104 protein-coding genes and 2 tRNA genes (2 of these 106 cut by a window edge) are annotated in these 114,375 nt (G+C 66.1%); 66 read left to right on the top strand and 40 right to left on the bottom strand.

Annotation, left to right across the window (positions count from 1 at the left end; translation table 11 throughout):
* On the top strand, positions 1-818 hold the 3' portion of the coding sequence (gene tssC / locus SIL87_RS15475; protein WP_319615023.1) for a type VI secretion system contractile sheath large subunit. It extends 700 nt beyond the left edge of the window; the window shows 818 of its 1,518 coding nt (coding positions 701-1,518); the start codon falls outside the window, past its left edge; the stop codon is at positions 816-818.
* Positions 819-969: 151 nt separating this feature from the next.
* Here the strand turns inward: tssC and tssA are convergent, their stop codons facing one another.
* Positions 970-2,052, bottom strand: coding sequence for a type VI secretion system protein TssA (gene tssA, locus SIL87_RS15470; RefSeq protein ID WP_319615022.1), 1,083 nt, complete (start codon positions 2,050-2,052; stop codon positions 970-972).
* A gap of 149 nt (positions 2,053-2,201) precedes the next feature.
* Between tssA and tssH the strand changes: the two genes are divergently transcribed.
* The 3 genes from tssH to SIL87_RS15455 all read left to right on the top strand — a co-directional run bounded on the left by tssH (position 2,202) and on the right by SIL87_RS15455 (position 6,224).
* Positions 2,202-4,895 carry a type VI secretion system ATPase TssH gene (tssH, locus tag SIL87_RS15465; protein ID WP_319615021.1) on the top strand — a complete coding sequence of 898 codons (2,694 nt, stop codon included), beginning with the start codon at positions 2,202-2,204 and terminating at the stop codon, positions 4,893-4,895.
* Positions 4,896-4,922: 27 nt separating this feature from the next.
* The gene (locus tag SIL87_RS15460) at positions 4,923-5,405 is read left to right on the top strand and encodes an Hcp family type VI secretion system effector (protein ID WP_319615019.1); all 483 of its coding nucleotides are present in this window, start codon (positions 4,923-4,925) and stop codon (positions 5,403-5,405) included.
* 120 nt (positions 5,406-5,525) lie between these two features.
* Complete coding sequence (locus tag SIL87_RS15455; RefSeq protein WP_319615018.1) at positions 5,526-6,224, top strand: hypothetical protein; 699 nt, start codon at positions 5,526-5,528, stop codon at positions 6,222-6,224.
* Between the two features lie 452 nt (positions 6,225-6,676).
* Here the strand turns inward: SIL87_RS15455 and SIL87_RS15450 are convergent, their stop codons facing one another.
* The 7 genes from SIL87_RS15450 to SIL87_RS15420 all read right to left on the bottom strand — a co-directional run bounded on the left by SIL87_RS15450 (position 6,677) and on the right by SIL87_RS15420 (position 12,500).
* Positions 6,677-6,904: a hypothetical protein gene (locus SIL87_RS15450; RefSeq protein WP_319615017.1), complete on the bottom strand. Its 228-nt coding sequence runs from the start codon at positions 6,902-6,904 to the stop codon at positions 6,677-6,679.
* 281 nt (positions 6,905-7,185) lie between these two features.
* Positions 7,186-7,275, bottom strand: a tRNA-Ser gene (locus SIL87_RS15445).
* 54 nt (positions 7,276-7,329) lie between these two features.
* The gene (locus SIL87_RS15440) at positions 7,330-7,497 is read right to left on the bottom strand and encodes a hypothetical protein (RefSeq protein ID WP_319615016.1); all 168 of its coding nucleotides are present in this window, start codon (positions 7,495-7,497) and stop codon (positions 7,330-7,332) included.
* Entirely contained in the window at positions 7,494-8,201 is a 708-nt protein-coding gene (locus tag SIL87_RS15435) for a hypothetical protein (protein WP_319615014.1), read from the bottom strand. The genes SIL87_RS15440 and SIL87_RS15435 overlap by 4 nt, the downstream gene beginning before the upstream one ends.
* Positions 8,202-8,219: 18 nt before the next feature.
* Entirely contained in the window at positions 8,220-9,242 is a 1,023-nt protein-coding gene (locus SIL87_RS15430; RefSeq protein ID WP_319615013.1) for an ABC transporter substrate-binding protein, read from the bottom strand.
* Between the two features lie 19 nt (positions 9,243-9,261).
* Positions 9,262-10,629, bottom strand: a complete 1,368-nt coding sequence (locus tag SIL87_RS15425) for a tetratricopeptide repeat-containing glycosyltransferase family protein (RefSeq protein ID WP_319615012.1) — start codon at positions 10,627-10,629, stop codon at positions 9,262-9,264.
* A complete protein-coding gene (locus SIL87_RS15420; RefSeq protein ID WP_319615011.1) occupies positions 10,626-12,500 on the bottom strand; it encodes a tetratricopeptide repeat-containing sulfotransferase family protein in 1,875 nt (624 codons plus the stop codon). The genes SIL87_RS15425 and SIL87_RS15420 overlap by 4 nt, the downstream gene beginning before the upstream one ends.
* Before the next feature lie 133 nt (positions 12,501-12,633).
* Here SIL87_RS15420 and mbfA point away from each other — a divergent pair, with 133 nt between their 5' ends.
* From mbfA to yddG, 3 genes are read left to right on the top strand one after another with little or no spacing between them, the layout of a single operon-like run.
* Positions 12,634-13,590 carry an iron exporter MbfA gene (gene mbfA, locus SIL87_RS15415; RefSeq protein ID WP_319615010.1) on the top strand — a complete coding sequence of 319 codons (957 nt, stop codon included), beginning with the start codon at positions 12,634-12,636 and terminating at the stop codon, positions 13,588-13,590.
* A 31-nt stretch (positions 13,591-13,621) separates the two neighbouring features.
* A complete protein-coding gene (locus SIL87_RS15410) occupies positions 13,622-14,578 on the top strand; it encodes an NAD(P)H-dependent flavin oxidoreductase (RefSeq protein WP_319615009.1) in 957 nt (318 codons plus the stop codon).
* 13 nt (positions 14,579-14,591) lie between these two features.
* Positions 14,592-15,527, top strand: coding sequence for an aromatic amino acid exporter YddG (gene yddG, locus SIL87_RS15405; RefSeq protein ID WP_319615008.1), 936 nt, complete (start codon positions 14,592-14,594; stop codon positions 15,525-15,527).
* Here yddG and SIL87_RS15400 read toward each other — a convergent pair.
* Positions 15,445-16,110 (bottom strand): glutathione S-transferase, encoded by a 666-nt coding sequence (locus SIL87_RS15400; protein ID WP_319615007.1) that lies wholly within the window; start codon positions 16,108-16,110, stop codon positions 15,445-15,447. The two genes, yddG and SIL87_RS15400, sit on opposite strands and share 83 nt — an antisense overlap.
* Positions 16,107-16,937, bottom strand: coding sequence for a CAF17-like 4Fe-4S cluster assembly/insertion protein YgfZ (gene ygfZ / locus SIL87_RS15395; protein WP_319615006.1), 831 nt, complete (start codon positions 16,935-16,937; stop codon positions 16,107-16,109). Before ygfZ ends, SIL87_RS15400 begins: the two co-directional genes overlap by 4 nt.
* 57 nt (positions 16,938-16,994) lie before the next feature.
* On the opposite strand from ygfZ, the gene SIL87_RS15390 reads away from it, so the two are divergent.
* The 4 genes from SIL87_RS15390 to SIL87_RS15375 are packed head-to-tail and all read left to right on the top strand — an operon-like array spanning position 16,995 to position 22,016.
* Positions 16,995-17,891 carry a glycosyltransferase family 9 protein gene (locus SIL87_RS15390; RefSeq protein ID WP_319615005.1) on the top strand — a complete coding sequence of 299 codons (897 nt, stop codon included), beginning with the start codon at positions 16,995-16,997 and terminating at the stop codon, positions 17,889-17,891.
* Entirely contained in the window at positions 17,888-18,925 is a 1,038-nt protein-coding gene (locus tag SIL87_RS15385) for a glycosyltransferase (protein WP_319615004.1), read from the top strand. Before SIL87_RS15390 ends, SIL87_RS15385 begins: the two co-directional genes overlap by 4 nt.
* A complete protein-coding gene (asnB, locus tag SIL87_RS15380; RefSeq protein ID WP_319615003.1) occupies positions 18,925-20,685 on the top strand; it encodes an asparagine synthase (glutamine-hydrolyzing) in 1,761 nt (586 codons plus the stop codon). Before SIL87_RS15385 ends, asnB begins: the two co-directional genes overlap by 1 nt.
* 2 nt (positions 20,686-20,687) lie before the next feature.
* Positions 20,688-22,016, top strand: coding sequence for a dihydroorotase (locus SIL87_RS15375; protein WP_319615001.1), 1,329 nt, complete (start codon positions 20,688-20,690; stop codon positions 22,014-22,016).
* Positions 22,017-22,165: 149 nt separating this feature from the next.
* On the opposite strand, the gene crcB is transcribed toward SIL87_RS15375, so the two are convergent.
* From crcB to bioB, 4 genes are all read right to left on the bottom strand, one after another.
* Positions 22,166-22,543, bottom strand: coding sequence for a fluoride efflux transporter CrcB (gene crcB, locus SIL87_RS15370; RefSeq protein WP_319615000.1), 378 nt, complete (start codon positions 22,541-22,543; stop codon positions 22,166-22,168).
* 39 nt (positions 22,544-22,582) lie between these two features.
* Positions 22,583-23,395, bottom strand: a complete 813-nt coding sequence (locus tag SIL87_RS15365; RefSeq protein ID WP_319614999.1) for a hypothetical protein — start codon at positions 23,393-23,395, stop codon at positions 22,583-22,585.
* A 135-nt stretch (positions 23,396-23,530) separates the two neighbouring features.
* On the bottom strand, positions 23,531-24,856 hold the full coding sequence (locus SIL87_RS15360; protein ID WP_319614998.1) for an adenosylmethionine--8-amino-7-oxononanoate transaminase: 1,326 nt from the start codon (positions 24,854-24,856) through the stop codon (positions 23,531-23,533).
* On the bottom strand, positions 24,853-25,806 hold the full coding sequence (bioB, locus tag SIL87_RS15355) for a biotin synthase BioB (protein ID WP_319614997.1): 954 nt from the start codon (positions 25,804-25,806) through the stop codon (positions 24,853-24,855). The genes SIL87_RS15360 and bioB overlap by 4 nt, the downstream gene beginning before the upstream one ends.
* Before the next feature lie 352 nt (positions 25,807-26,158).
* Here bioB and SIL87_RS15350 point away from each other — a divergent pair, with 352 nt between their 5' ends.
* The 6 genes from SIL87_RS15350 to bioD all read left to right on the top strand — a co-directional run bounded on the left by SIL87_RS15350 (position 26,159) and on the right by bioD (position 30,648).
* A complete protein-coding gene (locus SIL87_RS15350; protein ID WP_319615995.1) occupies positions 26,159-26,569 on the top strand; it encodes a MarR family winged helix-turn-helix transcriptional regulator in 411 nt (136 codons plus the stop codon).
* 40 nt (positions 26,570-26,609) lie between these two features.
* Positions 26,610-27,179, top strand: a complete 570-nt coding sequence (locus SIL87_RS15345) for an isochorismatase family protein (protein ID WP_319614996.1) — start codon at positions 26,610-26,612, stop codon at positions 27,177-27,179.
* Positions 27,176-27,505 (top strand): hypothetical protein, encoded by a 330-nt coding sequence (locus SIL87_RS15340; RefSeq protein WP_319614995.1) that lies wholly within the window; start codon positions 27,176-27,178, stop codon positions 27,503-27,505. The genes SIL87_RS15345 and SIL87_RS15340 overlap by 4 nt, the downstream gene beginning before the upstream one ends.
* Before the next feature lie 2 nt (positions 27,506-27,507).
* Complete coding sequence (locus tag SIL87_RS15335) at positions 27,508-28,746, top strand: MFS transporter (RefSeq protein WP_319614994.1); 1,239 nt, start codon at positions 27,508-27,510, stop codon at positions 28,744-28,746.
* Between the two features lie 115 nt (positions 28,747-28,861).
* A complete protein-coding gene (locus tag SIL87_RS15330; RefSeq protein ID WP_319614993.1) occupies positions 28,862-30,001 on the top strand; it encodes an aminotransferase class I/II-fold pyridoxal phosphate-dependent enzyme in 1,140 nt (379 codons plus the stop codon).
* A complete protein-coding gene (gene bioD, locus SIL87_RS15325; RefSeq protein WP_319614992.1) occupies positions 29,998-30,648 on the top strand; it encodes a dethiobiotin synthase in 651 nt (216 codons plus the stop codon). Before SIL87_RS15330 ends, bioD begins: the two co-directional genes overlap by 4 nt.
* Here bioD and SIL87_RS15320 read toward each other — a convergent pair.
* Genes SIL87_RS15320 through bchF form a run of 17 tightly spaced genes read right to left on the bottom strand, consistent with a single transcriptional unit; the run spans position 30,638 to position 49,983 of the window.
* The gene (locus SIL87_RS15320; protein WP_319614991.1) at positions 30,638-31,903 is read right to left on the bottom strand and encodes an alpha/beta hydrolase family protein; all 1,266 of its coding nucleotides are present in this window, start codon (positions 31,901-31,903) and stop codon (positions 30,638-30,640) included. The genes bioD and SIL87_RS15320 overlap by 11 nt on opposite strands.
* Positions 31,904-31,915: 12 nt before the next feature.
* Entirely contained in the window at positions 31,916-33,127 is a 1,212-nt protein-coding gene (hemA, locus tag SIL87_RS15315; RefSeq protein ID WP_319614990.1) for a 5-aminolevulinate synthase, read from the bottom strand.
* 23 nt (positions 33,128-33,150) lie between these two features.
* Positions 33,151-35,103, bottom strand: a complete 1,953-nt coding sequence (gene puhE / locus SIL87_RS15310) for a putative photosynthetic complex assembly protein PuhE (protein WP_319614989.1) — start codon at positions 35,101-35,103, stop codon at positions 33,151-33,153.
* A 12-nt stretch (positions 35,104-35,115) separates the two neighbouring features.
* Positions 35,116-36,219, bottom strand: coding sequence for a magnesium-protoporphyrin IX monomethyl ester (oxidative) cyclase (gene acsF / locus SIL87_RS15305; protein WP_319614988.1), 1,104 nt, complete (start codon positions 36,217-36,219; stop codon positions 35,116-35,118).
* A 4-nt stretch (positions 36,220-36,223) separates the two neighbouring features.
* Positions 36,224-36,541: a hypothetical protein gene (locus SIL87_RS15300; RefSeq protein WP_319614987.1), complete on the bottom strand. Its 318-nt coding sequence runs from the start codon at positions 36,539-36,541 to the stop codon at positions 36,224-36,226.
* On the bottom strand, positions 36,538-37,008 hold the full coding sequence (puhC, locus tag SIL87_RS15295) for a photosynthetic complex assembly protein PuhC (RefSeq protein WP_319614986.1): 471 nt from the start codon (positions 37,006-37,008) through the stop codon (positions 36,538-36,540). Before puhC ends, SIL87_RS15300 begins: the two co-directional genes overlap by 4 nt.
* Positions 37,005-37,700, bottom strand: coding sequence for a photosynthetic complex putative assembly protein PuhB (gene puhB / locus SIL87_RS15290; RefSeq protein WP_319614985.1), 696 nt, complete (start codon positions 37,698-37,700; stop codon positions 37,005-37,007). Before puhB ends, puhC begins: the two co-directional genes overlap by 4 nt.
* Positions 37,697-38,551, bottom strand: a complete 855-nt coding sequence (puhA, locus tag SIL87_RS15285) for a photosynthetic reaction center subunit H (protein ID WP_319614984.1) — start codon at positions 38,549-38,551, stop codon at positions 37,697-37,699. Before puhA ends, puhB begins: the two co-directional genes overlap by 4 nt.
* A 14-nt stretch (positions 38,552-38,565) precedes the next feature.
* Entirely contained in the window at positions 38,566-39,840 is a 1,275-nt protein-coding gene (locus SIL87_RS15280) for an MFS transporter (RefSeq protein ID WP_319614983.1), read from the bottom strand.
* 42 nt (positions 39,841-39,882) lie between these two features.
* Entirely contained in the window at positions 39,883-41,064 is a 1,182-nt protein-coding gene (locus SIL87_RS15275; RefSeq protein ID WP_319612316.1) for an IS256 family transposase, read from the bottom strand.
* The gene (locus SIL87_RS15270; RefSeq protein ID WP_319614982.1) at positions 41,016-41,384 is read right to left on the bottom strand and encodes a hypothetical protein; all 369 of its coding nucleotides are present in this window, start codon (positions 41,382-41,384) and stop codon (positions 41,016-41,018) included. Before SIL87_RS15270 ends, SIL87_RS15275 begins: the two co-directional genes overlap by 49 nt.
* The gene (gene bchM, locus SIL87_RS15265; RefSeq protein ID WP_319614981.1) at positions 41,381-42,079 is read right to left on the bottom strand and encodes a magnesium protoporphyrin IX methyltransferase; all 699 of its coding nucleotides are present in this window, start codon (positions 42,077-42,079) and stop codon (positions 41,381-41,383) included. Before bchM ends, SIL87_RS15270 begins: the two co-directional genes overlap by 4 nt.
* The gene (bchL, locus tag SIL87_RS15260; protein WP_319614980.1) at positions 42,079-43,008 is read right to left on the bottom strand and encodes a ferredoxin:protochlorophyllide reductase (ATP-dependent) iron-sulfur ATP-binding protein; all 930 of its coding nucleotides are present in this window, start codon (positions 43,006-43,008) and stop codon (positions 42,079-42,081) included. The genes bchM and bchL overlap by 1 nt, the downstream gene beginning before the upstream one ends.
* Positions 43,005-46,607, bottom strand: coding sequence for a magnesium chelatase subunit H (locus SIL87_RS15255; RefSeq protein ID WP_456304833.1), 3,603 nt, complete (start codon positions 46,605-46,607; stop codon positions 43,005-43,007). Before SIL87_RS15255 ends, bchL begins: the two co-directional genes overlap by 4 nt.
* Complete coding sequence (gene bchB / locus SIL87_RS15250; protein WP_319614979.1) at positions 46,579-48,129, bottom strand: ferredoxin:protochlorophyllide reductase (ATP-dependent) subunit B; 1,551 nt, start codon at positions 48,127-48,129, stop codon at positions 46,579-46,581. Before bchB ends, SIL87_RS15255 begins: the two co-directional genes overlap by 29 nt.
* A 4-nt stretch (positions 48,130-48,133) precedes the next feature.
* A complete protein-coding gene (locus tag SIL87_RS15245; protein WP_319614978.1) occupies positions 48,134-49,408 on the bottom strand; it encodes a ferredoxin:protochlorophyllide reductase (ATP-dependent) subunit N in 1,275 nt (424 codons plus the stop codon).
* The gene (bchF, locus tag SIL87_RS15240) at positions 49,405-49,983 is read right to left on the bottom strand and encodes a 2-vinyl bacteriochlorophyllide hydratase (protein ID WP_319614977.1); all 579 of its coding nucleotides are present in this window, start codon (positions 49,981-49,983) and stop codon (positions 49,405-49,407) included. Before bchF ends, SIL87_RS15245 begins: the two co-directional genes overlap by 4 nt.
* A gap of 288 nt (positions 49,984-50,271) precedes the next feature.
* On the opposite strand from bchF, the gene SIL87_RS15235 reads away from it, so the two are divergent.
* From SIL87_RS15235 to SIL87_RS15185, 11 genes are all read left to right on the top strand, one after another.
* Positions 50,272-51,291 (top strand): cobalamin B12-binding domain-containing protein, encoded by a 1,020-nt coding sequence (locus SIL87_RS15235; protein ID WP_319614976.1) that lies wholly within the window; start codon positions 50,272-50,274, stop codon positions 51,289-51,291.
* A gap of 137 nt (positions 51,292-51,428) precedes the next feature.
* Positions 51,429-52,871: a transcriptional regulator PpsR gene (ppsR, locus tag SIL87_RS15230; RefSeq protein ID WP_319614975.1), complete on the top strand. Its 1,443-nt coding sequence runs from the start codon at positions 51,429-51,431 to the stop codon at positions 52,869-52,871.
* Between the two features lie 18 nt (positions 52,872-52,889).
* On the top strand, positions 52,890-53,819 hold the full coding sequence (chlG, locus tag SIL87_RS15225; protein ID WP_319614974.1) for a chlorophyll synthase ChlG: 930 nt from the start codon (positions 52,890-52,892) through the stop codon (positions 53,817-53,819).
* A 2-nt stretch (positions 53,820-53,821) separates the two neighbouring features.
* Positions 53,822-55,009 carry a geranylgeranyl diphosphate reductase gene (locus SIL87_RS15220; protein WP_319614972.1) on the top strand — a complete coding sequence of 396 codons (1,188 nt, stop codon included), beginning with the start codon at positions 53,822-53,824 and terminating at the stop codon, positions 55,007-55,009.
* Between the two features lie 28 nt (positions 55,010-55,037).
* Positions 55,038-55,544 carry a TspO/MBR family protein gene (locus SIL87_RS15215; protein ID WP_319614971.1) on the top strand — a complete coding sequence of 169 codons (507 nt, stop codon included), beginning with the start codon at positions 55,038-55,040 and terminating at the stop codon, positions 55,542-55,544.
* Positions 55,545-55,546: 2 nt separating this feature from the next.
* Positions 55,547-56,584, top strand: a complete 1,038-nt coding sequence (gene bchI / locus SIL87_RS15210; RefSeq protein ID WP_319614970.1) for a magnesium chelatase ATPase subunit I — start codon at positions 55,547-55,549, stop codon at positions 56,582-56,584.
* Positions 56,581-58,371: a magnesium chelatase subunit D gene (locus SIL87_RS15205; RefSeq protein WP_319614969.1), complete on the top strand. Its 1,791-nt coding sequence runs from the start codon at positions 56,581-56,583 to the stop codon at positions 58,369-58,371. Before bchI ends, SIL87_RS15205 begins: the two co-directional genes overlap by 4 nt.
* Before the next feature lie 24 nt (positions 58,372-58,395).
* Positions 58,396-59,349 carry an alpha/beta fold hydrolase BchO gene (bchO, locus tag SIL87_RS15200; RefSeq protein WP_319614968.1) on the top strand — a complete coding sequence of 318 codons (954 nt, stop codon included), beginning with the start codon at positions 58,396-58,398 and terminating at the stop codon, positions 59,347-59,349.
* Positions 59,346-60,869, top strand: coding sequence for a phytoene desaturase family protein (gene crtI, locus SIL87_RS15195; RefSeq protein ID WP_319614967.1), 1,524 nt, complete (start codon positions 59,346-59,348; stop codon positions 60,867-60,869). Before bchO ends, crtI begins: the two co-directional genes overlap by 4 nt.
* Entirely contained in the window at positions 60,862-61,926 is a 1,065-nt protein-coding gene (locus SIL87_RS15190) for a phytoene/squalene synthase family protein (RefSeq protein WP_319614966.1), read from the top strand. Before crtI ends, SIL87_RS15190 begins: the two co-directional genes overlap by 8 nt.
* Positions 61,927-61,949: 23 nt before the next feature.
* On the top strand, positions 61,950-62,393 hold the full coding sequence (locus SIL87_RS15185) for a hypothetical protein (protein WP_319614965.1): 444 nt from the start codon (positions 61,950-61,952) through the stop codon (positions 62,391-62,393).
* Between the two features lie 344 nt (positions 62,394-62,737).
* Here SIL87_RS15185 and SIL87_RS15180 read toward each other — a convergent pair whose 3' ends face one another.
* Both SIL87_RS15180 and crtD read right to left on the bottom strand, forming a co-directional pair.
* Positions 62,738-63,673 (bottom strand): carotenoid 1,2-hydratase, encoded by a 936-nt coding sequence (locus SIL87_RS15180; protein ID WP_319614964.1) that lies wholly within the window; start codon positions 63,671-63,673, stop codon positions 62,738-62,740.
* A complete protein-coding gene (crtD, locus tag SIL87_RS15175; protein WP_319614963.1) occupies positions 63,670-65,223 on the bottom strand; it encodes a 1-hydroxycarotenoid 3,4-desaturase CrtD in 1,554 nt (517 codons plus the stop codon). The genes SIL87_RS15180 and crtD overlap by 4 nt, the downstream gene beginning before the upstream one ends.
* A gap of 71 nt (positions 65,224-65,294) precedes the next feature.
* Between crtD and SIL87_RS15170 the strand changes: the two genes are divergently transcribed.
* The 11 genes from SIL87_RS15170 (at position 65,295) to pufC (ending at position 75,909) form a co-directional block, all read left to right on the top strand.
* Complete coding sequence (locus SIL87_RS15170) at positions 65,295-66,164, top strand: polyprenyl synthetase family protein (protein WP_319614962.1); 870 nt, start codon at positions 65,295-65,297, stop codon at positions 66,162-66,164.
* Positions 66,161-67,276 (top strand): methyltransferase, encoded by a 1,116-nt coding sequence (locus SIL87_RS15165; protein WP_319614961.1) that lies wholly within the window; start codon positions 66,161-66,163, stop codon positions 67,274-67,276. Before SIL87_RS15170 ends, SIL87_RS15165 begins: the two co-directional genes overlap by 4 nt.
* 120 nt (positions 67,277-67,396) lie before the next feature.
* Positions 67,397-68,335, top strand: a complete 939-nt coding sequence (gene bchC, locus SIL87_RS15160; RefSeq protein ID WP_319614960.1) for a chlorophyll synthesis pathway protein BchC — start codon at positions 67,397-67,399, stop codon at positions 68,333-68,335.
* On the top strand, positions 68,332-69,300 hold the full coding sequence (locus tag SIL87_RS15155) for a chlorophyllide a reductase iron protein subunit X (RefSeq protein ID WP_319614959.1): 969 nt from the start codon (positions 68,332-68,334) through the stop codon (positions 69,298-69,300). The genes bchC and SIL87_RS15155 overlap by 4 nt, the downstream gene beginning before the upstream one ends.
* Before the next feature lie 2 nt (positions 69,301-69,302).
* Positions 69,303-70,751, top strand: coding sequence for a chlorophyllide a reductase subunit Y (gene bchY, locus SIL87_RS15150; protein WP_319614958.1), 1,449 nt, complete (start codon positions 69,303-69,305; stop codon positions 70,749-70,751).
* On the top strand, positions 70,751-72,187 hold the full coding sequence (gene bchZ / locus SIL87_RS15145; protein WP_319614957.1) for a chlorophyllide a reductase subunit Z: 1,437 nt from the start codon (positions 70,751-70,753) through the stop codon (positions 72,185-72,187). Before bchY ends, bchZ begins: the two co-directional genes overlap by 1 nt.
* Before the next feature lie 148 nt (positions 72,188-72,335).
* Positions 72,336-72,572: a light-harvesting antenna LH1, beta subunit gene (pufB, locus tag SIL87_RS15140; protein WP_405055238.1), complete on the top strand. Its 237-nt coding sequence runs from the start codon at positions 72,336-72,338 to the stop codon at positions 72,570-72,572.
* 13 nt (positions 72,573-72,585) lie between these two features.
* Entirely contained in the window at positions 72,586-72,768 is a 183-nt protein-coding gene (gene pufA, locus SIL87_RS15135) for a light-harvesting antenna LH1, alpha subunit (RefSeq protein WP_319614956.1), read from the top strand.
* A gap of 118 nt (positions 72,769-72,886) precedes the next feature.
* Positions 72,887-73,723, top strand: coding sequence for a photosynthetic reaction center subunit L (gene pufL / locus SIL87_RS15130; RefSeq protein ID WP_319614955.1), 837 nt, complete (start codon positions 72,887-72,889; stop codon positions 73,721-73,723).
* A gap of 54 nt (positions 73,724-73,777) precedes the next feature.
* Positions 73,778-74,773 carry a photosynthetic reaction center subunit M gene (gene pufM, locus SIL87_RS15125; protein WP_319614954.1) on the top strand — a complete coding sequence of 332 codons (996 nt, stop codon included), beginning with the start codon at positions 73,778-73,780 and terminating at the stop codon, positions 74,771-74,773.
* The gene (gene pufC / locus SIL87_RS15120) at positions 74,770-75,909 is read left to right on the top strand and encodes a photosynthetic reaction center cytochrome PufC (RefSeq protein ID WP_319614953.1); all 1,140 of its coding nucleotides are present in this window, start codon (positions 74,770-74,772) and stop codon (positions 75,907-75,909) included. The genes pufM and pufC overlap by 4 nt, the downstream gene beginning before the upstream one ends.
* Positions 75,910-75,991: 82 nt before the next feature.
* On the opposite strand, the gene prfB is transcribed toward pufC, so the two are convergent.
* A protein-coding gene (prfB, locus tag SIL87_RS15115) for a peptide chain release factor 2 (protein WP_319614952.1) occupies positions 75,992-77,123 on the bottom strand; the annotation gives its coding sequence in 2 pieces (ribosomal slippage) (positions 75,992-77,053 and positions 77,055-77,123; 1,131 coding nt in all).
* A gap of 36 nt (positions 77,124-77,159) precedes the next feature.
* Positions 77,160-79,793, bottom strand: a complete 2,634-nt coding sequence (locus tag SIL87_RS15110; protein ID WP_319614951.1) for a penicillin-binding protein 1A — start codon at positions 79,791-79,793, stop codon at positions 77,160-77,162.
* A 135-nt stretch (positions 79,794-79,928) separates the two neighbouring features.
* On the opposite strand from SIL87_RS15110, the gene SIL87_RS15105 reads away from it, so the two are divergent.
* Positions 79,929-80,005, top strand: a tRNA-Pro gene (locus SIL87_RS15105).
* A gap of 166 nt (positions 80,006-80,171) precedes the next feature.
* Here the strand turns inward: SIL87_RS15105 and SIL87_RS15100 are convergent.
* Positions 80,172-81,458, bottom strand: a complete 1,287-nt coding sequence (locus SIL87_RS15100; RefSeq protein WP_319614950.1) for an MFS transporter — start codon at positions 81,456-81,458, stop codon at positions 80,172-80,174.
* A 162-nt stretch (positions 81,459-81,620) separates the two neighbouring features.
* Between SIL87_RS15100 and SIL87_RS15095 the strand changes: the two genes are divergently transcribed.
* Positions 81,621-82,847: an MFS transporter gene (locus SIL87_RS15095; RefSeq protein WP_319614949.1), complete on the top strand. Its 1,227-nt coding sequence runs from the start codon at positions 81,621-81,623 to the stop codon at positions 82,845-82,847.
* A 68-nt stretch (positions 82,848-82,915) separates the two neighbouring features.
* Here the strand turns inward: SIL87_RS15095 and SIL87_RS15090 are convergent, their stop codons facing one another.
* Both SIL87_RS15090 and SIL87_RS15085 read right to left on the bottom strand, forming a co-directional pair.
* Positions 82,916-83,047, bottom strand: a complete 132-nt coding sequence (locus tag SIL87_RS15090) for a hypothetical protein (RefSeq protein WP_319614948.1) — start codon at positions 83,045-83,047, stop codon at positions 82,916-82,918.
* A gap of 17 nt (positions 83,048-83,064) precedes the next feature.
* Positions 83,065-83,340, bottom strand: coding sequence for a hypothetical protein (locus SIL87_RS15085; protein ID WP_319614947.1), 276 nt, complete (start codon positions 83,338-83,340; stop codon positions 83,065-83,067).
* A gap of 258 nt (positions 83,341-83,598) precedes the next feature.
* Here SIL87_RS15085 and SIL87_RS15080 point away from each other — a divergent pair, with 258 nt between their 5' ends.
* The 22 genes from SIL87_RS15080 to rsgA all read left to right on the top strand — a co-directional run bounded on the left by SIL87_RS15080 (position 83,599) and on the right by rsgA (position 109,902).
* Positions 83,599-84,897, top strand: a complete 1,299-nt coding sequence (locus tag SIL87_RS15080; protein ID WP_319614946.1) for an MFS transporter — start codon at positions 83,599-83,601, stop codon at positions 84,895-84,897.
* Positions 84,894-85,961 carry a tartrate dehydrogenase gene (locus SIL87_RS15075; protein ID WP_319614945.1) on the top strand — a complete coding sequence of 356 codons (1,068 nt, stop codon included), beginning with the start codon at positions 84,894-84,896 and terminating at the stop codon, positions 85,959-85,961. Before SIL87_RS15080 ends, SIL87_RS15075 begins: the two co-directional genes overlap by 4 nt.
* 77 nt (positions 85,962-86,038) lie before the next feature.
* Positions 86,039-86,623: a lipocalin family protein gene (locus SIL87_RS15070; protein ID WP_319614944.1), complete on the top strand. Its 585-nt coding sequence runs from the start codon at positions 86,039-86,041 to the stop codon at positions 86,621-86,623.
* A 63-nt stretch (positions 86,624-86,686) separates the two neighbouring features.
* On the top strand, positions 86,687-88,441 hold the full coding sequence (locus SIL87_RS15065) for a S49 family peptidase (RefSeq protein ID WP_319614943.1): 1,755 nt from the start codon (positions 86,687-86,689) through the stop codon (positions 88,439-88,441).
* A 297-nt stretch (positions 88,442-88,738) separates the two neighbouring features.
* Entirely contained in the window at positions 88,739-89,215 is a 477-nt protein-coding gene (mraZ, locus tag SIL87_RS15060) for a division/cell wall cluster transcriptional repressor MraZ (protein ID WP_319614942.1), read from the top strand.
* Positions 89,212-90,147 carry a 16S rRNA (cytosine(1402)-N(4))-methyltransferase RsmH gene (gene rsmH, locus SIL87_RS15055; protein WP_319614941.1) on the top strand — a complete coding sequence of 312 codons (936 nt, stop codon included), beginning with the start codon at positions 89,212-89,214 and terminating at the stop codon, positions 90,145-90,147. The genes mraZ and rsmH overlap by 4 nt, the downstream gene beginning before the upstream one ends.
* On the top strand, positions 90,144-91,022 hold the full coding sequence (gene ftsL / locus SIL87_RS15050; RefSeq protein WP_319614940.1) for a cell division protein FtsL: 879 nt from the start codon (positions 90,144-90,146) through the stop codon (positions 91,020-91,022). Before rsmH ends, ftsL begins: the two co-directional genes overlap by 4 nt.
* 16 nt (positions 91,023-91,038) lie before the next feature.
* Positions 91,039-93,126 (top strand): peptidoglycan D,D-transpeptidase FtsI family protein, encoded by a 2,088-nt coding sequence (locus tag SIL87_RS15045; protein ID WP_319614939.1) that lies wholly within the window; start codon positions 91,039-91,041, stop codon positions 93,124-93,126.
* A 4-nt stretch (positions 93,127-93,130) separates the two neighbouring features.
* On the top strand, positions 93,131-94,567 hold the full coding sequence (locus tag SIL87_RS15040; RefSeq protein WP_319614938.1) for a UDP-N-acetylmuramoyl-L-alanyl-D-glutamate--2,6-diaminopimelate ligase: 1,437 nt from the start codon (positions 93,131-93,133) through the stop codon (positions 94,565-94,567).
* Complete coding sequence (locus SIL87_RS15035; RefSeq protein ID WP_319614937.1) at positions 94,564-95,919, top strand: UDP-N-acetylmuramoyl-tripeptide--D-alanyl-D-alanine ligase; 1,356 nt, start codon at positions 94,564-94,566, stop codon at positions 95,917-95,919. Before SIL87_RS15040 ends, SIL87_RS15035 begins: the two co-directional genes overlap by 4 nt.
* Positions 95,919-97,007: a phospho-N-acetylmuramoyl-pentapeptide-transferase gene (mraY, locus tag SIL87_RS15030; protein ID WP_319614936.1), complete on the top strand. Its 1,089-nt coding sequence runs from the start codon at positions 95,919-95,921 to the stop codon at positions 97,005-97,007. The genes SIL87_RS15035 and mraY overlap by 1 nt, the downstream gene beginning before the upstream one ends.
* Positions 97,004-98,392: a UDP-N-acetylmuramoyl-L-alanine--D-glutamate ligase gene (gene murD / locus SIL87_RS15025; protein ID WP_319614935.1), complete on the top strand. Its 1,389-nt coding sequence runs from the start codon at positions 97,004-97,006 to the stop codon at positions 98,390-98,392. Before mraY ends, murD begins: the two co-directional genes overlap by 4 nt.
* The gene (locus SIL87_RS15020; RefSeq protein ID WP_319614934.1) at positions 98,392-99,555 is read left to right on the top strand and encodes an FtsW/RodA/SpoVE family cell cycle protein; all 1,164 of its coding nucleotides are present in this window, start codon (positions 98,392-98,394) and stop codon (positions 99,553-99,555) included. The genes murD and SIL87_RS15020 overlap by 1 nt, the downstream gene beginning before the upstream one ends.
* A gap of 8 nt (positions 99,556-99,563) precedes the next feature.
* On the top strand, positions 99,564-100,658 hold the full coding sequence (locus SIL87_RS15015) for a UDP-N-acetylglucosamine--N-acetylmuramyl-(pentapeptide) pyrophosphoryl-undecaprenol N-acetylglucosamine transferase (RefSeq protein ID WP_319614933.1): 1,095 nt from the start codon (positions 99,564-99,566) through the stop codon (positions 100,656-100,658).
* On the top strand, positions 100,655-102,082 hold the full coding sequence (gene murC / locus SIL87_RS15010) for a UDP-N-acetylmuramate--L-alanine ligase (RefSeq protein ID WP_319614932.1): 1,428 nt from the start codon (positions 100,655-100,657) through the stop codon (positions 102,080-102,082). The genes SIL87_RS15015 and murC overlap by 4 nt, the downstream gene beginning before the upstream one ends.
* Positions 102,079-103,008: a UDP-N-acetylmuramate dehydrogenase gene (murB, locus tag SIL87_RS15005; RefSeq protein WP_319614931.1), complete on the top strand. Its 930-nt coding sequence runs from the start codon at positions 102,079-102,081 to the stop codon at positions 103,006-103,008. Before murC ends, murB begins: the two co-directional genes overlap by 4 nt.
* The gene (locus tag SIL87_RS15000; protein WP_319614930.1) at positions 103,005-103,925 is read left to right on the top strand and encodes a D-alanine--D-alanine ligase; all 921 of its coding nucleotides are present in this window, start codon (positions 103,005-103,007) and stop codon (positions 103,923-103,925) included. The genes murB and SIL87_RS15000 overlap by 4 nt, the downstream gene beginning before the upstream one ends.
* Positions 103,913-104,779, top strand: a complete 867-nt coding sequence (locus tag SIL87_RS14995; RefSeq protein ID WP_319614929.1) for a cell division protein FtsQ/DivIB — start codon at positions 103,913-103,915, stop codon at positions 104,777-104,779. Before SIL87_RS15000 ends, SIL87_RS14995 begins: the two co-directional genes overlap by 13 nt.
* 13 nt (positions 104,780-104,792) lie before the next feature.
* Positions 104,793-106,100, top strand: coding sequence for a cell division protein FtsA (gene ftsA / locus SIL87_RS14990; RefSeq protein WP_319614928.1), 1,308 nt, complete (start codon positions 104,793-104,795; stop codon positions 106,098-106,100).
* Between the two features lie 66 nt (positions 106,101-106,166).
* Positions 106,167-107,774 (top strand): cell division protein FtsZ, encoded by a 1,608-nt coding sequence (gene ftsZ, locus SIL87_RS14985; RefSeq protein ID WP_319614927.1) that lies wholly within the window; start codon positions 106,167-106,169, stop codon positions 107,772-107,774.
* Between the two features lie 56 nt (positions 107,775-107,830).
* Positions 107,831-108,658 carry an ion channel gene (locus tag SIL87_RS14980; protein WP_319614926.1) on the top strand — a complete coding sequence of 276 codons (828 nt, stop codon included), beginning with the start codon at positions 107,831-107,833 and terminating at the stop codon, positions 108,656-108,658.
* A gap of 182 nt (positions 108,659-108,840) precedes the next feature.
* The gene (gene rsgA / locus SIL87_RS14975) at positions 108,841-109,902 is read left to right on the top strand and encodes a ribosome small subunit-dependent GTPase A (RefSeq protein WP_319614925.1); all 1,062 of its coding nucleotides are present in this window, start codon (positions 108,841-108,843) and stop codon (positions 109,900-109,902) included.
* 268 nt (positions 109,903-110,170) lie between these two features.
* Here the strand turns inward: rsgA and SIL87_RS14970 are convergent, their stop codons facing one another.
* Positions 110,171-111,352, bottom strand: a complete 1,182-nt coding sequence (locus tag SIL87_RS14970; RefSeq protein ID WP_319612316.1) for an IS256 family transposase — start codon at positions 111,350-111,352, stop codon at positions 110,171-110,173.
* A 410-nt stretch (positions 111,353-111,762) separates the two neighbouring features.
* Here SIL87_RS14970 and SIL87_RS14965 point away from each other — a divergent pair, with 410 nt between their 5' ends.
* The 3 genes from SIL87_RS14965 to SIL87_RS14955 are packed head-to-tail and all read left to right on the top strand — an operon-like array spanning position 111,763 to position 114,075.
* Positions 111,763-112,521: a 3-hydroxybutyrate dehydrogenase gene (locus SIL87_RS14965; protein WP_456304832.1), complete on the top strand. Its 759-nt coding sequence runs from the start codon at positions 111,763-111,765 to the stop codon at positions 112,519-112,521.
* Positions 112,511-113,110 carry a D-sedoheptulose-7-phosphate isomerase gene (locus SIL87_RS14960; protein ID WP_319614923.1) on the top strand — a complete coding sequence of 200 codons (600 nt, stop codon included), beginning with the start codon at positions 112,511-112,513 and terminating at the stop codon, positions 113,108-113,110. The genes SIL87_RS14965 and SIL87_RS14960 overlap by 11 nt, the downstream gene beginning before the upstream one ends.
* The gene (locus SIL87_RS14955) at positions 113,107-114,075 is read left to right on the top strand and encodes an NAD-dependent epimerase/dehydratase family protein (protein WP_319614922.1); all 969 of its coding nucleotides are present in this window, start codon (positions 113,107-113,109) and stop codon (positions 114,073-114,075) included. The genes SIL87_RS14960 and SIL87_RS14955 overlap by 4 nt, the downstream gene beginning before the upstream one ends.
* Before the next feature lie 123 nt (positions 114,076-114,198).
* Here the strand turns inward: SIL87_RS14955 and SIL87_RS14950 are convergent, their stop codons facing one another.
* A protein-coding gene (locus SIL87_RS14950; protein ID WP_319613302.1) for a hypothetical protein crosses the window boundary here: on the bottom strand, positions 114,199-114,375 show its 3' portion. It continues 147 nt past the right edge of the window; only the last 177 of its 324 coding nucleotides appear in the window; its start codon lies beyond the right edge, outside the window — the gene reads right to left on this strand; it ends in the stop codon at positions 114,199-114,201.

The raw sequence follows: 114,375 nt of genomic DNA, 5'->3' as shown, positions 1-114,375 counted from the left end.
TCGGCACCCGCGAGGACATGCGCTTCATCGGCCTCGCGCTTCCCCGGCTGCGCGCCCGTCCCGGCTGGGACGAACAACCCGAAGCCGAACGCGGCTTTCGCTACGTCGAACAGATCGACAATGCCGACGATATCGTCTGGTTCGCCGCCGGCTACGCCATCGCCCACACCGTCGCCCGCGCCATGGCAACCTACGACTGGCCCGCCGACATGCGCGGCTACATTCAGGACTGGCCCGGCAGCGGCCTGATCACCATCGGCACCGCCCCGCACTTCTCCCCCGATTCCGCCGAAGGCCAGGCCCGCTTCGAAGCCGAAATCGCATTGACCGACACGCAGGAACGCGCCCTGGTCGATGCCGGCATGATGGCCCTCTCAAGCCTCGCCTTCGGCGGCCAGACCGTCCTCGGCGCCGCCCGCAGCCTGCAAACCCCCCGTCGCTACGCCGGCCGCAACGCCGAAGCCGCCGATGCCAACGCCCGCCTCTCCGCCCAGTTCAACACCATCGTCTGCGTCGCCCGCTTCGCCCATTTCATCAAGGTCATGGGCCGCGACATGACCGGCGCCTTCCGCACCGCCAGCGAAATCGAACGCGAACTCACCACCTGGCTGCGCCGCTACGCAAATGCCAATAAAGACGCCGGCCCCGAAATGCGCGCCCGCTACCCGCTGCTCGACGCCCGCGTGGAGGTGCGCGAACACGCCACCAAACCCGGCTCCTTCGGCTGCACCATCCACCTCCAACCCCATTACCAACTCGACGACATCAGCGCCTCGTTCCGGCTGGTCACCGAATTGTCGGCGCCGGGTAGCGTGTGAACGTAAGTAAGGAAGGGCTTCTTTTTTGTAAAAAAGAAGCAAAAAACTTTTTTTAATTTGGATACAGGTGTTTCGACGGCTTCAGCCCAAAGATCAGAAGTTTTTTGCTTCTTTTTTACAAAAAAGAAGTCTTCTTCTTCCCTTTTTCCCTTCACCCCGACTTGATCCCAAGCGCCGTCAGCATCGCCTGCCGCACCGCCGCATCCGCCAGAATATCCTCGATCAGTTCGGGCCATGGCAGCCGCGCCCGCCGTACCGCTTCATCCAGCGTCAAGGCGATCGGCGATTGCGGCTCGGTACGACGAAAGAATTCCGCGATTTCGGTAATCTGCTGCAAGGCCGTCTCGCGGGTCCGCACGGCCGGGCGCGACGGTCCCGCCTCCGGCGTCCCTGTCATTGCCTCGGGTTCCATCGCTTCCACCTCCGCTGCCGCCACTGATTCCGCCAGCGCGTTCGGCGCGTAGCGTCTTGAAATCACGATGACTTGTTCAAGCACTTCGGCAACCCGGCTGGTCGGCGGCGCATCCGCCCCCGCCGCGGCATCGAGCGTCGCCGCCATCGCCCGCCATGCGGTCAGGGCCTTATCCGTCGCTTTCGCAAGGCTGGTGAAATGCGCCACCCCCGCAGCCCGCGCCTCGGTCTCCAGCTTGGCGAAATCCGGCACTCCTGCCGCCAGCCGCGCCGCCTTGCGCTTGGCATCGCCCAACCCCGCGGTCTCTTCCGCCTGTTGATACTGGAACAACAACACCGCCGCCCCGTTCGCCCCGTTGAACAATGGGAGCTTGCGCAGCGGCTGGATCAGCGTGCCGTCCCCGCCCACGCCGTTCAGCCCCGCGACCGGCGCCATCCGCGTCTCAATCCCGTCCTCGTCGGGCAGCGGCAGCACGGTGTCCCAGAACAGCCGGGCATATCCCTCGATCAGCATGGCACCATCCGCGAGCCCGTCCAGCCCCGCCTCGCGCAGCAGCGCCTCGGTCAGCCACGCCGCAATCTCGATATCGTGGGTGCGGGTCAGCGCCGTCTGTGACAATTGCAGGACATTTCGCCAATGCTGCCCCACATCGGCCTCCAGCGACGCATCCGCATCCGCCGCCCGTTCCGCCGCCCGCGCGTCCGATCTTGCATCCCGCAGCCGGTAATAAACCGATTGCGCCCCATAATCCGCGCGCAGATCGGCCCCGCAGGGGGCGGAGTCATCGATCGGTTCTAACAATCCGGTAATGTCCAGCGCCATCGCAAAAATCCAGTCTGTTAAGAGCTCTGGCCGCATGATGTTGCAACTTCTTAATCTGGACAAGAGGCTCGTTAGATCATAATATCCAGTCAGAACATTCTTTGATCGCAATAAACCGGCGCGGATTTCAGGGTCGGCAAGGGGAGCAGATGGCAGCGATCGACTTGAAATCGTTGATAGCGCGACTGAACGACCATAGCCGCCGCAGCCTCGAATCCGCTGCGGGGCTCACACTCTCGCGCACCCATTACAACGTCGAAATCGAACACTGGCTGCTCAAACTCGCGGACGGCACCGATACCGATATTCCGCTGATCCTCCGCCATTATGAGATCGATCACGGTCGTTTCCTGATCGACCTCAACCGTGCACTCGATAAATTGAAAACCGGCAACGCCCGCGCACCGGCCCTTTCACCGGATGTCGTCGATCTCGCCAAACAGGCCTGGCTGCTCGCCTCGATCGAACACGGTCTCTCGCGCACCCGCTCCGGTCATCTGCTCTGGGCCTTGTTGTCCGACGATGCCTTGGCCCGCCGCGCCCGTGAGGCATCGGGCCAGTTGCTGAAAATCCAGCCCGACGCTCTCAAACGTGATTTCCTCACCATCACGTCCGCGTCGACCGAAGCGCACAACGCAACCCTCGCGACCGACGGTGCCCCCGCCACCGGCAGCGAGGACGGCGCGCCCCGCCCCGGCGGCTCCGCCGCTCTCGATCAATTTACCGAAGACCTCACCGCCCGCGCCAAAGCCGGGCGGATCGACCCCATCCTCGGCCGCGATTTCGAAATCCGCCAGACCATCGACATCCTGACCCGCCGCCGCCAGAACAACCCGATCCTCACCGGCGAGGCCGGGGTCGGCAAAACCGCCGTGGTCGAAGGTCTGGCGCTGAAAATCGCCCAGGGCGACGTGCCGGATGCATTGAAAAACGTCATCCTCCGCACGCTCGACATGGCCCTGCTGCAAGCCGGTGCCGGCGTGAAGGGCGAATTCGAAAACCGCCTCAAATCCGTCATCGAAGAGGTCAAGGCCTCGCCCCGCCCGATCATCCTGTTCATCGATGAAGCCCACACCATGATCGGCGCCGGCGGTCAGGCCGGCCAGAACGACGCGGCCAACCTGCTCAAACCCGCCCTCGCGCGCGGCGAACTCCGCACCATCGCCGCCACCACCTGGGCTGAATACAAAAAATATTTCGAGCGCGATGCCGCACTCGCCCGCCGCTTCCAGGTCGTCAAGGTCGAGGAACCCTCGGAGCCGATGGCCACCGCCATGATCCGCGGCCTCGTCGCCACTCTCGAAAAACACCACAAAATCCGCATCCTCGACGAAGCGGTGAGCGAAGCCGTCCGCCTCTCCGCGCGCTACATCCCCTCGCGCCAACTGCCCGACAAGGCGATCTCCCTGATCGACACCGCCTGCGCCCGCGTCTCCATGAGCCAGGCCACCGAACCCGCCCCGATCGAAGACCGCAAGCGCCGCCTCGACCTGATCGAAACCGAAACCGCCATCCTCCATCGCGAGACCGCGAGCGGCGGTGACCACGCGGCACGGGTCGCGGAACTCGCGGAGGAACGCGCCCGCCTCACCGATGAACTCGCCACCCTCGAATCCCGCTTCACCATCGAGAAGCAACTCGCATCCGAAATCGCCTCCCTGCGAACCCGGCTCGAAACGCCCGAACCGGCCGTGCAAGCTCAGGCGGTCGGCGCGGACGTCACCATCCTCGAGCCGCCCGCCCCGACCGATCGTGAAGCGTTGCGCGCCGAACTCGCGGCCAAAACCGCCGAACTCAAAGCCTCGCAGGGCGAAATGCCCCTGATCTTCCCGGTGGTCGATGCCCAGGCCGTCGCCGAGATTGTCGAAAGCTGGACCGGCATCCCCGCCGGGCGCATGCAGTCCAATGAAATCAATACCGTCCTCAACCTGAAATCCACGATGGAGCGCCGCATCGTCGGCCAGCCCCATGCGCTCGAAGCCGTGGCGCAAGCCATCCGCACCTCGCGCGCCAAACTCACCGACCCGCGCAAGCCGATCGGCGTCTTCCTCATGGTCGGCACATCGGGCACCGGCAAGACCGAAACCGCCCTGACCCTGGCCGACCTGCTCTACGGCGGCGAACAGAACATCACCACGATCAACATGACCGAGTTCAAGGAGGAGCATAAAGTCTCCCTCCTGATGGGCAGCCCCCCCGGCTATGTCGGCTACGGCGAAGGCGGCGTCCTGACCGAAGCGGTCCGCCGCCGCCCCTATTCGGTGATCCTGCTCGACGAAATGGAAAAAGCCCATCCCGGCGTGCAGGACGTGTTCTTCCAGGTGTTCGACAAGGGCAACATGAAAGACGGCGAAGGCCGCGATATCGACTTCAAGAACACCGTCATCATCATGACCTCGAATGCCGGCACCGACCTGATCGACAAACTCTTCGCCGACCCCGAAACCGCGCCGGACGCCGCAGGCCTCGCCGAGGCCCTCCGTCCGGAGCTCGCCAAGCATTTCAAACCCGCCTTTCTCGGCCGCGTCACCATCGTCCCCTATTTCCCGCTCTCGGACGAGGTGATCCGCCAGATCGTCGGCCTCCAACTCGCGAAAATCGCCCGCCGGGTGCGCGCGTCGTACAAGGCCGATTTCACATACGACCCCGCTCTGGTCGAAACCATTGCCGCGCGCTGCAAGGAATCCTCCTCCGGCGCGCGCAACGTGGAAAACATCCTCTCGCGCACCCTCCTGCCCGAACTCTCGGCAGAGGTCCTGGCCCGTATGGCCGCGAGCGAGGCGATCTCCCACGTCAAAGTCGGAATTGGTCCCGATGGGTCGTTCCGCTACGAACTAAGCTAAAGTTTCAACCCAGCAGGAGAAAGACCAATGGCTGTCTACATGAAATATGCCGCGATCAACGGCGACGTGACCACCGAAGGCTTCGAGAAATATATCGAGATCCACAGCATGCAATGGGGCGTCGGGCGCGGCGTTGCCATGCAGTCCGGCAGCGGCGAAGGCCGTGAATCCAGCCTGCCCAGCCTTTCGGAAGTCACGATTACCAAGGACTACGACATCTCGAGCCCCGACCTGCTGAAGGAAGCCCTCAGCGGCGGCGCAAAAGACGTCGACATCGTGTTCGTCCGCACCAACAAGGCCGGCTCCGGTTCGGATAAATATCTCGAAGTAAAAATGAAGGATGTCATCATGTCGGGCTTGAGCATGTCTTCGGGCGGCGAAAAACCGAACGAGTCGCTCTCGCTGAACTACTCCTCCATCAGCTTCGTCTCCATCCCGATGAAAGACGACGGCTCGGCAGGCACCCAGAGCGTCGTGAACTTCGACCTCAAGACGATGAAGATGAGCTAAATACTGCAACTGGCCCGGCGCGTGAGCGCCGGGTTCTAAATAAAATGAGATCGCTTAAGGTCACGGCGATGCAAGCCGACCGTAGATTCTAATTTCTGGTTCAAATTGAAAGGAAAAATCATGAACGGGATAGGTTTTTTTAGTGAGGAATATAGTATCAACTCCGGAAAAAAAGGGGTGAAGCGATGGGCGAAAAGCGAAAATGGCAGAGTTACCACGTCTCAAGGGTTAACCGTCGATTTTGTTACCAACAATTTCAGTGCAAAGCATCTCGTGATCGTGACAAATGCAACTCCGTTTAATACTCTGCTGGCAATGGGGAAGCAACGCCAAATTGACCGCACAGCTGGTACTATTCCCGGTATGAAGGCAAGCACTAGCACAATCTTGGTGATGACAGTCGGGCAGCTTGCCGCTTGGGGGGCTGATATCGTCGAGAATAAAAAAGCAATCGGGGAGGCAAATTGTTCCTTCCAAGGCACACCGCAATGGGAGATAATTACTTCACTTAAATCTGCAGTATTTATTACCCACAAGAATAAGTTGGCTGAACCTTTATCGTCAGGGATTGGTGCTACGGTAGTGGTGACATGTTTCATGTCTGGAGGCACCCTGTCGGTCGCACATTTTGTCCCGACCAAGACCGGACTGACCGATTTCGGTGGTGATGTCGGCAAAGGCGGTGGTATGCGTGCGATTACAACATCGGGAAATACAATGATAAAGAACGACATCAACAAAAAACGCGATGAGCGCTTCCAGTACATGACCCGGCAGGATGATGACGATTTCGATCTCGGCCAACTGTTCGGGAATTGATTTTCCGCCCAATAAGAAGCAAGGCAAAGCAAGCGGAAGAAGGAATAGCGAAGCAAGTAGGATGGGCAGAGCCCTTGCGAAGCCCATCATCCACCCCCGCCGCTTGGGCAACACCAAGTCCAGAAGACAAAAACAGCAAGCGTAGGGCGGAAGAGCGAAGCGTCATTCGCCTCTTTTTTAAAATCCCCGACCCTCTCCGCCCATGCCCGACGACCGCCGCAACCGCATCGCCGGAGGCACCTGTTTCGTCACGGTCAATCGCCGCCCCGACCTCCTGACCCGCGCAATCGAACCCCGCCGCACCGCCATCGCGCCAGCAGAAATCCCTTTCTCACCCCCCGCCAACCATGCTTTGTTAGCCTCGTGAACGAAACCCAGGCCTCAGACCATTCGACCGTGCGTTTGACCGAGGCCATGAGCGGGTTGCGCAATCACATCTCGGCCTCGGACGATCAGGCGAAACTGACCAAGGCCATCGTCACCCTGCTCCTCGCCCTCATCGACCAGATCATCCGGCATCTGGCGTCGCTCGCCGCGCGCCCCACCTCACCGGCAAGCCAGCCCGAACCCGCTGGCCTTGCCTCGAATGGCCCGATGAACACGCCCGCCCCCACGCCGCGCAACCGGCCGAACCAGCCCAACGCCCCGCACCCGATCCCCCACCCCGACAACTCGGCCACACGACCCGTCGGCGTCGCTCACCCCTCCCCAAACCCCGCCATCACCGCCCGCCCGCAACGGCGAGCGCTCGCGCAAACACCACCGCCACCCGCAGCCGCCCAACAATCGCACCCAACCACAACGAACCCGCCGCCAAGCCACCCCCGATCGCGAATTTCCCGCCCCAGCCACGGAACATTTTCGCGCCGTAATCGTTACGATATCAAAACGAAAATCCCGCCCAGAGTGGCTCCCTCTCGATTTCCACTGAAAACGGCTCCGGGAGTGGCGGACGGGATGCTGGCGGAGAGGGTGGGATTCGAACCCACGGTACCCGTGAAGGTACAACGGTTTTCGAGACCGTCCCGATCGACCACTCCGGCACCTCTCCGTCTCGACGGGCTTATAGGCAAAGCCTCCGGGCGAAGCAACTCGGCGCGCGGGCTCAGCGCCGGGCGAGCAGTGCAACGCCGAGCAGCAGCGCGAGGGGAACCAGCAAGCCGGTCACCTCATGCCAGGGGCCGCCCAGCAGGCGGTTGGCGAGCAGGATCGTGCCGGCGACCCAGGCAAGGGTCGCGGCGTCCCCGAGCAGGATCTCGACCAGCTTTTTCATCGGGCGAGCTGCATGAGCGCGCGCACCGCCACAAGTCCGCCCAGAGCATAACCCGTCATCAACACCGGCAAGGCGTAGTCCCCGATCGGCCAGACATAACCCATCGCGGTCAGCATCCAGTAGGTGCCGAACGCGAGAATGGCGCAGCCGACCAGATATTTGATCGCGGTCTCCGGCACGCGGGCGAGCGGTGCGCGCAGAATGATGCCCGCCGCCATCACCGTGCCGAGCGCGGCAAGTGCCGCCCCGGCAGCGACAGCGGTGCGGCCGGTCTGGGTGCCGAGCGCGACCACGATCAACCAGACCTCCAGCCCCTCGATCAGCACGCCCTGAAACGCCACCAGCATTGCGCCATGCGACGCGGTCGCCGCCAGCGTCCCCGAAACCCTCGCGAATGCCGCCGCCTCATCGCGCCGGCGCTTCAGCCCGGCGGTCCGGGCGATCGCTTTCGCGAGCCAGCGCATGCCGAACAGCGTCAGAAACACCCCGACGACAAATTGCACGATCCGCAGATCCGCGACGGAGTCGACCGCCCGCGCCCCGAACAGCGTGAGCAGGGCCAGCACCGCCAGCGCGGCACCGGCGGCTGCGGTCGCGCGCGGCCAGCCGATCGCGAGTGCTACCGCGAGCACGATGGTGAAGGCTTCGACCCATTCGACCCCGGCGGTCAGAAAACTCGCAAGAATAACCGAAATGTCGGACATGCCCGGCCCCGCGCCGCCCTACAGACTCGGCCCGACGATCGCCGTGGAGAACCAGGCGACGATCGCGGCCTGCCGCCCCGCCCAGTGTTGCGGGTCGAGCTCGTCGGTGGCCGGCATCGCGGTATAATCCGGCACCGCCGCATCCTTCACCGCAGGCTGGAATGCCGCATCATCCCCCTTCCGGGCGCGGGCGATACGCTGCCCGGCAGGCGACTCCGCAAACGCGATGAACGACAGCGCAGCGGATCGCCGCGCGCCATCGAGGCCGTGAGCCATCGCGATCACCGCGGGCAGCAGCGTCGCCGGCTGCGGCACGATCACCCGCAGCGACCGGTCGATGTGATCGGCGTAATGATACCCCGCCGACCCGCGCACGATCGCGAGCTGGATCGCCCCGCTCCGCAGCGCCGCCAGAGTGGTCGCGGTATCGGTATAGATGTGCAACCCGGCCCGATGCAGCCGCACCACGAACCCCTTGCCGCCGGGCCAGCCGCCACCGGCATGCAGCAGGGAAATCACGGCGGCAACGCTCTGATCGGACGTCACCGGATCGTTGATCCCCACAAGCCCGCGATAGGCCGGCTTGGCGAGGTCGGTCCAGTTCGCCGGAGGTGCGAAGGGCGCGGCCCGCGGGGCGACGAGCACGGCGGCAAGGGTCAGTCCGGTCAGCACGAACGCGCCATCCGCGGGTGCCACCCGGCGGGCCTCCGGCGTCAGATCCACCGGCATCGGAATCCCGTGCGCCAGCAGCCCCCGCCGGTCGAGCGTGATCGCGCTGGCGGCACCATAGAACCACGCGAGCGACCACCGCGGCCGATGCCCTTCCGCGATCATCCGCGCCATCAACCCGGCTGGCGGCGGGCGGCGCAGCCTGATCCTGATCCCGGTCCTGTGAGTGAACGCCGCCACCACCGCCGGGGCGTAGCTCAGCCGCGAATACAGTGTCAGCGTGGTGCCGGATGCGTGAGCCGGCAGCGCAAACACCGCCCCCGCCAGCATCGCGCAAGCCACAATCCGCGCATGAAACATCGATCTGCCCATCGTCATCCGATCCGGAACGTCAAAGCTCGGCGGCCAGACGTTCGATCACGCCTGCCCACTCATAGGGCCGCTGCTGGCGATACAGCCGCAGCGAGGGATACCAGGGCGTGTCGTCCCGGTCGAGCAGCCAGCGCCAGTCCGGCGCATAGGGCAGGATCACCGAGGTCGCCACGCCGGAAGCCCCGGCAAGATGCGCGACCGAGGTATCGATCGTCACCAGCCGGTCGAGGCTCTGCAATATCGCCAGCGTATCGGTGAAATCATGGATGCTCGGCCCGAGATTGACCAGCGGCGCCGCCCCGAAATAGCCGCCGACCTGCGCGATCTGGTCGCCCTTCTGCACCGTGACGATCGCGATGTCGCCGCGCGCGAACAGCGGCGCGAATTGTTCGAGTTTCACGGTCCGTTTGCGGTCGTTCTTGTGGGTCGGCCGCCCGGCCCAGACCAGCCCGACGCGCTTTTTGCCCTGCGGGGTCAGCGCCTCGATCCGCTGCCGCCACGCCGCGATTTTCGCGGGATCGGGATGCAGATACGGGATCGTGGCGGGAATCGTCTCCAGCGTCGTCCCGGCCAGGCGCGGCATGCCCGACAGCGGCATATAGGCGTCGAACTCCCCGGTGGTCTCCCAGCGCGTCACGATCCGCCCGAGCCCCGGAATCTGGCGCAAAATCGGCACGAGGTCACCGCTGCACGCAAGTACCGGCTTCGGCGCACGCTCGGCGGCCCAGGGAATGTAACGCCCGAACTGGATGCAGTCGCCGAACCCCTGATCCGCCACGATCAGCAGCCTGCCCTCGGGCAGCGGGTTGCCGTCCCATTGCGGCTTGTCGGTCTTGGGCAGCATGCCCTCGGCCTGTTTCAGCTTGAACCGCCACTCGTAGCTCTCCCAGCCCTCGGCGAGCCGCCCGCCGAGCAGCAGGACTTCGGCCCGTTCGAAATGCGCCTCGGGAAACGCGGGGTCCAGTTCAATCGACCGGTCCGCCGCCGCCAGCGCGGCATCGAGTTCGCGGCGCTCGTAACAGATCAGGGCATGATTGAAATGAGCCCGGCTATCCTCGGGGGCGAGTTCCACCGCCCGCTCGGCCATGCGCAGCGCATCGTCGAGCCGCCCGGCCCCCCGATAGATCTCGCACATATTGCGCGGATAGACCGCGACGCCCGGCGAAAGTTCGAGCGATTTCTCCATCCGCTCGATCGCGAGCGGGATCTTGCCGCGCCGGTACGCAACGATCCCGGACAGATGCAGCACGTGCGGATGCTCGGGTGCCGCCTGCAGCACCCGTTCGGCCAGCGCCTCGGCATCTTCCAGCCGGCCATCGCGCTCATAGGCGCTGATCTCGTTCAGCACCTCGCCCAAAGTGACCTTCACCCCCGCGGCACCGCTCATGCCGCAAGGTCCCGCTGCTCGCCGTATCCGAGCTGCGCGATCCAGGGCGAAAGCAGCGGCATCGCCTCGCCGAACACATCGCCGAACCGCCGATACCTGCCCACCGCCCCCTCATGCGCCGCGCGATGCACCGCGCGATGCGCTGGCACCCGTGGCACCGCGCGCGGCGGGGCGGTGAGCAATTCGCCCGCATCCGCCGCCATCCCGATGAAATCGAGCACGGATTGCAGCGTCGCCGCCGGGCGGCGCACCAGATCCTCGTAGCGCACCGGCAGGTAGCGCAGCGTGGTCTGGCCCCGAACCTGCCCGATCGCGCTCATCTGGGCATCGAACAGGGTGGCCATGCCCCGCAGCGTCACCCCGGCATTGCCCTCGTAGAGCTTGTCCTGCGCGAAGGCCGAAACCAGCGCGTCGAGCGGATGGCGGATCACATGGATCACCGGCGCCAGCGGAAACAGCGCGGCGGCGAACCCGAGCAGCCAGGGCAGATCGGGGTTGCGATCGGTCACGAAACGGGTCTCCCCGGTCGTCGCGCCGGCAGCGCGCAGCAGGGCCTGATAGCGGTTCGCGAGCATCGGCAGAATATCGCGCTGCTCGCCGGCGGCGGTCGCGAGCAGCGCCTCGGGAAACCCGAGCGCCTCGCCGCCGAAGCCGCTGACCAGGGCCGGCAGCAGCCGCGACAGCTCCGGCAAAGGCGCGCGGGTATCCGCCGGGTCGATCGCGGGGCTCTGCATCAGCATCTGTTCGAGCAACGAGGTCCCGGCGCGCGGCGTCCCGAGCAGAAAAACCGGCGTTGCCGCCCCGGCGATCGGCCCGGGCCGACCAAGTCCGGCGAGCCGGTCGGCCATGAACAGCGATTTCACCGCGGCGAGGCGGGAGGCGATCGGCGCGGGATCGAACGCGCGCTTCGCCCGCTCGCGCTGGAAATTCCGCCCCGCCACATAGCACGCCCACGCCTCCTCATACCTGCCGAGCCGCTCCAGCGCCTGGCCCTTTGCCGCATATTCGGTCGCGACCAGCGATTGCGGCGCGATCGCCGCCGCCGTCGCCTCGATCCGCGCGAGCGCCGCCTCGGGATCGCCGCGATGCAGCCGGGTCAGCGCCGCCAGCACCGCGATCATCCGGTCGGACGGGGCAAGCCCGCTCGCCTCGTTCAGCAGCGCCTCGGCAGCATCGAGCCGCAACCGCCCGGCCTCGACCTGGGCATAACCGGCAAGGCCGCGCGCATTCTCGCGGCGCAGCGCCAGCGTGGCCTCGTAGGTGGCAGCGGCTTCGTCGAGCCGCCCCTGCTGGCGGAGGTTCCAGGCGAGGTTGCCGAGCAACGCGGCATCCCGCCCATCGCCGAAGGCCAGCGCCATCCTGTAGTGGCGTTCCCCGGCAGCGAGCCGCCCGGTCTCGGTGAACACGATCCCGAGGATGTGCTGGATGGTCGGGTCGCGCGGCATCAGCGTGGCGGCGCGGCGGGACGGTGCTTCGGCCTCGGCGTGGCGGCCCTGATTGATCAGCAGTTGCGCGTGCTGGACATGCGCCGCCGCGACATCGGGCGGCAATGCCGCAATCCGCGCGATCAGCGCCTCCGCCGCCGCCATCCGCCCCTCGCCCCGGCGTATCTCGAACAGGAGGCGAAGCCCTTCGCGGTGATGGGGGGCGAGATCGAGCAGTTGCAGCAAATGCCGTTCGGCCTCGCGGTTGTGGTTGGCGGTGCGGGCGGTGCGCGCTGTCTCCAGCAACGGATCGAGCACGGCGTGATTAGCAGGGTCGGGCAAGCCCGCACTGGTCAGGCGGCAGCACCGCACGGCCCGCAATCCGGAGCCGCAGGTGCAGGGGGTGGGATCGATCTCGGTCCGGATCGACAGGGTCGTTGCACTCATGGGTGGATCATGCAGGGTTTCGGCGACGGTGCAAGTGTGCCGGGATCGACCGGACTTCGATCTGCGAATGCGAATAACTATCAAATAAAACTGAAATCTTGACCAATCCTCGCGGCGACTGCATTTTGCCGCAATGCGAAATTTCTCAGAACTCAGCGAACGTGAAATCCTCGCCCTCGCCATCGGCGCCGAGGAGGAGGACGGCCGGATCTACATGGATATCGCCGAAAGCCTGCACGCCGATTTCCCCGGCTCGGCCAAGGTGTTCTTCGACATGGCGGCGGAGGAAAGCGAGCATCGCCGCCGCCTGATCGACCTGTTCCAGGAAAAATTCGGCGATCACATCCCCCTGATCCGCCGCCACGACGTGCGCGGGTTTCTCCATCGCAAAACCCTCTGGCAACTGCCCAAGCCCTCGATCAAGGATGTCCGCAAGCTCGCCGAGAGCATGGAGGTCGAAACCGCGCGGTTCTATCGCCTCGCCGCCAGCCGCAGTTCCGACCCCTCGATCCGCAAGCTGCTGGGCGATCTCGCCGAGGCCGAGGCCGGCCACGAGCGCATCGCCGACCAGTTGACCGAGGAAAACCTGCCGCAGACCGTGGTCTCCCATGAGGACGATACCGCGCGGCGCAACTTCGTGCTGCGCTACATCCAGCCGGGTCTCGCCGGACTGATGGACGGTTCGGTCTCCACCCTCGCGCCGGTTTTCGCCGCCGCCTTCGCGACCGACCGGCCGCAGGATGCCTTCATCGTCGGCATCGCAGCCTCGCTCGGCGCCGGCATCTCGATGGCCTTCGCCGAAGCCTTGTCGGACGATGGCAGCCTGACCGGGCGCGGCTCGCCGATCATGCGCGGGGTCATCACCGGGGTCATGACCACGCTCGGCGGCATCGGCCACACGCTGCCCTTCCTGATCCCCGATTTCAGGATCGCGATGGCGCTGGCGGTGGGCGTGGTGGTGATCGAACTCGCGGTGATCTCGTGGATTCGCGCCCATTACATGGATACCTCGCCGGTCCGCGCCGCGATGCAGGTGGCGCTCGGCGGGGCGATCGTGTTCGGTGTCGGCATCCTGATCGGGAGTAGTTGACGTTTAGGGAAACCGGCGGCAGAGACGGGGGATGAGCATTCCCCCGTCGTTACGGAACCGTCTGGCGATTCCGGTGATCGGCTCACCGCTGTTCATCCTCTCGAACCCGGCTCTGGTGATCGCGCAATGCACCGCAGGCATCGTCGGCTCGTTTCCCGCGCTCAACGCACGACCCGAGGCGATGCTCGATGACTGGCTCGCCGAAATCGCCGAGGCGCTGGCCGCGTGGGACAAGGCCAACCCCGACCGGCCCGCTGCCCCGTTCGCGGTCAACCAGATCGTCCACCGCTCGAATGCGCGGCTCGAACGCGACCTCGAACTCTGCGTGAAGCATCGCGTGCCGCTGGTGATCACCTCGCTCGGCGCAAGGCCGGAGGTCAATGCGGCGGTCCATTCCTATGGCGGCATCGTGCTGCACGACATCATCGACAATCGCTTCGCACATAAAGCGATCGAGAAGGGCGCCGATGGGCTGATCGCGGTGGCGGCGGGTGCCGGCGGCCATGCCGGGACGATTTCGCCCTTCGCGCTGGTGCAGGAAATCCGCGCCTGGTTCGACGGGCCACTGGCGCTGTCGGGCGCGATCGCGACCGGGCGCTCGGTGCTGGCGGCGGAGGCGATGGGGGCGGATTTCGCCTATATCGGCTCGGCCTTCATCGCGACCGACGAAGCCAATGCCTCGGCCCCCTACAAGCAGGCGATCGTCGATGGCGGTGCCGGCGACATCGTCTACACCAATCTGTTCACCGGGGTGCACGGCAATTATCTGCGCCCCAGCATCCTCGCCGCCGGGCTCGACCCCGATGCCCTGCCGCAGAGCGATGCCTCGGCGATGAATTTCCATGAAGGTGCCAAGGCCAAGGCATGGAAGGATATCTGGGGTTCGGGCCAGGGGATCGGCGCGATCGATGCGGTGGTGCCGGCCCGCATCCGGGTCGAACGGCTGATCGCCGAGTATCGTGCGGCGAGGCGGGCGCTTTGCGGGTGACCCACCGGGCGTCATGCCGCCTCTGAGCCGGGCCGCACGCGCCACGGCAACCGGCGTCATCGCCATCCTGCTCTGGTCCACATTGGCCCTGCTCTCGGTGACCACGCGGGGAATCCCGCCGTTCGAAACCCTGACCATCAGTTTCGCGGTGGCGAGCGCAGCGGGTCTCCTCGTGCTCGCATCGCGGGGGCGGCTCGGCCAGCTCCGTCAGGCACCGCGTGCCTGGGCGATCGGCACGATCGGATTATTCTCCTACCACGCGCTGTATTTCACCGCGCTCGACCATGCGCCGCCCGCACAGGCCGGGTTGATCGCCTATCTCTGGCCGCTGCTGATCGTGATCTTCGCCGCTTTCCTGCCGGGCGGACGGCTCCATCTCAGGCACGTCGCCGGCGCACTCATGGGACTGACCGGCACCATCCTGATCCTACATGGTGCGGCGGCATCGGCCATCACCGGTTCCACCCTCGGCTACCTCTGCGCCCTCGCCGCCGCCTTCGTCTGGGCGCTCTATTCGGTGGTCAATCGCACGATCAGCGACGTGCCGAGCGACCTGATCGCCGGGGTCTGCGGGGTCGTCGCCATTGCCGGGTTGATCGTTCATCTGGCGAGCGAGCCGACCGTCGCCCCCGATGACTTGCAATGGCTCGCCCTGATCGGCCTCGGAATCGGACCGGTCGGGCTCGCCTTCTTCGCGTGGGACGACGCGACCAAGCACGGCGATCTCGCCCTTCTGGGAACGCTCTCCTATGCCGCGCCGCTTTTATCGACGGCGTTGCTGATCGCGACGGGACGATCGCCCCTGTCGCTCACCATCCTCGCCGCCGCTGTCCTGATCGTCGGCGGTGCCGCCGTCTCGGTCGGGTTCAGGCGTAGGGGTACGGTCCGCCTTTCGCCAGCGCCCGCTGATAGGCCGGGCGGGCATGGGCCGCCGCAAGGAAGGCATTGATCCGCGGGAAATTGCCCCGCAGCGCCCCGCGCGCATTGGCGGCCTCGACCGGAAAGCTCATCATGATGTCAGCACCGGTCAACTCCGGTCCGGCGAACCAGAGCATGTTGGCCAGGCTGTCCTCCCAGAACCGGATATGGGTCGCGATATTTGGATCGAGGAATTTCTCGCCGACCTGATTGCCGATCATGCGCAGCAAAGGCGCGACGATCCGGGGGCCCTGTTTCGGCATTTCGGTGAAGATCAGCTTCATCACCAGATACGGCATGGCCGAACCCTCGGCGTAGTGCAGCCAGTAGGTATAGCGCCGCCGGTCATCGGTGCCGGGCGGCGGGATCAGGCGGCCCTCGCCATATTTCTCGATGATATATTCGATGATCGCCCCGGTTTCCGCCACCGTGGTGTCGCCATCGGTGATCACCGGCGATTTGCCGAGCGGATGCACCGCCTTCAGGCTGGCAGGGGCCAGCATGGTCTTGGGGTTCCGCTTGTAGAGCCTGACCTCGTATTTCAGGTCGAGTTCTTCGAGCAGCCAGAGAATCCGCTGCGAGCGCGAGGCTTCGAGATGGTGGACGACGATCATGCTGAGGCCTTTTCAATCGGGGCGGGCGTGGCTGGCAGATGAAGCCAGTCGGGCAGCGCGGGGGTGATCGCGATGGTGCCGATCCGCAGCGGCTGGTCGAGCTGGTCGATCCGCAGCATCGCAAGGCCGCGCCGGCCGCTATGGGTGCGCAGATCGCCCGCCTCCCGCTCACCGGCGGTGATGCTGCCGCGTTCAGGCAGTTCGGACCCGGCCTCGACCGGAATGAGGCGGCGCTTGACCAGGCCGCGATAACGGGTCCGCGCCGTCAGTTCCTGGCCCATATAGCAGCCCTTGTCCCAGTCGATCCCGTGCAGGTCGCCGAAACCCGCTTCCATCAGCAGGGTGGTATCGGGTTCGAGATCGGCGTGGTCGGGCAATCCGAGGGCGAGGCGGTGGGCGAGATAGGTCTCCGGTCCTGCCGACCCATCGAGCCGCGCCGGGGCCAGGATGCGAACCCCGGCAGCCTCCAGCCGTGGATCGGGTGAAGCGATCCCGGTGGCGACATGGCCATCCCATCCGGCGTGGACGGCGAACGCCTCGGACCGATCCGTCAGCGTTACCTTGCTGCGGAGCCGGAAGCGCGAGAGCCGGGTGATGATGTCGGGGATGGCTATACGCGGCGCATCGAGCAGCAGGGCATCGTCCGTTGCGAAGATGAAAAACTCCGCCCGATACCGTCCCTGCGGCGTCAGCAGGGCCGACCAGACGCAGTGCCCCGGTGCGGCCCGGGTGACGTCGTTCGAGACCAGACCCTGAAGAAACGCCACGCGGTCGATCCCGCCGATTTCGATCACGCCCCGTTCGGGCAGGTATGCCAGTTGTGCCATGAGCCCGATGTGGCCCCTTGGCCGCATCACGGCAAGGCGTGCTAGGAGGGCATCCGCATGCGTATCCTGTTCATCACGTCTTCGCGTCTCGGTGACGCCGTCATCGCATCGGGCGTGGTCGAGCGGTTCCGTCTCGCGCATCCCGAGGCGCGGCTCACCGTCGCCTGCGGGGCGGCGGCGCGCGGGGTGTTCGAGCGTCTTCCCGGGCTGGAACGGCTGATCGTCTTCGAGAAACAGGATTACAAGCGGCATTGGGTCTCGCTCTGGTCGCGCCTGATGCGGGACCGCTGGGAACTGATCGTCGATTTTCGCGGCTCGGCTTTGGGTTACGCGCTGCGTGCCGGGCGGCGGGTGATCGTGCGCGGCGGGCGGCGGCCCGGGCGGCGCTATGTCCAGATCGGTCAGGCCTGCGGGTTCGATCCGGCACCGCTGCCGGTGGTGTGGACCGCGCCGGCGGACCGGGCCCGGGCGGACGTGCTGATGGCCGGGAGCGGCCGGGTGCTCGGCCTCGGCCCGACCGCGAACTGGGAGGGCAAGATCTGGCCGGCGGATCGTTTCGTCGACCTCGCGCGGCGTCTCGATTTCGGGCGGGTCGTGGTGTTCGGCGGCCCCGGTCCTGACGAGCGGGCGGCAGCGGCACCGGTGCTGGCGGGGTTGCCCGGTTCGGTGGATCTGGTGGGGGCGCTCAGCGTCGCCGAAGCCGCCGCGTGTTTGGCGCGGTGCGACCTGTTCATCGGCAATGATTCTGGGTTGATGCATCTCGCGGCGGCGGCGGGGACGCCGACGCTGGGTTTGTTCGGCCGGTCCCGCGCCTCGGAATATGCCCCGGCGGGGTTGCGGACCGCGTTTGTGGTGGCGGACGGGCCGGAGGGTGAGGCGGCTATGGCCGCGCTCCCGGTCGATCGGGTTCAGGCGGCGGCGCTGGCCGTGCTGGGCGAGGCGGTGGCGGCATGAGGATCGCCCAGATCATGGCGGGGGCGGCGCAAGGCGGCGCGGAGTTGTTTTTCGAGCGGCTGAGCATCGCGCTGCATCGGGACGGCGAGGCGGTGCTGCCGGTGATCCGCCCCGATCCGGCGCGGATGGCGCGGTTGCGGGCGGCGGGATTGCAGCCGCGCGGGCTGCGGTTCGGCGGTCCGCTCGACCCGCTGACGCGGGTGCGGGCGGGGCGATTGCTGCGCGATTTCGATACCCAGATCGCGGTGGCCTGGATGAGCCGGGCGGCCAGCCAGGCACCGCGCGGGGCATGGCCTCTGGTGGGGCGGCTCGGCGGGTATTACGATCTCAAGTATTTCCGGCGCTGCGATCATCTGGTCGGCAACACCCGCGACATCGTGCGCTGGATCGCGCAGGAGGGCTGGCCGGCGGACCGGGTTTCGTACGTGCCGAATTTCGTCGATGATTTCGCGGCGACCGCCCCGGCGGATCGCGCGGGCCTCGGCGTGCCGGCGGGGGCGACGCTGGTGCTCGGGCTCGGGCGGTTGCACGAGGTCAAGGGGTTCGACGTGCTGATCCGCGCGGTCGCCGCGATCCCCGACATGCATCTGGTGATCGCGGGCGAGGGGCCGGAACGGGCGGCGCTGACCGCACTGGTCAGGGATTGCGGGGTGGCCGACCGCGTGCATCTGCCGGGCTGGCGAACCGATGTGGGGGCGTTGCTCAGGGCGGCGGATGTCTTTGTGTCCTCTTCGCGCCACGAGCCGCTCGGCAACATGGTGCTGGAGGCGTTTTCGGCCGGGGTGCCGGTGGTGGCGGCGGCGGCGGAAGGACCGCGTGAGTTGATCACGCAGGGTGTGGACGGGCTGCTGGTCGCGATCGACGATCCGGCCGCGCTGGCGGCGGCCATTGCGGATGTGCTGGGCGATCGGGGGCGGGGTGCGGCGCTCGCGGCTGCGGGGCGGGCGCGGTACGAGGCGGAGTTCGCGGCGCCCATCGTGGTGGCGGCGTGGCGGACCCTGCTCGGTGACTTGATCCGCAAAGGCGGGCGCTGATGTGCGGCATCGCCGGGATCGCGCTGAAGCCCGGTGCGCGGATCGATCCGGAGACCCTGGCTGCGCTGACGCGGGCGCTCGCGCATCGCGGGCCGGATGGCTCGGGGGTGCATGTCAGCGCCCGCGCCGCCCTGGTGCAGACGAGGCTGGCGATCATCGATCTCGCGACCGGGGATCAGCCGTTGTTCGGCGCGGGGTCGGCGCTGGTCGGGAATGGCGAGATCTATAACAATCCCGAATTGCGGGCGCGGCTCGGCACGGTCGGGTTCGCGACCGGCAGCGATTGCGAGCCGCCTTTGTACCTTGCCCGTGCGGCGGCGGATTTCACGCCGGATCTGAGGGGGATGTATGCGCTCGCGATCGATGACGGGCAGGCGGGGCGGGTGTTGCTGGCGCGCGACGAATTCGGGATCAAGCCGCTTTATATAAGCGCGACGGCGCGCGGGACCGCCTTCGCATCGGAGCCGCAGGCGCTGGTGGCGGCGGGGCTGGCGGCGCCGGGGATTTCGACCGCGCGATTGGTCGAGCTGTTGCAGGTGCAGTTTACCACCGGGACCCGGACGGTGTTCACCGCGATCGACCGGGTGGCGCCGGGGACCACGCTGGCGATCGCGGGGGAGGCGGTCACCACGATCGCGCACCATGATCCGGTCCGGCCCGGCGAGGTGCCGCGCGATGAGGAGGCGGCGCTGGCGGCGCTGGATGCGGTGCTGGCGGACAGTGTCGCGGTGCATCAGCGCAGCGACGTGCCTTACGGGATGTTTCTCTCGGGCGGGATCGACAGTGCGGCGATCCTCGCGCTGATGGCGCGGCTCAACGAGGGCAAGGTGCTGGCGATGACCGCCGGGTTCGATACCGGCACTGTCGCCGACGAGCGCGACGATGCGGCGGCGAGTGCGCGGGCGGTGGGGGCGCGCCACGAGCGGATCGAGATCGACGCGGCGATGATGTGGGCGCATCTGCCGGCGATCGTGGCGGCAATGGATGATCCGGTCGCGGATTACGCGATCATCCCGACCTGGTTTCTGGCCCGCCATGCGAAGGGGTCGGTCAAGGTGATCCTGTCCGGCGAGGGCGGGGACGAGATGTTCGCGGGGTACGGGCGGTATCGGGCGGCGGCGCGGCCCTGGCCGTTCGCGCGGCCGATGCGGCGGCGGGGGGCGTTCGACGGGCTCGGGGTTCTGCGCGAGACGGGGCAGGGCTGGCGGGCGGGGCTGGATGAGGCGCGTTCCGGCGTGGTGGGGGGCTCGGCGCCGGGGGGCTCGGCGTTGGAGCGGGCGCAGCGCGAGGACATTGCCGGGTGGTTGCCCAATGATCTGTTGCTCAAGCTCGACCGCTGCCTGATGGCCCATGCGATCGAGGGGCGGACGCCCTTCGTCGATCGGGAGGTGGCGCGGTTTGCCTTCGCTCTGGCCGACCGGTTGCGGGCGCGGCGGGGGGTGGGCAAATATCTGCTGCGGCGGTGGCTGGAGCGTCATTTGCCACAGGCGCGGCCCTTCGCGCCGAAGCAGGGGTTCGATGTGCCGGTGGCGGCGTGGATCGCGGCGCGGGCCGATGAGCTGGCGCCGCTGGTCGCGCGGGCGCCGATCATTCAGGAGATGACGGTGCCGGGGCGGGTGCGGGAGATTTTTTCGCGTGCCGCCGACAAGCGGGCCGGGGTGGCGTGCTGGCGGCTGTTGTTTCTCGCGCTGTGGCATCACCGGCATGGGCTCGGTGGGTCGGGTGCGGGCAGCGTGTTCGATGTGTTGGCGGAGCGATAATCATGGACGGACGATACGATCTGATCATCGAGAGTGGCACGGCGGTGCTGCCCTGGGGCGAGGCGCCCGCGCGGATCGGGGTGCAAGGCGGGCGGATCGCTTCGCTCGATGCGCGGGGGGAGGCGGCGCGGGTGATCGATGCGACCGGGTTGCATGTGCTGCCGGGGTTGATCGACCCGCATGTGCATTTCCGTGATTCCGGGGCCGCGGAATTGCCCGGGGTCGAGACCATGGCGAGCGGAACGCTTGGGGCGGTTCTCGGCGGGATCACGGCGGTGTTCGATATGCCGAATACCGGCACGCCGGCGGTGGATGCGGCGAGCCTTGCGGCGAAGCGGGAGTCGATCGCCGGGCGGGCATGGTGCCATGTCGGGCTGTATGTCGGGGCGACCAAGGGGAATATCGGCGCGCTCGGCGACCTCGAAGCGCTGCCCGGCGTGTGTGCGGTGAAGGTGTTCGCGGGGTCTTCGACCGGGAACCTGCTGGTCGAGGACGATGCCTCGATCGAGGCGGTGATGCGCTCGGGGCGGCGGCGGATCGCGTTTCATTCCGAGGATGAATATCGCCTGCAGGCGCGGCGGGAGGCTTTTGCGCAGGGCGGGAGTTTCGCCGATCATGCGGTGTGGCGCGATCCCGAATGTGCGGCGCTCGGCACGCGGCGGATTGTGGGGCTCGCCCGCAGGACCGGGCGGCCCGCGCATATATTGCATGTCTCGACCGGGGAGGAGTTCGGCTTCCTTGCGGATCATCATGATCTCGTCAGCCTCGAAGTGCTGGTGAACCACCTGACCCAGTCGGCACCGGAAGCCTATGAGCGGCTGGGGGCCTATGCGGTGATGAACCCGCCGATTCGCGAGGCGCGGCATCGCGAGGCGGCGTGGCGGGCGGTGGCGTCCGGGCTGGTCGATACTATCGGGTCGGATCATGCCCCGCACCCCGCCGCCGCCAAGGCGCGGCCCTGGCCGGAGACGGCGGCGGGGCTGACCGGCGTGCAGACGCTGCTGCCGGTGATGCTCGAACAGGTCCATCAGGGCCGGCTCAATCTGTCGCGGCTGGTCGATCTGATGGCGGCGGGGCCGGCGCGGATTTACGGCGCGGTCGGCAAGGGACGGCTCGCGGTGGGGTACGATGCGGATTTCACCCTGGTCGATCTCGGCAAGCGGCGGCGGATCGAAACGAACTGGCTCGCAAGCCCGTGCGGATGGTCGCCCTTCGCGGGGGATATCGTGACCGGATGGCCGGTGATGACGATCATCGCGGGAGCGGCGGTGATGGTGGAGGACGAAGTGATCGGGACGCCGATGGGGCGGGAGGTTTTGTTTCGGAGTTGAGGCGGGAGGGGAAGAAGAAGGCTTCTTTTTTGGTAAAAAGAAGCAAAAAACTTCTGTTAATCCGGGTCACGGGCGTTTTGACCGCACAAGCCCAATGTATAAAAGTTTTTTGCTTCTTTTTTTCAAAAAAGAAGCGCTTGCTTATCCCTTCATAAGTTTCTCGCCAGATAAGCGCCGGAGAACACGGCGATCAGGCCGATGCCGACGGAGAGGATGACGTAGGAGGCGGCTTTGAGGACTTCGCCGTTTTCGGCGAGCAGCAGGGTTTCGAGTTCGAAGGTGGAGAAGGTGGTGTAGCCGCCGAGGAAGCCGGTGAGGATGCCGGTGCGGATGGCGGGGCCGAGGGTGAGGCGGTCGAGGGTTTCGAAGAACAGGAAGCCGATCAGGAACGAGCCGATGACGTTGATGCTGAGGACGGCGATGGGGAATTCGCGGCCGAACAGGTTCTGCATCAGCAGGGTCTGGCCGAAGCGGGCCCAGCAGCCGAGGGTGCCGAAGACGGCGATGGCGAGGAGGGTCTGGATCATCGGGAGCCTTTTTCGTGGTCGGGTTGGTTTGGTAGTATTTCAAGCATAAGGTCGGGATCGATCCAACCGCTGGTGCCGGGGGCCGGGCGGGTTAGCGTGGAAAACGCGCATTACGATTAAGTAATTGCGATATCGTAACGATTTAGGCGTGCGAAAGTGTCGGGGGTCAGCGGGATTTTTTCGGTTTTCGGATTGTGTCGTAGCGGAGTGGGGAGCCGGGGGGATAGACCGGGATGAAATTGCGCGGGTTGGCGGGGTTGGGGATGAAATAGCAGATGCTGCGATCGTCGAGGTCGGGCAGCGCGGGTTCCGGGATGGGTTGGGGTGCGGGTTTGGGGCGCGGTTGGCGCTTGCGTTTGGGCAGAGTGAGGATGGCTGGGGGTTGATGCCGCAGAGGTGGCAGAGCGGGCGGAGGATGCGGGGGATGGCCGGGTTTCGGGCAATTGCCTCCTGCATGTCCGGCGTGGTGAGGAGGTGTTCGATCTGGGCGATGAAGCCGTTGACCGTGTAATGGGCGAAGGTGCGGCGGAGGATGCCGAAGCGGCGCGGCAAAGGCGGCGGTGGGCCGAGGCTCGTTGTGTGCCAATTGCGGAGCCATGCTGGGGGGCGGGATTCGCGCGGGGAGTCGGGTTGGGTGCGGGGGGATCGCGCGCGGTGCGGGCCGGGTGTGGCGGCGATGGCGTCGAGCAGGCGGTTGATCAGGCTGCTGAAGCGGGCGTCGAGCAGGCAGAGCAGCGGGAGGGCGATGCCGAGGAGTTTGTGCTGGGTGGCCATGGTCTCGCGCAGTTTGCGCGCGGTGAAGGTGAGTTTTTCCTTCAGGGTGAGAGGGGTGTAGGTGGGGGTCCAGGGCATTGCGATTGTATACGCCCGGAGGGTGGGGGGTGAGAAAGCGGGGACACGAAAAAGAAGGCTACTTTTTTGAAAAAAAGTAGCAAAAAACTTTCGCTCCTATGGGGCACGGGCGTTTTTAGGGGCACGGGCCCGGATTCACAGAAGTTTTTTGGTTCTTTTTTTCAAAAAAGAACGCTTCCTTAACCCTTCCCCCACTACCCTGCACAGCAGACGAAGCTGTTCATCACTGATCGTCAGGGCAGGTGTGAGATAGACGATATTGCGAAACGGGCGGACCCAGACTCCGAGTTCGATGAAGTCCTGGCGCAGGGCGGCGGGGTTTTCGATGTGGTCGAGTTCGACCACGCCGATTGCGCCCATCACGCGGACATCGCTGACGCCGGGGATGGCGCGGCAGGGGGCGAGTTCGGTGCGGAGGGTGGCGGCGATGGTGGCGGCCTGGGCGAGGCGGGGTTGGGTTTCGAACAGGTCGAGCGCGGCATTGGCGGCGGCGCAGCCGAGCGGGTTGGCCATGAAGGTGGGGCCGTGCATCAGCGCGTGCGCCGGGGAGTCCGAGAGGAAGGCGTCGTAGAGGTCGCGGCTGACGATGGTGGCGGCAAGCGGCGAGGTGCCGCCGGTGAGGGCTTTCGAGAGGGTGACGATGTCCGGCGTGACGCCGGTTTGCTGGTGGGCGAACATGGTGCCGGTGCGGCCGAAGCCGGTGAAGATTTCGTCGAAGATGAGGGTGAGGCCGTAATGGTCGGCGGTGGTGCGGAGGTGGCGGAGGGTGGCGGCGTCGTTGAAGATCATGCCGCCGGCGCCCTGGACCAGCGGTTCGACGATGATGCCGGCGAGTTCGTGGTGGTGGCGTTCCACAAGGTCATCGAAGGTGGCGCGGGAGGTTGGATCGCGCGGCAAAGGGGCGATGATGTGGGGGGGCAGCATGCCTGCGAACAGGCTGTGCATGCCTTCCTCGGGGTCGCAGATCGCCATGGTGGCGAAGGTGTCGCCGTGATAGCCGCCGTGGAAGGCGAGGAATTTGGTGCGGTTGGGCTGGCCGCGGTTGAGGCGGGATTGGACCGCGATTTTCATGGCGACCTCGACCGCGACGGAGCCGGAATCGGTGAAGAACACCCGGTCGAGCGGGTCCGGCAGGAGGGCGGCGAGGCGGGTGGCGAGGCGGTAGGCCGGTTCGTGGGCGAGGCCGCCGAACATGATGTGGGGCATCGCTTCGAGCTGGGCGGCGACCGACTGGATGATGTGGGGGTGATTGTAGCCGTGGCAGGCGGTCCACCACGAGGCGATGCCGTCGATCAGGACGCGGCCATCCGCGAGGTGGATTTCGCTGCCGGTGGTGCGCACGACCGGCAGCGGCAGCGGGGCGGTCTGCATCTGGGCGTAGGGCAGCCAGACATGGTTCCAGCCGGTGGTGAGCCAGGCTGGCGGCGCAGCGGGAGACGGGGTGGCGGTGGGCGTGGTCACGATTGGCGGGTGAGGCCCAGTTTTTCGAACAGGGCGTTATCGCGCGCGACGGCGGGGTTGCTGGTGGTCAGCAGCGTGTCGCCATAGAAGATCGAGTTGGCACCGGCGAGGAAACAGAGCGCCTGGGCTTCGTCCGAGAGGGCTTCGCGGCCGGCGGACAGGCGGACATAGGATTTCGGCATGGCGATGCGGGCGGCGGCGATGGTGCGGACGAAATCGATCGGGTCGATCGGGGCGGCATCGCCCAGCGCGGTGCCCTTGACCGCGACGAGGGCGTTGATCGGGACCGATTCCGGGTAGGGGTCGAGATCGGCCAGGGCGGCGAGGAGGCCGGCGCGGTCGTCGAGGTCTTCGCCCATGCCGATGATGCCGCCGCAGCAGACGTTGATGCCGGCATCGCGGACGGCGGCGAGGGTGTCGAGCCGGTCCTGATAGACGCGGGTGGTGATGATGGTGCCGTAGAACTCGGGCGAGGTGTCGAGATTATGGTTGTAATAGTCGAGCCCGGCGGATTTCAGGCGGTTGGCCTGATCGGGGCGGAGCATACCAAGCGTGACGCAGGTTTCGAGGCCGAGCGCCTTGACGCCCGCGACCATGCCGGCGACACGATCGAGATCGTGATCCTTGGGCGAACGCCAGGCTGCGCCCATGCAGAAACGCTGCGCCCCGGCATCGCGCGCGCGGCGGGCGGCTTCGAGCACGGGTTCGAGGTCCATCAGCTTCGAGGCGGGAACACCGGCCTCGAACCCCGCCGATTGGGGGCAATAGCCGCAATCCTCGGGACAGCCGCCCGTCTTGATCGACAGAAGCGTGGAAATCTGGATCGCGGTCGGGTCGAAATGCTGACGATGAATGGTCTGGGCACGGAAAATCAGCTCGGGCAGCGGCAGAACCAGCAGGGCCGCAATACGGGCACGGGTGGGGGATGGGTGTTCGAGCGTCAGGGACATCGATCTCTCCGGTTTGCCGCTACGGCATCGGGCACCACGATAAACCGGGCAGGGCAGGACGGGAAGGGTTTGCGGCGATGCGGGGTTGGGTGAAGGAAGTAAAGTGAGGAAGGCACTTCTTTTTTGGAAAAAAGAAGCAAAAAACTTTTTTGATCTGGGTCCGAGGTGGTTTCACCGGCACGGACCAGAGGGAATCAGAGTTTTTTTGCTTCTTTTTTTGCAAAAAAAGAAGAGTGCTTGCTTCCCTTGACCTCACCCCAATTGGGCTACTTATGTGCAGTTTACCTTGACAGTTTACCTTACTATCTTGTAGTGTGGCCGGATGGGTGATGGGGTTTTGCCGTTGGCGCCGATGTTGGCACAGGAGTTGCGGGCGTTGCTCGGCAAGTTGAGGCGGCGGTTGCGGGAGCAGGGAGGTGAGGGGGATCTGACGCCGTCGCAGGTTTCGGTGTTGTTGCGGCTGGAGTCGGACGGTCCGGCGACGGCGGCGGCGATTGCGCGGGCGGAGGGGATGCGGCAGCAATCGATCGGGCCGATCGTGGCTGCGCTGGAGGGGGCGGGTTTGGTCAGCGGCGCGCCTGATCCGCATGATGGGCGCCAGACGCTGCTTGCGCTGACAGATTTGTTTCGCAAGCGGGTTCATGACGGGCGGGTGGCCAAACAGGATTGGTTGACCCGGACGATTGCCGCGCGGCTGTCGGTTCGGGAGCAGGAACAGCTTGCTTCAGCGGTGGGCTTGCTCAAGCGGCTCGTCGAGGACTGACGGCGGGACGATCCGGTTTACTTTCGATAAGGAGATTTTTATGGCGTTGACCGTGCTCGATCCGAATTCGGCTCTGATCGTCGTTGATTTGCAGAAGGGCATTGTCGAGCGATCGCTGGTGCATCCGGTCGGGGGTGTCGTCGAGCGGGCGCGGGCGCTTGCGGATGCGTTCCGGGCGCGGGGGTTGCCGGTGGTGCTGGTCAATGTGACGGGCGGGGCGCCGGGTCGGACCGAACAGCCGCGTCCGGCTTTGCCCGGTGGGGCGGGATGGGCGGATCTCGTTGCGGAACTGGGGCGGCGGGACAGCGATATTCTGGTGACGAAGCGGTCGTGGGGGGCGTTTGCGACCACTGATCTGGACGCGCGGCTGAAGGCGCTCGGGGTGACCCAGGTGGTGATTGCGGGCATTGCGACCGCGACCGGCGTGGAGGCGACCGCGCGGCAGGCGTATGAGCTTGGGTTCAACGTGACGCTTGCGATCGATGCCATGACCGATATGCGGGCGGGGGCGCATGATTACAGTATCGCGAACGTGTTTCCGCGGCTCGGCGAGACCGGGGTGACGCGCGACGTTATCGCCCTGCTCGACGCACGGGAGGGGGGATCGTGAGGGGGCTTGATCTGGCGGCCTATTTTTTCGGCGGCGCGTTGTTCGCGAATGCGATTCCGCATTTTGTCAGCGGCATGATGGGTCGGGCGTTTCAGTCGCCGTTTGCCAGGCCGCCGGGGGAGGGGTTGTCGTCCTCCACCGTCAATGTGGTGTGGGGGTTTTTCAATATTGTGGTCGGGTATGTGCTGATCTGCCGGGTTGGGCAGTTCGGGCTGCGGGATACGTATGACGTGCTGGCGAGCGGGGCGGGGGCGTTGGTGATTGCGGTGTTTTCGGCCCGGCATTTCGGGCGATTTCATGGCGGGAACCGGGTGGAGCGTCTGTGAGGGTGGGTGCGATCGGGGTGTTTCGGTCGCTGCGCGGGTTCAATTATCGAGTGTGGATCATTGGTGCGTTCGTTTCCAATATCGGCACATGGATTCAGGCGACGGCGCAGGACTGGCTGGTGCTGACGCGGCTCACGCATCATGACGCCTCGGCGGTGGGGATCGTGCTCGGGCTGCAGTTCGGGCCGCAATTTCTGTTGTTGCCGTGGACGGGCGGGGCGGCGGATCGGCTGAACCAGCACAAGCTGCTGATGGTGACGCAGGCGGTGATGGGCACGCTGGCGCTGGGGCTCGGGCTGCTGACGGTGGCCGGGGTTGTTCGGCTCTGGCAGGTTTATGTGTTTGCGTTTCTGTTCGGCAGTGCGGCGGCGTTCGATGCGCCGGTGCGCCAGACGTTCGTTGCAGAGTTGGTGGGCGATGGCGATCTGCATAATGCGGTGTCGCTGAACTCGACCTCGTTCAACCTCGCGCGGATGATCGGGCCGGCGGTTTCGGGGGTGATCATTGCCGATGGGGGGACGGGGTGGGCGTTTCTGGCCAACGGGGTTTCGTTCGCGGCGGTGGTGATGTCGCTTGGGTTTCTACGGCTCGGCGACCTCGATCCGCATGCGCGGGTTACGCGGGCCAAGGGGAATTTCATCGAAGGGTTGCGGTATGTGCGGGGGCGGCCGGATCTGATCGCGATTCTGGCGATGCTGTTTCTGTTCGGCACGTTCGGATTGAATTTTCCGATTTTCATTTCGACGATGGCGGTTACGGTGTTTCATGCCGATGCGCGCGGGTATGGGGTTTTGTCTTCGGTCATGGCGGTGGGGACGGTTGCCGGGGCTTTGTTCGGCGCGGGGCGGCGCGAGGCGGGGTTCGGTTCGTTGCTGGCGGGTGCGGGGGTTTTCGGGATCGGGTGTACGCTGGCGGCGTTGGCGCCGGGGTATTGGTGGTTTGCCGGGGCGCTCGTGGTCATGGGAGCGGCGACGCTGACGTTTACCAACACGACCAATAGTTTGATGCAGCTTTCGACCGAGCCGGCGATGCGGGGGCGGGTGATGGCGTTGCGGGTCGGGGTTGCGTTGGGGGGAACGCCGATCGGGGCGCCGTTGATCGGCTTGGTGGCGGATCGGTTCGGGCCGCGCTGGGCGTTGGGGGTGGGTGCGGCTTCGGGGTTTGCGGCGGCGGCGGTGGGGGTTTATGCGGCGGTTCGGTTGAAGCGGGGTGCGGTTTTCGCAGCGGGGACACGTCGATGAAAAATTCAGGCGCAGACAGTAAAAGCGGCAGATACCAAGCGAATAAAAGTTTTTTTGTTTCTTTTTTTACAAAAAAAGAAGCGCTTGACTGTGCTTTTCTTTTGTTCGCGCCCCGATGACCCGGTCACTGGACGATTTCGCGACGGCGAAGCTGGCGGCCCTGGAGGCGGGTTCGTTGCGGCGGCGGGTGCGGCAGGTCGCGCGGGGGGTGGGGGCGGTTGCGGTGCGGGACGGGGTGGGGCTGATTTCGTTTTCCTGCAACGATTATCTGAATTTATCCCAGCATCCGGCGGTGATCGAGGCGGCGGTGGCGGCGACGCGTCGGTATGGGGTCGGGGCGGGGGCGTCGCGGTTGGTGACGGGGGATCATCCGCTTTACCGGGGGTTGGAGGCGCGGCTAGCGGCGTTGAAGGGCACGGCGGATGCGGTGGTGTTCGGGTCGGGGTATCTGGCGAATATCGGGATCATTCCGGCGTTGGTGGGGGCGGGGGATGCGGTGTTCGTGGATGAGCTGGCGCATGCGTGCATCTGGGCGGGGGCGAGGTTGTCGGGGGCGGCGGTGGTGCGGTTCGGGCATAACGATGTGGGCGATTTGCGGCGGGTGATGGCGGGGTGCGGGTTTCGGCGGGCGATCGTGGCGACGGACGGGGTGTTTTCGATGGATGGGGATGTCGCGCCGATCGACGCGCTGGCGGTGGTGGCGGCGGAGGCCGGGGCGTGGCTGATGAGCGACGATGCGCATGGGATCGGGGTGCTCGATGGCGGGCGCGGGTCGCCGCATGACGGGGTTTCGTTGCGGATGGGCACGCTGTCGAAGGCGGTGGGGGGGTATGGCGGGTATTTATGTGCGTCGGTGCCGGTGTGCGAGTTGATCCGGAATCGGGCGCGGAGTTTCGTTTATACGACGGGGTTGCCGCCGGGGGTGGTGGCGGCGGCGGCGGCGGCGCTGGATGTGATGGCGGGGGATGCGGAGTTATGTGCGCGTCCGGTGCGGCTGGCGCGGATGTTCACCGGGGCGGTGGGGTTGCCGGAGGCGGCGAGTCCCATCGTGCCGCTGGTGCTGGGGGGTGCGGAGGCGGCGCTGGCGGGGCAGGCTGAGTTGGAGGCGGCGGGGTTTCTGGTCGCGGCGATCCGGCCGCCGACGGTGCCGGAGGGGACGGCGCGGTTGCGGTTCGCGTTTTCGGCGGCGCATCGGGAGGCGGATGTGATGCGGCTGGCAGAGGTGGTGCGCGAGCGGGTGATGGGGGTGGCATGAGGCAGTTTTTCGTGACCGGGACGGGGACGGATATCGGCAAGACCCATGTGGCGGCGGCGATGCTGCGGCATTGGCGGGGGCGTGGGGTGAAGGCGTGGGCGCTGAAGCCGGTGGCGAGCGGGTATCAGCCGGCGCGGTCGGCTGCGAGCGATGCCGGGGTGTTGCTGGCGGCGATGGGGCAGATGACCAGCGATGCGGTGGTGGGGAGGATTTGTCCGTGGCGGTTTGCCGATCCGGTATCGCCGGATATGGCGGCGCGGCGGGCGGGGCGGGTGGTGCCGTTCGATGAGGTGGTGGAGTTTTGTCGGCGCGAGATGGCGGCGGCGGATGTGCCGTTGCTGATCGAGGGGGTGGGCGGGGCGATGGTGCCGCTGGATGAGCGGCGGACGGTGCGGGACTGGATGGTGGCGCTGGGATTGCCGGCGATTGTGGTGTGCGGGGGGTATCTCGGTGCGATCAGTCATACGCTGTGCACGATCGAGGCGTTGCGGGTGGCGGGGGTGGTGGTGGCCAAGGTGGTGGTGAACGGGGTGGGGGATCTGCCGGTGCCGGTGGCGGCGACGCGGGAGGCGTTGCTGCGGCATGGGGCGGGGGATGTGGTGGTGTTCGGCTCGGCAGAGTGGGAGGCGTGGCTGGTCAGCCTTTGACTTCGATCCAACCGGGGCAGGTGGTGGGCGGCGGGGTGCCGGCGAAGCGCAGGGCGAACCAGGCGGCGACCAGTTTGGCCGAGCGGTAGCCGGTGAAGATGTGGGTGACGCCTTTGAGTTTGATGTAGTCCACGGTGTCGCCCAATTGGCAGGCGCGGCGGACGAAGGCGTTGGTGTATTTCGGAAGGACGGTGGTGTCGGCGGTGCCCTGGGTGATCAGGAGAGGTGCGCCGGCGGGGGCGTAGCCGGGGGAGTTTTCGTGGAAGAGGGCGGGCCAGGGCGGGGTGGTCAGCGGGTTCCGGGCGAGGAAGACTGGTTTGAGGGCGGCACCGGCGCGGGCGGCGATGAGGTATTGGCCGACCGAGTTGATGCATTTGGTCGCGGCTTTTTCGACCAGGGGGACGGCTTGCGGGGCGACCGGGGGCGTCATGCTGACGTGGTAGAGTTTCGACCAGGTGGCGTAGACATAGGCGGTGAGGACGCGGCCGCTGTTGGAGTTGGGGTGCTGGAGTTCGGGGCCGAGCGCGGTCGGTGGGGCGGCGGCGGCGACGCCAACGAGGTGGAGGTCGGGCGCGTAGGCTGCGGCGGTCTGGCCGGCGAAGAGGGCGGCCTGGGCGCCTTGGGAATGGCCCCAGACGCCGTAATTGCGGCTGGCATCGGCTCCCGGGAGGGCGCGGGCGGCGCGGACGCTGTCGATGATGTCGGCGGCTTCGGCCTTGCCGATCAGATAGGGGTGGGTGCCGGCGACGCCGAGGCCCTGATAGTCGGTGGCGGCGACGATATCGCCCGCGTGGAGGAATTTCTGCAGGCCGGGGATGCTGCCGGCGAGGCTGAGGCCGGCGAAGTTGTGGGCGTCGAGCGAGGGGGCGCAGCCCGCGGCGGCGCCGGTGGTGGGGTGGGCCCAGGCGATGATGTCGCGGCCGCCTTTGGGGGCTTTGGTGTGGGGGATGTAGATGACGCCGGAGACCGGGACGCGGTGGCCGCTGACGCCGGTGGAGGCGTAGATCACCTGGATGGCGGTGGCATCCGATGGTGAGGCGGCGTAGGGGCGTTCGCGCAGGATTGCGCCGGGTCGGGCACCTTTGGCGCTGATGTTGCGGTAGAAGCTGCCGGGTTTGGGGATGGCGCAGGCGGTGAGGCCGAGGATGGCGGCGGCGAAAGCGAGGTGTTTCAGCAAGGTGATCTCCGACGCGCGCCGGAGGGGCGGTGTGCCGGGCTCCTCGACCGCATATTGGGGGGCGCGGCCGAGGGACAAGGCGGAGGGTGGTCAGGCGGCGTGGCGGATCGACCTTTCGTGCCAGATCGTGGCGAGGGCGTCGACCAGATGGTCGATATCGGCGTCGGTATGGAGCGGCGAGGGGGTCAGGCGGAGGCGTTCGGTGCCGCGCGGGACGGTGGGGTAGTTGATCGGCTGGACGTAGATCGCGAAGCGGTCGAGCAGGGCGTCGCTGATCGATTTGCACTGGGCGGCATCGCCCACCATGACCGGGACGATGTGGCTGGGATTGTCGAGATGGGGCAGGCCGGCGCGAGTGAGTTTGGCGCGGAGGCGGGCGACGCGTTCGTGCATGCGGTCGCGTTCGGCGCTGCTGGATTTGAGGTGGCGGATGCTGGCGAGCGCCCCGGCGGCGACCATCGGCGGGAGGGCGGTGGTGAAGATGAAGCCTGAGGCGTAGCTGCGGACGAAATCGCACAGGGCGGTCGAGCCGGTGATGTAGCCGCCGATCACGCCGAAGCCTTTGGCGAGGGTGCCTTCGATTACCGTAAGGCGGTGGGCGATGCCTTCGCGTTCGGAGATGCCGCCGCCATGGGCACCGTAGAGGCCGACGGCGTGGACTTCGTCGAGATAGGTCATGGCGCCGTAGTGATCCGCGACGTCGCAGATCTCGGCGATGGGAGCGACGTCGCCGTCCATCGAATAGACCGATTCGAAGGCGATCAGTTTGGGGCGGGAGGGGTCGATCGCCGCGAGTTTGCGGGCGAGGTCGGCGGGGTCGTTATGGGCGAAGACCTCGCACTGGGCGCGGCTGTGGCGGATGCCTTCGATCATGGAGGCGTGGTTCGAGGCATCGGACAGGACGACGCAGTTGGGCAGTTTGTGGGCGAGGGTGCAGAGCGAGGCCCAGTTCGACATGTAGCCGGAGTTGAACAGCAGGGCGCTGTCCTTGGCGTGGAGGTCCGCGAGTTCGCGTTCGAGCAGGGTGTGGAAATGATTGGTGCCGGCGATGTTGCGGGTGCCGCCCGCGCCGGCACCGCATTTGTCGAGCGCTTCGTGCATCGCGCTCAGCACGGTGGGGTGCTGGCCCATGCCGAGATAGTCGTTGGAGCACCAGACGGTGACCTTGCGTTCACCGTCCGCGCCGTAACGTGTGGCTTGCGGGAAGCTGCCGGCGTGGCGTTCGATGTCGGCGAAGACGCGGTAACGGCCTTCGCGGTGGAGCTGGTCGAGGCTGGTGGTGAAGAAGTTTTCGTAGTTCATCGGTCGTCTCCCAGTTCGGTGCGTTATTCGGCGGCGAGGCGCATGGAGCAGCCGGAGAAGGCGGCGGCGAGGCCGGCTTCGTCGAGGTTGCGGCCGATTGCGATGACGCGGGGTTGTTCGTCGGCCGGGGCGGCGAAGGCGCAGATGCTGGCGCGGTGGCCCGCAATGTCGAACTGCACCCAGCCGCGACCGGAGCGGGCGAGGCCTTTCAGCCGGGCGATGGTGCCGAATTCGCCCGCGGCGGCGGCATCGAGCACGTGGCGGAGGGCATCGGTGTCGATGATCGTGTCGAGCGTGCCGGCCCAGGAGCCGAAGCCGAGGGCGTCCTGATGGGCGTGGTCGTGCCCGTGGTCATGATCCGGGTGGTTGCAGCCGGTGTCGGTGCAGGTGTGGTCGTGGCCATGATCGTGGTGATGGTCGTGGTGATGATGATCGTGGCCATGATCGTCGTGATCGTGGGCCGGCGATATCGAAACGGGGGCGATCGAAGCGGGGGCGATCGAGGCGGGGGCAAGTGGGGCGGGTATGGGCTGGTGTTCGGCGACGTGGCGGATCGGGGCGGGTTTGGCCAGGGCGCGGGCGTCGTCGGCGGCGGTGGGGTCCTTGCGGGCTTTGGTGGTGGCGAAAAGGTCCGCCGGGACCGCGCCGTAGCGGGCGGTGATGATCCGGGCGTCGGGGTTGAGACGTTGCAGGGTTTCCTCGACGGTGTCGCGTTCGGCGGCGCTGACCAGATCGGTCTTGTTGACGATCAGCAGCGATGCGAGCCGGGCCTGGGCGCTGAAATGACCCTGCATTTCGGTATAGTCGCCGAGGAAGGCGCTCGCGTCGATCATGGTGACCACGGTGAGGCTGCGTTTGAACGGCGCGATGGCCGGGCGTTCGAGCACGCCGATCAGCGAGGCGAGGTCGGCGACGCCGGAGGGTTCGATCAGCACGCGGTCGGGGGCGAATTTGCCGACGACCTCTTCGAGCTGGCTGGCGAGGTCGTTTTTCAGGGTGCAGCAGATGCAGCCGTTGGGCAGTTCCACGACATCGGCACCCTGGCCGCGCAGCAGCGAGCCGTCGATGCCGACGGTGCTGAAATCATTGACCAGCACGACGGTTTTTTCGCGCGATTCGGCGGGGACGCTGCCGAGCATGTCGAGCCGGCGACGCATGAAGGTGGTTTTGCCGGCGCCGAGGAAGCCCGCGACGATTTCGACGTCGAAGGCTTTGGCCGGTTTGTGGGATTTCAGACCCCAGCTCCAGAGTTTCGCCGCCGGGAGGGGCAGAACGAGGAACCAGTGCTCCAGGATCGCGAGCGCCATCATGACGCCGATGAACGTGTCCCCGGCGCGGGCGAAGCCGGTGGTGGCGCGGCCCGCATGTTCGAACATGATCGTGCCGATCACGGTGGAGATGGTGATCGAGAACGGGAACAGCAGGTTCATCGATTTGCGCTTGAGGAAGCTTTTGAGGAAGTTGAGGTGTTCGGGCAGGAACTCCTCGTTCAGGTTGCGCACGCCGAGGAAGACGTTGAGCTTGGCGCTCTGGTGCATCCACCACAGGACCATGAAGGTCCAGACACCGACCTGGTTGGGCTGGCCCCAGGTGAGGCCGATGATCAGCGCGGCGGAGGCGATGATGGCGAGCTCGTGCCACAGGCTGGTCTGGATCGCGTGGCCGAAATGCTTCCAGCCCTTGCAGTTTTCCGGGCAGGAGGCGGTGCGCGGGCCGGTGACGAAGCCCATGTAGAAGCTGATTTCCTGCCAGCCCCAGGCGAACAGGCCGAAGCCGAACGCCCAGTAGGCGGCGGCGACGGTGGTTTCGCCACTGACCTTGACCAGACCGATCACGCAGATGGCGAACACCGCCGTGGCGCCGAGCATGCTCCATTTGAAGGTCGGGCGGGGCAGGCCATCGAGGAAGATGATCGCGCCGGTGCTGAACCACCAGATGAACAGGGCGAACAGGCCGGGGATGATGTAGTTGCTCATGGGCTTGTCTCCTTACCAGGCGGGTTGCAGGCGCACATCCGCCGGGAGGGGTTTGGATTTGGCGCGCATCAGGAAGAGGGAAGCGAAGGCGGCGGCGGCCTGCACCGCATGGCCCGCGCGTTTGAGTTTGGCACCGATGCCCTTGTGGTCGCGGATCGCCTGATTGGCGACATCGATTTTACGGAGGCGTTCGAGTCCGGCGAGGAATTTCGGGTTTTCGATGTCGAGGGTGATCGGGAAGACCTGCTCGGCGATTTTGCTGGTGATGCGGAACACCTGCATGTCGTATTCGGTGGGGTCGAGGCCGAGGGCGGCGTGGAAATGCGGCCTTGCGTGATCGCGCACATACATGGTGGCGAAGACCGCGAGCTGGAAGAACCGGACCCAGAGCTTGTTCAGTCCCGTGAGCATCCACGGGTTGGCGCGCATCAGCAGGGCGAAGGCTTCGCCGTGGCGGAACTCGTCGTTGCACCATTCGCGGAACCATTTGAAGATCGGGTGGATGCGCAGCTCGGGATGGGCTTCGAGCTGGCGGTAGATGGTGATGTAGCGGGCGTAGCCGATCTTTTCGGACAGGTAGGTCGCGTAGAAGATGAATTTCGGCTTGAAGAAATGGTATTTTTTGGCGCGGGTCAGGAAGCCGAGATCGACGCGGGTGTTGAGGTCGCGCAGGGCCTCGTTGATGAAGCCGGCATGGCGGGCCTCGTCGCGGCTCATATAGCCGAACAGGCGGCGGAGATCCTGATTGCCGCAGCGCTTCTTGATTTCGGCGTAGAGCACGCAGCCGGAGAACTCGGCGGTGACGGAACTGACCAGGAAATCGAGGAATTCGCGGCGGAGCGGTTCGGGCATGCCCGAAATATCGACCTTGAATTCGTCGGTTCGGGCGAAATGGCCCTTGTTGGGGTCGGCTTTCAGCTCTTCCATGAGGGTTTCCCACTGATCGCGGATCGGGCCGACGTCGATCCTGTCGAGGGCGGCGAAATCGGTGGTGTAGAAGCGCGGGCTCAGCATGGTGCTGTTCTGCGCGGCTTCAGTCTGGGCGTTCGGAGCGGTCTGGGCGTTGGGGGCGGTATGGGCCTCGGGGGCGGCGATGGTGCTGGTCATGGCGTTCATGATCTCAGGCTCCGTGGTGGATGGTCGCGATATTGACGTCGTCGAGCGGCTGGAAGCCGACCTCGTAGAGCTCGGCGATTTCGAACAGCGAGCGGAACTGGGTCCAGAGCCGTTCGAGCGGGCCGGCGCGCAGAAGGGTGGCTCCGCATTCGCCGGTCAGGCGCTCGCCGAAGCCGACCATGTCGGGGACGTCGTGCAGGAGGATTTCATCGCCGGGCCGGATCTCGACATCCTGGGGGATGGCGTGGGCGTGGAGGCTTTCCGGCGTCTGTTCGAAATCGAGCAGGCAGCGCAGGTCGACGCGTTGTTTGGTGCCGATCATGAGTTGTCTCCGTTATCGTGCATCAGGGCCTTGAACTGGCCGGAATTGCTCGGGCCGAAGGCTTGCAGGTCGATGTGTTCGCCGGTGGTGGGATCGTCGAGCATCAGGACGCCGTGGGCGGCGGGGATCAGCAGGAACGGGGCTGTGCGGGAAAAACCGTCCGCGAGGCGGGCCTCGATCATGGTGCGCAGGGTGGTGCGCAGGAAGGCATCGGCGCTCGGGGCGAGTGTGGTGATTTGTTTGCCGGTTGCCGCGTTCTGCACGATCAGGGCCTGGGCCGGGGTTTGCAGGAAGCGCAGCGCCATGATCGGCGCGGTGGCGGGGGGCAGGGTGTAGGCGGGGGTGGTCAGGCGCGAGATCGTGGCCAGCGCCACGGTGCCGAGCATGAGGCATCCCGCCGCGATGACCGCCCAGCGCGGCACATGGGGCGGGGCGTCGTCGTCGTGAAAATGGGCGGTGTCGCTCATGCCGCGTGACCGCGCGAGGCGAGGGAGGGTGTCATGGCACCGTTATCCTGGCGGATGTCGCCGCGCGAGGGGGTGAGGGCGGGGATCGGCAGGGTTGCGGGGCGGGCGGGGTCGAGCGCTTCGGCGAGCAGGCGGGCGACGCGCCCGGCCTCGGGGATGCCGCGCAGCACCGGTTCGACCCGCGCGCGACGGCCGGCGCGGACGTGGGGCCAGAGCAGTATGTAGGAGAGGTTGCGGTCGGCTTCCGGTGCCATCACGATATCGCCGGTGCCGTCCGGCGCGGTACGGAGATCGGCCGAGAGGATGGCGCGGAACGGCAGGTTGAAATGCTTGCGGATGGCGGCACCGTAGCTGATCACCACGCGTTTGCTGGTGATGGAATAGATGGTGGTGCGCGCGGTGAGCAGGGCGAAGCCGAGGACCAGGCCGAGGGCGAGCACGCCGAGGAAGAGCGACCAGAATCCGGCGGCTTCGGCCATCTGCATCGAATGATGCGAGATCAGGGCGCTGATGATGCCCCAGGCCAGCATGATCGCGACATAGATCGCCCAGAAGCGCAGATGGAAGGCACCGAAGGCGAGGGCGCGGAAGCTCGGTGCGCCCTGCCAGAGCAGGGTTTCCCCGGCGGGCAGCTCGTGCGGCAGGCCGCGTGTGGGGGTGCGGCGGGCTGCTTGATCGTGCGGGGCGCTCACAGCAGCGGCTCCGAACGGGCGGCGGTGGCGTAGAGATGGCCGGAGGCGAAATAGGCCATCAGACGATCTTCCTCGCGCGGGGTGATGATGTCCGGATGCGCGATGCCGGGCGCGATGGCGAATTGCGCGGCGGTGACCGAGGCGAGTTTGACCGAGACGCCGCTGGCCGAGCGGGGCAGGCCGGAGCGGCCCCGGCTGCCGCTGACGATGCTGCCGAAGCTGACCCAGGCATTGTCGAACGGGTTGGCGTTCGAGATCACCCGGCACAGCGCGATCGGGAACATCACCCGGCGGGCGGGGTCGGCGGTGACGCTCGCTTCGATCCAGAGCGGCATCTGGTCGGCGCGGTCGATCCAGATATCGGTGACGGTGCCGCCGATCGTGCCGTCGCAGCAGATCACTGGCGCGCCGCGTGGGTCGGGGTCTTCGGCGGCGACCCAGTGATCGGTCGCGACGCGGAGGGGGACGATGCGGATTTCGCCGTCCGGCATCCGCTCGGGGTCGGTGCCGCGCTGGGTGTAGGCGGCGGGGCCGATGCCATCGAGCATCGGGTTGCCGAGCGGGATGATCGGCGCGCCGTCCCACGGGGCGCTGGGGCGGGCGTTGATGACCTCGATCGGCTCGTTCCAGGGCACGGTTTTGGTCTGGCCGTCCGGCAGGAGGAAGGTTTTCGGGCTGGGCAGCGGCGGGAAGCCTTCGAGGCGCTTGCCCTTGTGGCCGGTGACCAGCGGGTAGCCCTCGCGCTTGCTCTCGCGCTGCAGGTAGATCACGAGGCCGAAGAAGAAGATCCAGAACGCGTAGAGGACCAATTGCGCGACGTCGATATAGGGAGTGATTGCACCGGTTTGCATGACGGACCTCGTGGTTATTTCAGGCCGAACGCAGCGTCGTGCTGCGCGGGGCCGCTGGTTGCGGTGGGGGCGGTGGAGCGGCGGACCAGCGGCCCGATCGCGATGAGCGTGGCGAACAGCAGGTAGATTTCGATGTGATAGACCGCGTCGTACCCGACGGCGGGGCCGGTGAAGCTGGGACCGAACGCGCCGTGGGTGGCGAGGGTGGCGATGGTGCCGCGCAGGACGCCCGCGATGGCGATGGCGATGCCGGAGGCGAGGACCTGCACCGCACCCCAGGCACCGAGCGCGAGACCGCTCATGTCGCCCACCACGCGGTTCATGGCATCCGACAGGGTGCCGACCAGGAACAGTCCGCCGCCGAAGCCGATCAGCCCGACGCCCGCGCCGAACATCAGGCCGGAATGGAGCGGGGCGGCGAAGATCACGCAGCTGAAGGCGAGCAGGCCGACCATGACCCCGGCGGCGGCGATGCGGTAGGGATCGCCGCCCCGGGTGAGGCGGGCGCGGGCGACCAGGGCGGCGATGCCGGCGCCGGCGGCGAGCATGGCGGTGAGGGCCGTGGTTTCGCCGACCGGGAGGTGCAGGACCTGCCCGCCATAGGGTTCCAGCAGGATGTCCTGCATCGAGAAGGCGAGGGTGCCGAGGCCGATGGTGACGAGGCGGCGGATGGCGAGCGGCTGAGCGCGGAAGAGGCCCCAGGCGGCGGCGAGGGTTTCCATCCCGGCGCGGCGGTCCGGCAGGGCTTCGTCATCGGCGTAGCGGCGGCGGGGTTCCTGTTTCCAGAGGGCGATGCTGTTGAGCACGATGGTGATCAGCGCGGTGGTCTGGATCACCTGGATCATGTGGAACTGGTCGTAGGGGGTGAGCAGCCAGCCGAACAGGAGGGCACCGAAGATCATGCCCGCGAGGAGCATGGCGCAGAGCATGGCGACGACGCGCGGGCGGGCGCTTTCGGGGGCGAGGTCGGTCGCGAGGGCGAGGCCGGCGGTCTGGGTGGTGTGCATGCCCGCGCCGACCAACAGAAAGGCGAGGGCGCCGCCGATTTTGCCCCAGATCGGCAGGCCGACCGCATTGCCGCTGAGGATGATCAGGGCGAACGGCATCACCGCGAGACCGCCGAACTGGGCCATGGTGCCGAACCAGATGAACGGCACCCGGCGCCAGCCGAACACCGAGCGGTAACCATCCGAGCGGAAGCCGATCACCGCGCGCACCGGGGCGAGCAGCAGGGGCAGGGCGATCATGAAGGAGACCAGGGCGGCGGAGACGTGGAGTTCGACGATCATGGATTGAGCAACCTGATGTCTGGAAAATAGGGCGAGCGGGGGTCAGGCATCCTGGTAGTCCCACTTGATGTAGCCCTTGGTGTCGGCGGCCCATTTTTCATCGATTTCGACGAGGACGGCGCTGACGAGGCGTTCGAGGGAGGCTTCGTTGGGGAAGACCCTGATTTTGGTGGTGCGGCGTTTGAGTTCCTGCTGGATGCCGCGTTCCATGGGGTTGGAAGTGCGAAGCCGGCGCTGGTGGGGTTCTGGCAGTGTGAAGACGGTGAGGCCTTCGGGGATATTTCGTTCGAGCCAATCGGCGAGCTTTGGTGCGGTGTCGCGATAGGCATTGACGAGGGTTGTGAGAGCGATCTGGGCAGCGGCGAGGGAATTTGCGTTCCAGACGGTCCGGAGTTCTGCGCCGATGCGTTTGCGGATGGCGTGGTTGGGGGCGTGGTGGATGGCGTTTTGGGCGAGGTGGAACTGGCATCGTTGCCAGTGTGCGGCGCCGAAGACGGCGCGGCGTGCGGCGTGCAATCCGGCATGGTCATCGGAGACGATGAATTCGACGCCTCGCAGGCCACGCTGATGGAGGCTTTCGAGGAAGGCACGCCAATGGACTTCGGCCTCGGAAAGGGCGACCGAGACGCCGAGGACACGGCGGCGTTCATCGGGTCCGATGCCGATGGCCGAGAGCACGGCGGCATCGCGGACGACGCCATTATCGCGCATTTTTTCATATCTGGCGTCGAGGATGAGGTAGCGGATCTCGGCGAGGGGTCGGGTGCGCCAGGCGGCGAGTTCGTCATCGAGCAGCTTGCTGGCGCGGCTGACCTGAGCGGAGGAGAGGCTTTCGATGCCGAATTCGCGCATGACGGCCTCGACGTCGCGGGTGGAGACGCCTTTGATGTACATTTCGGCGACGGCGACCATGACGGCGCGGACCGAGCGTCGGCCGCGTTCGAGGGACTGTGGGTAGAAGGGTTCGCCCACGTGACCGGCGGTTTTGGGGACATCGACGGTGATCGACCCGGCCGGGGTATCGATCCGCTTGGGCTTGTAGCCATTGGCGTAACCCTGACGATCGGGGTTGCGCTCGTAGTGACTGGCGTGGAGGAAGCGTTCGCGCTCGATCTGCATGGCGAGTTCGAAGGTCCTGGCAAATACCGTGGCGATATCGCCTGCGCCGTTTTCGATCAGATGTTCCAAAAGTGCCTCGATAATCGTATCCTTTTTGGCGTCCATTCATCGGTCTCCATGTTGGTGTGAACAACTGCATGGAATACCAGAATGAACAGCCCTTGCCGGGGCATGCCCCGGCAAGGGCACCAACTCCCAACCCAAAATGAATTTCCAGACGTCAGGTTACACCACCCGATCATGACGCGGTTGAGCGTGCCGATCATCAGGGCTGCGGACATGCCCACCGTGAGCTGGAACAGCGAGAGGCGGAGCAGGCGGCGCATCGGCAGTTCGGGGGTGGCGGCATCGGCGAAGGGGAGCCAGCTGGTGTCCAGCTTCATCCAGAACGGGGTCATTTTCCGCTCGATGGTGCGCTTGCTCATCGGGACAGCTCCAGGGCCTGGGAGATGTAGAAGCTGCGCGAGATCCGGTTGGTGCGGGCCGGGGTGAGGCCAGCGAGGGCGGGGGTCTGGCGGATGGCGCGGCGGAGTTTGACTTCGGGCTGCGGCTCGATCGCGGGGGAACGGTCGCTGCGGGGGAACAGGCGGCCGATCATGCGGGCGGTGACGAGCAGCGGGGTGCCGGGGGCGAAGGTGAAGATGATGCTGTGGCGGACGCGCGGGGCGATGCGGGCGAGGGAGGCGACGACATCGGCGCGCTGGTAATGGATCAGGGAGTCCATCGCGACCACGAAATCGAAGCTGCCGAGGCTGGCATCGAGCATGTCGCCGGCGCGGAACTCGATGTGGGCGGCAGCGGGGATATTGGCGGCGCGGCTGCGGGCGAGGTCGATCAGGGTGGGCGAGAGATCGACCGCGACGACATCGGCGCCGCGCGCGGCGGCTTCGAGGGACAGGGCGCCGGTGCCGCATCCCGCATCGAGCAGGCGGGCGCCGGTGAGGTCGTCCGGCAGGTAGGACAGGATGGTGGCGCGCATGGCGTCGCGCCCGGCGCGGACCCGGGCACGGATGCCGCTGACCGGGGCATCGGAGGTCAGGCGCGCCCAGGCGGTGGCGGCGGTGCGGTCGAAATAGGTTTCGATCTCGCCGCGGCGGAGCTGGTAGGTCGCCTCGGGCATTATTCGAACCCCAGCAGGTCGAAGATCTCGCGGTCCTTGAGCGGGGTGGCAGTGAGCGGTTCGACGCCGGCCCAGAGGGTTTCGGCGAGCGCCATGTATTCGGCGCGCACCGCGTCGAGTTCCGGGCTGTCCTCCATTTCGAACAGCACCGATTTTTTCAGGCGGGAGCGGCGAATGACATCGAGATCGGCGAAGCGGGCGAGGGTGGAGAGGCCGGTGGCGGCGTTGTATTTGTCGAGCTGGTCGGTCGCCGCCGAGCGGTTGGCGATGACGCCGCCGAGGCGGACATTGTAGTTTTTCGCCTTCGCCGCGATTGCCGCGACGATGCGGTTCATCGCGAAGATGCTGTCGAAATCGTTGGCGGTGACGATCAGGGCGCGGTCGGCGTGTTGCAGGGGGGCGGCGAAGCCGCCGCAGACGACGTCGCCCAGCACGTCGAAGATGACGACGTCGGAATCTTCGAGCAGATGATGCTCTTTCAGGAGTTTGACGGTCTGGCCGACGACGTAGCCGCCGCAGCCGGTGCCGGCGGGCGGGCCGCCGGCTTCGACGCACTGCACCCCGCCGAAGCCCTCGTAGACGAAATCCTCGATGCGGAGGTCTTCGGGGTGGAAATCGACCGCTTCGAGCGCGTCGATTACGGTGGGGACCAGGCGCTTGGTGAGGGTGAAGGTGGAATCATGCTTGGGATCGCAGCCGATCTGGAGCACGCGCTTGCCGAGTTTGCTGAAGGCGGCGGAAAGGTTCGACGAGGTGGTGCTTTTGCCGATACCGCCTTTGCCGTAGACCGCGAAGACCTTGGCGCCGGTGATTTTGATGTGCGGGTCGAGGGCGACCTGCAAACTGCCTTCGCCGTCACCGCAGGAGGTGCTGCAGCTTGAGCCGCTGATGCGGTCTGCGAGTTTGTTGACCGTGCTGATGTCGTTCATGCTGCGCGCTCCATATCCAGCCCTTCGAGCCGGTCTTCGAGTTCGGCACCGGCGGCGCGCAGCGCTTCGAGCGTGGCGTCGTCGGGAGTCCAGTAGTTGCGTTCGTGGGCTTCGAGCAGGCGGCCTGCGATTTTCGCCGAGGCGACCGGGTTGAGTTTGGCGAGGCGGTCGCGCATTTCGGGGTCGAGCACGAAGACGTTGCTGATTTCACGGTAGATCCAGGGATCGACCTGACCGGTGGTGGCGGACCAGCCGAGCGTGTTGGTGACCGAGGCCTCGATGTTGCGCACGCCTTCCGAGCCGTGGCTGAGCATGGCTTCGAAATATTTGGGGTTGAGCATGCGGGTGCGGGTTTCGATCGAGACCTGTTCGGCGAGGGTGCGGATGGTGGCCTCCCCGGTCGTCTGGTCGCCGATATAGAGGGCGGCATCGCTGCCGCGGGCGGCTTTGACCGCGCGGCTCATGCCGCCGAGACCGTCGAAATAATGGTCGATCGTGGTGACGCCGAGATCGAGGGATTCGAGGTTCTGGTAGGCGACATCGACGGTTTTGAGGATCGCGCCGAAGACCGCATCGTGGCGTTCGGCGCGGCCTGCGACGCCGTAGGCGAAGCCCTTGCGTTTGACGAAGGCGGTGCCGAGTTCGTCCTCGTTCTGCCATGCGCCGGAATCGACCAGCTGGTTGACGTTGGCGCCGTAGGTGCCGTCGCCGTTGCTGAAGACGCGCAGCGCCGCGTCTTCGACGCTGCCGCCGTGCTGGGCGATGAAATCCTGCGTGTGCTTGCGGATGAAGTTCCGGCTGGCCGGTTCGTTGATTTCGGCGGCGAGCAGGGCGGCTTCGGCGAGGAGTTTGGTCTGCAGGGGCAGCAGGTCGCGGAAGATGCCGGAGAGGGTGATGACGACATCGATGCGCGGGCGGCCCAACTCGTCGATCGGGATGAGTTCGGCGCCGGCGAGGCGGCCATAGGAGTCGCGGCGGGGGCGCGCGCCCATCAGCCAGAGGGCCTGGGCGATCGGGCCGCCTTCGGATTTCAGGTTGTCCGAACCCCAGAGGACCAGAGCGACGGTTTCCGGCAGGCTGCCGGTATCGGCCTGGTGGCGGGCGATCAGGCGGTCGGCCTGGCGGGCACCGTCGGATACCGCGTAGGGGCTCGGCATGCGGAAGGGATCGAAGCCGTAGATGTTGCGGCCGGTGGGCAGGACATCGGTGTTGCGCAGGATGTCGCCGCCGGGGGTGGGGCGGATGTAGCGGCCATCGAGTGCCTGGATGATGGCGGGGAGTTCGCTGTCGGTCGCGAGCAGGGCGTCGATCCGGGCGCGGGCGGCGGGGTCGGTGAGGCCGGCGGCGTCGAGCAGGTCGCGGCGCTGTTCGGCATCGGGTGGCTGGCCGACCACGTGCAGGCCCATCGGGATCAGGGAATATTCGAGGTCGAGCAACGCGATGTTGAGTTTCGCGATGGCGGCGGGGGCGGTGGCTCCCCATGCCGGTTCGGCGGCGGCGAGGTCGAGGGCGGCAGCTTCGGACTGGATGGTGGCTTGCAGGTCAGACCACTCGGCCTCCTGCGCGTCCGGCGGCAGGCCGCGCCAGCGCAGGATGCTGGCTTTGAGGTCGGCGAGGCCGCGATAGAGACCGGCCTGGGTGACCGGCGGGGTGAGGTGGCTGATCAGCGTGGCATTGGCGCGGCGCTTGGCGAGCATGCCTTCGGACGGATTGTTCGAGGCGTAGAGGTAGAAATTGGGCAGGTCGCCGATCAGCCGGTCCGGCCAGCATCTGCCGGTCATGCCGGCCTGTTTGCCGGGCATGAATTCGAGCGCGCCATGGGTGCCGAAATGCAGCACGGCGTGGGCGGCGAAATCTTCGCGCAGCCAGCGGTAAAAGGCGCTGAACGCATGGGTGGGGGCGAAGCCGCCTTCGAACAGCAGGCGCATCGGGTCGCCCTCGAAGCCGAAGGCGGGCTGGACGCCGATAAAGATGTTGCCGAGCTGCGCGCCGACCACGAAGATCGACGAACCATCGGCGTTCTGCCGACCGGGCGCGGGGCCCCATACTTTTTCGATCTCGGCGAGGTGCGGTTCGCGGCGGACGTGATCGTCGCGCGGGATTTTCACCGCGACATTGGCGGGCGCGCCGTACTGCGCGGCGTTGCCGGCGCAGATCATGTCGCGCAGCGCCTCGACATCGGCGGGCATGACGACCGTGTAGCCGGCGTCGCGCAGGGCGGCGAGGGTGTTGAACAGGGACTGGAACACCGAGAGATAGGCGGCGGTGCCGGTCGCGCCCGCATTGGGCGGGAAGTTGAAGATGACGAGGCCGATGCGGCGTTCGGCGCGGGCGGCCTTGCGCAGGCGGATCAGCCGCCCGACGCGGCTGGCCAGCATCGCGGTGCGTTCGATGTGGGCAGACATGGCCCGGGCGTGCTCGCCGGTGCCGCCGATGCGGCCACCGAAGGTCATGGGGACGATGCCGCCATCGAGTTCGGGCAGGGCGACCATCATGGTCGCCTCGATCGGGGTCAGGCCGCGCGGGTCGGCTTCCCAGGCGGAGATCGACTGGAATTCGAGGGCGTGGGCCGACATATAGGGCACGTCGAGCGCGGCGAGTGCGGCCTCGGCGGCTTTGGAATCGTTGTAGGCGGGGCCGCCGACCAATGAAAATCCGGTCAGGGAGATGATGGCATCGACGGTGGGGATGCCGTCCCTGACGAAGTATTTGTCCATTGCGGGGCGGGCGTCGAGCCCGGCGGCGAAGACCGGCAGGACCTGATAGCCGCTGGCTTCGATCGCGGCGATCACCCCGTCGTAATGGGCGCAATCGCCCGAGATCAGCAGGCTGCGCAGCAGGACGAGGCCGACGGTGCCGTGGGCGCGGGTGCAATGCGGCACCTCGTTGCGGTCGGTGCCGATGCGCCCGTCCATACGGGGATGATAGGCGCCGACTTCGGTGTATTCGCGCGGGGCCGGGACCGCGAGTTTGCTTTTCAGGGCGCTGCGCGGACCGGATGCGTAGCGGCGGATCAGCATCCGCATCAGGCTTTCGATATTGTCCGACGAGCCGGCCAGCCAATAGGACAAAGCGAGGAAATAGCTGCGCAGATCCTGGGCGGCGCCGGGGATCAGTTTGAGCATTTTCGGCAGGCGGCGCAGGGTGCGCATCTGCGATTCGGCAGCCGAGGCGTCCTTGCGTTTCGGGCGGAGGTTTTTGAGGAATTTGAGGGCGGCGCTGCCTTCCTTGCTCATGTCGAGCCGGCCCAGCCGGGTGAGGTTGACCACTTCGGCGGCGGAGAGGGCACAGAGCATCGCATCGCAATGGTCGCGCCGGGCGGCGAGGGCGGGCTGGACCAGTTTGATGTGATCGTCGAGGAACAGCATGGTCGCGATCACGATGTCGGCGCTCGCGATCGCGGCGGTGCAGGCGGCGAGGGCGTCCTTGCTGGCGGCCCAGTGATCGGCGGAATGGAGCTCGATGGTCAGGCCGGGATATTCGGCGGCGAGGGAGGTGCGGCCAGCCTCGATCACGCCGTCCAGATGGCTGTCCATCGTGACGATGGCAACGCGGATCGGCGTTGCGTGGTCAGCGGGAGAAATGGGCTTTTGCATCATAGATCGTTTCAATGGTGATCAGGGTCACGCCATGCTCGGCGGCAAAAAGCTCGGTGTTCTTCCGCGCCTTGCCGCGCACGAAGAACGGGATTTTCTTCAGTTCGGCCTCGGCGGAAGCCTCCCAGCCGACCGGGGCCGGAGCGTCGGGTGCGGCGGGGATGGATGCTGCGATGGGGGATGTGAGGGTGGGCGCGGCGGCTTCGGCACCGAGATGCGAGGGGGCGGCCTGGTCGTTGAATTCGAAATCCTCGCGGAACATGCCGAGCAGATGCTCTTCCAGCCCCATCATCAGCGGGTGGGTGAGGGTGTCGAACAGGACGTTGGCGCCTTCGAACCCGGCGAAGGGCGAGTGGCGGGCCGGGAAATCCTGGACATGGGTGGGGGCGGAGATCACCGCGCAGGGAATGCCGAGGCGCTTGGCGATGTGGCGTTCCATCTGGGTGCCGAGCACCAGCTCGGGCTGGGCGGCGGCGATCGCGGCTTCGATGGTCAGGTAATCGTCGCTGATCAGGGCTTCGATGTCGTAGAGCGCGGCGGCGGCTTTGACCTCGCGGGCGAATTCGCGGCTGTAGCTGCCGAGGCCGACCACGGTGAAGCCGATTTCGCGCGCGGCGACCCGGGCGAGGGCGATGGCGTGGCTGGCATCGCCGAAGACGAACACGCGCTTGCCGGTGAGGTAGGTGCTGTCGACCGAGCGGGCGTACCATGCGGAGCGGGCACCCGATTCCAGATCGTCCGGCAGGGGGCGATGGGTCAGGGCCGCGATTTCGGCGGCGAATTCGCGGGTGGCGTTCAGGCCGATCGGCACGGTGGCGATGGTTTTCTGGCTGAATTTGCGGGCGAGGTAGGCGGCCGCGGTGCCGGCGATTTCGGGGTAGAGCACGATATTGGCATCGGCTTCGGGGATGCGCGCGAGATCGGCGAAGCGGGCACCCAGCGGGGCGATCACGTTGATGGCGACACCGAGTTTGCCCAGCAGGTCGGTCACTTCGATCAGGTCGTCGCGGTGGCGAAACCCGAGTGCTGCCGGGCCGAGGATGTTGACCGAGACCGGGCGGCCGGTGCGGGCGGGCACCGCGACATTGTTGGTGGCGGCGCGGACCAGATGGTAGAAGGTTTCGGCGGCACCCCAGTTTTCCTTGCGCTGATAGGCGGGGAGTTCGAGGGCGATCACCGGGATCGGCAGGCCGAGTGCGGCGGCGAGGCCGCCCGGATCGTCCTGGATCAGCTCGGCGGTGCAGGACGCGCCGACGATCATGGCTTCGGGTTTGAAGCGCTCATAGGCATCGCGCACCGCATTTTTGAACAGGGTCGCGGTATCGGACCCGAGATCGCGCGCCTGGAAGGTGGTGTAGGTGACCGGGGGGCGGCGGTCGCGCCGCTCGATCATGGTGAACAGCAGATCGGCGTAGGTGTCGCCTTGCGGGGCGTGGAGGACGTAGTGGATGCCCTGCATCGCGGTGGCGATCCGCATTGCGCCGATATGGGGAGGGCCTTCATAGGTCCAGAGGGTCAGTTGCATGGCGCTACACCGCCAGCAGGGCGCGGCGCGCGAGCGGCCGGGCGAAAAGATTGGCGAGGTCGGCGGCCTGTTCGAACCCGTGGATCGGGCTGAACACCAGTTCGATCGACCATTTGGTCGCGATGCCTTCGGCTTCGAGCGGATTGGCGAGGCCGAGGCCGCAGATGACCAGATCGGGGCGTTCGGCGCGGCAGCGGTCGAGCTGGCGTTCGACGTCCTGGCCTTCGGACAACTGGGTGGCGTGGGGCAGCAGGGCGAGTTCGGCGTCCATCAGGTCGCGGTGGAGGAACGGGGTGCCGACCTCGACCAGCTCGGCACCGCATTCGCGGGCGAGGAAGCGGGCGAGCGGGATTTCGAGTTGCGAGTCGGGGAAGAAGAAGATCCTGCGGCCGGTGAGTTTGGCGCGGACGGCGGCGAGCGACTCGGTGGCGCGGCGGGCGGGCAGAGCGAGGACGCTTGCGGTGCGGGCGGGATCGATGCCGAAGGTGGTTGCCGCGGCTTCGATCCAGAGCCGGGTGCCTTCGGCACCGAACGGGTAGGGGGCGGCGATGCGGCTGGCACCGCGCTCCTGCAGGGCGCGGGCGGTGGCGGCGAGGAAGGGCTGGGCGAGGATGAATTTCGTGTTCGGCCCGATCGCGGGCATGGCACCGGCGCGGCGGGCGGGGAGGAAACCGACCTGTTCGATGCCGAGGGCGTCGAACAGGCGGCGGAACTGGTCCTCGACGATATCGGCGACCGCGCCGACCACCATCAGGGAGGCGGTGGGTCCGGCGTTCGCGAGGGTGGGGACCAGGGCTTCGAGGCAGGCATCCTCGCCTTCGGTGAAGGTGGTTTCGATGCCGCTGCCGGAATAGGCGAGGATGCGGGGCAGGCGGCCGAACCGCTCATCGAGCCGGGCCGCGGCGCGGTTAAGGTCGAGCTTGATGACTTCGGAGGGGCAGGAGCCGACCAGGAACAGGAGTTTGATGTCCGGGCGGCGTTCGATCAGGCGGGTCACCACGCGGTCGAGCTCGTCATCGAGGTCGGCGCGGCCGGCGAGGTCGCGCTCCTCGATGATGGCGGTGGCGAAGCGGGGTTCGGCGAAGATCATCACCCCGGCGGCGGACTGGACCAGATGGGCGCAGGTGCGCGAGCCGACCACGAGGAAGAACGCGTCCTGAATCCGCCGGTGGAGCCAGACGATGCCGGTGAGGCCGCAGAACACCTCGCGCTGGCCGCGCTCGCGGATGATGGCGGGGGACGCCGCGATCGGCTCCGGTGCGGTGGCGCAGAGGCTCACGAGGCGGCCACCGCGGAGTCGCGCGGGGCTTCGAGGCGCGCGGCGCGCAGCTTCATGACGAACTGCATCGCGTTGATCAGGTAGGTCGCATAGGCGGCCAGCGCGATCAGCATTTGGGTTTGCGGGCCGGCGATGCGGGTGAACAGGACGACGACGTAGAGCGTGTGCAGGCCGATCACCAGCATGCTGAACGTGTCTTCCCAGAAGAAGGCGCGGGCGAAGAGGTATTTGCCGAACACCGCATGTTCCCAGATCGCGCCGGTGATCATGATGGTGAACAGCACGACGGTTTTGATCAGGATGGAGTCGGTGGCGAGCGCGAGGCCGGTGCCGGTGATCAGGTAGCGGGCGACCAGGCTGAGGCTGACCAGGAACACCGCGAACTGGATGGGGGCGAGAATGCCCTGCACCAGGGTCCAGGGGGTGGCATCGCGCCGGCGGCGTTCCTCCACGCTGTAGAGATAAGGTGTGCGGCGGCTCGCGGGCTTTGCGCCCTTGTGATTGCCATAGGCATGGCCTTCCCAGGGGCAGCAATTCACCGAGGCGGTCAGTCGTTCAACGACTCGTGTAAACATCGCTTGACATGTCCTTAAAGGAGGCGTTCGATCGATCGGCGCATGAAGGATAGGTTAACACCGGAGCCGCGATCGTGCGGAGAGCCGGGGGCCAGACGACCGGGAGCCGACCATGGTAAAACGTCAAGATCGTAGCGTAGTTCATCAGAGTTTCCTCTGCCGCGAGCTAGCGACAGGTCGAAAGCTACCGCTACGAAGGCCCCACTGTCAACCTTTATTTACGTCAATTGAACTTGACACTTGTGATTGTTCTGGAGCATGTTCACGTCAGAGTTCAGGAGGCTATCGATGAGAGACGCCACTCAGCCCCGGGGATTTCGCGCTGGCCAGGATCAGGAGCGGCACGCGGAGCCCCAGCCGGATCGGACCGGCGGTGCGCGGGCCGGTTCGCCGATGGCGCGGCTCTCGATGTCGGGCACACCGCAACTGGCGCGCGGCGCCGAACGGGCCCTCGCGGGGGACCGGATTTATGACGCGGCGGGGACGGGGCGCGGCGCCGAGGCCGAGGCGCATCGGCACCAGACCGTGATCCGCCCGTGGGCGCATCTGCTCGAACGCGCGATCGCTATCGAGGTTCTGCCGCAGATGCTGGCCAACCGGCCGCGTCCCGCGCCGCGCGGGAGCGATACGGTGACGCCGCCGCTGCCGGCGGAATTCGAGCGGTTTCTGCGGTTGATTCTGGAGGATCATCTGGCCGAGGCGCTGGGCGCGGTGCGCGAGATGGTCGAACGCGGGGTGACCCGCGAGCAGGTGCTCGACCTGTTGCTGACGCCGACGGCGCGGCGGCTGGGCGAGATGTGGGAGACCGACCAGTGCGATTTCACCACGGTCACGCTCGGAATGATCCGGCTCAATCAGATCGTGCGGGAGACCGCCTCGCCGATCAGCGATGCGACCAGCCTGCGCGGGCGGGAGCGGCATTTGCTGATCGCGGCGGCACCGGGGGAGCAGCATAGTTTCGGGGTCGTTGTGATCACGGATGTGTTCCGCCGGGCGGGATGGGTGGTGCAGAGCGAGCCGATGATAACGCGCGCCTGCCTGATGAGCACGGTGCGGCGCAACTGGTTCGATGTGGTCGGGCTTTCGGTCAGCGCCGAGCGCGGGCTCAAGGGATTGCCGTCGGTGATCCGCGCGTTGCGGCAGACCGCGCTGAACCCGGCTCTTGGGGTGATGGTCGGGGGGAAGGCATTCGTCGATCATCCCGAGCGGGCGCAATTCGTGGGCGCCGATGCTACGGCACGGGACGCGCAGGAAGCGCTGTTCGAGGCCGACGGGATGTTCGACCAACAACATGAACTGCCGGGCTGAACGGCGGATGATGGGGGTGGGGATGGCCGGGCCGCTGCGCTGCGATCGATACGATCGCACAACAAGGCGGTCGCGTTGACATGGGGGTATCAAGGTTACATCAGATCAGGGCGATACATTCGAAAGTGTGGTTACCGATGAAAGCCTTCAAGACTCCTGCGAAATGGCTCGCCGATGTCGATGCCGATGCCGCGGGCATGCTGATTGCCGCCGCCGCCGACATCGCTTTGATCATCGATCGCAAGGGGATCATTCGCGACGTGGCATTCCAGAGTGCGGCGTTCGCCAATGAGTTCGAGCAGAGCGATTCCTGGATCGGGCGGGCCTGGGCGGAGACGGTTACGGTGGAGAGCCGGCCCAAGGTCGCCGATATGTTGCGCGACATGGCGGGAAAATCGGACGACCGGCCCAATCCGCTGGGGCGGCACGTGAATTATGCCGCGCGCGAGGGGATCGATGTGCCGATCCTGTTCTCGACCATTCCGGTCGGGCGGAGCGGCCGGGCGATTGCGTTCGGGCGGGATTTGAGGGCGCTGGCATCGCTCCAGCAGCGGCTGATCGATGTGCAGCAATCGCTGGAGCGCGATTATTCGCGGCTGCGCCATGTCGAGACGCGCTACCGGATTTTGTTTCAGATGTCGACCGAACCGGTGCTGGTGCTCGACGGGCAGAACCAGAAGATCATCGAGGCCAACCCGGCGGCGCAGCGGTTGTTCGGCGATCGCGATAAATTGTCGGGGCTGGCTTTTGCCGCGCTGGTCGATGAGGAGAGCCAGGATGCGACCGCGCAACTGCTGGGCTCGATCCGCTCCGCCGGGCGGATGGACGATGTGCGGATCCGGCTGGCGGGTCACGAGGGCGAGATGCGGATTTCCGCGTTCCTGCTGCGTCAGGGCGAGGGGCAGAACTTCCTGCTCCGGCTTTCGCCGGTCAGCCCGGTCGATCCGAACAACCTGCTGTCCGACAGCAAGGCGAAGCTGCTCAAGCTGATCGAAAGCGCGCCGGACGGGTTTGTGGTCACCGGCAATGACGGGCGGCTGCTCGCGGCCAATGCGGCGTTTCTCGACATGACGCAGCTTCCTTCCGAGGAGCAGGCGCATGGCCAGTCGCTCGACCGCTGGCTCGGGCGGCCCGGGGTGGATTTGAACGTGCTGAGCGCGAATTTGCGCCAGCATGGTTCGGTGCGGCTGTATCCGACCGTGCTGCGCGATGAATTCGGCACCCAGACCGAGGTGGAGATTTCGGCGGTGACGGTGATGAACGGCGGCAAGCCGTGTTTCGGGTTCGCGATCAGGAATATCGGGCGGCGTACCGCGCCGGAATTTATTCCGCCCGCGACCACGCGCGCGGTGCCGCGTTCGCTCGAACAGATCAGCGAGTTGATCGGGCGGGTTTCGCTCAAGGAGATCGTGCGCGAGGCGACCGAGGTGATCGAACGGCTCAGCATCGAGGCGGCGCTGAAGATTACCGGGGATAACCGGGCGTCGGCGGCGGAGATGCTCGGCCTGTCGCGCCAGAGCCTGTACGTCAAGCTGCGGCGCTACGGCATGATGGATGCCGATGCGCTGGGAGCCGCATAGAATGGAATTGGAGATCGGATGACGCCAGCGGACAAACCCGGCCTTGTGCTCGATCGGTCCGTCGTTGCGCCGCTGCGGCTGCCTGATCTCAGGGTTTGTCTCGAACTGCTCAAGCCGGTCACGTGGTTCGCCGCCATCTGGGCGTTCATGTGCGGGGTGGTGTCCTCGGGCGTGCCGCTCGCCGCGCGCTGGCCGGAGCTGGTGCTCGGCATGGTGCTGGCCGGGCCGATGGTGTGCGGCACCTCGCAGGCGGTGAACGACTGGTTCGACCGGCATGTCGATGCGATCAACGAGCCGGACCGGCCGATCCCCTCGGGGCGGATGCCGGGGCGCTGGGGGCTTTATATCGCGATCATCTGGTCGGGCGCGTCGCTGCTGGTGGCGGTGCCGCTCGGGCCGTGGGGGTTCGGCGCGGCGGTGTTCGCGCTGCTCGCCGCCTGGGGGTACAGCGCGCCGCCGTTCCGTTTCAAGATGAACGGCTGGTGGGGCAATGCGGCGGTGGCGCTGTGTTACGAGGGCGTGCCGTGGTTCACCGGGGCGGCGGTGATGCGCGATGCGCTGCCCTCGGTGAATATTCTGATCATCGCCGCGCTTTATAGCGTGGGTGCGCATGGCATCATGACGCTGAACGATTTCAAATCGGTCGAGGGGGATCTGAAGATCGGCATCCGCTCACTGCCGGCGCAGCTTGGTGTGATGCGGGCGGCGGTGATCGCCTGCGTGATCATGACGGTGCCGCAGGCGGGGGTGATTCTGCTGATGATCGGCTGGCATCATTTGTGGGCGGCGGGGCTGATCGGGGTTTCGCTCGCGGTGCAACTGGTGCTGATGCGCCGGCTGCTGGAAAAGCCGCGCGAACGGGCTCCCTGGTACAATGCCACGGGGACCACGCTTTATGTTCTGGGGATGCTGGTCAGCGCCTTCGCGCTCGCCGCAACGGGGGTCTGACGATGGCACAGATGGGCGAATACGATGTGGTGGTGATCGGCGGTGGCCCGGCGGGGGCGACTGCTGCGGAGACGCTGGCGAAGGCCGGGCGCACGGTGTTGCTGCTCGACCGCGCCGGGCGGATCAAGCCGTGCGGCGGGGCGGTCCCGCCGCGACTGATCCGCGATTATGCGATTCCGGAGCATCTGATCGTGGCGAGGGCGCGGGGGGCGAACATCGTTTCCCCGACGGCGAAGACGGTGGCGATGCCGATCGATGATGGCGGTTATGTCGGTATGGTCGATCGCGATGTGTTCGACGAGTTCCTGCGCGAGCGGGCGGCGGCAGCGGGGGCGGAACGGCGGACCGGGCGGTTCGAGCGGCTCGAACGGGATGCGACGGGGCGCACGAGCGTGCATTTCAAGACGGGGGCGGGCAGCGACGTGGTGCGGGCGCGCTCGGTGATCGGCGCGGATGGGGCGGTGTCCGCCGTGGCGCGGCAGACGATTCCGGGGGCGGACAAGCACAAACGGGTGTTCGCCTATCACGAGGTGATCAAATCGCCGCCCGCCGGGACGCCGGGGTGGAATCCGCAGCAATGCGAGATCCATTACGATGCGCGGGTGTCGCCGGATTTCTATGCCTGGATCTTTCCGCATGGCGAGACCGCGAGCATCGGCACCGGTAGTGCGGTCAAGGGGTTTTCGCTGCGCGGGGCGGTGGGCGATCTGCGGAGTGCGGCGGGGCTGGCCGGGGCGGAGACGATCCGCTCCGAAGGCGCGCCGCTGCCGCTCAAGCCGCTGCCGCGCTGGGATGACGGGATCAACGTGCTGCTCGCCGGGGATGCCGCCGGGGTGGTTGCGCCGGCTTCGGGCGAGGGAATTTATTACGCCATGCTCGGTGGCCAGCTGGCGGGCGAGGCGGTCGATGAATTCTGCGCCACGGGGGAGGCGAGGGCGCTGCGGACGGCGCGCAAGCGCTTCATGAAGACCCACGGGATGGTGTTTTTCGTGCTCGGGTTCATGCAGAATTTCTGGTATTCGAGCGACCGGCGGCGGGAGCTGTTCGTTGCGATCTGCGGCGATGCCGATGTGCAGGCGATGACCTGGCAGGCCTATATGAACAAGGCGCTGGTGCGCACCAGGCCGGTCGTGCACCTGCGGATTTTCACCAAGAACATGGCGCGGCTGACCCGGCTGATGCACGCATGAGGATGGATTACATCATGGATTGCGGCACGTGACGTTTTTTTCGGGCAATTGGGGACCGGTGCTGGTCGCTGCCGGGGCGGCGGCGGTGACCGCGCTCGCGGGGGGGCTCGCGACGAGGCTGGGGCCCTGGTACTGGAACCTGCGCAAGCCCTCGTGGCAGCCGCCGCCCTGGCTGTTCGGGCCGGTCTGGACGATCATTTTCGCGTTGATCGCGGCGGCGGGGGTGATTTCTTGGGAATCGGCGCCGGATCGGGCGAGTGCGGCGCTGGTGATCGGGCTGTTCGCGCTCAATGCGGTGGTCAATGTTGCGTGGAGCGTGCTGTTTTTTGCGATGCGGCGGCCGGACTGGGCGTTGATCGATATTTTTCCGCTCTGGCTTTCGATTGCCGCCCTGATCATTGCGATGCAGCCTTATGCCGCGCGCGCGAGCCTGCTGCTGGTGCCGTATCTGTTGTGGGTCAGCTTCGCGGGGTTTCTGAACTGGACCATCGTACGGTTGAACGCGCCGTTCGGCGCCGTTGCAGCGGTGCGCTGATCATGGCGCTTTATCCGTTCACCGCCATTGTCGGCCAGTCGGAAATGGTCCGGGCGATGCTGATCGCGACGGTGGAGCCGGCGCTTGGCGGGGTGCTGGCGTTCGGCGATCGCGGCACCGGCAAATCCACGGCGGTCCGGGCTTTGGCGGCGCTGTTGCCGACGATGCGCGCGGTTGCGGGATGCGTCTATCATTGCGACCCTTCGGATCGCGCGGCGCTCTGCCCGGATTGCCGCACCCGCCGTGCGGCGGGGCGGCTGCCTGCCGAGCGGGTGGCGATACCGGTGGTGGATCTGCCGCTCGGGGCCACCGAGGATCGGGTGGTCGGTGCGCTCGACCTCGAACGGGCCTTGTCCGATGGGGTCAAGGCGTTCGAGCCCGGCCTGCTGGCGCGCGCTCATCGGGGCTTTTTATATATCGATGAGATCAATCTGCTCGAAGATCATCTGGTCGATCTGCTGCTCGATGTCGCGGCCTCGGGCGAGAATGTGGTGGAACGCGAGGGGTTGAGCCTGCGCCACCCGGCGCGGTTCGTGCTGATCGGCAGCGGCAATCCCGAGGAGGGCGAGTTGCGCCCGCAACTGCTCGACCGGTTCGGACTCTGCGTCGAGGTCAAGACCCCGACCGATCTCGACCAGCGGATCGAGGTGGTGCGGCGGCGCGATGCGTTCGAGCACGACCGGCGCGGGTTCATGGCCCGGTTCGCGCCGGCGGAAGCGGCGCTGCGGCGGCAACTGGTGGATGCGATGAGGATTTTGCCGCTTGTTGTGGTGCCGGAGGCGATCCTGCGCCGGGCCGCGCAGCTTTGCCTTCAGCTCGGCACTGACGGGTTGCGCGGCGAACTCACGCTGCTGCGCGCCGCCCGCGCCGAGGCGGCGCTGGAGGGGGCGTGCGAGGTGAGCGAGGCGCATCTGCGGGCCGTGGCTCCTGCCGCGTTGCGCCACCGGCTGCGGCGCGATCCGCTCGATGAGAGCCTCGCCGGGGCACGGGTCGAACGCGCGGTTTCCGAACTGTTCGCGCCAAGCGCGGTCGCGGCATGAGCCCGATGCCGGCACCGCGTAAACCGACCCGCAATGCCGGGCTTGCCGCGTGCCTGTTCGCGATCGATCCGGTCGGGCTCGGTGGCATGGTGATCCGCAGCCGGATCGGGCCGGCGCGGGATGAATTTATTGCGCGCTGCCGTGCCTTGCTGCCATCCGCCATGCCGGTGCGCCGCCTGCCCGCCCATATCAGCGATGACCGGCTTTTGGGCGGGCTCGATCTGGCGGCGACGCTGCGGTCGGGCTCGCGGATCGCGGCGACCGGGCTGCTCGCGGAGATCGATGGCGGTGTCGTGGTGATCCCGATGGCGGAGCGGCTGGATCGCGCGCTGGTGGGCAAGCTGGTGGCGTCACTCGATCGCGGGACGGTGAGTGTGGCGCGGGACGGGGTGATGAGTGTGCGGGACGCGCGGTTCGGGGTGATCGCGCTCGATGAGGGGATCGGCGATGAGGCCGCCCCGGCTGCGCTGGCCGACCGGCTTGCGTTCATGCTCGATGAGACCATGCTCGACGACACGTTCGTGGGCGCGTTCGTCTGGCCCGGTGCCGGCAGGATTGCTGGCGCGCGCCGCCGGCTTGCGCGGGTCGTGGTGCCGGATGGGATTGCCGCCGCTTTGTGCGGGACGGCCGCTGCGCTCGGGATCGGGTCGTTGCGGGGGACGATTCTTGCGCTGCGCGCTGCCCGTGCCGCCGCGGCGCTGGCCGCGCGCGCAACCGTGGCCGAGGCCGATGCCATTCTGGCCGCGCGGCTGATTTTGGCGCCGCGCGCAACGACGCTGCCAACGCCCGAACAGCAGGCGGAGCAGCAAGCGCAGCCGGAGCGGCAGACATCGGAGGCTGAAGCCCGATCGTCCATGCCGGATGAAGTGCCGGAGGAGCGGGGCGAACCGGGCCGGACGCCGGAAGACATGGCCGACCGGGTGCTGGATGCCGCCCGCATCGCCTTGCCGCTCGATCTGCTGGCGGCGTTGGCGATGCATGGCCACACGCCGCCCGCGCGCAGTGCCGGGGGGGGTGCGGTCGATCGTGCGGCCGGGGGGATGCGGGGTCGTCCCGCCGGGGTGCGGCCGGGCCGTCCCGGCAATGGGGCGCGGCTTGCCGTGATCGATACGCTGCGCGCCGCCGCGCCGATGCAGCGTTTGCGCCGCCGGGATCGGGCCGCCTCGGCGGGCGGGCCGCGCGTGATGGTTCGCGCCGAGGATTTCCGGATCAAGCGGTTTATCGCGCCGGTGCGGGCGGTGGCGATTTTCGCGGTCGATGCGTCGGGGTCGTCGGCGTTGAACCGGCTGGCCGAAGCCAAGGGGGCGATCCAGCTGCTGCTCGCCGATTGCTATGTGCGGCGCGATCAGGTCGCGCTGATCGCGTTTCGCAACCGCGCCGCCGAAGTGCTGCTGCCGCCGACCGGCGCGCTCGCCCGTGCCCGCCGCAGCCTGGCCGCCTTGCCGGGGGGCGGGGCCACGCCGCTTGCGCTCGGGATCGATGCCGCGCGCGACATGGCGCTGGCCGAGCGGCGCCGGGGGGCGCGGCCCTTGATCGTGCTGCTGACCGACGGCGGGGCGAATATCGGGCGGGACGGCAAGCCGGGACGGGAGGCCGCCGGGCGCGATGCCCGTGGTGCCGCGCAATCCTGTGCCGCTGCCGGGCTTGCGGCCATGGTGATCGACACCGCGCCGCGCCGCAATCCGTTCGCTGCCGAACTCGCGCGGCTGATGGAGGGGCGCTATCTGCCGCTGCCCTTCGCCGATGCGGCGGCGCTCAGCCACGCCGTGCGCGCGCAGGCGGCCTGAAAGATGACCCGAATGGCGCTTGAAATGACCGAAACCGCAGCCGCTCCGATCGATCGGGGGCATGACGCCTCGCTCTGGCAGGCGCTGATGGGCGATGGCGCGCCGGACTGGGAGCGCGACGGCGCGGCCTGGCCCAATCGCGCGGCGAGCCGCTTCGTCGAGGCGGGCGGCCTGCGCTTTCATGTTCAGGTCATGGGGGCCGGGCCGGTCGTGCTGCTGCTGCACGGCACCGGGGCGGCGACTCATTCGTGGCGGGATCTGGCCCCTGCACTCGCACGGCGGTTCACCGTCATCGCGCCCGATCTGCCCGGGCACGGGTTCACCGAAATGCCGGGCTGGCCGCGCATGTCGCTGCCCGGCATGGCGGGGGCGCTGAATGCCTTGCTCGATGCGCTCGCGCTGAAGCCTGATTTGATCGTCGGTCATTCCGCCGGGGCGGCGATCGGGATCGAGATGTGCCGCAACGGGCGGCTCGCGCCGGCGGGGCTGGTCAGCCTCAATGGCGCGCTGTTGCCGTATCGGGGCAATATGACGCGGGTGTTTTCGCCGATCGCCAAGGTTTTCGCGATGAACCCGCTGGTGCCGCGCCTGTTCGCGTGGCGGGCGCGGAGCCCCGCGGTGGTGCACCGCCTGCTCGCCGGGACCGGTTCGACCATCGATGCGGCCGGGGAGACGCATTATGCCGCGCTGGTCCGCCATAGCGGCCATGCCGCCTCGGCCCTGACCATGATGGCGAACTGGAACCTCGATGCGATCGAGACCGATCTGCCCCGCTTCGCGCCGCGCCTGCTGCTGGTGACCGGGGCCAATGACCGCGCGATTTCGCCGCGCGAGGCGGAGCGGATCGCGCGCATGGTGCCGGGTGCCAGACTGGTCTCGATGCCGAAACTCGGGCACCTCGCGCATGAGGAAGCGCCGGCGGAGACCGCGCGGATCATCGAGGAATTCGCCACCGCCATCGGGGTGTGCGGCGCATGAACGCGATGCCGGACCGTGCGGCGATGACCGACCGGCATCGGCCCCATGCCGTGGTGATCGGCGCCGGGATCGGCGGGCTGGCCGCCGCCATTCGGCTCGGCGCGCGGGGCTGGCGCGTGAGCGTGCTGGAACGCTGCGAGCAGGCGGGCGGGCGGGCTTCGGTGTTCCGTCAGGACGGGTTCACCTTCGATGCCGGGCCGACCATCATTACCGCGCCGTTTCTGCTCGAAGAACTCTGGAGCCTCGCGGGGCGGCGCTTTGCCGATGATGTGAACCTCGTGCCGATCGAGCCGTTCTATCGCATCCGGTTCGACGGGGGCTCGTATATCGATTGCGCGTCGGACCCCGGCTTCATGCGCGCGGAGATTTTGCGCCTCGCGCCGGGGGATCTTGCCGGGTATGAAAAATTCATCGCGCTGACCGAGGAGATTTACCGGATCGGGTTCGAGCAGCTCGGCCACGTGCCGTTCGGGTCGTGGACCGACATGGCGCGGATTCTGCCCGATCTGCTGCGTCTGTCCGGTCATCGCAGCGTGTATGCGCTCGCGGCGCGGCATGTGCGGGATGAGCGCATCCGTGCGGCGCTTAGCTTTCATCCGCTGCTGGTGGGCGGCAATCCGTTCAAGGTCAGCGCGATCTATGCGATGATCCTGCATCTCGAACGCAGGCACGGCGTGCATTTCGCGATGGGCGGGACCGGGCGCATCGTGGAGGGGATGGTGGGGCTGATCGCGGGGCAGGGCGGGACGATCCGCTGCAATACCACGATCGATCGGATCACGACCGCGAACGGGGTGGCCACCGGCGTGGTGCTTGAGGATGGCACAAGCATCGCCGCCGATATCGTGGTGTCGAATGCCTGCACCGCGCATACGTATAAACATCTGCTGCGCGATGCCCCGCGCCGGCGCTGGACCGATCGCAAGCTCGACCGGACGCGCTACTCGATGGGGTTGTTCGTCTGGTATTTCGGCACCGACAAACGCTATGCCGAGGTGCCGCACCATGCGATCGTCATGGGGCCGCGCTATCGCGGGTTGCTCGACGATATTTTCGAGACCAGGACGTTGGCGGGGGATATGAGCATTTATCTGCACCGCCCGACCGCGACCGATCCTTCGCTGGCGCCGCCGGGTTGCGATGCGTTCTACGCGCTGGCACCGGTGCCGCATCTCGGCGGTGATACCGATTGGGCGACGCATGCCGAGACTTACCGGCAGGCGCTCGAATCCCGGCTGAGCGAGACCATGCTGCCCGACCTCGCCCGGCATGTCGTGACCTCGCGCATCATGACCCCGGCGGATTTCCAGACCCGCTATGCCTCCACCCTCGGGGCCGGGTTCGGCATGGAGCCGGTGCTTACCCAGAGCGCGTGGTTCCGGCCGCATAATGCGAGCGAGGATATCCGCAACCTGTTTCTCGTCGGCGCCGGCACGCACCCCGGCGCCGGGGTTCCCGGCGTGCTCTCGACCGCGCGGGTGCTCGATACCGTGGTGCAGGACGCGCGCCATTATGTCTGATCGCCCCGCAACGCCGGACCTCGAAGCCTGCCGCACCCTGCTGCGGGGTGGTTCGCTCAGCTTTCATGCGGCCTCGCTGCTGCTGCCGGCGCGCATCCGCAATCCTGCTACCGCGCTCTATGCCTTCTGCCGCGTGGCCGATGACGAGGTGGATGAGGGCGCCGACAAGGACGCCGCGGTGGAACGGCTCGCCCACCGGCTCGACCGCGCCTATGCGGGACAGCCGCAGAACCATCCGGTCGATCGCGCGTTTGCGGACATGATCGCGACCCACGCCATACCGCGCACCCTGCCCGACGCGCTGATCGAGGGTCTCGCCTGGGATGCTGCCGGGCGGCGGCATGACACCATCGCCGAGGCCCGCGCCTACGCGGCGCGCGTGGCCGGAGCGGTCGGGGCGATGATGACGCTCATCATGGGGCGGCGCGATGCCGAAAGCCTTGCCGCCGCCTGCGATCTTGGCATTGCCATGCAGTTCACCAATATCGCGCGCGATGTGGGGGAGGATGCACGGCAGGGCCGGCTCTATCTGCCGCTCGACTGGCTTGGCGAGGCGGGTATCGACCCTGGGGATTTTCTGGGCGATCCACGGTTCTCGCCGGCGCTGGCGCGGGTCGTTGCGCGGTTGCTCGACGAGGCCGAGCGGTTCTATGAGCGTGCCGGCTCGGGGATTTCGCGCCTGCCGCTCGACTGCCAGCCCGGCATTCAGGCGGCGCGGATGATCTATCGCGCCATCGGCCGCACCCTTGCTCGTGACGGTTACGATTCGATCGCCGCCCGCGCCCGCGTTTCGGGCCGGCGCAAACTCGGCCTCGCCGCCCTCGCGCTCGCCCGCACCGGACTGCCCGCTTTGCGCCTGCCGCCCTTGCCGTGTGCGGAGACGCGCTTCCTGATCGATGCCGCCGCCGTGCCGGTGCGCGAGCCGATCGGGCCGGGGGCGCGCGTCATCATGCTGATCGACCGGCTGGAACGGACCGACCGCATTATCCGCCGCCCGGAACATCCGCTCTCGAATCTTGGATCCCGCCTCTCTGGCGATTTCGCCTGCCCCCCCTAATTCAGGCTCAGGAGGATCATTTCATGCTGGATACCGCGATCGGCCTTTCACTCTATGGCATCGCCATCTTTTTCGTCGCCCACGGCATTCGCGCCCGGCGCCTCAAGCGACTCGAAGCCGATGAGCCGGTGAACCCGATGATCTTCGCCGCCGGTGAAATCATGCGCCCGATCCTGCAGATCGCCGCCGCCTATGCCGCGGTCAAAACCACCTTCATGTATTACGCGCTCGGCGGACCCCGGATTTTTCCGCTGATCGATTTCGGCGGGCTGATCGCGATGCTCGCGGCCTACGGGATCTGGGTCCAGCTGAAACTGAAGCCGATTTCCCAGCCGGGACAGGACAATACCGAACCCACCCCGGCGCCCGCACCGCTTCACCCGGCCCTGCCGCCCGAACTCATCCCCCAGCCGGTCGCGCGCACACCATCGCCCGCCCCGGTTCGCGAACTCGAACCGGCCGACTGAGGCCGGATGCTCGAATTCGGCGGACTCGAACTCGTCGTGCTCGCCGCCGCGATCTGGTCCCTCGTCTCGGTCCGCCGCAGCCTCAAACGCGACCGCGCCGCCGATCCTCCGCACGATCCGGTCTGATGCGGCGCGGGGTGGGATGGGCAGCAAGGCGAGGGGCTCTGCCCCTCGACCCCGCCAAAGGCGGAGCCTTTGGAATCCACTAGTTTCAGGCGGGAAGAGGGCGGCATTCCAGTCCAACCACCGCCCGTCACTGGATGCCCTCTTCCCGCCTGAAACTAAAGGGTTCTAAGGGCCGTGCCCTTAGTGGGGGTCCAGGGGGCAAAGCCCCTTGGTGCTTCCTACACCACCCGGCGCGGCATTCGGAACGGGAGCATGGCCTGGACGATGGGGGAGCGGAAGCGATTGAGGTCGAGGGTTTCGTGCATGGTGTCGAGGGGTTCGCCGTCGATCTGGGTGGCGATGCGGGCGCGGGCGTAGAAGGGGGCGTCTTCGAAGTTGCGGATGAGGCGGGGCTCGGTATCGGGGTCGTTGCGGGTTTCGCGGGGGAGGCGCCACCAGGTCATGGGCAGAGGCGCGGCGGGTGGGGCGGGTTTGGTGGTGACGCCGCCGTTGGCGGCGAAGTCGAGCGAGAGGTCGGTGGTGCCGCCGTCGCGGCGGTTGGCGTGGTAGAAGATGCGGGCGCCGCGGCGGGTGGTTGCGCGCGACCAGTTCCAGGTCGAGAAGGCGGTGGCCATCGGGGCGTCGCCGTCGTTGCGGTCGAAATAGGCATCGCCTTGCCAGATCAGGGCGGGTTTCTGGAAGGTGACGGCGATGCGGGCGCAGGGGGCGACGGGCTGCCAGCGATGGGTGCCGGTGGCGTCGAGGTTGTAGATGGCGGGTTCGAGGGCTTTGGGCGTGAGGGTGATGGTGCCGCGCAGGGGGCGGGGGATCGGGGTGGTGATTTCCTCGATCCGGGCGGACAGGTGGTTGCCGTTCCAGTCGAGTCGGCTGGGGCCGATGCTCAGGGTGTGGGGGTCGCGGATGAGGGTGCGGCGGCGGCGTTCGGTCATGGCCCACAGGGAGCGGCGGGGGCCGTAGAGGGCGAGGTTGATCGCGACGTAGTCTTCGGGGTCCGCGCCGCCGGGAGTTCGGTGGTTGGCGCGGGCGTAATAGGGCGAGAAGACCGAGCCGACGAAGGCGATCAGGGTGAGGGCGTGCTGGCCGTCGTCGCTGAGGGCATCGATGTACCACCAGGCGTATCCGCTGCGGGGGATCGGGGTGTCGAAGCGGATCATGGCTGGTCCGCCAGCACGGCCTGGGCGGCGAATCGGCCGGAGCGGGCGGCCATCGGCAGGCCGGGGCCGGGGTGGGCGGAGCCGCCGGCGAGATAGAATCCGGGGAGTTTTGTTCGCGCGGTCGGGCGTTGGAACGGATCGCGCCAGCCGGCGAGGTCGCGGCCGTAGAGAGCGCCGCCGGAGCCGGGGAACAGGGCGTCAAATTCCACCGGGCCGGTGGTGGTGGCGGCCTGGATGTCGAGGGTCAGTCCGGCGGCGCGCAGGCGGGTGAGGACGCGGTGCCAGAGGGCGGCGATGGCGGCGGGGTCCGGTGTGGCGCGGTCGCCCTGGGCAGGGGCGTTGACCAGGATCAGCAGGCGTTCGGCGCCGTCGATCGGCGGTTCGGTGATCGCGCCGGTGCGGTCCTGCGCGCAGATGTAAATGGTGGGGTCGGTGGGCAGGGTGCTCTGTGCGATGTCATGGAATTCGGCGGCGTAGTCAGCGGAGAAGAAGACGTTGTGGTGGCTGAGGGGAAAGCCGTTCACCGTTGCGACGACCTGCCAGGTCACCGCCGAGAGAGAGCGGGTGAAGCGCAGGGAAGCGGGCTTGATCGCGCGTTGGGCGGCTTCGCCGCACTGGCCGGTGGCGATGGCGCCGAGATCGGTGTTGGCGATGACGGCGGCGGCGGCGATGGTGCTGCCGTCGGCGAGGCGGACGCCGCTGGCGCGGCCGTTATGGGTGACCACGGCATCGACGCTCGTGGCGTAGCGGAAGGTTGCGCCGTGGCGGATCGCGAGGTCGGCGATCGCGTCCGCGAGGGGGCGCATGCCGCCGGCGATGCGCCAGACGCCGCGCTGTTCGGCGTGGGCGATCAGCATGAGGGTGGCGGGGGCGGCGAAGGGCGACGCGCCGGAATAGGTGGCGTAGCGGGCGAATAATTGTTGCAGCCGATGATCGGTGAAGCATTTGCCGAGCGCCTGCCAGAGCGATACGAAGGGCGAGGCGTGGCGGAACGACGCGGCACCGGCGAGGCCGGCACCGCCTGTGACGCCGAGCAGGCTGGGGGTGGTGGCCTGCATGAAACTCGCATCGAGGGTGCGGTAGATCGCGGCGCTCCGGCCACAGAAGATGCGGAACTCCTGCGCGGCGCGGGTGCCGAAGACCTGGCCGATCGCGGTGGCGCTCGCGGTTTCGCTGGCGAAGAGGTCGAGGGTGGCGCCGTCCGGCCAGTGGTGGCGGGCGAGGACGGCGAGGGGCAGGAGTGTCAGGTGATCGTCGAGGCGTTCGCCGGCAGCGGCGAAAAGGTCGTCGAACACGGCGCGCATGGTGACCACGGTGGGCCCTGCGTCGATCGTGGTGTTTGCCACCGGAACGGTGCGCAATTTGCCGCCCGGGGCGGTGGCGCGTTCGAGGACGATGACGGGCCGGCCGGAAGTGGCGAGATCGGCTGCCGCTGCGAGGCCGCCGATGCCGGCACCGATGATCACGACCGGCAGGGGGGCTGGGTTGGCGATGGCGGTGCACTCCGTGTCACGGCGAGGATCGAAATTGCTTGACGAACTGTCAATCAAATAGCACAGTCAGTAGTGACAATCAAAGTTGACACTTGCGGTATCGTCCGCAGGTCGTTCGGGAGGGTCATATGGACGCCTTGGCACTGATCGAATCCACTCTTACCACCGCCATGCTCCGCGCCGAAGCCGGTGATGCCCCGCCGAAACTGGCTGCGGCGATGCGCCATGCGGTGTTCCCGCGCGGGGCACGGGTGCGCCCGCGGCTTTGTCTGGCGGTGGCGGCGGCGTGCGGGGCGACCGATCCGCAATGCGCCGCCGCTGCGGGGGCTGCGCTCGAATTCCTGCATTGTGCCTCACTGGTTCACGATGATCTGCCCTGTTTCGACGATGCGCCGATCCGCCGGGGGAAACCTTCGGTCCATGCCGCGTTCGGCGCGCCGCTGGCGGTGCTGGCGGGGGATGCGCTGATCGTGCTCGCGTTTCAGACCGTGGCCCTGGGATGTGCCGGGCACCCGGCGCATCTGGCCGGGCTGATCGGCATTGTCGGGCAGGCGGTCGGGATGCCGGGTGGGATCGTGGCCGGACAGGCGTGGGAAAGCGAGGATGATGTCGATCTGGCGCGGTATCAGCGTGCCAAGACTAGCGCATTGTTCGCTGCCGCCGCCATGGCCGGGGCGCTGAGTGCGGGCCATAATCCGGCACCCTGGCGTGCGCTCGGCGAAAATCTTGGTGATGCCTACCAGATTGCCGATGATCTGTGCGACGCCGCCGGAGATGAGGCGGTCTGCGGCAAGCCGATCGGGCAGGACCGGGCGCTGCATCGGCCCAGCGCGGTCACGCTGCACGGAATTGACGGCGCGCTCGATCGGCTCGACCGGATTGCCGAGGATGCTGCCGCTTCGATCCCCGATTGTCCCGGTGCGGTGCCGCTGCGGGCGCTGATCGTGCAGGAGGCCAAGCGACTCGTGCCGAAAACCCTCGCGCGCGTTGCCGCATGACGGTTGTGGCCGGCGCGCTGCCGCTATCGCTGCGCGACCGCTGGCAAGCGATTCGGAACCGGCTGCTCGCCAGTCCACGGTTTCAGCACTGGGCCGCGGCGTTTCCGTTGACCCGGCCGATCGCGCGGCGCGAGGCGACCGCCCTGTTCGATCTCTGCGCCGGATTCGTCTATGCGCAGACGCTGTCGGCCTGCGTCAGTCTCGATCTGTTCGAGCGGCTTGCGAAACGGCCGGTGGCCATCGCGACGATTGCGGCTGAGGCCGATATGCCGGGCGAGGCGGCGCTGCGGCTGATCCGCGCCGCTGCCGCGCTGCGGCTGCTGGAGACCGATGGCACCACGGCGCGCCTCGGCCCACTCGGGGCGGCGCTGCGGGGTAATCCGGGGATTGCCGCCATGGTGCGGCATCATGCGCTGCTCTATCGCGATCTTGCGGACCCGGTGGCGCTGCTGCGCGGCGAGAGCGATGCCAGCCTCGCGGCGTTCTGGCCCTACGATGCCGCCAGCGAGGACCGCGCCGGGACCTATTCCGCGCTGATGGCCGCATCGCAGCCGATGATCGCCGCCGAGATCCTTGCGGCCTATGATTTCAGGCGCCATCGGCGGTTGCTCGATCTTGGCGGCGGCGACGGGAGTTTCCTCGCCGCGCTGGCCCCTGCGGCGCCGCTGCTCGACCTCACGCTGTTCGATGTGCCGACGGTTGCCGAACTGGCGCGGCGGAAACTCGCCGCTGCCGGTCTCGCGGGGCGGAGCCGGGTGTGCGGCGGCGACATGCGGCGTGATCCGCTGCCGCGCGATGCCGACATCATCACCCTGATCCGGGTGCTGCATGATCACGACGACGACCAGGCGATGGCGATTCTGCGTAACGCGCGTGCCGCGCTGGAGCGGGGCGCCACGCTGCTGATTGCCGAGCCGATGGCCGGCACCAAGGGGGCCTTATCGATGGGCGATGCCTATTTCGGGCTCTATCTGTTCGCCATGGGCAGCGGACGGCCGCGCCGCCCCGCCGAACTTTTCGCCATGCTGAGCGCCGCCGGGTTCACCGCCGCGCGCCGGCACGCCACCAACCAGCCGATGCTGGCGAGCGTGATCACGGCGCGCGCGGCATGAGGATGGCGGGTTCGTTCACCGATCAGTGTAAATTTAGGTTGACAATAAAGACTGTCAGAGTATTCTTACACTTGTATCCCGGTATCAACCGGTTGCGGCACTCCACAGGGAGGACGTGCATTGTCTGATAGTCTTGCCGTCATCATCGACTCCCCAAAGCACGTCGCCCTTCGCCGTATCGCGCTCGATGCGCCGGCTGCGAACGACGTGCTGGTGGCGGTCGATTACAGCGGGATCAGCGCGGGCACGGAAAAACTCATCTGGTCCGGTGCGATGCCGGATTTTCCCGGCATGGGCTACCCGCTGGTGCCGGGCTACGAGGCGGTCGGTCGTGTCATCGACGCCGGGGCGGAGGCGAAATCGCGGATCGGCGAGCATGTGTTCGTCCCGGGTGCCCGCTGCTTCGGGGCGGTGCGCGGGCTGTTCGGCGCCAATGCCAGCCATCTGGTCGCCGGGGCTGACCGGGTTGTTCCGATCGCACCCGATCTTGGCGATCGCGGCGCGCTGATCGCTCTTGCCGCCACGGCGCAGCATGCGCTCGCCATTGCGGGCGGGCCCCCGGATCTGATCATCGGCCACGGCGTGCTGGGTCGCCTGATCGCGCGGCTTGCGGTGATCGACGGTGGTGCACCCACGGTGTGGGAGACCAACCCGAATCGGATGGATGGCGCGCAGGGCTACAAGATTTGCCACGCCGGGAGCGATCCCCGGCGCGACTATCGCGCGGTGATCGATGCCAGCGGCGATGCGGCGATTCTCGATGCGCTGATCGCCCGGCTCGCGCCGCAGGGGCAGATCGTTCTTGCCGGGTTCTACGCGGCGCCCATCCAATTCGCGTTCGCTCCGGCCTTCATGCGCGAGGCGCGGATTGCGATCGCGGCGCAATGGCAGAAGGCGGATCTCGCGCGCGTTACTGCCCTGATCGCCGAAGGCCGGCTCGATCTCGGCGGGCTGATCACCCACCGCATCCCGGCACGGGATGCAGCGGGCGCCTACCACACCGCCTTTGGCACGGACGATTGCCTGAAACTTCTCATCGATTGGAGAGACGCCTCATGAACGCATCCACTGGCCGTATTGCCCCGGATATCGAGGTCGGGGCCAGCGTCGCGTCCCCGAAGCAGACCCAGATCATTGCGATCTATGGCAAGGGCGGGATCGGCAAGAGCTTTACCCTCGCCAACCTGTCCTACATGATGTCGCAGCTCGGCAAGCGGGTTCTGCTGATCGGGTGCGACCCGAAGAGCGACACCACCTCGCTGCTGTTCGGCGGCCGCTCGTGCCCCACGATCATCGAGACCTCGTCGCGCAAGAAGGCGGCGGGAGAGCCGGTGCTGATCGGCGATGTGTGTTTCAAGCGCGACGGGGTGTTCGCCATGGAACTCGGCGGGCCGGAAGTCGGGCGCGGCTGTGGAGGGCGGGGGATCATTCACGGGTTCGAACTGCTCGACAAGCTCGGGTTCCATCAATGGGATTTCGATTACGTCCTGCTCGATTTCCTCGGGGACGTGGTGTGCGGCGGGTTCGGCCTGCCGATCGCGCGCGATCTTTGCCAGAAAGTCATCGTGGTCGGCTCGAACGATCTGCAATCGCTCTATGTTGCCAACAATGTGTGTTCGGCGGTCGATTACTTCCGCAATCTCGGGGGCAATGTCGGGGTTGCCGGGCTCGTCATCAACAAGGATGACGGCACCGGCGAGGCGCAGGCCTTTGCCGAGGCGGTGGGGATTCCGGTGCTGGCCGCGATTCCGGCGGATGAGGATATCCGGCGGAAATCGGCCAATTACGAAATCGTCGGCCAGAAGGGCGGACAGTGGGCGCCATTGTTCGAGGCGCTCGGGGTTCAGGTTGCCGAAGCGCCGCCGATCCGCCCGAAGCCGCTGACCCACGATGCGCTGCTCGGCCTGTTCAAGGGCGAGGCGGTGGGGCGGGGCGTGACGTTGCAGCCTGCGAGCCTTGAGGATATGTGCGGGTCGACCATTCTGAACAAACCCTCGCTCGAAATCGTCTACGAGGGCGCGTGACCATGAGCCCGCCCGATGGCACCGTGGCCGCCGCGAAACCAGCCGCCGGCTGCCACGGCGGCACCGACACGATGCAGCAGGCGGCGCGCGCCGCCGGGAAATCGGCGCTGCTCGATCGTCTGGCGACCGATTATCCCAAGGGGCCGCACGATCAGCCGCAATCGATGTGTCCGGCGTTCGGGGCGCTGCGGGTCGGTCTGCGGATGCGCAGGGTGGCCACGATCCTGTCCGGTTCGGCGTGCTGCGTTTACGGGCTGACCTTCACCTCGCATTTCTATGGGGCGCGCCGCAGCGTGGGGTATGTGCCGTTCGATTCCGAAACCCTGGTGACCGGCCAGCTGTTCGAGGACATCCGCAAGGCGGTGCGCGAGACGGCGCGGCCTGCCGATTACGATGCGGTGGTGATCATCAATCTGTGCGTGCCGACCGCTTCGGGCGTGCCGCTCGACCTGTTGCCGAAAGAGATCGACGGGGTGCGCATCATCGGGATCGATGTGCCCGGTTTCGGAGTGCCGACCCATGCCGAGGCGAAGGATGTGCTGGCCGGGGCGATGCTGCGCTATGCCCGCACCGAGGCCGAGGCCGGTGCGGTTGCCCGGCCCCGGACCGAACTGGCGGACGGGCAGCGTGTGACGCTGCTCGGTGAATTGTTTCCCGCCGATCCGCCCGGAGTTGCCGCCATGCTGGCACCGATGGGGCTTGCGATCGGCCCGCAACTGCCGGCGCGGGAATGGCGCGACCTGTATGCCGCACTCGATTGCAGCATCGCCGCGGCGGTGCATCCGTTCTACACCGCCAGCGTGCGGGAATTCGCCGCCGCCGGTCGCGCCGTGGTCGGGTCCGCCCCGGTCGGTGAGGCCGCGACCGCCGACTGGCTTGATGCGATCGGCAGGGCGGCCAATATCGATGCTGTAACGATCGATCGTGCCAAGGCTCAGGCGCTTGCGCCGATCCGTGCGGTGATGGCTGCCAATCCGGTGAACGCCCGCATGGTCGTTTCGGGCTATGAAGGCTCGGAACTGCTGGTTGCCCGCCTGCTGATCGAGGCCGGGGCGACGATCCCCTATGTCGGGACCGCCCTGCCGCGCACCGAATGGAGCGATGCCGACCGGATCTGGTTGGAGGAACAGGGCACCCATGTCCAGTATCGCGCCTCGCTGGAGCAGGATATCGCGGCGATGCGCGAGGTGAAGCCCGATCTGGCGCTCGGGACGACGCCGCTGGTTCAGGCGGCGAAGGAGATCGGCACGCCGGCGGTTTATTTCACCAATATGGTCTCGGCCCGCCCGGTTTTCGGCGCTGCCGGGGCGGCGGCATTGCCCGCCATTGTTGCCGCCCAGTGCAAGGGGCGTGAGCGGTTCAGCCGCATGGTCGGTTTTTTCGAAGCGGCCCCTGCGCCGACGCCACCGCCGCGCACCGTGACCCGACCCGTGAAAGCGGAGGTGGTCTGATGCTGGTTCAGGATCATGATCGGGCCGGGGGGTATTGGGGGGCGGTTTACGTGTTCTCCGCGATCAAGGGGTTGCGCGTCGTGATCGACGGGCCGGTCGGGTGCGAAAACCTGCCGGTGACTGCGGTGCTGCATTATACCGATGCGCTGCCGCCGCATGAACTGCCCATCGTGGTCACCGGACTCGACGAGGATTCCCTCTCGATGACCGGAACCGAGGGGCCGATGAAGCGCGCCGCCGCGAGCGGGGATCAGAAACTGCCCGCCATTGTCGTGACCGGCAGTATCGCCGAGATGATCGGGGGCGGCGTGACGCCCGAGGGCTCGAACCTCCGGCGGTTTCTGCCGCGCACGATCGATGAGGATCAGTGGCAGAGTGCGGATCGGGCGCTGGTCTATCTGTACAGCGAGTTCGGCAATGCGAAGGCGAAGCGGCCGGAGCCCAAGGCCGAAAAGCCGCTCGTCAACATCATCGGGGCGATCTACGGCACGTTCAACATGCCGTCCGATGTTGCGGAGATCAGGCGGCTGGTCGAGGGGATCGGCTGCGAGGTCAATCTGTCGTTCCCGCTCGGGGCGCAGCTCAGGGACACGCCGAAACTCGCCGATGCCGGGGTGAATATCTGCCTGTATCGCGAGTTCGGCCGCAAGCTCTGCGAGGAACTCGGCAAGCCGTATCTGATGGCACCGTTCGGCATTCATGCGACCACCAATTTCCTCCGCAAGCTCGGTGAACTCACCGGGCTCGATCCGGAGCCGTTCATTGCGCGCGAGAAGGAGACCACGATCAAGCCGATCTGGGATCTGTGGCGCAGCGTGACCCAGGATTTCTTTGCGACAGCGAGCTTCGCCGTGGTGGCGACCGAGACCTATACGCGCGGGCTGAAGCGCCTGCTTGAGGAGGATCTGGGGATTCCCTGCACCTTTGCCTTCGCGCGCAAGCCGGGTGTGAAGCCGGACAACGATGCGGTGCGGGCGGCGATTGCGAAGACCCCGCCGCTGGTGCTGTTCGGTTCGTTCAACGAGCGGATGTATGCCGCCGAACGCGGCGGGCGCTCGACCTATATTCCGGCCTCGTTTCCCGGTGCGATCATTCGCCGGGCGACCGGCACGCCGTTCATGGGTTACGCGGGAGCGACCTATGTGGTGCAGGAATACTGCAACGCGCTGTTCGACGCGCTGTTCACCATCCTGCCGCTCGGCACCGAACTCGACAAGATCGATGCGACCCCGGCCCGCGCCGATGCGGCCGGTTTGTGGGAGCCGGCGGCGTTGGCCGCGCTCGATCGTCATTTGGAGACCGAGCCGTTCCTGATCCGGATTTCGGCGGCCAAGCGGCTGCGCGACCGCGCCGAGCGCGAGGCCCGGCACGAGGGGTCGGCCCGTGTGACCACGGCGCATGTCGAGGCCGCATTCCGCGAACGGGTGCCTGCGTGAGCCCGTCGCTTTCCATTCGCCCGGCAAGGCGTGCCGGGCTCACCTATCGGGTGTCGTTCGCAAGGCGGCATCCGTCCCCCCGCGCGGGGTCCGCGCGGAACTGGTCTGTCCCGGCAACGTGCCAGCCCAAATCGAGGATATCTCTATCATGTCCATGACCACACAAGATCGGGAAGGCTCGCTATCCGGCCTGACCGAGCGCGAAGCGAAGGAGTTTCACTCCATCTTTACGATGAGCTTCATCGGCTTCGTCGTTATTGCGATCGTCGCCCACTTCCTCGTCTGGCAGTGGCGCCCGTGGATTCCCGGCCCGCATGGCTATGTGACCGGGTTCCTCACCAACGCTCATATCGGGGTGAAGATGCTCACCTCGAATATCGGTTGAGGGAGGACAGACCATGTGGCGCATGTGGCTTCTGTTCGATCCGCGCAGGGTTCTCACCGCACTCGGGGTTTTCCTGTTTGCGCTGGCCATCCTGATTCACTTCATCCTGCTGAGCACGCCGCGTTTCGACTGGATCGGTGCGGGTGGCCCGGCGATGACGATGCAGCAGCAATCGTCGATGCCGGCAAACAAGTAAACTTCGACCAGGCATGGAGGGCGCAAGCCCTTCGCCAACCCCGGTGCGCGCCTGGCAAGCCAGGCCGCATCGGGCGAGGGCCTCGATCGAGACCTAACGAGCGACAAGGAACAGCCCGATGGCAATGCTCAGTTTTGAAAGAAAATACCGGGTCCGCGGCGGCACCCTGCTCGGCGGCGATCTGTTCGATTTCTGGGTAGGGCCGTTCTACGTCGGGTTCTTCGGCGTCGTCGGCGGGTTTTTTACCCTGCTCGGCACCGCCCTGATCATCTGGGGTGCGGCGATCGGGCCGACCTGGAATATCTGGGAGATCAATATCGCCCCGCCCAACCTTTCCTACGGGCTCGGCTTCGCGCCGCTCGCCCATGGCGGGCTGTGGCAGATCATTACCATCTGCGCGGTCGGCTCGTTCGGGTCGTGGGCGCTGCGCGAGGTCGAGATTTCGCGCAAGCTCGGCATCGGCCTGCATGTGCCGGCGGCCTTCAGCGTCGCGATTTTCGCGTATGTTTCGCTCGAAGTGATCCGCCCGCTGCTGATGGGGGCGTGGGGGGTGGGATTTCCCTACGGCATCATGTCCCATCTCGATTGGGTGTCGAACACCGGCTATAATTATATCAATTTCGAATATAATCCGATGCATATGGTGGCGGTGACGCTGTTTTTCACCACGACCTTCGCGCTGGCCCTGCACGGGTCGCTGGTGCTCGGCGCGGTCAATCCGGCCAAGGGCGAGACCGCCAAATTCACCGAGCACGAGGATACGTTTTTCCGCGACTTCATCGGCTATTCGATCGGCACCCTCGGCATCCACCGGCTTGGTCTGTTCCTTGCCCTCGGCGCCGGGTTTGCGAGTGCGGCCTGCATTCTGATCTCGGGCCCGTTCTGGACCCAGGGCTGGCCTTCATGGTGGGGCTGGTGGCTGCATCTGCCGATCTGGCAGTTCGGCGGACACTGAGGCGGTCATGCACCAGAGCGAAATCCATAACGAATTGTCAGTAGGGAGGCTGTAATGGCCGAATACCAGAACATCTTTACCCGGGTGCAGATCCGCGGTCCCCTGCATGAGGGGGTGCCCGCACCGTCGGGAAGCTGGGGCCGGCAGGGCAAGCCCTTTTTCAGCTACATGCTCGGGCAGATCGGCAATGCCCAGGTCGGGCCGATCTATCTCGGCACGCTCGGGGTGGCCTCGATCATCTGTTTCGTGGTCGCGTTCGAGATCATCGGGCTCAATATGTGGGCCTCGGTGAACTGGAACCCGATCCGATTCGTGCGTGATCTGCCGTGGCTGGCGCTCGAACCGCCGGCACCGGCTTATGGTCTGAGCCTTCCGCCGCTTCAGCATGGCGGCTGGTGGCTGCTTGCCGGGCTGTTCCTGACCAGTTCGCTGATTCTCTGGTGGGCGCGGATCTATCGCCGGTCGCGCCAACTCGGGATCGGCACCCATACCGCCTGGGCGTTCGCCTCTGCGATCTGGCTGTTCCTGGTGCTCGGCTTTATTCGCCCGCTGCTGATGGGCAGCTGGGGCGAAGCGCCGCCGTTTGGGATTTTTCCTCATCTGGACTGGACGGTTTCGTTTTCACTCCGTTACGGCAACCTCTATTACGATCCGTTCCATATGCTCTCGATCGTGTTTTTATACGGCTCGGTTCTGCTGTTCGCGATGCACGGGGCGACGATTCTGGCGGTCAGCCGGTTCGGCGGCGAGCGGGAGGCCGAGCAGATCGTGGATCGTGGCACCGCCTCGGAACGCGCCGCGCTGTTCTGGCGCTGGACCATGGGGTTCAATGCCACGATGGAGTCGATCCATCGCTGGGCCTGGTGGTTCGCGGTGCTGACCACACTGACCGGCGGCATCGGCATTCTGCTCACCGGCACCGTGGTCGATAACTGGTTCCTCTGGGCTGTGAAGCACCATGTCGCGCCGCCTTATCCGCATGTTTACGGCCATGTTCCCAACCCCACCCTCACCGGCGCTGGTACGACCGGAACGGGAGCGAACCCATGAGAGTCACGATCCCCCTGCTCGCTTTGATCGGCGGTCTTGCGCTGGCCTTCATTGCGGTGCTCACCTTGCAACGCCCGCCTGCTCACATCGAGCAGATCGGCTATCGCGGCACCGGCGCGATGGATGTTTCGAACCCGGCGGCGATCGCGGCATCCTTCGCGATGAATCAGGCACCGGCGGTTCTGCCGCAGAACAATGCCGGGCCGCTGGCCGGGACCATCTACAAGAACGTCCAGGTGCTCAAGGACGTTCCTGCCGGTGCTTTCGCGCGGATCATGGTCTCGATGACCCAGTGGGTCGCGCCGAAGCAGGGCTGCAACTACTGCCATGTCAGCGGCAATTTCGCGTCCGATGCCAAATATACCAAACGTGTCGCGCGCCGCATGATCCAGATGACGATCTATATCAATTCGCACTGGAAATCCCACGTCAAGAATGTCGGCGTGACGTGCTATACCTGCCATCGCGGCAATAATGCGCCGAAATACGTCTGGTTCAACGGGGTCGAACCGCCCCATGCGACCGGGTTGATGGATACCGCAACCGGCGAAGCGCGGCCTTCGCTCGCGGCGGATGGTTCGGCGCTGCCCTATGATCCGTTCTCGTCCTTTCTGGTCGGTCATCCCAAGGGCGGGGTGAATGCGCTGATCAATACCGAAGGCACCACGGCCCTGCCCACCGGCAACCGCATGTCGATCCAGCAGACCAACTGGACCTATGCGCTGATGATGAACTTCGCCACCTCGCTCGGGGTCAATTGCGAATTCTGCCATCAGTCGCGCGATTTCGGCTCCTGGTCGGAAAGCACGCCCAAGCGTGTGATCGCCTATTACGGGCTCCATATGGTTCGGGGTCTGAACAATGACTACATGCTGCCGCTGACCGCGACCTTCCCGCACAATATGCTCGGCGCGGGCGGGGATGTTGCGAAGATCGACTGCTCGACCTGCCATCAGGGCGTTTCGAAACCGCTCTATGGTGCGAAGATGGCCGCGCAGTTCCCCTACCTCGAAGGACCGGCCAAACTCGCCGATCCCAATCCGAAATCCCCCGCCGCCAGCGGCGAGGCCAACCCGGCGATGATCACCATGACCGCCGCACCCGCTACGGCTCCGGCGGGTCAATCGGGCAAATAACGCCCGCGCATGGTGTCGAAAAGGCGCGGATCGAGCGATCCGCGCCTTTTCCCATGTTCAGACGGTATTTTTTTGCGAGAGGCTAACTCGCCTGGGCCGAAGCCTCGCTCCGTGTCGCGCCGACGCGGGCGGCGAGGGAGGCGGCCATGAACTCGTCGAGATTGCCGTTCAGCACCGCTTCGGGATTGCCGCTTTCCCAGTTGGTGCGTAGATCCTTTACCAACTGGTAGGGGGCGAGCACGTAGGAGCGGATCTGATGGCCCCAGCCGATATCGCGCTTGGTGCTCTCGGTTGCCGCACTTGCCGCCTCGCGCCGTTGTAATTCGGCTTCGTACATTCGGGCCTTCAGCATTTCCATCGCGGTCGCGCGGTTGCGGTGCTGGCTGCGATCGGTCTGGCAGGCGACGATGATCCCGGTCGGGACATGGGTGATCCGGATCGCGCTCTCGGTTTTGTTGACGTGCTGGCCGCCGGCACCCGAGGCGCGATAGGTATCGACCTTGAGGTCCGACGGGTCGATCTCGATTTCGATGGTGTCGTCCACCACCGGATAGACCCAGACGCTGGCGAAGCTCGTCTGCCGCCGGGCATTGGCATCGAACGGGGATATGCGGACCAGGCGGTGGACCCCCGCTTCGGTCTTGAGCCAGCCATAGGCGTTCATGCCGGTGATCTGGAGCGTGGCCGACTTGATGCCGGCCTGTTCGCCTTCCGACTGATCGAGCATGCTGACTTTGTAGCCATGCTGCTCGGCCCAGCGGGTGTACATCCGCATCAGCATCTCGGCCCAATCCTGGGCCTCGGTGCCGCCGGCGCCGGCGTTGATTTCCATGTAGCAATCATTGGCGTCGGCTTCGCCGGAGAGCAGGCTTTCGATCTCGCGGCGCTTGGCGTCCTCGGAAATCCGCTTCAATGCGGCTTCCGCCTCGGCCAGGACCGCTTGATCGCCTTCCATTTCCGCGAGTTCGACCAGCATGATGGCGTCTTCGGTCTCGCGTTCGATCGCGCGCACCGCATCGGTCTGGGTGACCAGCCGGTTGCGTTCGCGAAGCAGGGATTGTGCTGCTGCGGCATCGTTCCACAGCGAAGGGTCTTCGGCCTGCGAGTTCAGACGGTCGAGTTTGTCGAGTGCGGCATCCCAGTCAAAGATGCCTCCTCAGCAGGGCCACGCTTTGCGTGATCTGCTCGGCAAGAGCTTGGGTTTCGGCGGACATCGGGACTATTCCATATCAGGGTTTGATCGAGGCGGCCTAATACAGGCCGCCCAGCGATTTGTCGACACTCTGCGCGGGTGGCGGGGAGGGTGTGGTGCTGCCGGTGCTGCTGCCGCCAGCGCTCGCGGGGTTGAAATCGTGCTGCGCGTTCTGGCCGCCCGCATTGGTCAGCGCCCCGCCCAGACCGAGCGGATTATCGGCCACCAGCCCGAGGTTGGATTGCGCCCCCGGCACCTGACCCGGCTTGAACGCCTCCGTGACGGTCTGGTTGCCGAACGAGACGCGGGCCAGCGTCATTCCCTTCGGGGTCGGGAAATCGATCACCGGCTGACCCTTGAGCGCGACTTTCATGTACTGGTTCCATGCCGGTCCGCACACGTTGCCGCCGGTCTGGTTGTTGCCCAGATCGCGCGGCGTGTCGTACCCGATCCAGCAGCCGGTCACCATTTGTGGAATGAACCCGATGAACCACGCATCGTTGAAATTGTTGGTGGTGCCGGTTTTGCCCGCGATCGGCCGATGCAGCCCGACCACCGCCGGCACGCCGGTGCCATATTCGGTGACGTTCCGCATCATCATGATGACCTGATACACGCTGTCCGGGTCGGCGAGTTGCGCGCCGGGGCGGTTGAGCACGGGGGGCTGATCCGCCGAGCCATCCATGCAGTTCGCACAGGACTGGTCGGGCGCCTGATACAGGATATGCCCGTCCGGTGCGGTCACGCTGTCGATCAGCGAGGGTTCGACCTGCCGCCCGTATTCGTCGAGCGCGGCATAGCCGCGGACCATGCGCCACAACGTGGTGTCCAGCGCGCCGATCGCCGCCGGATAGATCAGCGGCATGTGATGGACGATGCGGAACTTTTCGAAATTCGCGGCCACATTGGCGAGTCCCACGCGCCGGACCAGATGGAGCGTGGCAAGGTTGAGCGACTGCTCGATCGCATAGAACACCGGCACCGGACCGAGGAAATTATCCTCGTAATCGCCCGGGCGGTACAACTGGCCATCGGCCATGCGCTGGGTGAAGGGGGCATCGAGGATGGTCGCGTCCGGCTGGATGCCGGCCTGCATCGCGGTGAGGTAGTCGAACGGCTTGACGCTCGAACCCGGCTGGCGGTGAGCCTGGGTCGCGCGGTTGTAGGGGCTCATCCGGTTGCTCCAGCCGCCGACCATGATGCTCACCCGCCCGGTTTCCGGGTTCAGACTCAGCATCGAGCCTTCGACATGGGGGATCTGCTCAAGCGATACCGTGCCGCCCTTGGCCGGTTTGTGCGGGTCGATCATGATGACGTCGCCGGGCTTGAGCATCTGATCGACACTGCGGAGCAGAGGGCCCGGGGCGCCGTGGATTTCGGGCCGTCCCCATTGGAGGGCGCCGAGCGTCAGGGTTCCGGTGCGGGTGGCCGATGCGTTATCGCCCTGAATCCAGCCGATATGGGCGAGGGCAGGGGTGGTGGCGATCACCACGCCGAGGCGCCACCGCCGGCGCAGGCCGGGCGGTGTGGGCTGTTTGGCCAGGGCCTTGGCCCATCCGGTCGAAAGATCTGTGATATCGAGGTGGCCGACCGGTCCGTGGTAATAGCCGAATTCGTGGTCGTAGGCTTCCAGCCGGTCGCGCATCGCGTCCATCGCCGCGGTTTGCAGCTTGGGATTGAGGCTGGTCCGCACGATCAGGCCGCCCTCCATCGTGGTTTTCTGGCCGAACATCTGCACCAGCTGCGCTTCGACCGCGTTGATGAAGTAGCCGGCACCCGGGACCGGGCGCGATCCTGCCGCGGCTTTGGGCAGCAGAGGCGAGGCGAGCGCGGTGCGGGCTTCCGCGCTTGTGATCACCCCGTCATCGCGCATCCGCCCGATGACCCAGTTGCGCCGCCGGAGCGCCCGGTTCGGATGCAGGAACGGATTGTAGTTGGTCGGCGCTTTCGGCAGACCGCCGAGCATGGCCGCCTCGGCAATGCTCAGTTGCGACAGGGGTTTATCGAAATAGGCTTCCGCCGCCGCCGCGACGCCCCATGAATTCTGCCCGAGATAGATCTCGTTGAGATAGAGTGTGAGAATCCGCTGCTTGCTCATGGCGCGGTTCACCCGGAGGGCGAGGATGGCTTCCTTGATTTTCCGGGTGAAATCGATCCGGTTGTCGAGCAGCATGTTCTTGACCACCTGCATCGTGATGGTCGAGGCTCCCAGCGGGCGTTCGTGGGTGCCCAGGCGGGTCATGTCCACGAAACCGGCGCGCACGATCGCCAGCGGGTCGATTCCAGGCTCGGTCCAGAAATTCCGGTCTTCCGCCGAAATGAACGCGCTCGCCACCAGATGGGGAATGCGGTCGTACGGCACGTAAATCCGGTGCTGGGTGCCGAGGGCGGCGATCAGGCGGAAATTATCGGCATAGATCCGGGTTTCCAGCGGCGGCTCGTAATGGCGCAGCTTCGCGACGCTCGGCAGGCCGCTGCTGAAATAGAGGAACAGGCCGCCGCCGACCACGAGCGCGCCGACCACGCCGAGCAACGCCAGCCGGTACAGGCCGCGTGCCAACACGCCGCCCGCAACGCGGCCAAGGCCCGGCCGCTTCTTGCGGAAGCGATTGGAGGGCGGGGGCGCGGCGCCTTGCGCGCGACGCGGTTTGTCGTTCGCCAGGCGATCGCCGGCTTTCAGGGGTCCAGGCATGGGCCGCTCCTTAGCACCCTATATGCAACGGTGCGAACATCACCCCTTACCGCCTCACGGTTAATTATTCGCAACCACCATGCAACGCGGCCCCGCCTTGCCTAACCGCGTCCCCTTGGCTATACGCCAGCCCAACGGAGTATAGCTCAGCCTGGTAGAGCACTGTGTTCGGGACGCAGGGGCCGGAGGTTCGAATCCTCTTACTCCGACCATATTCGTTTCGTTGCTCCCGAGGCGGCGGGATATAGGGAGATCTTCTTTTTTTGCAAAAAAAAGAAGCAAAAAAACTCCCTTTAATTTATCCCGTGCCGGTTCAACCGCCGGGAAATCATATCAAAGACGTTTTTTGATTCTTTTTTCCAAAAAAGAAGAGCTTCCTTACTTTACCTTCGGCAGCCTGCGGCGCGCGAAACCGATCGCTGCGATTGTCAGGATCGACGCCAGTGCCAGATAGATGCCCGGGCTGCGGGGATCGCCGGTTGCGGCGATGAGCCAGGTGTTGATGAATGGGGCGAAGCCGCCGAAGGCCGCGATGCCGATCGCGTAGCCGACCGACAATCCGATGCCGCGATGACGGGTGGGAAAGACCATGCCCATGTAGCCGGTCAGCGGAGCGTTGTAGGGCAGGCCGATCACGGTGAAGAAGAGCGGGATGAGGAACAGGGCGATCGGTCCCGGCCAGGCGTTCAGCACCATGAAGGCCGGGTATCCCGCCGCCATCATGGCGATGCAGGAGGCGATGATCCATCGGCTTCGGTGGGTCAGGTCGAACCGGTGGGCGATGGCGAGGCGGAGCGGGACCAGAGCGAGGGTGACGACGTAGAGCAGCACGATGGCGCCGAGCGCCGTGCCCATGCGCATGTGCAACTCGGTCCGCGCGAAGGTGGGCAGGTAGACGATCAGGTAGGTTTGCGCCGTGCCGATCGCGACCATGCCTGCGGCGATGGCGATGCCGCCGGCGGTGGAGGGTTCGGTTGTTGCGGGCGCGGGGGATGCCCGGGCGGCGAGGAATCCCGGCGCGTCTTCAAGCCGCCGCCGCAACAGCAGGGCCACCGGGCCGGCCAGCGCGCCGATGGCGAAGGCGATGCGGAAGCCCCAGTGGTGAAATGCCGCGGCGGGCAGCGCGGTACTCAACCCCCATGCCACGCTGGAGGCGATCAGTCCGGCCACGTTCTGGCTGGTGCCCTGCCAGCTTGCCGCGTGGCTCTCGCGCCCCGGTGAGTGTTCGATCATCAGCGCCGTCGAACTGCCGAATTCGCCGCCGAGCGCGAAGCCCTGGATCAGCCGCGCCGCCAGGATGCCGAGCGGGGCGAGCAGGCCGATGCTGGTGCGTCCGGGCATCAGGGCGATCATGGCGCTTGCCAGGGTCATCATCGAGACCGCGATCACCATTGTGATCGTGCGTCCACGCCGGTCGGCGAAGGCGCCGAGGACGAAGGCGCCGACCGGCCGGGCGAGGAACGAGACGCCGAACGTGCCGAAGGCTTCCAGCAGCCGGGTGGTGGCGTCTTTTCCGGGAAAGAATGTCGCGGCCAGCTCGGTCGCGAAGAATCCGTAGATGATGAAATCGTAGAATTCGAGTGCGTTACCGATCGAGGCCCCGGCGATCATCATGATCCGCCTGCGCCGGTCGTCCCGCGTCCGGTCGCCCAGCGCCACGCTCATTCGATCGTCCTCATGAAGGCAGCATGCCTGCCCTTGCGTCATCTGCCAACGATATTTTCGATCTTTGTGCGGTGCGCCATCACGGACTTGCGATCGGGTGACAATCCGCTAGAACCGGACGACCGGGCAGGGGGGCTGCCGCGGTTCCGGCAAGGGGGCATCATGTCAGCATATCAGGGCGTCATGCCCGAACCCGATATCGCAACCTCGCGCAAGGTCGTGATCGCTGCCTTTCTCGGCTGGACGCTCGATGCGTTCGATTTTTTCATTCTGATCTTCACCTTCGCCGCGGTGGCGAAAACCTTTCACGTCGGGATTACCGCCGTGACCATCGCCGTGACCCTGACGCTGGCGATGCGCCCGATCGGGGCACTGCTGTTCGGGCGATTGGCGGACCGGTATGGCCGCCGCCCGATGCTGATGGTGAATATCGTGGCGTTTTCGTTTTTCGAACTGGCGACGGGCTTTGCCCCGAGCCTGACCGCCTTCATGATTTTGCGCGCGCTTTATGGCATCGCGATGGGTGGGGAATGGGGGATCGGCTCCTCGCTCACCATGGAGACGATTCCCGCCCGCTGGCGCGGCTGGGTCTCCGGCCTGCTGCAGGCGGGGTACCCGGCCGGGTATTTTCTGGCCACCGTCCTGTTCGGCATTGCGTTTCCTTATGTCGGCTGGCGCGGGATGTTCATCATCGGGGCGTTTCCGGCGGTGCTGGTGCTTTATATTGGCTCCTCGGTACCCGAAAGCCCGGTGTGGCGCGAAATGGCGAAAAAGCCGCGCGTGCCGGTCTCGCAGGTGCTGCGCCGGCATCTGCCGCTCACCATCTATGCGGTGATCCTGATGATGGCGTTCAATTTCTTCTCGCACGGTTCGCAGGATCTCTACCCGAGCGTGTTTCTGGGCGTCCAGCATCATTTCAGCCACGCCACCATCACCACCATCGCGCTGATCTATAATCTCGGCGCGATGATCGGGGGCATCGGGTTCGGGTTCCTGTCCCAGAAAATCGGGCGGCGTCTGGCGATCGGCATTGCGGCCGGGCTCGCTTTGCCGCTGATCCCGCTCTGGGCGTTTTCGATGACACCGGTGATGCTCGGACTCGGTGCGTTCCTGATGCAGATTTGTGTGCAGGGGGCGTGGGGCGTGATTCCGGTTCACCTCAACGAGCTTTCGCCCAAGGAAATTCGGGCCACTTTTCCCGGGTTCGTCTACCAGCTCGGCAATTTCCTAGCCTCCTATAACGCGACCCTGCAAGCCAGTTTCGCGGCCGCCCATCATCATGATTACGGGCTTGCGATGGCCTGGGTGATCGGCATCGTTGCCGTGGTGATCGTGGTGCTGATGATCTTCGGTCCGGAGGCCAAGGATGTGTCGATGGCGCACGATTAGGGCGCTGACCCGAGGCAGGGAAGGCCGGTTCCTTTTTGCCGGCTGGTGCCGGGTGGGGTGGCGCTGCTTCAGCCGAGGCGGAATTCCCAGATCAGGGCGATCAGCAGCACGACCGCGAGAAACCGGCGGGAGGTGAGAAACCCGAGCAGCGGCGTCTTGCGGCCGAACAGGCGCCGGCGGGGATAGAATGTGTGGCTCAAACTTGGCTCCCGGAATATTATTTTTGATACAGTGAGACGGGATACATCTCTTGTGATGGCGCATCAACCAGAATCGTATCTTTTTTTGAATTGATCTTGCGTTTTGTATCCGCTTGTTGGTAGAAAACAATGACTGGGAGCGAAACGAAATGGAACAAATGTGTCTCGCGATTGATAATCTCTATGAACTCAGACTGCACCTTGCCCGTGCGATGGCCCGGGGTGCCCGTGCCGACGCGGACATGCTGTTGCAGAAGGTCGCGTCCACCTGTGCCGAAATCATCCACATCCATCGGAGCAGCGCCGGCGAGGCCTGGGACCCGTATGGCTGAACGGGGATGCGCCTGCGGGCGGGATAACTGACGGGATTTTGCGGGTTTTTTCGAAGATTTAGAGTGTTCTTCCTCACCGGTCGCTTGCTCTGGCGACGGGCGGATTGAAGTTTTTGCTCCGGTGGCTTATCGATAAGCCACGGGGGAGCACAACGGTCTCCTGTTTGATAGCGCTACCAAGAAACGATCGTCAAAACACCGACGCAGGAGGAGACCATAATGAGCACAACCGCATCCGCGGCCCCGATCGGCAAGTCCCGATGGTTCCGCCTCATTCCGATCGCGATGATCGTGTACATCATCTCGTTCATGGATCGCACCAACATTGCCTATGCTTTCGCCGGCATCGGCCATGATTTCCATATCACCAAGGCCGATGAGGGTACGGCCGGCGGGATTTTCTTCGTCGGGTATGTGCTGCTGCAGATCCCCGGCGGGTGGCTCGCCGAGCATTGGTCGGCCAAGAAATTCGTCGCGGTCATGATCGTGTTCTGGGGGCTGATGGCGCTGGCCTGCGGGTTTGCCGAGAACTTCACCCAGCTGGTCATTGCCCGGTTTTTCCTCGGCGTTGCCGAAGGCGGGATCTGGCCGGCCACGCTGGTTCTGCTCAGCCACTGGTTTCCGGTGCAGGAACGCGCGCGGGCCTACGGGTTCTGGATCGCCAATCTTGCGATTTCCTCGATCATCACCCAGCCGCTTTCGGGGTTCATCGTCGCGGGATCGGACTGGCGGACGCTGTTTTTCGTCGAAGGGGCGCTGCCCTTCATCATCGCGCTGCCGCTCTGGCTGCTCTTTATCAAGGACCGGCCGGAAGACGCTTCGTGGTGCCTGCAGCCCGAGCGCGACTATATCAACCGCTCGATCGCGCAGGATCGCATCAACGAACCGGCACCCGGCCCGTTTTCCACCATTTTCAAATCCGCGACCGTGTGGCGCCTCGTTGCGGTGTATTTCCTGGTTCAGGTCGGCTTCTATGGTCTGAACATGTGGATGCCGACGCTGCTGAAAAACCTCACGCATGACGGGTTCGGCGCGGTCGGGTTGATTGCAGCCCTGCCTTATATCGCGGCCGCGATCATGCTCTGGACCAATGGCTGGCTCGCGGACCGCAACCGCCGCTACTCTTGGCATGTCTGCCTGTCGCTCACCATTTCGGCGATCAGTCTGATCCTGTCGGTGATGATCGGCGAGACCATGATCATCCTTTCGATCGTGTTCCTCTGCCTCGCGGTCGGCGGGGCGATGGCTTACGATGGTCCGTTCTGGGCCGCGGCCTCGCGTACCCTGCCGGTCGCTCTGGTCGGCGGCGCGATGGGGTTGATCAATGCGCTTGGTAATCTTGGCGGTTATCTCGGACCCTTCCTCGGTGGCTACCTGCAGGATGTGACCGGCAATTTCTATGCCACCGCGATCCTGTTCGCGGTGTCCCTGTTCGCCGCCGGAGTGCTGATGCTCACCGTGGTGGTGCGCGATGTGATCCCGGCGATGCGGATGCCGCTTGGCCGGCCTGCAGAGTGAAAACCTACGTCATCGCCGCGATTCCCGGCGACGGCATCGGCCCCGAGGTGATCGGGGCCGGTGTCGCGGTGTTGCAGAGCCTCGCGCGCCACAGCAACCGCTTCAGTCTTGCGGTCACCGATTTCGACTATGGGTCGGATCATTACCGCCGGCATGGTGTGATGATGCCGGCGGATGGGCTGGACCGGCTGCGGGGGTTCGATGCGCTTTATTTCGGGGCGGTTGGGGCGCCGGATATTCCTGATGATGTCACGCTCTGGGGGTTGCGTCTCGCGATCTGCCAGGGGTTCGACCAGTACGCCAATGTGCGGCCCACTCGTATTCTCGCGGGGTTGCGTTCGCCGCTGCGCGATTGTTCGCCGGATGACCTCGACTGGGTGATCGTCCGCGAAAACAGCGAAGGGGAGTATGCCGGGCAGGGTGGACGCTCGCATCGCGGCCATCCCGAGGAGATCGCGACCGAGGTTGCGATCTTTACCCGCGCCGGTGTGGCCCGCATCATGCGGTTCGCCTTCGCCCTCGCGCAGTCCCGCCCGCGCAAGCGGCTGACCGTGGTGACTAAATCCAACGCCCAGCGACACGGCATGGTGCTGTGGGACGAGATCGCCGCCGAAACCGCCACGCAGTTTCCCGATGTCGCCTGGGACAAGATGCTGGTCGACGCCATGACCGTTCGCATGGTCCATGATCCTGCCAGCCTCGATACCGTGGTCGCCACCAATCTGCATGCGGATATCCTGTCGGATCTCGCTGCCGCGCTTGCGGGGTCGATCGGTATCGCACCGACCGCGAATCTGAACCCCGAGCGGCGGTTTCCCTCGATGTTCGAGCCGATCCACGGTTCGGCGTTCGATATCATGGGCAAGGGCATCGCCAATCCGGTCGGTGCGTTCTGGACCGCGGCGCAGATGCTCGACCATCTCGGCGAAACCGAAGCTGCGGCGCGGCTGATGGCGGCGGTCGAGCTTGTCACGGCTTCGGGCATCCGCACCCGTGATCTCGGCGGGGAGGCGACGACGAAACAGGTGACCGAGGCGGTGATCGGCGCGATCGAGCAGGGCTGAACGCTGGCGGTCTGCGCGCTGCTCCCCACATCCGGTTGACGGCCAATGCCGTATCATCCGGATATGAGGAGATGTCGATGCTGAAACTCGGGCGCCGTTCGCTGCTTGCCGCCACCCCGGCCATCCTTGCCGGATGCACGTTGCAGACCAGTTCCTACCCGTTTCCACCGCTGCGTCACGCGCAGGTCGATCTGTCCCGGTTCATGGGAAAATGGTATATCATCGGTCATATCCCTTATTTCGCCGAGGCCGGTTATGTCGGTTCCTATGCGGTGTATTCGCCGCATCACGGCGATCCCATGACGATCAACGACCAGTATAACGCCTACCCCAAGACCTTCGATGCCAAATTGTTCCAGTTCACCTCGATCGATGAGGTCGAGCCGGATACCGGCAATGCGATCTGGCGGGTCACGGTGCTGAACGGGGCGATCGGGGTGCCTTACGTCATCATGCATATCGAGCCGGATTATTCGGTTTTCATTGCGGGCTATCCCAACCGATCGCTCGGCTGGGTGTTCGCGCGTGGGAAATCGATCAGCCCGGCGCTCTATCATGCCATGCTCGAACGCTTCTATCATCAGGGCTACGATGCCCGGCAGTTCCGCATGGTCGCCCAGTATCCCGAGCAGATCGGCAAGCCCGGCTTCGAAACCGTGTAGTCCGGCACTCTTGCGGGGCGGATCGGGCCCTTGCATAGTGATCGATCATCAGTGAGGCCCCGCATGAACGAAACCCCGCCGAACCGCTCCGTCGCATCCCGTATCGGTTCGTTCCTGTGGGGCATCGTCAAATTCATCGTCTTCGGCCTCGGCATTATCCTGCTGTTGCTGCTGATCGGCTCGTATGCCGCCTTTCGTCATCTGCAGACGCAGCAGATCAAGCCCCTGCCCGGGAAATTCGCCCTCGAACTCAACCTGACCCAACCGGTGCCCGACACACCCGTGCCGCCGCCCTGGTTGCGGTTCGGCGGTGCGGCGAGGCCGACCTTGCTGCAGACCATTCAGGCGATCGATCGCGCCGGGCATGACGATCATGTCACCGGGATCGACATCGAACTCGGCAGCGCCTGCTGCTCGTTGACCACTGCCGAGGAATTGCACAACGCGATCGCGCGCTACCGCGCCGAAACCGGCAAGCCGGTGATCGCGCGCGCCATGTCGCTCGACGGGGCCGCCGGCCTCGGGGCCTATATCGTGGCGACCGCCGCGAGCCGGATCGAGCTGTCCGCCGCCGGGGATTTCGGGGTGACCGGTCTTGCCCTGCTCACTCCGTTCGGTGCCGGCACGTTGGACAAGCTGGGCATCGCCGCGCAGTTCGAGCATATCGGCAAGTATAAAACCTACCCGCAGATGTTCACCCGCTCGCAGCCATCGAAGGCGAACCTGCACATGCTGAACAGCATGGTCGGCTCGCTCTACAAATCCGCCCTCGTGCCGATCGCGGCACGGCTGCGTGAAACCCCCGACCAGATCAAGGCGCTGATCGATCAGGCCCCGTTCAGTGCCGAGCAGGCGAAGCAGGATCATCTGATCGATGCGGTCCTGCCGGTCGATTTCCGGATCGACCATTTCAAGGGCAACACTGCGGGCGTCACCCGTTTCGATCAGGATGCGCCCAGGGCGGCCGCCGACGCCACCCGGATTGCGCTGATCATCGCCCATGGCGATATCGAAGCGCCATCGGCCAGCGGCAATGCCGACAGTATCGATCCGCGCCATCTGGCCGATGAACTCAGTGATGCGATCGACGATGCCAAGGTCAAGGCGATCGTCCTGCGGCTCGACACACCGGGCGGCACCGTGACGGGTTCCGCGCTGATCGGTGCCGAGGTTGCGCGCGCGGCGGCGGTGCACAAGCCGCTGATCGTCAGCATGGGGGCGCTCGATGCCTCCGGCGGCTATTGGGTGTCGAGCCACGGCGCGGTGCTGGTGGCGGACCCTGCGACGATCACCGGGTCGATCGGCGTGCTCGGCGGCAAGCTCAGCTTCGGCGGCCTGCTCGACAAGATCGGGCTGACCGTTACCGGGGCCTCGCGTGGGGCCAATGCGCTGTTCGACAGTCCGGTCAATAAATGGACCCCGGCGCAGCTCGCCAACCTGCAGACCTCGCTCAACCTCGATTACCAGCAATTCATCAACTGGGTTGCCGCCGGACGGCATATGACCCCGGCGCAGGTCGATGCGATCGGGCAGGGACGGGAATGGACCGGCACCCAGGCGAAGCAGCGCGGTCTGGTCGATCAGCTCGGCGGTTATCATACCGCGTTCGAGGCGGTGCGCGCCGCGTTGAAACTGCCGGTTCATGCGCCGCTCGACATCACCGACGGCAATGCGCGACCGGGGCTTCACGCCCTGCTGCGCGAGGCGTTGCAGAAGGCCAGTCCGCTCGGCATGGCCGATCTGCCGCCGCAATTGCAGGCATTGATGGCGGTGGCCCATTTGCATCGGCTCTCGATGCTGCCGGTCGAAATTCACTAACAACTGGTTAATCGCGTATTGGCGCTGAAAGGTTACGATTCAGACATCAAACTGGAACAAAAAAGCAACATCATCAAAGGTGCCCAGCCGGCGTACATCCTTCGTTAACGATTCGGATTTGTTCTCGAAAAATCCGATGGAAATGCCAATTCGGCGGGATAAAACCCTTTGACGCCCATATCCGCCCATGTTATCCCATGCCGACCCACAGCGATTCGGGCGATGGCCACGGCCGTGCACCGGATCGTTTGCAGCGAGGCGATAACAGGCGAGACGAAGGGGCTGTGACAGAGCCGGATGAGCCAGTTTCTCGGCACACACCAGAACCGGTTGGATGCGAAGGGCCGGGTTTCGGTCCCCGCCGCATTCCGGGCTGCGCTGCGCCGTAACGGCGAGGCCGTCGGCATCGTGTTGCTGCCGTCCCATAAGCGCCCGTGCATCGAGGTCTGGCCGGCTCCGGCGTTCGAGGCGATGAGCGCCAATCTCGAAGGTCTCGCCTTGTTCAGCGACAGCCATGACGACATGGCGACCGCCCTTTATGCCGACGCCCATGCGCTGGAGGCCGACAAGGAGGGCCGGGTGCTGCTGCCGGAAAAACTGGTCGCCCATGCCGGGCTGACCGACAGTGTGGTGTTCATGGGGCTCGGCAAGATGTTCCAGATCTGGGAACCCGCTGCCGCCGAGCGTCGCAGCCAGGAGGCGCGCGAGAGCGCCCGCGCCCGTGGCCTGACCCTGCCGGCGGTTGCGGCGGGCATTGCCGGTGCCGCGGCATGAACGCGCAGGGGCATATTCCGGTTCTGCGTGACGAGGCGATCGCGATGCTCGCGCCGCGCGATGGCGGCGTTTATCTCGACGGCACGTTCGGCGGCGGCGGCTATACCGAGGCGCTGCTGGATGCGGCGTCCTGCACCGTCTGGGCGATCGACCGCGACCCGGCGGCGATTGCGCGCGGGGCCAGCCTCGCTGCGCGGTACGGCACGCGGCTGCATCTGCTCGAAGGCCGGTTCGGCGATCTGCTCGATCTGCTCAAAGTCGAGGGGGTTGCCGCGCTCGATGGTGCGGTGTTCGATTTCGGGGTTTCGTCCTACCAGATCGACGATCCTGCCCGGGGATTTTCGTTCCGGGGTGACGGGCCGCTCGATATGCGGATGAGCGGGGCGGGCGAAACCGCCGCCCATATCGTCAATACACGGGGCGAGGCCGAACTGGCCGACATTCTCTACCAGTTCGGTGAGGAGCGCGCCTCGCGCCGGATTGCCGCCGCCATCGTTGCGCGCCGCACCATTCAGAAATTCGAGACCACCGCCGATCTGGCGGGGGTGATCCGCAGCGTCGTCCGCCCCGATAAATCCGGCATCCATCCCGCGACCCGGAGCTTTCAGGCCCTGCGGATCGAGGTGAACCAGGAACTCGCCGAGATCGAGCGCGGCCTCGAACAGGCGGCGGCGCTGCTCGCGCCGGGCGGGCGGCTGGTCGCGGTCTCGTTTCATTCGCTGGAAGACCGCATGGTCAAGCGGTTCATGCAGACCGCCACCGGTCGCACCGCCGGGCCCTCGCGCCATGATCCGTCGGGCATCATCCCCGCCGCCGCCGCGCGGTTCGCCGCCCTGACCAAAGGCGTGATCACCCCCGGTGATGCCGAAATCGTCGCCAACCCCCGTGCCCGCTCCGCCCGGCTGCGGGCGATCGAAAGACGTGCCGCATGATCCGCCCGGTCACCTTCGTCACCACCATTCTCGCGCTGTCGTCCGGGGCGTGGATGTTCGTGGTCAAGCATCAGGCCGAGCAACTGGATCGCCAGATCGGCGGGGTGACCAGCCAGATCCGCGCCTCCGAGCAGCGGATCCGGGTGCTGCGCGCCGAATGGGCGCTGGAGACCGATCCCAACCGGCTTGCACGGCTCGCCGCGTTGTTCCTGCCCGGTCTCAAGCCGATGGCGCCGGACCAGCTGGTGACCTGGTCGGAACTCGCGGACCGGCTTCCCCCGGTCGGCGCGGATGTGCCGCATCTGCCGCTGCCGCCACCGCTGCCGGACCAGCTGCCTGCGGCGGGGACGCTGCCGAGCGCGCCCTCCATCGCCGCGACCGGTCCGATCGCCTCGAATGCGGCCCCTTCGACGCTGGTGGTTCTGCCGCCGGATGCCGTGCCGGTGCCCGCCACCACGGCCACCGCAACCGCCGCCCCAACGCCGGTCGCGGCCGCGCCTGCCGTTGCGCCGCCGGTGCATCTCGCGGCGAGCCATCCGGCGGCGGTGCCGCATCGGCGGGTCGCGGTGGTCCGTCATGTTGTGCTGCCGGTCAGCCGCCATGTCGTGACGCATCCGATCATCGCGCGTCAGACCACGACCCGGATGCGCCCGGTGCCGCTCGGCCAATCGGTGCTTGCGCCGGGGCGGACCGTGCATCCGATGGGGGCGCAGGTGATGACGATCAATGCCCAGTCGATCCCGCGCCCGATGGCGGGCCCCGATGCGGCACCGATGGCCCGGTCGCAGCCGATGGCGGCGCGGCAGTCGGGGTCGGTTTCGGTGTTCGGCGGTTTCGCCGCCAACCTGCCGCCGCCCCGGCCGGTCGCACCCTGAGGATGGACCCGGTTCAGTGACCCAGGCGCCGCCCCCCGATCAGATCCCGCCCAACCGGCCTCACGGTGGCGGCTGGAGCGCCGCGCGCAATCGCGGGGCGCCGGACCGGGGTGCCACGTCGCGCATCGAACATGTCCGGGTAACCTCGCCCGACCTCGCCCGCCGCGCCGCACTCGGGGTGCTGCAGAAACGCATGATCTTCGGGCTTGGCGGCTTCGTGCTGATTTTCGGGGTGCTGGCCGGGCGGTTGATCGATGTTTCGGTGATCAACCCGGTCCATCCGGATGCCGCGGCGATCGCGGCGCAACTGCCGCGCACCAATATTCTGCTGCCGCCGCCGGCCCGTGCCGAGATCACCGACCGCAACGGCACCATCCTCGCGGTCTCGCTGCCCGGTGCGGCGCTGTATGCCAATCCCAAGCAGATCGGCGATCCCGGTGAAGTCGCGCGGCGGATTACCGCGGTGATCCCGGCGCTCGATCCCGGCTGGCTGGAATCGCGGCTGGCCGATCGCAAGCGGGATTTCGTCTATCTCGATCGCGGCCTTACCGCCGCGCAGGAACTCGCGGTCAATCAGCTCGGGATTCCCGGGGTGTATTTCGAGGATATCGAGCACCGGCATTACCCGGAAGGCGATCTGGCCGCGCATATTCTCGGCGGCGTCACGCCGGATCAGCGCGGGATCGCCGGGGTCGAGCAGTATTTCAACAAATCGTTGACCGCCGATCCGTCCACCCCGCTGCGCCTGTCGATCGATATCGGGGCCGAGGGCATCGTCCGCCAGGAGACCGAGCAGGCGATGACCGATTATGCCGGGGTCGGCGCCTGCGGCATCGTGATTTCGGCGCGGACCGGGCGGGTGCTCGCAATGGCGAGCCTGCCCGATTACCGCGCGGGCGACCTTGGCACCGCGCCGGCCAACGACCGGTTCAATCGCTGCGTTTCGGGCGATTATGAACCCGGCTCGGTGTTCAAGCTGATGACGCTGTCGATGGCGCTGAATTCGGGCATGATCCATTACTGGGACAAGTTCGATACCACGCACCCGCTGCATGTCGGGCGGTTCACCGTGACCGATTTCGAGCCTGCGCATATCTGGATGACGGTGCCGCATATTCTCGAAGTCTCGTCGAATATCGGGGCTTCGCGGATCGCGACCATACTGGGGCCGGATATCCAGCGTGCCTGGCTGCGCAAGCTGGGGTTCTTCGGCAAGCCGCCGATCCAGCTGCCCGAGGCGCAGCCGGCGATGTATCATCCGAAATCGAGCTGGAAGCTGCTGACCACGATGACGGTGAGCTTCGGCAACGGTATCGCGATGTCGCCGCTCCAGATGATTTCGGCGGTGGTGCCGGTGGTCAATGGCGGGGTCTATTATCCGCCGTCGCTCGATGCTTCGGGGCCGCCGCCGGCGGGGGTGCGGGTGATGACCCGGCGGACCTCGCTGATCATGCGCAAAATGATGCGCAACGTGGTGGTGGCACCCGATGGAACCGGGGTTTACGCGCGGGTGCCGGGCTATCTGGTCGGCGGCAAGACCGGGACGGCGCAGGTGGTCGGGCCGAACGGGCGGTATATGAAGCACCTGAACGATGCCTCGTTCATGGCGGCGTTTCCGATGACCGACCCGCGTTACGTGGTGTATGTCGTTGTGCTGCAGCCGCATGCGACCAAAAAGATGCTGCCCTTCTGCCATGGTTTCACCACCGGCGGTTATGTTGCGGCACCTGCGGTCGCCAATATCATCGCCCGGATCGGTCCGATGCTTGGCATCATGCCGCTCTCGGGCGAAAAACTCGCCGCCGCGCAGGCGGCATTATCGATCCCGGTCGATCCGTTGCCGCCGCCGGGCCGTTCCGGGCTGGGGCCGGGCCATATGTTCCCGCCCGGGGCGAGCAAATACGCCTATATGCTGGCCGGGCAGAAGCCGCCCGCGACGATCGATGAGGCCGCGCATGACGAAGCTTTGACGCGCACCGAGATGTGGCAGCCGCTCGGGGCCACCGCCGAGACCATCAGCGTGCCGTCCGCCCCGATCATCGGGGGGGCGATCTCGCATCAGACGATGAACGCCAGCCCCTCGTTCACCCATGCGGGGGGATGAGGTGATGAGACGGCTCTCGCATGTCACGCCATCGCTGCCGGGCTGGACCCTTGAGCGGGACGGCGATTTCGCCGGGATCACCGCCGATAGTCGTGCGGTGGGGCCCGGCATGATTTTCGCGGCATTGCCGGGGACGCGGGTCGATGGGCGGATGTTCATCGCGGATGCCGTCGCCCGGGGGGCTGCCGCCGTGCTCGCGCCCACCGGAACGCCGTGGCCTGCCGGCACTCCGCCGCGCCCGCTGCTGGCCGATCCCAATCCGCGCCGCCGGCTGGCGGAGATTGCGGTCAGCCTCGCCGGGGCGTTGCCGCGCCGGATCGTTGCGATCACCGGCACCAACGGCAAGACCTCGACGGTCGATTTCCTGCGCCAGATCATCACGGCGGCCGGAAAGCCAGCCGCCTCGCTCGGCACGCTGGGACTGATCGCGCCCGGGTTTCCCGTGGGCGGCAGCCTGACGACGCCCGATCCGGTCACGCTGGCCGCGACCCTGGCACGCTTGAAAGCCGCCGGGATCGATGATGTCGCGCTCGAAGCCTCCTCGCATGGGTTGGATCAGTATCGTCTCCACGGGCTGCATCCCGCTGCCGGGGCGTTTACCAACCTGACCCGTGATCATCTCGATTATCATGGCGATCTCGCGAATTATCGGGCCGCCAAGCTGCGTTTGTTCGCCGAGATTCTGCCGCGCGGGGCGCCCTCGCTCGCGATGGCGGACCTCGATCCCGAGACCCTCGTGGCGCTGCGCGCGATCCGCCCGGATCTGGCCACGGTGGGCGAGGGCGGCTCGGCACTCGACCTGCGGGGGATCACCCCATTGCCTGCCGGTCAGGTTCTGGTGGTGCAGGCCGCAGGACGTCGCCATGAGATCGAACTGCCGCTGCCGGGGCGGTTTCAGGCCGATAATGCCCTGCTCGCGGCAGGGCTTGCGCGCGCCCTCGGGTTCGAGGACGCGCTCGACCGGCTCGCCGGACTCGCGCCGGTGCGCGGGCGGCTTGAACTGGCCGCGAGCCTTGCCAACGGGGCTGCGGCTTATGTCGATTATGCCCATACGCCCGATGCGCTCGACCGGCTGCTCGCGGCGCTGCGGCCACATGCGACAGGGCGGCTGATCCTGGTATTCGGTGCGGGCGGCGATCGCGATCGGGGCAAACGCCCGCTGATGGGGGCGGTTGCGGCACGTCGCGCCGATGTCGCGATCGTCACTGATGATAATCCCCGCAGCGAGGTTCCCGCCGCGATCCGCGCCGAGATCAGGACGGCCTGCCCGGATGCACTGGACATCGGTGATCGCCGCGCCGCGATCGAGGCCGGGCTGGCCATGCTGCGCCCCGGTGACGTGCTGGCCGTGGCGGGCAAGGGGCACGAGCAGGGCCAGATCGTGGGTGATGCGGTCCTGCCGTTCGACGATGCCGCGATCATTCGGGCGCTGGCGGCATGAGCCCGCTCTGGTCCGCCGCCGATCTTGAAATTGCCACCGGAGGGGTGTTTCCGCGTGAACGGTTTGCCGCCGAAGGGGTGGCGATCGACAGCCGGACCCTTGCAGCCGGAGATCTGTTCGTGGCGCTCGCGGATGTCCGCGACGGGCATGATTTCCTCGCCGATGCGCGGGAGCGGGGCGCGGCGGGGGCGCTGGTGTCACGTGATGAGGGGGTGGGCGCGGTGCTGCTGGTCGAGGACACGCAGGCGGCACTGTCCCGGCTCGGTGAATTCGCCCGCGCCCGCAGCCAGGCAAAAGTCGCGGCGGTGACCGGGAGCGTCGGCAAATCGACGACCAAGGAGATGCTCCGCCGCATTCTCGGTGCGTCCGGCACGACCCATGCCGCCGAGGCATCGTTCAACAATCATATCGGCGTGCCGCTGACCCTTGCGCGGATGCCGGGGGATGCGCGGTTTGCCGTGGTCGAGATCGGGATGAACCATCCGGGCGAGATCGCGCCGCTGGCGGCGATCGCGCGGCCTCATGTGGCGATCGTCACGACCATCGCGGCCTCGCATATCGGGCTGATGGGCTCGATCGAGGCGATCGCCGATGAGAAGGCGGAATTGTTGCGCGGGCTGGTGCCGGGCGGGACGGCAATTCTGCCGCGCGGGCCGCACCTCGCCCGGTTGGCGCGGCGCGCGCCGGACGGGGCACGGCTCATTTCATTCGGCACGCAGGATCTGGCCGAGGCCCGGCTGATCGGAGCCGAGAGCGATGCGTCCGGCGTGGATGTGACGGCGCGGATTCTCGATCGGATTGTCCGGTGCCGGCTCGCGGCACCGGGGGCGCATATGGCGATGAACGCGGTGGCGGCGCTTACCGGTGCGGTGGCGCTCGGGCTCGATGCCGAAGCGGCGGCGGCGGCGCTCGATGGCTTTGCCCCGCTCGCCGGGCGCGGGGTGCGCCGGAGTGTGCGGATCGGCACGGGTCGCGTGACACTGCTCGACGAAAGCTACAACGCATCCGGCGCGTCGATCCGTGCCGCGCTGGATGTGCTGGCGTTGCAGCCGGGGCGGCGCATCGTGGTGCTGGGCGATATGCTCGAACTCGGCGATTTCGCCGATGACGAGCACCGTGACCTCGCGGGTCCGGTTGCCGGGGTGGCCGACCATGTGTTCGCCTGTGGCGAGAAGATGCGGCTGATGGCCGATGAGCTGCCCGTGCATTGCCCCCATGTCTGGGCGCCGAGTGCGGCGGAACTGGCACCGCTGGTGCGCGACGCGCTGCGGGATGGCGATGTCGTGCTGGTCAAGGGCAGTCTGGGTTCGCGGATGCGGACGATCATCGCAACTCTCGAATCGACCGTCTGATGCTGTACGCACTCCTCCTGCCGCATGTCGCACAATTCCATGTGCTGAATCTGATCCGCTACATCACGTTCCGTGCGGGGGCTGCGTGCATTACCTCGCTGATCGTGAGTTTCGTGCTCGGGCCGCGCCTGATCCGCTGGCTGCGCTCGCTCCAGCGGCAGGGCCAGCCGATCCGGCTCGACGGACCGGAACGGCATCTGATCGAGAAGAAGGGCACGCCGACCATGGGCGGGTTTCTGATCCTGATCGCGATGAGCGTGTCGACGCTGCTGTGGGCCGATCTGGAAAACGGCTATGTCTGGGCGGTGCTGATGGTCACGATCGGGTATGGCGCGATCGGCTTCGCGGATGATTTTCTCAAGCTGACCAAGCGTAACACCAAGGGCGTGCCGGGGCGGGTCAAGCTGGTGTTTCAGGCGGTGATCGGGTTGATCGCGGCGATCTGGATCACGCATCTGATGCCCGCCTCGATCGCGGACGATCTGGCGGTGCCGGTGTTCAAGCATTTGCTGATCCCGTTCGGGATGATGTTTCCGCTGGTCGCGATGTTCGTGATGATGGGGGCCTCGAACGCGGTCAATCTGACCGACGGGCTCGATGGGCTCGCGATCGTGCCGACCATCATTGCCGCCGGCGTGTTCGCGCTGATCGCCTACCTGGTCGGCAACCGGATTTTCGCGCATTATCTCCAGATCAATTTCGTGCCGGGTACCGGCGAACTGGCCGTGTTCTGTTCGGCGCTGATCGGCTCCGGCATGGGTTTCCTGTGGTATAACGCGCCGCCGGCGGCGGTGTTCATGGGCGATACCGGGTCGCTCGCGCTGGGCGGCGCGCTCGGTTCAGTCGCGGTCGCCACCAAGAACGAGATCGTGCTCGCGATCGTCGGCGGGTTGTTCGTGGTCGAGACGGTTTCGGTGATCGTGCAGGTATTCTGGTACAAGCGGACCGGGCGGCGGGTGTTTCTGATGGCGCCGCTGCATCATCATTTCGAGAAAAAAGGTCTCGCGGAGCCGACCATCGTGATCCGGTTCTGGATCGTTGCGATGATTCTGGGCCTCGCCGGGCTGGCGACGTTGAAAATCCGATGAGTACCGCCGCGACAATCTGGCCGTGTGTGTTCGAGGGGCAGAGATTCGCCGTGCTCGGGCTGGGGCAGAACGGGCTGCCTGCGGCGCAAACCCTGCGATCGATGGGGGCGTTCGTGGTGGCCTGGGACGATGATGCGGCGAAGCGGGACGCCGCCATCGGTGCCGGGCTTGCGCTTGCGAAACCCAGCGAGGTTGATCGCCTCGATGCGCTGGTGCTCTCACCGGGAATTCCGCATCATCTGCCGGAACCCCATCCTGAAGCGGCGGCGGCGCTCGCCCGCGACGTGCCGATTTTGAGCGATGCCGAACTGCTGTTCCGCGCAGTGCGCGCGGCGGGGAGCCGTGCACGGTTTGCGGGCATCACCGGGACCAACGGCAAGTCGACCACGACGGCGCTGCTCGCGCACATCATCGCCGCCGCCGGGGTGCCGGTTGCCGCCGGGGGTAATCTCGGGCCGGCCTCGCTCGCGCTGCCGCTGCTGCCGGATGACGGGATCTATGTGCTGGAAATGTCGAGTTACATGTTGGAGCGAATCGCGACGATGCGCTTCGATGCAGGCGCAATGCTGAACATTACCAAAGACCACCTCGACCGCCATGGCAGCATGGCCGGGTACATCGCTGCAAAGGCAGCGATTTTCGCAGGTCAGATCGATACCGATACGGCGGTCGTCGGCGTCGATGACGAGGCGTCATGCGCGCTGGCGGCGCGGCTCGCAACCGGGCCGGGCCGGCTGGTGCGGATTTCAGGTCATCGCAAGGCCGATATTTTCGCCGATCAGCGTATCGTGATTGACCATTTCGGTCCGATCGTGGACCTGTCAACCGCGCCGGCGCTGCGCGGGACGCATAATGCCCAGAACGCCGCCGCCGCCGCTGCGCTGGCATTGGCGCTCGGCATCGACCGGGCGATCATTCCCGGTGCGATGGCGGGTTTTCCGGGATTGCCGCACCGGCAGAAGCGGGTTGCGACCGTGGCGGGGATCGATTTCATCGACGACAGCAAGGCGACCAATGCGGATGCCGCCGCGCGGGCGCTGGATAGTTTCCCGCGCGTGGTCTGGATTGCCGGCGGGATCGGCAAGGAGGGCGGGATCGGGTCGCTCGCGCCCTGGTTCGACCGGATCGACCATGCGCTGCTGATCGGGCGCGATGCCGCCGCGTTCGGGGATACGCTTGCGGCGGGAGGGGTTTCTTTCGAGATCGTCGAGACTCTCGACCGGGCGGTTCCGACCGCCTTCGCCCATGCGCGCCGTGAGGGGGTGCCGACGGTGCTGCTCTCCCCAGCCGGGGCCAGTTTCGATCAGTTCGCGAATTACGCCGCGCGCGGCGATCGTTTCGCCGAACTCGCGCAATCCCTGACCTGTCCGGCGGAGTGCGCGTGATGCCGATACTCTCCCGCGCGGATACCTCGGTGGTCGGACGGTGGTGGTGGAGCATCGACCGGGTGATGTTGACCGCGCTGATTTTGCTGGTCGGCATCGGCTATGTGCTGGCGCTCGCCGCCACTCCCGCGACCAACCTCGCTTTGTCGGACCCGCGCACCATCGTGATGATCAAGCAGATCGTCTATCTCGCGATCGGGGCGTTCGTGATGCTCGGCACCTCGATGCTCGATCTCAAGCAGGTCAAGCTCGCGGCACTCGGCATCGGCATCGTGTTCCTGATCCTCACCGCGTTCACCCTGGTTCATGGCGTGGTGATCGATGGCGGACGGCGGTGGATTGCGCTACCCGGCTTCACGATCCAGCCCTCCGAGTTCCTCAAGCCGGCGCTGATCATCGCGACGGCGTGGCTGCTGGCGGAACGCCGCCGCACGCCGGGATTTCCGGGGATGATCGTGGCCCTCGGGCTCAACGGTCTCGTGCTGCTGATCCTGATGCGCCAGCCGGATGTTGGCTCGACCGCGCTGGTCGCCTCGACTTTTTTCGTTCAGCTGTTTCTCGATGGGCTGAGCCTTTACTGGGTCGGCGTGGCGGTGGCGGGCTTCGGGGCCTCCGGGTTCGCCGCCTTCGAGCTGATTTCCCACGTTCATACGCGGGTGATGCTGTTCCTGCACCCGACCAAGGACAAGGCGTATCAGGCGATCACCGCGCTCTCGGCCTTCGGCAATGGCGGGTTGTGGGGGCGCGGGCCGGGCGAGGGGCAGGTGAAGCATTACCTGCCGGATGCGCGGGCCGATTTCGTGTTCGCGGTGGCCGGGGAGGAATTCGGCCTGATCGTGTGCCTGGCGATCATTCTGATTTTCGCGGTGATCGTGCTGCGCGGCCTCGCGCGGATCATGCGCGAGACCGATCTGTTCGTGGCGCTCGCGGCATCGGGGCTGTTGGTGAGTTTCGGTTTGCAGGCCTTCATCAACATGGCGTCCTCGCTGTCGCTGATCCCGACCAAGGGGATGACGCTGCCGTTCATTTCCTATGGCGGTTCGGCGGTGCTCGCGGTCGGGCTGCACATGGGGTTCCTGCTGGCGCTGACCCGCAAGCGCAACCATGCCGAACGTGCCGATGAACGGCGCGCGCGCGGCAGCGTGCAGGACCGGGTGGCATGAGGGGCGCGATGCTGAAACCCATCGTCATTGCGGCGGGCGGTACCGGCGGGCATTTGTTTCCCGCCGAAGCGGTGGCCGATGTGCTGATGCAGCGCGGCGAACGCGTGGTGCTGATGACCGATCAGCGGTCCGGTGCGGTGCAATCCTCGGTGTTCGCCGGGTGCGAGCGCCATGTGCTCGACGGCGCGGGTCTTGCGGGGCGGAGCCCGGCGCGGGTCGTTGCCGGTTTGCGCCAGCTTGCGCGGGGGACCGGTGCCGCGCGGCGTGTGCTCGCGACGCTCGATGCCGCCGCGTTGGTCGGGTTCGGCGGTTATCCTTCGGTGCCGCCGGTGATGGCGACGCTCGGGCTGAAATCCCGCCCGGTGGTGATCCTGCACGACCAGAACGCCATTCTGGGCGGGGCGAACCGTGTGCTCGCGCACTTCGCCGATCATCTTGCGACCAGTTTCATCAAGACCGAGGCGGTGCCGCGTCGGATCAGGACCACGCTGACCGGCAACCCGGTGCGCCCGGCGGTGGTGCAACTGACCGGGGCGCCCTATGCCGCGCCGGTCGATCGGATCGCGCTGCTGGTGCTTGGCGGATCGCTGGGCGCGCGGATTTTCGCGAGCCTGGTTCCCGCCGCGCTGGCCGGATTGCCCGAAGCGCTGCGCCGGCGGATCGACCTCGTCATGCAATGCCCGGAGGCGGAGATCGCGGCGGCGCGGATCGTGCTCGATCGGTCCGGGATCGCTCATACTCTTGCGCCGTTCTTCGCCGATGTCGCGTCGCGGATCGCCGCCGCGCATCTGGTGATCGCCCGTGCCGGCGGATCGACCGTGGCTGAACTGGCGGTGATCGGAAGGCCGGCCCTGTTCATTCCGCTCGCGATCAATGCCGATCAGCGCCATAACGCCGATGCCATCGCCCGCCGGGGTGGCGCGCTCAGGCTCGATCAGGCGGGATTGAGCCCGGAACTCCTGACCCGCGCGATCGAGACGCTAGTGGCCGAGCCGGGCCGGCTTGCGGCGATGGCGGCCGCCGCTGCCGCCTGCGGCATTGCCGATGGCACGCGGCGTCTCGCGGATCTGGTGCAGACCTGTGTGGCGGAGCGTGTGCGATGAGGGCGATGCCGCTCGGAATCGGGATGATCCATTTCGTCGGCATCGGCGGGATTGGCATGTCCGGCATCGCCGAGGTGCTGCATAACCTGGGCTACGCTGTGCAGGGCTCGGATATTTCCGAAAGCCCGAATGTCCAGCGTCTGCGCGCTGCCGGGATCAATGTCGCGATCGGCCATGCCGCGGCCAATCTGGGCACTGCCCAGGTGGTGGTGATCTCGACGGCGGTGCCGCGCGACAATCCCGAGGTTCAGGCCGCGCGCAGCAAGCTGATCCCGGTGGTCCGCCGCGCCGAGATGCTGGCCGAACTGATGCGGCTGCGCTGGTCGGTCGCGATCGGCGGGACCCATGGCAAAACCACGACGACCAGCATCGTCGCCGCCGTGCTCGATGGGGCCGGGCTCGATCCAACCGTGATCAATGGCGGGATCATCAATGCCTACGGCACCAATGCGCGGGTCGGCACCGGGGACTGGATGGTGGTCGAGGCCGATGAGAGCGATGGCAGTTTCCTGCGCCTGCCCTCGGTGATCGCCGTGGTGACCAATATGGACCCCGAGCATCTCGATCATTGGGGGACACGCGAGGCGATGGAGGCGGGCTACCGGCAGTTCGTCGCCAATATTCCATTCTACGGCTTCGCGGTGCTTTGCATCGATCATCCGGCGGTCCAGCAGATGATCCCGGACCTGTCGGATCACCGGTTGATCACCTACGGATTTTCGCCGCAGGCCGATGTGCGCGCCGAGCGGATCATGTCCGACCGCAACGGGGCGACGTTCGAGGTGCGCCTGTCGGACCGGATCGGGGGTAAATCCCGCCGGATGGGGCCGTTCCGTCTGCCGATGCTGGGCAATCATAACGTCTCCAACGCGCTCGCGGCGATCACCATCGGCATCGAGATGGAGGTGCCCGAGGTCGATCTGCGGGCGGCGCTTGCGGGGTTCGGCGGGGTCAAGCGGCGGTTCACCAAGACCGGCGAGGTCGGCGGGGTTACCGTCATCGACGATTACGGCCATCACCCGGTCGAGATCGCGGCGGTGCTGAAGGCGGCGCGGCAGGCTGGCGCGCGCGAGGTGATCGCGGTGGTGCAGCCGCACCGGTTTTCGCGGCTCGCTTCGCTGTTCGAGGATTTCTGCACCTGCATGAACGATGCCGATACCGTCATCGTCGCGGATGTCTATGCCGCCGGGGAGGAGCCGATCGAAGGGATCGACCGGGATGCGCTGATCGATGGTCTGCGGGCGCATCAGCACCGGGCGGTGGTGCCGCTGGCGAGCCCCGATCATCTGGCGGAAATGATCAAGGCGATCGCGCGGACCGGGGATTTCGTGGTCTGTCTGGGTGCGGGCAACATCACCCAATGGGCGCAGGCGTTGCCGGCGCAGTTGCAGGCGCTGTCGCGCGGGCCGGGGGGTGCGCGATGATGGCGGCGGCGATCCGGCACGACTGGCGTGAGACGCTGCCGGCGGCGCGCGGCCGGGTGACCTTCGATGCGCCGTTGGGGGCAAGCACGTGGTTCCGCGTCGGCGGCGCAGCGGAATACCTGCTGCGGCCGCAGGATGACGATGATCTGGCACGGTTTCTGGCCGCGCTCAGCCCGGAACTGCCGGTCACCGTGATCGGGGCGGCGTCCAACCTGATCATTCGCGATGGCGGGATTCCGGGCATCGTGATCCGGCTGGCGCGGGGGTTCGGCGATGTCGCGATCGAGGCGGACGGGCTGGTCGCCGGGGCGGCAGCGCTCGATGTCACCATCGCCGATCATGCGGCGGCGGCGGGGTTGGGCGGGCTCGAATTTCTATCGGGCATTCCGGGGTCGCTTGGCGGTGCCATCGCGATGAATGCGGGCGCCTATGGCGGTGAGATCAGGGACGTGCTGGACTGGGCCGAGATCGTCGGGCGCGATGGCAGCATCAACCGGCTCAGCGCGGCGGATCTTGCCTTGTCCTATCGTCACGCGACGCTCCCGCCCGGGGGCATCGTGCTGCGGGTGCGCCTGTTCGCCCATCCCGATGAGCCGGTGGCGATCGCGGCACGGATGGCCGCGATCAAGGCCAATCGCGAGGCGAGCCAGCCGATCCGTGCGCGTACCGGCGGGTCGACCTTTCGCAATCCCGATGGCCACAAGGCCTGGCAGCTGATTGATCAGGCGGGATGCCGGGGCATGGTGATCGGTGATGCGCAGGTATCGGAAAAGCACTGCAATTTCCTGATCAATCGTGGGGCGGCGACGGCTGCGGATCTGGAGGCGCTGGGCGATGCGGTGCGTGCGCGGGTTCTGGCGGAAACCGGTATCGAACTGCGCTGGGAAATCAGGCGGCTCGGCGTGAAGCCGGGGGGCGCGCGATGAGCGGCGGTGGCATCAAGCGGGTGGCTGTGTTGTTCGGGGGGATTTCCGCCGAACGCGAGGTCAGTCTCGCCTCCGGGCAACAGGTGATCGCGGCGCTGAACTCGGCAGGGTACGATGTGCTGCCGATCCTGGTCGGTGCCGATCTCGGCGCGGTGATCGCGGCCCTGACGCCGCCGCCCGATGCGGTGTTCAATGCCCTGCACGGACGGTTCGGCGAGGATGGCACGATTCAGGGCGTGCTCGATTATATGGGGATACCCTACACCCATTCCGGGGTTCGGGCGTCTGCCATGGCGATGGATAAATCGGTGGCCAAGGCCGCTTTCGCCGCAGCCGGCCTGCCGCTGGCGCAGCACCGGATCGTGCCGCGCGACGAACTCGCCGAGGCCGATCCGCTGCCGCGTCCCTACGTGCTCAAGCCGGTGAACGAGGGGTCTTCGGTGGGCGTGTTCATCATTCGCAACGGCGATAACCGTCGTGCCGATATCGCGCGCGACTGGCCGTTCGGGGACGCCGTGATGGCCGAGGAATATATCGCGGGGCGCGAACTCACGGTCGCGGTGCTCGAAGGGCGGGCGCTCGCGGTGACGGAAATCCGGGCTGACGGCTTCTATGACTATAACGCCAAATATTCCGAAGGCGGGTCGCGCCACGATATTCCCGCGCGGGTCGCGCCTTCGGTGACGGAGCGGGCCAAGGATGCCGCGGTGGCGGCGCATCGCGCGCTCGGGTGCCGGGGTGCGAGCCGGGCCGATTTCCGCTACGACGACGAGACCGACCGGCTGGTTCTGCTGGAGGTGAATACCCAGCCGGGCCTGACGCCGACCTCGTTGCTGCCGGAGCAGGCGGCGCATTGCGGCATGGATTTCCCGGCACTCTGCGCCTGGATGGTGGAGCACGCCGCATGTCGAGTGTGAAAACCCGCAAGCCGAAAATCCAGGATCGTCCGAGTGCGCGGACCCTGTTGCTGCGGCGGTTCCGCAAGTCGGGCAAGCCGGCCCTGATCGGGGCGATCGTGATCGTGGTGCTGGTGGTCGTGCCGCTCGGCGTGCGCGGCATCACCGCGCTGTTCAGGCCGGTTCATGCCGGATTCGCCGATTTGATGGCCGATGGCGGGATGCGGGTCGCGCATATCGAGATCGACGGGGCGACCACGACGCCGCGCGTGGCGGTGGAGCGCGCGCTCGGGGTTCGCCACGGTATGCCGATCCTGGGATTTTCGCCCGAAGCCGCGGCACGGCGGATTGCTGCTCTCGGCGCGGTGCGCAGCGCCACGGTGGAACGCATCCTGCCTGATACCATCAGGGTCGAGGTGGTCGAGCGCCGGCCTGTTGCGATCTGGCAGGAGCCGGATAATCGTTTTGCCCTGATCGGGCCGGATGGCACGGTGCTCGACGGGCATGATGCCGCCGCTGCCCGCGCCCATGATCCGGACCTGCCGCTTCTGGTTGGCGCCGGGGTGCCCGGACACGCCGCGGCCTTACTGGCATTGCTCAAGCGGTATCCGGCGATCGCGAAACATGTCGTGGCTGCCGAACGGATCGATGATCTGCGCTGGAACCTGCTGCTGCGCGATCACACCACGATCAAGCTGCCCGATCAGCACGAAGGGGCGGCGATGGCCCGGCTGGTGGAGGCGGAGGATCGGATCAAGCTGCTGGAGCGCCCGGTTCGCACCATCGATCTGCGTCTCGCCGACCGCCTCGTGGTGCGCCCTTATCCCAAGGGTTTCATCACCGACGCTGCCGCCGCGCCCGGCCACCCGTCATGAAAAGGAATTCAGCGTGAACGACATGGCCCGCCGCACCGCCTTGCCGCCGCAGAAGGGGGATTCGCGGCCCGATACCGCGCGACCCCGGCCCATGCGCTCCGGCCCGTTCGGCGTGCTCGATATCGGCTCGACCAAGATCGCCTGCCTGATCGGGCGCGCGGACTCCGATGGGCGGCTGCGCGCGCTCGGCTTCGGCTGGCAGAAGGGCAGGGGGATCAAATCCGGCGGGATCGTCGATCTCGACGAGGCGGAACGCGCGATCCGGGCCGCCGTGGGGACCGCCGAGGATCAGGCCGACATGCGGCTCAAATCGGTCATCGTGAACCTGTCGTGTGGGCAGCCGGAATCGCGCCTGTTCAACGTGCAATGGCCGATCGACGGCAGGGCGGTGACCGGGGACGACATTCGCCGCGTGGTGCGCGAGGCGCGGGCGCGGGCGGCCTCCGAGGGGCGCGGCACGATCCATGCGCTGCCGCTGAACTTCGCGACCGACGAGACCGGTGGGGTTGCCGATCCGCGCGGGCTGTACTGCGATACGCTGACCTCGCAGCTCCATGTGATCGACGCGGCGACCACCGCGATCAAGAGCCTCACCGCCTGCCTCGAACGCTGCGAGCTTGAAATCTCGGGCATGGTGTCCGCGCCCTTCGCCTCGGGGCTAGCGACCCTGGTGGAAGATGAGCGCGAACTCGGTGCCACCGTGATTGACATGGGCGGCGGCACCACCACGATTTCGGTTTTTGCCGAGAACCATCTGCTGCACACTGCGCAATTGCCGATCGGCGGCATTCACGTCACCAACGATGTCGCGCGGTTGCTTTCGACTCAGGTTGCCCATGCGGAGCGGTTGAAAACCCTGTACGGCACCTGCCAGGAAAGCCCGGACGATGCCCGCGAACTCCTGCCGGTGCCGATGGTGGGCGAGGCGGAGCACCAGATTTCGAAGGTACCGCGCAGCGCACTGGTCTCGATCATCCGGCCACGCCTTGAGGAGATTTTCGAGCTGGCGCGCGACCGGATCGAAACCTCCGGACTCGGCCGCGCTGCCGGGGCGCGGGTCGTGCTCACCGGCGGGGCGGCGCAACTGGTTGGCGCGCGGGAACTGGCCGCGCATATCCTCAACCGTCAGGTTCGTCTCGGCCGGCCGTTCGGGGTGATCGGCCTGCCCGATGCCGCGACCGGGCCGAATTTCGCAACGTTGATCGGGCTGCTCGCTTTTGCCACCGGCGATGGCCAAACCCTGCACGATCTCGATTTCACCGCCGAAAGCCCGACCGGGATTATCGGCGGTATCATTGCTTTCCTCAAACGGCGCCTCTGAGATGACGCGCTCCAACCCTCCCCTTTTCGCAAAACGCTCAACGCCCGCCTGCCAGGAGATGCAGCCATGACTCTCAACCTCACCATCCAGAAGACCAGCCACACCGATTTCACCCCCCGGATCACGGTGATCGGTGTCGGCGGCGGCGGGACCAATGCGGTCAACAACATGATCGCGCTGAATCTGCCGGGCGTCGATTTCGTGGTCGCGAATACCGATGCGCAGCAGCTGCTTCTCTCGCGCGCGGAACGGCGCATTCAGCTCGGGCCGCACATCACCCAGGGCAACGGCGCGGGGGGCCGGCCCGAAGTGGGCAAGGCCTCCGCCGAGGAAGCCGCCGAGGATCTCGCCCGCCATCTCGATGGCGCGCACATGGTGTTCATCACCGCCGGCATGGGTGGGGGCACCGGAACCGGGGCCGCGCCGGTGATCGCGCGGATGGCGCGGGAGCGCGGGATTCTGACGGTCGGCGTCGTGACCAAGCCGTTCTCGTTCGAGGGGCGGCGGCGGCTGAAATCGGCCGATGAGGGCATCACCGAGCTGCAGAACTACGTCGATACCCTGATCGTCATTCCGAACCAGAACCTGTTCAAGGTGGCGAACGAGCGCACCGGCTGGAAGGAAGCCTTCGAGATGGCCGACCATGTGCTCTACATGGGTGTGCGCGGCGTGACCGACCTGATGGTGGTGCCGGGCATGGTCAATCTCGACTACGCCGATATTCGTTCGGTGATGTCGGAAATGGGCAAGGCGATGATGGGCACCGGCGAGGCCGAGGGCGAGGATCGCGCGATCCGCGCCGCCGAGGCCGCGATTTCCAACCCGCTGCTCGAAGATACCAATATGAAGGGTGCGCGCGGGCTGCTGATCAACATCACCGGCGGTTCGGACCTGACCTTGTTCGAACTCGACCAGGCGGCCAACCGCATTCGCGAGGAAGTGGATGAGGACGCCAACATCATGGTCGGCATGGCGCTCGATGAAAATCTCGGCGGGCGGGTGCGGATTTCCGTCGTGGCGACCGGGATCGATTCAGCCGCACCGGCGCAGTCGGAACGGCCGAAACTCGTGGCGATGGGCGGCGGCGGCATGATGGCCGATGCGGTTGCGACGACCCATGCCGGTGCGACCCATCAGCCGCCGGTTCTGAACGTGGTACCGGCTCAGCCGATGTCCCCGCATTCGCAGCCGCAGCCGCAGCATCATCAGCCGCAGCCGATGCAGCCCCAGGCACCGCAGTTTGCGGCCCATGCGTCCCAGCCGCAGACGATGACCCAGGCGATGCCTCAGGCCGAGCCGCCGATGCGCGCCCCGATTTCCGCGCCCGCCGCCTATCGCGACGCACCGCGCAACCCGGCCGAGCCGGCGCGCAAGGCGAGCCTGTTCAGCCGGATGACCAATGGGTTCCGAGGTGCGGTCGCACCGCAGCCGATGGCGAATGAATATCAGCGTCCGGAAGCCCAGGCGCAGACCTATGCGATGCCGCAGGAGGCGGCACCCCAACACTATCAGGCACCTGCTCCCCAGGCCGCCCCCGCGCAATACGCAGCCCCGGCACCGCATGCACAACCGGCACCGATCCAGCAGGGCGAGCCGCGCCCGGCCGTGCGCCTCGCGCATAACGAGGAGATCGGGATCGATATTCCTGCGTTCCTCCGTCGCCAGCAGTCCTGACCACCCGCACGAACCGAAGGCGTCGGCGTAACCCGCCGGCGCCGTTCTCGGCGGAAATGCTGCGGCGGATCGAGCGGCGCGGTCTGGCGCGGCTCGGGTTGTCCGATCTGTTCTACGCGCTGATGACGATGCGGGTGATCGCACTGCTCGGGCTGATGGCGCTCGGCATCGCGCTGATGAACCTGGCGTTCGGGACGGTCTACTGGCTGATCGGCGGTATCGGCGGGGCGCGTCCCGGTGATTACGGCGACGCGGTATTCTTCTCGGTGCAGACGTTTTCGACGACCGGTTACGGTGTGCTCTACCCCAAGACGGTGCTCGCCAATTCGGTTGCCAGCGTCGAGATCATCATCGGTCTGCTGTCGACCGCCCTTGCCACCGGCCTGCTCTTCGCCCGCCTCTCGCGTCCACAGGCGCGCGTCATGTTTTCCCGACTTGCGGTGATCCACGAGATCGGCGGGGTTCCGACCCTTTCCTTCCGGGTGGCCAACCGGCGGCGCAACGCGCTGACCAATGCGGAAATGACGATTTCGATCCTGCGCGATGAAGTCGAGCCCGAAGGCGGGAATACGCGGCGCCTGATCGACCTCGATCTGGTCCGCACCCGCACACCGGCGCTCGCTCTTTCATGGTCGGTGATGCATCGGATCACCGAAACCAGCCCGCTTCACGGACTCGCCGCCGACGATCTCGCGGCGGCGCACTGGGTGTTCATTTGTGTGCTCACCGGCCTCGACGATACGCTTTTATCCACGGTTGCCGCCCGTCACATCTATAATTTCAGCGATATCAAGTTTGGCAGCCGGTTCGCGGATATCTTCGACCGCGCCCCCGACGGCAGTTTTGCCATCGACTACACGAAATTCCACGAGATTGAAGAATGACCTCGACAGATCGGCCCCAATGGTCCACTGAAGAGCCAGGGCACTCGGTCAGAAGGAGGGCATCATGACAGTCATTGTGGATCGCCCCGGCGCAAATCGCGCCAATTCGCCCCGCGCCTGACGAGCACCTTCCCGGATCATCAGGCCCGATTGCGACTTCCAGCACACGGAGCCTGATCGTCATGGACGATATCGACCATCTGGGATGGAGCCCCGCGCTCGCCCGTGCCTTTGCCGAAACCGCCGAACCTGGCCAGATTGCCGGCCGGATCATCGCTCATCATCGCGGGCATTACGAACTCGCATGCACCGGGGCCACGCTGCGTGCCCAGTGCGCCGGTCGCATGCATCATCACGATGCGGGTTATGGCCTGCCGGTCGTGGGTGACTTCGTGATTGCCCGGATCGAGGCCGGTGCCGCCACGATCGACGCGATCCTGCCGCGCCGCACCAAATTCGCCCGTGCCGTCGGTGATCTGACCCGGCACGACGTCGCGCGGGGCGAACAGATCATTGCGGCCAACATCGACTACGTGTTCATCGTGACCGGGGCTGATGCGGATTTCTCGGTCAGGCGGCTCGAACGTCTGCTCGGCGCGGCATTCGGGTCCGGTGCGGTGCCTTTGATCGTGGTGACCAAGACCGATCTGGGTCTGGCCGCGCCGATGATCGTGCAACTCGCGTTGGAAGCTCCGGGGGTCGCTGTCCATCAGGTTTCGAACCGGACGGGCGAGGGCATTCCCGCGCTTCGGGCGCTGATCGGGCCGGGGCAGACGGCGCTTCTGGTTGGATCGTCCGGTGTCGGGAAATCGAGCCTGGTCAATCGCCTGCTGGGGTATGAGCGTCAGGCGACGTCGATCACGGATGATAATGGTCGCGGTCGTCACACCACCACCAGCCGCGATCTGTTCCTGCTCGATGGTGGAGGCATGATCCTCGATACGCCGGGGATCCGCGCGATCACGCAGTGGCAGCCGGAAGGGCTGGACGATGCGTTCACCGACATCACGGTACTCGCAGCACAGTGCCGCTTTTCCGATTGTCGGCATGAGGCGGAGCCCGGCTGTGCCGTGCGCGAGGCGATCGAGGATGGCAGGATCGAAGCGCGGCGACTGGCTGACTACGTCAAACTCAATCGCGAAATGGCCTATCTTGAGCGACGCGGCGACAAGCGCGCGGAAGCGGCGGTGAAGCGGCAGTGGCGGGAGCAGACCCGTGCCAATCGACGGCGACCGATTTCCTGAGCCGGGTATTCACGATGTCGTGAATAAATTTATTTTGTAATGCTGCATCTGAAGGATGGTTCGCACCGTTTTAGCAAGCGACGGGACCATTGTTCGGCTTGCAGGGTCTACTCAGTATCATCGCGTGTCTGATGATTATGGGGTTTGTAAACCGGATCTTGGTAAAGTTGCGGGTAGAATGATGCCCGCCGGTAGCGATGAATTTTCCGGGGCGGACCGATGGGGAGGATTGAGCAACCTGATGTCTGGAAAATAGGGCGAGCGGGGGTCAGGCATCCTGGTAGTCCCACTTGATGTAGCCCTTGGTGTCGGCGGCCCATTTTTCATCGATTTCGACGAGGACGGCGCTGACGAGGCGTTCGAGGGAGGCTTCGTTGGGGAAGACCCTGATTTTGGTGGTGCGGCGTTTGAGTTCCTGCTGGATGCCGCGTTCCATGGGGTTGGAAGTGCGAAGCCGGCGCTGGTGGGGTTCTGGCAGTGTGAAGACGGTGAGGCCTTCGGGGATATTTCGTTCGAGCCAATCGGCGAGCTTTGGTGCGGTGTCGCGATAGGCATTGACGAGGGTTGTGAGAGCGATCTGGGCAGCGGCGAGGGAATTTGCGTTCCAGACGGTCCGGAGTTCTGCGCCGATGCGTTTGCGGATGGCGTGGTTGGGGGCGTGGTGGATGGCGTTTTGGGCGAGGTGGAACTGGCATCGTTGCCAGTGTGCGGCGCCGAAGACGGCGCGGCGTGCGGCGTGCAATCCGGCATGGTCATCGGAGACGATGAATTCGACGCCTCGCAGGCCACGCTGATGGAGGCTTTCGAGGAAGGCACGCCAATGGACTTCGGCCTCGGAAAGGGCGACCGAGACGCCGAGGACACGGCGGCGTTCATCGGGTCCGATGCCGATGGCCGAGAGCACGGCGGCATCGCGGACGACGCCATTATCGCGCATTTTTTCATATCTGGCGTCGAGGATGAGGTAGCGGATCTCGGCGAGGGGTCGGGTGCGCCAGGCGGCGAGTTCGTCATCGAGCAGCTTGCTGGCGCGGCTGACCTGAGCGGAGGAGAGGCTTTCGATGCCGAATTCGCGCATGACGGCCTCGACGTCGCGGGTGGAGACGCCTTTGATGTACATTTCGGCGACGGCGACCATGACGGCGCGGACCGAGCGTCGGCCGCGTTCGAGGGACTGTGGGTAGAAGGGTTCGCCCACGTGACCGGCGGTTTTGGGGACATCGACGGTGATCGACCCGGCCGGGGTATCGATCCGCTTGGGCTTGTAGCCATTGGCGTAACCCTGACGATCGGGGTTGCGCTCGTAGTGACTGGCGTGGAGGAAGCGTTCGCGCTCGATCTGCATGGCGAGTTCGAAGGTCCTGGCAAATACCGTGGCGATATCGCCTGCGCCGTTTTCGATCAGATGTTCCAAAAGTGCCTCGATAATCGTATCCTTTTTGGCGTCCATTCATCGGTCTCCATGTTGGTGTGAACAACTGCATGGAATACCAGAATGAACAGCCCTTGCCGGGGCATGCCCCGGCAAGGGCACCAACTCCCAACCCAAAATGAATTTCCAGACGTCAGGTTACACCACCATGGGGAGCAGCGCATTGCAGTCTTCATCGGTTGATCTCGGAGCAACGGATCAGACGCGACGCCGCGTAGTGATGCCGTAACATCAGGGCGTTGTCTGACTGGCGCGGGATTCCCCCACCCCCGCAGCCACGTGGAGCCAGCGATCAATTAAGGTCGCTGGCTCTTTTTTCTTATGGTTGTCCTGCGGTTTGCCGGCTTGATGGCAGGCGGAGCTTGGCTCAGAACGGCGGTTGAACCTGAAGGGGTACCGACGTGAGTTTGACCGGAAAAGTTGCCTTGGTGACAGGCTCGACCAGCGGGATCGGGCTTGGCATTGCGAGATCGCTGGCGCAGGCGGGAGCATCCGTGGTGCTGAACGGGTTTGGCGATGCCGCCGAAATCGAACGAGTGCGTGGCGAGCTTGCGGCAATTGCGGGTGGTCGGGTGCGGTATCATGCTGCCGACGTCTCGCAGGCGGCGGCTGTCGCCGAACTGGTCGAGTTTTGCGAAACAGAATTCGGTTCGCTCGATATTCTGGTGAATAATGCCGGCATTCAGCATGTCGCGCCGATCGAATCGTTTCCCGAGGAGCGCTGGAGCGCGATCATCGCCCTCAATCTTTCCGCCGTGTTTCATGGGATGAAATTCGCCTTGCCGGCGATGAAACGGCGGCGGTGGGGCAGGGTGATCAACATCGCATCGGCCCATGGCCTGGTCGGCAGTGCTGGAAAGATTGCTTATGTCGCGGCCAAGCACGGCGTCATCGGCGCCACCAAGGTTGCCGCGATCGAATGTGCGAATGAGGGGATCACGGTGAACGCGATCTGTCCCGGTTGGGTTCTGACGCCATTGGTGGAAGCCCAGATCGCGGCACGTGCTGCTGCGAACGGGACCAGCGTTGCCGCCGAGTCGGCTGCGCTGCTGGCCGAAAAACAACCGATGCTGGCGTTCACCACACCCGAGAAGATCGGTGCGTTCTGCGTTTTCCTCTGCTCGGATGCCGCCGACACCATGACCGGTGACGCATTGTCGATCGATGGAGGATGGATTGCGCAGTGAAGCGGCCGAGGCGGCGCATATCGCCCGGTCGCTCGACCGGTCGGCGGCGCTGAAACGCGAACTGGGGCGTGATTCCGGCGCAATCATCGCGATCGTCGATCTCTGCGAGACCGCTTTGCGTCATGGGCACAAGTTGTTGTTCTGCGGCAATGGCGGGTCGGCCGCGGATTCCCAGCATCTCGCGACCGAGTTGTTGATACGGTTACGCGGCTCGGTTGCCCGGAATTCGTGGCCGGCGATTGCCTTGACGCTCGATCCGGCAGTGCTGACCGCTGCGGGAAATGATTTCGGGTTCGAGGAAGTGTTCGCGCGTCCCCTTTCGGGATTGGGGTCAGCGGGTGATGTGTTGTTCGGGATCACCACCTCCGGTCGGTCGCCTTCGGTGATCCGGGCGTTGGAGGTAGCGCGGACAATGCAGATCAGCACGGTCGGGCTGCTCGGCGGCGATGGTGGCGCGGCGGCTGCGCTGTGCGACCGGATGATCGTGGTGCCCGATGACGAGACGATGCGCATTCAGGAATGCCATATCACCCTCGGCCATATTATTCTCGAATTGCTGGAAGATCGTCTGACCGGGTCGGGCGGATGAATATTCTGATCACCGGCGTTGCCGGCTTTATCGGCTTCCATGTCGCCCGAGCTTTGCTGGCGCGGGGTGACTTCGTGGTAGGCGTCGATAATTGCAACGATTATTACGATGTGCGGCTTAAGCAGGCCCGGCTGGCCCAGCTGCAGTCCTCCCCGCGCTTCGCATTCCGGGCGATCGACATCACCGACCACGTCGCGCTGGGTGAAGTGGCGGCGACCTCCGAGGTTATTGTGCATCTGGCGGCACAGGCGGGGGTTCGTTACTCGATCGACAATCCGTTCGCTTACGCGGCCTCAAACCTGACCGGGCATTTGTCGGTGCTGGAGGTAGCGCGGCATGCTCCGCGGCTCGAACATCTGATTTATGCCAGTTCCTCGTCGGTTTATGGTGCGGGATCCGCCTTGCCCTACAGCGAGTTGGCTCGCGCCGACCTACCGCAATCGCTCTACGCGGCCACTAAACGGGCCGATGAGATGATGAGTGTGGCTTATAGTCATCTGTACGGGTTGCGGCAGACCGGTCTGCGGTTTTTTACGGTCTACGGGCCATGGGGGCGCCCCGATATGGCATATTTCGGATTTGCCGAAGCCATGATGGAGAGGCGGCCGATCACCCTTTATGAAGGGGGACGACTCAAGCGCGATTTCACATTCATCGAGGATATCGTGACCGGCGTGCTCGGCGTTGTCGACCGGCCAGCGACCGAGATGGGGGAGCATCGTCTGTTCAACATCGGCAATCACCGGTCGGAGCTGGTGATCGATCTGGTTGCTCTGCTGGAGTCCGAACTCGGGTGTCGCGCGTTGATTCGCGACACGCCGCGGCCGGCCGCCGATCCGATCGAGACATGTGCGGACATCCAAGCCCTCAACGCGCTGACCGGTTTCACTCCCAAAACCACGCTTGCTCAGGGGATTCCGCTTTTTGTTCGCTGGTTTCACGATTGGCGGGCAATAAGGGGTTGACGGCGTAAGCTGGCTGTAATAGATCAGTCACATCGGCGGCGGCGTCTTATGTTTTCGCTGATGCTAAAGTTTTCGGCGGGATCAAAGGTCCCGTCGTTTTGTTCTTTGAGGTTTGTGAATAGGCTAGGAAGGGATACGTTGGTGGCGTTTGGCTGCTGGCTGGATTGCTGGGTCTGAGAGGGCTTGGTGGTATGGTTGGTAGTGATTGCTGTGTTTGGGTTTAGGCTTGGGCATGGTGGTGGTTGATTTGGGTTGATTGGTGGCTGGGTTTGGATCTGGTTTCATTGATTGGTTCTGATG

Origin of the sequence: Acidiphilium acidophilum, from assembly GCF_033842475.1 — a bacterium.
Lineage (GTDB): Bacteria > Pseudomonadota > Alphaproteobacteria > Acetobacterales > Acetobacteraceae > Acidiphilium > Acidiphilium acidophilum.
This window is presented reverse-complemented; position numbering and strand designations above follow the sequence as displayed.

Excerpts from the sequence above, each read along its gene's own strand:
- SIL87_RS15035 (WP_319614937.1), top strand. The coding sequence starts at position 94,564 with ATGAGCCCGCTCTGGTCCGCCGCCGATCTTGAAATTGCCACCGGAGGG.
- bchZ (WP_319614957.1), top strand. The coding sequence starts at position 70,751 with ATGCTGGTTCAGGATCATGATCGGGCCGGGGGGTATTGGGGGGCGGTT.
- SIL87_RS15365 (WP_319614999.1), bottom strand. The coding sequence starts at position 23,395 with ATGCCCTGGACCCCCACCTACACCCCTCTCACCCTGAAGGAAAAACTC.
- SIL87_RS15155 (WP_319614959.1), top strand. The coding sequence starts at position 68,332 with ATGAACGCATCCACTGGCCGTATTGCCCCGGATATCGAGGTCGGGGCC.
- rsgA (WP_319614925.1), top strand. The coding sequence starts at position 108,841 with ATGGACGATATCGACCATCTGGGATGGAGCCCCGCGCTCGCCCGTGCC.
- SIL87_RS15170 (WP_319614962.1), top strand. The coding sequence starts at position 65,295 with ATGGACGCCTTGGCACTGATCGAATCCACTCTTACCACCGCCATGCTC.
- bchY (WP_319614958.1), top strand. The coding sequence starts at position 69,303 with ATGAGCCCGCCCGATGGCACCGTGGCCGCCGCGAAACCAGCCGCCGGC.
- bchI (WP_319614970.1), top strand. The coding sequence starts at position 55,547 with ATGGCGCTTTATCCGTTCACCGCCATTGTCGGCCAGTCGGAAATGGTC.
- SIL87_RS15070 (WP_319614944.1), top strand. The coding sequence starts at position 86,039 with ATGCTGAAACTCGGGCGCCGTTCGCTGCTTGCCGCCACCCCGGCCATC.
- SIL87_RS14980 (WP_319614926.1), top strand. The coding sequence starts at position 107,831 with ATGCTGCGGCGGATCGAGCGGCGCGGTCTGGCGCGGCTCGGGTTGTCC.
- SIL87_RS15460 (WP_319615019.1), top strand. The coding sequence starts at position 4,923 with ATGGCTGTCTACATGAAATATGCCGCGATCAACGGCGACGTGACCACC.
- bchM (WP_319614981.1), bottom strand. The coding sequence starts at position 42,079 with ATGCCCGAGGCGACCTACCAGCTCCGCCGCGGCGAGATCGAAACCTAT.
- mbfA (WP_319615010.1), top strand. The coding sequence starts at position 12,634 with ATGCGAAATTTCTCAGAACTCAGCGAACGTGAAATCCTCGCCCTCGCC.
- SIL87_RS15190 (WP_319614966.1), top strand. The coding sequence starts at position 60,862 with ATGTCTGATCGCCCCGCAACGCCGGACCTCGAAGCCTGCCGCACCCTG.
- SIL87_RS15180 (WP_319614964.1), bottom strand. The coding sequence starts at position 63,673 with ATGATCCGCTTCGACACCCCGATCCCCCGCAGCGGATACGCCTGGTGG.
- SIL87_RS14955 (WP_319614922.1), top strand. The coding sequence starts at position 113,107 with ATGAATATTCTGATCACCGGCGTTGCCGGCTTTATCGGCTTCCATGTC.
- SIL87_RS15185 (WP_319614965.1), top strand. The coding sequence starts at position 61,950 with ATGCTGGATACCGCGATCGGCCTTTCACTCTATGGCATCGCCATCTTT.
- SIL87_RS15275 (WP_319612316.1), bottom strand. The coding sequence starts at position 41,064 with ATGGACGCCAAAAAGGATACGATTATCGAGGCACTTTTGGAACATCTG.
- SIL87_RS15205 (WP_319614969.1), top strand. The coding sequence starts at position 56,581 with ATGAGCCCGATGCCGGCACCGCGTAAACCGACCCGCAATGCCGGGCTT.
- SIL87_RS15095 (WP_319614949.1), top strand. The coding sequence starts at position 81,621 with ATGTCAGCATATCAGGGCGTCATGCCCGAACCCGATATCGCAACCTCG.
- SIL87_RS15420 (WP_319615011.1), bottom strand. The coding sequence starts at position 12,500 with ATGAGTGCAACGACCCTGTCGATCCGGACCGAGATCGATCCCACCCCC.
- SIL87_RS15020 (WP_319614934.1), top strand. The coding sequence starts at position 98,392 with ATGCCGATACTCTCCCGCGCGGATACCTCGGTGGTCGGACGGTGGTGG.
- SIL87_RS15165 (WP_319614961.1), top strand. The coding sequence starts at position 66,161 with ATGACGGTTGTGGCCGGCGCGCTGCCGCTATCGCTGCGCGACCGCTGG.
- SIL87_RS15350 (WP_319615995.1), top strand. The coding sequence starts at position 26,159 with ATGTTGGCACAGGAGTTGCGGGCGTTGCTCGGCAAGTTGAGGCGGCGG.
- SIL87_RS15330 (WP_319614993.1), top strand. The coding sequence starts at position 28,862 with ATGACCCGGTCACTGGACGATTTCGCGACGGCGAAGCTGGCGGCCCTG.
- SIL87_RS15015 (WP_319614933.1), top strand. The coding sequence starts at position 99,564 with ATGCTGAAACCCATCGTCATTGCGGCGGGCGGTACCGGCGGGCATTTG.
- SIL87_RS15270 (WP_319614982.1), bottom strand. The coding sequence starts at position 41,384 with ATGAGCAAGCGCACCATCGAGCGGAAAATGACCCCGTTCTGGATGAAG.
- SIL87_RS15375 (WP_319615001.1), top strand. The coding sequence starts at position 20,688 with ATGGACGGACGATACGATCTGATCATCGAGAGTGGCACGGCGGTGCTG.
- rsmH (WP_319614941.1), top strand. The coding sequence starts at position 89,212 with ATGAACGCGCAGGGGCATATTCCGGTTCTGCGTGACGAGGCGATCGCG.
- murB (WP_319614931.1), top strand. The coding sequence starts at position 102,079 with ATGATGGCGGCGGCGATCCGGCACGACTGGCGTGAGACGCTGCCGGCG.
- ygfZ (WP_319615006.1), bottom strand. The coding sequence starts at position 16,937 with ATGGCACAACTGGCATACCTGCCCGAACGGGGCGTGATCGAAATCGGC.
- SIL87_RS15440 (WP_319615016.1), bottom strand. The coding sequence starts at position 7,497 with ATGAAAAAGCTGGTCGAGATCCTGCTCGGGGACGCCGCGACCCTTGCC.
- SIL87_RS15430 (WP_319615013.1), bottom strand. The coding sequence starts at position 9,242 with ATGGGCAGATCGATGTTTCATGCGCGGATTGTGGCTTGCGCGATGCTG.
- SIL87_RS15425 (WP_319615012.1), bottom strand. The coding sequence starts at position 10,629 with ATGAGCGGTGCCGCGGGGGTGAAGGTCACTTTGGGCGAGGTGCTGAAC.
- tssH (WP_319615021.1), top strand. The coding sequence starts at position 2,202 with ATGGCAGCGATCGACTTGAAATCGTTGATAGCGCGACTGAACGACCAT.
- bchL (WP_319614980.1), bottom strand. The coding sequence starts at position 43,008 with ATGAACGACATCAGCACGGTCAACAAACTCGCAGACCGCATCAGCGGC.
- SIL87_RS15110 (WP_319614951.1), bottom strand. The coding sequence starts at position 79,793 with ATGCCTGGACCCCTGAAAGCCGGCGATCGCCTGGCGAACGACAAACCG.
- hemA (WP_319614990.1), bottom strand. The coding sequence starts at position 33,127 with ATGAACTACGAAAACTTCTTCACCACCAGCCTCGACCAGCTCCACCGC.
- SIL87_RS15220 (WP_319614972.1), top strand. The coding sequence starts at position 53,822 with ATGGCACAGATGGGCGAATACGATGTGGTGGTGATCGGCGGTGGCCCG.
- SIL87_RS15435 (WP_319615014.1), bottom strand. The coding sequence starts at position 8,201 with ATGTCCGACATTTCGGTTATTCTTGCGAGTTTTCTGACCGCCGGGGTC.
- pufB (WP_405055238.1), top strand. The coding sequence starts at position 72,336 with ATGTCCATGACCACACAAGATCGGGAAGGCTCGCTATCCGGCCTGACC.
- tssA (WP_319615022.1), bottom strand. The coding sequence starts at position 2,052 with ATGGCGCTGGACATTACCGGATTGTTAGAACCGATCGATGACTCCGCC.
- ppsR (WP_319614975.1), top strand. The coding sequence starts at position 51,429 with ATGAAAGCCTTCAAGACTCCTGCGAAATGGCTCGCCGATGTCGATGCC.
- bioD (WP_319614992.1), top strand. The coding sequence starts at position 29,998 with ATGAGGCAGTTTTTCGTGACCGGGACGGGGACGGATATCGGCAAGACC.
- SIL87_RS15080 (WP_319614946.1), top strand. The coding sequence starts at position 83,599 with ATGAGCACAACCGCATCCGCGGCCCCGATCGGCAAGTCCCGATGGTTC.
- SIL87_RS14970 (WP_319612316.1), bottom strand. The coding sequence starts at position 111,352 with ATGGACGCCAAAAAGGATACGATTATCGAGGCACTTTTGGAACATCTG.
- puhC (WP_319614986.1), bottom strand. The coding sequence starts at position 37,008 with ATGAGCGACACCGCCCATTTTCACGACGACGACGCCCCGCCCCATGTG.
- mraZ (WP_319614942.1), top strand. The coding sequence starts at position 88,739 with ATGAGCCAGTTTCTCGGCACACACCAGAACCGGTTGGATGCGAAGGGC.
- murD (WP_319614935.1), top strand. The coding sequence starts at position 97,004 with ATGAGTACCGCCGCGACAATCTGGCCGTGTGTGTTCGAGGGGCAGAGA.
- SIL87_RS15300 (WP_319614987.1), bottom strand. The coding sequence starts at position 36,541 with ATGATCGGCACCAAACAACGCGTCGACCTGCGCTGCCTGCTCGATTTC.
- ftsL (WP_319614940.1), top strand. The coding sequence starts at position 90,144 with ATGATCCGCCCGGTCACCTTCGTCACCACCATTCTCGCGCTGTCGTCC.
- SIL87_RS15235 (WP_319614976.1), top strand. The coding sequence starts at position 50,272 with ATGAGAGACGCCACTCAGCCCCGGGGATTTCGCGCTGGCCAGGATCAG.
- SIL87_RS15455 (WP_319615018.1), top strand. The coding sequence starts at position 5,526 with ATGAACGGGATAGGTTTTTTTAGTGAGGAATATAGTATCAACTCCGGA.
- bchF (WP_319614977.1), bottom strand. The coding sequence starts at position 49,983 with ATGTTTACACGAGTCGTTGAACGACTGACCGCCTCGGTGAATTGCTGC.
- yddG (WP_319615008.1), top strand. The coding sequence starts at position 14,592 with ATGCCGCCTCTGAGCCGGGCCGCACGCGCCACGGCAACCGGCGTCATC.
- chlG (WP_319614974.1), top strand. The coding sequence starts at position 52,890 with ATGACGCCAGCGGACAAACCCGGCCTTGTGCTCGATCGGTCCGTCGTT.
- asnB (WP_319615003.1), top strand. The coding sequence starts at position 18,925 with ATGTGCGGCATCGCCGGGATCGCGCTGAAGCCCGGTGCGCGGATCGAT.
- pufC (WP_319614953.1), top strand. The coding sequence starts at position 74,770 with ATGAGAGTCACGATCCCCCTGCTCGCTTTGATCGGCGGTCTTGCGCTG.
- bchO (WP_319614968.1), top strand. The coding sequence starts at position 58,396 with ATGACCGAAACCGCAGCCGCTCCGATCGATCGGGGGCATGACGCCTCG.
- SIL87_RS15040 (WP_319614938.1), top strand. The coding sequence starts at position 93,131 with ATGAGACGGCTCTCGCATGTCACGCCATCGCTGCCGGGCTGGACCCTT.
- SIL87_RS15065 (WP_319614943.1), top strand. The coding sequence starts at position 86,687 with ATGAACGAAACCCCGCCGAACCGCTCCGTCGCATCCCGTATCGGTTCG.
- SIL87_RS14995 (WP_319614929.1), top strand. The coding sequence starts at position 103,913 with ATGTCGAGTGTGAAAACCCGCAAGCCGAAAATCCAGGATCGTCCGAGT.
- acsF (WP_319614988.1), bottom strand. The coding sequence starts at position 36,219 with ATGAACGCCATGACCAGCACCATCGCCGCCCCCGAGGCCCATACCGCC.
- SIL87_RS15280 (WP_319614983.1), bottom strand. The coding sequence starts at position 39,840 with ATGATCGTCGAACTCCACGTCTCCGCCGCCCTGGTCTCCTTCATGATC.
- SIL87_RS15255 (WP_456304833.1), bottom strand. The coding sequence starts at position 46,607 with ATGATGCAAAAGCCCATTTCTCCCGCTGACCACGCAACGCCGATCCGC.
- bioB (WP_319614997.1), bottom strand. The coding sequence starts at position 25,806 with ATGTCCCTGACGCTCGAACACCCATCCCCCACCCGTGCCCGTATTGCG.
- SIL87_RS15085 (WP_319614947.1), bottom strand. The coding sequence starts at position 83,340 with ATGGATGTGGATGATTTCGGCACAGGTGGACGCGACCTTCTGCAACAG.
- murC (WP_319614932.1), top strand. The coding sequence starts at position 100,655 with ATGAGGGCGATGCCGCTCGGAATCGGGATGATCCATTTCGTCGGCATC.
- SIL87_RS15400 (WP_319615007.1), bottom strand. The coding sequence starts at position 16,110 with ATGATCGTCGTCCACCATCTCGAAGCCTCGCGCTCGCAGCGGATTCTC.
- crtI (WP_319614967.1), top strand. The coding sequence starts at position 59,346 with ATGAACGCGATGCCGGACCGTGCGGCGATGACCGACCGGCATCGGCCC.
- pufA (WP_319614956.1), top strand. The coding sequence starts at position 72,586 with ATGTGGCGCATGTGGCTTCTGTTCGATCCGCGCAGGGTTCTCACCGCA.
- SIL87_RS15390 (WP_319615005.1), top strand. The coding sequence starts at position 16,995 with ATGCGTATCCTGTTCATCACGTCTTCGCGTCTCGGTGACGCCGTCATC.
- SIL87_RS15385 (WP_319615004.1), top strand. The coding sequence starts at position 17,888 with ATGAGGATCGCCCAGATCATGGCGGGGGCGGCGCAAGGCGGCGCGGAG.
- pufL (WP_319614955.1), top strand. The coding sequence starts at position 72,887 with ATGGCAATGCTCAGTTTTGAAAGAAAATACCGGGTCCGCGGCGGCACC.
- bchB (WP_319614979.1), bottom strand. The coding sequence starts at position 48,129 with ATGCAACTGACCCTCTGGACCTATGAAGGCCCTCCCCATATCGGCGCA.
- SIL87_RS15000 (WP_319614930.1), top strand. The coding sequence starts at position 103,005 with ATGAGCGGCGGTGGCATCAAGCGGGTGGCTGTGTTGTTCGGGGGGATT.
- SIL87_RS15410 (WP_319615009.1), top strand. The coding sequence starts at position 13,622 with ATGAGCATTCCCCCGTCGTTACGGAACCGTCTGGCGATTCCGGTGATC.
- SIL87_RS15345 (WP_319614996.1), top strand. The coding sequence starts at position 26,610 with ATGGCGTTGACCGTGCTCGATCCGAATTCGGCTCTGATCGTCGTTGAT.
- puhE (WP_319614989.1), bottom strand. The coding sequence starts at position 35,103 with ATGAGCAACTACATCATCCCCGGCCTGTTCGCCCTGTTCATCTGGTGG.
- pufM (WP_319614954.1), top strand. The coding sequence starts at position 73,778 with ATGGCCGAATACCAGAACATCTTTACCCGGGTGCAGATCCGCGGTCCC.
- SIL87_RS15100 (WP_319614950.1), bottom strand. The coding sequence starts at position 81,458 with ATGAGCGTGGCGCTGGGCGACCGGACGCGGGACGACCGGCGCAGGCGG.
- ftsZ (WP_319614927.1), top strand. The coding sequence starts at position 106,167 with ATGACTCTCAACCTCACCATCCAGAAGACCAGCCACACCGATTTCACC.
- puhA (WP_319614984.1), bottom strand. The coding sequence starts at position 38,551 with ATGCAAACCGGTGCAATCACTCCCTATATCGACGTCGCGCAATTGGTC.
- crcB (WP_319615000.1), bottom strand. The coding sequence starts at position 22,543 with ATGATCCAGACCCTCCTCGCCATCGCCGTCTTCGGCACCCTCGGCTGC.
- mraY (WP_319614936.1), top strand. The coding sequence starts at position 95,919 with ATGCTGTACGCACTCCTCCTGCCGCATGTCGCACAATTCCATGTGCTG.